92 protein-coding genes (2 of these 92 cut by a window edge) are annotated in these 115343 nt (G+C 56.3%); 30 read left to right on the top strand and 62 right to left on the bottom strand.

Annotated features, from left to right (window positions below; genetic code table 11):
• On the bottom strand, positions 1–1057 hold the start of the coding sequence (locus CFI10_RS06875; protein ID WP_277987755.1) for a response regulator. 1988 nt of this gene lie to the left of the window's left edge; the window shows 1057 of its 3045 coding nt (coding positions 1–1057); it begins with the start codon at positions 1055–1057; the stop codon falls past the left edge of the window.
• 171 nt (positions 1058–1228) lie between these two features.
• Here CFI10_RS06875 and CFI10_RS06870 point away from each other — a divergent pair, with 171 nt between their 5' ends.
• Positions 1229–2533 carry an IS1380 family transposase gene (locus tag CFI10_RS06870; protein WP_206834329.1) on the top strand — a complete coding sequence of 435 codons (1305 nt, stop codon included), beginning with the start codon at positions 1229–1231 and terminating at the stop codon, positions 2531–2533.
• Positions 2534–2884: 351 nt separating this feature from the next.
• Here CFI10_RS06870 and CFI10_RS06865 read toward each other — a convergent pair whose 3' ends face one another.
• The 5 genes from CFI10_RS06865 to CFI10_RS06845 all read right to left on the bottom strand — a co-directional run bounded on the left by CFI10_RS06865 (position 2885) and on the right by CFI10_RS06845 (position 18296).
• The gene (locus CFI10_RS06865; RefSeq protein ID WP_206840824.1) at positions 2885–6478 is read right to left on the bottom strand and encodes a response regulator; all 3594 of its coding nucleotides are present in this window, start codon (positions 6476–6478) and stop codon (positions 2885–2887) included.
• 35 nt (positions 6479–6513) lie between these two features.
• The gene (locus tag CFI10_RS06860) at positions 6514–10347 is read right to left on the bottom strand and encodes a PAS domain-containing protein (protein ID WP_206840822.1); all 3834 of its coding nucleotides are present in this window, start codon (positions 10345–10347) and stop codon (positions 6514–6516) included.
• 75 nt (positions 10348–10422) lie between these two features.
• Positions 10423–13302, bottom strand: coding sequence for a bifunctional diguanylate cyclase/phosphodiesterase (locus CFI10_RS06855; RefSeq protein WP_206840820.1), 2880 nt, complete (start codon positions 13300–13302; stop codon positions 10423–10425).
• A 100-nt stretch (positions 13303–13402) separates the two neighbouring features.
• Positions 13403–17512: an EAL domain-containing protein gene (locus CFI10_RS06850; protein ID WP_206840818.1), complete on the bottom strand. Its 4110-nt coding sequence runs from the start codon at positions 17510–17512 to the stop codon at positions 13403–13405.
• Between the two features lie 85 nt (positions 17513–17597).
• The gene (locus CFI10_RS06845; protein WP_206840816.1) at positions 17598–18296 is read right to left on the bottom strand and encodes an SDR family oxidoreductase; all 699 of its coding nucleotides are present in this window, start codon (positions 18294–18296) and stop codon (positions 17598–17600) included.
• Positions 18297–18373: 77 nt separating this feature from the next.
• On the opposite strand from CFI10_RS06845, the gene CFI10_RS06840 reads away from it, so the two are divergent.
• A complete protein-coding gene (locus CFI10_RS06840) occupies positions 18374–19507 on the top strand; it encodes a tRNA-queuosine alpha-mannosyltransferase domain-containing protein (protein WP_242530143.1) in 1134 nt (377 codons plus the stop codon).
• Here the strand turns inward: CFI10_RS06840 and CFI10_RS06835 are convergent.
• A complete protein-coding gene (locus CFI10_RS06835) occupies positions 19502–20341 on the bottom strand; it encodes a sterol desaturase family protein (RefSeq protein WP_206840814.1) in 840 nt (279 codons plus the stop codon). The genes CFI10_RS06840 and CFI10_RS06835 overlap by 6 nt on opposite strands.
• Positions 20342–20394: 53 nt before the next feature.
• On the opposite strand from CFI10_RS06835, the gene radD reads away from it, so the two are divergent.
• Positions 20395–22185 (top strand): DNA repair helicase RadD, encoded by a 1791-nt coding sequence (gene radD, locus CFI10_RS06830; RefSeq protein ID WP_206842003.1) that lies wholly within the window; start codon positions 20395–20397, stop codon positions 22183–22185.
• Positions 22186–22195: 10 nt separating this feature from the next.
• On the opposite strand, the gene CFI10_RS06825 is transcribed toward radD, so the two are convergent.
• On the bottom strand, positions 22196–23410 hold the full coding sequence (locus tag CFI10_RS06825; RefSeq protein ID WP_206840812.1) for an NnrS family protein: 1215 nt from the start codon (positions 23408–23410) through the stop codon (positions 22196–22198).
• Between the two features lie 197 nt (positions 23411–23607).
• Between CFI10_RS06825 and CFI10_RS06820 the strand changes: the two genes are divergently transcribed.
• Positions 23608–26253 (top strand): EAL domain-containing protein, encoded by a 2646-nt coding sequence (locus tag CFI10_RS06820; protein ID WP_206840810.1) that lies wholly within the window; start codon positions 23608–23610, stop codon positions 26251–26253.
• On the opposite strand, the gene dauA is transcribed toward CFI10_RS06820, so the two are convergent.
• On the bottom strand, positions 26174–27928 hold the full coding sequence (gene dauA, locus CFI10_RS06815; protein WP_206840807.1) for a C4-dicarboxylic acid transporter DauA: 1755 nt from the start codon (positions 27926–27928) through the stop codon (positions 26174–26176). The two genes, CFI10_RS06820 and dauA, sit on opposite strands and share 80 nt — an antisense overlap.
• Positions 27929–28048: 120 nt before the next feature.
• Between dauA and CFI10_RS06810 the strand changes: the two genes are divergently transcribed.
• The 8 genes from CFI10_RS06810 to CFI10_RS06775 all read left to right on the top strand — a co-directional run bounded on the left by CFI10_RS06810 (position 28049) and on the right by CFI10_RS06775 (position 35458).
• Positions 28049–28237 carry a CopG family transcriptional regulator gene (locus CFI10_RS06810; protein WP_206840805.1) on the top strand — a complete coding sequence of 63 codons (189 nt, stop codon included), beginning with the start codon at positions 28049–28051 and terminating at the stop codon, positions 28235–28237.
• Positions 28238–28327: 90 nt separating this feature from the next.
• Complete coding sequence (locus CFI10_RS06805) at positions 28328–28537, top strand: DUF2788 domain-containing protein (RefSeq protein WP_206840802.1); 210 nt, start codon at positions 28328–28330, stop codon at positions 28535–28537.
• Positions 28538–28623: 86 nt separating this feature from the next.
• Positions 28624–29196, top strand: a complete 573-nt coding sequence (locus CFI10_RS06800; protein WP_206840800.1) for a LemA family protein — start codon at positions 28624–28626, stop codon at positions 29194–29196.
• Positions 29197–29199: 3 nt separating this feature from the next.
• Complete coding sequence (locus tag CFI10_RS06795; RefSeq protein ID WP_206840798.1) at positions 29200–30132, top strand: GIDE domain-containing protein; 933 nt, start codon at positions 29200–29202, stop codon at positions 30130–30132.
• Between the two features lie 69 nt (positions 30133–30201).
• Positions 30202–30603, top strand: a complete 402-nt coding sequence (locus CFI10_RS06790) for a hypothetical protein (protein ID WP_206840796.1) — start codon at positions 30202–30204, stop codon at positions 30601–30603.
• 35 nt (positions 30604–30638) lie between these two features.
• Positions 30639–31487 (top strand): 3-deoxy-8-phosphooctulonate synthase, encoded by an 849-nt coding sequence (gene kdsA / locus CFI10_RS06785; RefSeq protein ID WP_206840795.1) that lies wholly within the window; start codon positions 30639–30641, stop codon positions 31485–31487.
• Between the two features lie 84 nt (positions 31488–31571).
• The gene (locus CFI10_RS06780; RefSeq protein ID WP_206840793.1) at positions 31572–34031 is read left to right on the top strand and encodes an SUMF1/EgtB/PvdO family nonheme iron enzyme; all 2460 of its coding nucleotides are present in this window, start codon (positions 31572–31574) and stop codon (positions 34029–34031) included.
• A gap of 11 nt (positions 34032–34042) precedes the next feature.
• Positions 34043–35458, top strand: a complete 1416-nt coding sequence (locus tag CFI10_RS06775; protein ID WP_206840791.1) for a DUF4139 domain-containing protein — start codon at positions 34043–34045, stop codon at positions 35456–35458.
• On the opposite strand, the gene CFI10_RS06770 is transcribed toward CFI10_RS06775, so the two are convergent.
• Entirely contained in the window at positions 35433–35942 is a 510-nt protein-coding gene (locus tag CFI10_RS06770; RefSeq protein ID WP_206840789.1) for a tetratricopeptide repeat protein, read from the bottom strand. The two genes, CFI10_RS06775 and CFI10_RS06770, sit on opposite strands and share 26 nt — an antisense overlap.
• Positions 35943–36101: 159 nt before the next feature.
• On the opposite strand from CFI10_RS06770, the gene cysK reads away from it, so the two are divergent.
• Entirely contained in the window at positions 36102–37070 is a 969-nt protein-coding gene (gene cysK, locus CFI10_RS06765; RefSeq protein ID WP_206840787.1) for a cysteine synthase A, read from the top strand.
• Positions 37071–37142: 72 nt separating this feature from the next.
• On the opposite strand, the gene CFI10_RS06760 is transcribed toward cysK, so the two are convergent.
• Together CFI10_RS06760 and CFI10_RS06755 are read right to left on the bottom strand one after the other, a co-directional pair.
• Positions 37143–37346, bottom strand: a complete 204-nt coding sequence (locus tag CFI10_RS06760; RefSeq protein ID WP_242530142.1) for a hypothetical protein — start codon at positions 37344–37346, stop codon at positions 37143–37145.
• Between the two features lie 186 nt (positions 37347–37532).
• Positions 37533–38810: a tryptophan--tRNA ligase gene (locus CFI10_RS06755; RefSeq protein WP_206840785.1), complete on the bottom strand. Its 1278-nt coding sequence runs from the start codon at positions 38808–38810 to the stop codon at positions 37533–37535.
• Positions 38811–39042: 232 nt separating this feature from the next.
• On the opposite strand from CFI10_RS06755, the gene CFI10_RS06750 reads away from it, so the two are divergent.
• Both CFI10_RS06750 and yaaA read left to right on the top strand, forming a co-directional pair.
• Positions 39043–39273 carry a DUF2789 domain-containing protein gene (locus CFI10_RS06750; protein WP_091827066.1) on the top strand — a complete coding sequence of 77 codons (231 nt, stop codon included), beginning with the start codon at positions 39043–39045 and terminating at the stop codon, positions 39271–39273.
• A 72-nt stretch (positions 39274–39345) separates the two neighbouring features.
• Positions 39346–40125, top strand: coding sequence for a peroxide stress protein YaaA (gene yaaA / locus CFI10_RS06745; RefSeq protein WP_206840783.1), 780 nt, complete (start codon positions 39346–39348; stop codon positions 40123–40125).
• A 39-nt stretch (positions 40126–40164) separates the two neighbouring features.
• On the opposite strand, the gene CFI10_RS06740 is transcribed toward yaaA, so the two are convergent.
• The 5 genes from CFI10_RS06740 to CFI10_RS06720 form a co-directional block, all read right to left on the bottom strand.
• Positions 40165–42315: a methyl-accepting chemotaxis protein gene (locus CFI10_RS06740; RefSeq protein WP_206840781.1), complete on the bottom strand. Its 2151-nt coding sequence runs from the start codon at positions 42313–42315 to the stop codon at positions 40165–40167.
• A gap of 187 nt (positions 42316–42502) precedes the next feature.
• Entirely contained in the window at positions 42503–43372 is an 870-nt protein-coding gene (locus tag CFI10_RS06735; protein ID WP_206840779.1) for a Tim44 domain-containing protein, read from the bottom strand.
• Positions 43373–43381: 9 nt separating this feature from the next.
• Positions 43382–44278 carry a DMT family transporter gene (locus tag CFI10_RS06730; RefSeq protein ID WP_091827062.1) on the bottom strand — a complete coding sequence of 299 codons (897 nt, stop codon included), beginning with the start codon at positions 44276–44278 and terminating at the stop codon, positions 43382–43384.
• The gene (locus tag CFI10_RS06725) at positions 44278–45981 is read right to left on the bottom strand and encodes a potassium channel family protein (RefSeq protein WP_206840776.1); all 1704 of its coding nucleotides are present in this window, start codon (positions 45979–45981) and stop codon (positions 44278–44280) included. Before CFI10_RS06725 ends, CFI10_RS06730 begins: the two co-directional genes overlap by 1 nt.
• A 4-nt stretch (positions 45982–45985) precedes the next feature.
• Positions 45986–46369: a DUF6394 family protein gene (locus tag CFI10_RS06720; RefSeq protein WP_091827060.1), complete on the bottom strand. Its 384-nt coding sequence runs from the start codon at positions 46367–46369 to the stop codon at positions 45986–45988.
• A gap of 151 nt (positions 46370–46520) precedes the next feature.
• On the opposite strand from CFI10_RS06720, the gene CFI10_RS06715 reads away from it, so the two are divergent.
• Positions 46521–49385 carry an insulinase family protein gene (locus CFI10_RS06715; protein ID WP_206840774.1) on the top strand — a complete coding sequence of 955 codons (2865 nt, stop codon included), beginning with the start codon at positions 46521–46523 and terminating at the stop codon, positions 49383–49385.
• On the opposite strand, the gene CFI10_RS06710 is transcribed toward CFI10_RS06715, so the two are convergent.
• The gene (locus CFI10_RS06710) at positions 49364–49990 is read right to left on the bottom strand and encodes a hypothetical protein (RefSeq protein ID WP_206840772.1); all 627 of its coding nucleotides are present in this window, start codon (positions 49988–49990) and stop codon (positions 49364–49366) included. The genes CFI10_RS06715 and CFI10_RS06710 overlap by 22 nt on opposite strands.
• A complete protein-coding gene (gene sbcB, locus CFI10_RS06705; protein ID WP_206840770.1) occupies positions 49956–51410 on the bottom strand; it encodes an exodeoxyribonuclease I in 1455 nt (484 codons plus the stop codon). The genes CFI10_RS06710 and sbcB overlap by 35 nt, the downstream gene beginning before the upstream one ends.
• Positions 51411–51497: 87 nt before the next feature.
• Here sbcB and CFI10_RS06700 point away from each other — a divergent pair, with 87 nt between their 5' ends.
• From CFI10_RS06700 to CFI10_RS06690, 3 genes are all read left to right on the top strand, one after another.
• On the top strand, positions 51498–51926 hold the full coding sequence (locus CFI10_RS06700) for a YchJ family protein (RefSeq protein ID WP_206840768.1): 429 nt from the start codon (positions 51498–51500) through the stop codon (positions 51924–51926).
• Between the two features lie 65 nt (positions 51927–51991).
• The gene (locus tag CFI10_RS06695) at positions 51992–53152 is read left to right on the top strand and encodes an EF-hand domain-containing protein (protein ID WP_206840766.1); all 1161 of its coding nucleotides are present in this window, start codon (positions 51992–51994) and stop codon (positions 53150–53152) included.
• 140 nt (positions 53153–53292) lie between these two features.
• Positions 53293–55893, top strand: coding sequence for a DUF349 domain-containing protein (locus tag CFI10_RS06690; RefSeq protein WP_206840764.1), 2601 nt, complete (start codon positions 53293–53295; stop codon positions 55891–55893).
• 60 nt (positions 55894–55953) lie between these two features.
• Here CFI10_RS06690 and CFI10_RS06685 read toward each other — a convergent pair whose 3' ends face one another.
• The 13 genes from CFI10_RS06685 to urtA all read right to left on the bottom strand — a co-directional run bounded on the left by CFI10_RS06685 (position 55954) and on the right by urtA (position 67267).
• Positions 55954–56520: a HupE/UreJ family protein gene (locus CFI10_RS06685; RefSeq protein WP_206840762.1), complete on the bottom strand. Its 567-nt coding sequence runs from the start codon at positions 56518–56520 to the stop codon at positions 55954–55956.
• A 27-nt stretch (positions 56521–56547) separates the two neighbouring features.
• A complete protein-coding gene (ureG, locus tag CFI10_RS06680) occupies positions 56548–57195 on the bottom strand; it encodes an urease accessory protein UreG (RefSeq protein ID WP_206840760.1) in 648 nt (215 codons plus the stop codon).
• 29 nt (positions 57196–57224) lie between these two features.
• Positions 57225–57896, bottom strand: coding sequence for an urease accessory protein UreF (locus tag CFI10_RS06675; protein ID WP_425270445.1), 672 nt, complete (start codon positions 57894–57896; stop codon positions 57225–57227).
• Positions 57874–58326 carry an urease accessory protein UreE gene (gene ureE, locus CFI10_RS06670; protein ID WP_091827051.1) on the bottom strand — a complete coding sequence of 151 codons (453 nt, stop codon included), beginning with the start codon at positions 58324–58326 and terminating at the stop codon, positions 57874–57876. Before ureE ends, CFI10_RS06675 begins: the two co-directional genes overlap by 23 nt.
• Positions 58327–58336: 10 nt before the next feature.
• Entirely contained in the window at positions 58337–60043 is a 1707-nt protein-coding gene (ureC, locus tag CFI10_RS06665) for an urease subunit alpha (protein WP_206840756.1), read from the bottom strand.
• Complete coding sequence (locus CFI10_RS06660; protein ID WP_206840754.1) at positions 60043–60387, bottom strand: urease subunit beta; 345 nt, start codon at positions 60385–60387, stop codon at positions 60043–60045. Before CFI10_RS06660 ends, ureC begins: the two co-directional genes overlap by 1 nt.
• Before the next feature lie 13 nt (positions 60388–60400).
• On the bottom strand, positions 60401–60703 hold the full coding sequence (ureA, locus tag CFI10_RS06655) for an urease subunit gamma (RefSeq protein ID WP_206840752.1): 303 nt from the start codon (positions 60701–60703) through the stop codon (positions 60401–60403).
• A 40-nt stretch (positions 60704–60743) separates the two neighbouring features.
• Positions 60744–61631 (bottom strand): urease accessory protein UreD, encoded by an 888-nt coding sequence (locus CFI10_RS06650; RefSeq protein WP_242530141.1) that lies wholly within the window; start codon positions 61629–61631, stop codon positions 60744–60746.
• 10 nt (positions 61632–61641) lie between these two features.
• Complete coding sequence (urtE, locus tag CFI10_RS06645) at positions 61642–62337, bottom strand: urea ABC transporter ATP-binding subunit UrtE (RefSeq protein WP_206840750.1); 696 nt, start codon at positions 62335–62337, stop codon at positions 61642–61644.
• Positions 62334–63167 carry an urea ABC transporter ATP-binding protein UrtD gene (gene urtD / locus CFI10_RS06640; protein ID WP_206840748.1) on the bottom strand — a complete coding sequence of 278 codons (834 nt, stop codon included), beginning with the start codon at positions 63165–63167 and terminating at the stop codon, positions 62334–62336. The genes urtE and urtD overlap by 4 nt, the downstream gene beginning before the upstream one ends.
• Positions 63164–64309 carry an urea ABC transporter permease subunit UrtC gene (gene urtC, locus CFI10_RS06635; RefSeq protein WP_206840746.1) on the bottom strand — a complete coding sequence of 382 codons (1146 nt, stop codon included), beginning with the start codon at positions 64307–64309 and terminating at the stop codon, positions 63164–63166. The genes urtD and urtC overlap by 4 nt, the downstream gene beginning before the upstream one ends.
• Entirely contained in the window at positions 64306–65919 is a 1614-nt protein-coding gene (gene urtB / locus CFI10_RS06630) for an urea ABC transporter permease subunit UrtB (protein ID WP_206840744.1), read from the bottom strand. Before urtB ends, urtC begins: the two co-directional genes overlap by 4 nt.
• 61 nt (positions 65920–65980) lie before the next feature.
• Positions 65981–67267 carry an urea ABC transporter substrate-binding protein gene (gene urtA, locus CFI10_RS06625; protein ID WP_206840742.1) on the bottom strand — a complete coding sequence of 429 codons (1287 nt, stop codon included), beginning with the start codon at positions 67265–67267 and terminating at the stop codon, positions 65981–65983.
• A 307-nt stretch (positions 67268–67574) separates the two neighbouring features.
• Here urtA and rlmF point away from each other — a divergent pair, with 307 nt between their 5' ends.
• Positions 67575–68528: a 23S rRNA (adenine(1618)-N(6))-methyltransferase RlmF gene (gene rlmF, locus CFI10_RS06620; protein WP_206840739.1), complete on the top strand. Its 954-nt coding sequence runs from the start codon at positions 67575–67577 to the stop codon at positions 68526–68528.
• A 33-nt stretch (positions 68529–68561) separates the two neighbouring features.
• Here the strand turns inward: rlmF and CFI10_RS06615 are convergent, their stop codons facing one another.
• Both CFI10_RS06615 and CFI10_RS06610 read right to left on the bottom strand, forming a co-directional pair.
• Complete coding sequence (locus CFI10_RS06615) at positions 68562–69074, bottom strand: M48 metallopeptidase family protein (protein ID WP_206840738.1); 513 nt, start codon at positions 69072–69074, stop codon at positions 68562–68564.
• A gap of 11 nt (positions 69075–69085) precedes the next feature.
• Entirely contained in the window at positions 69086–69403 is a 318-nt protein-coding gene (locus CFI10_RS06610; RefSeq protein WP_206840735.1) for an MTH1187 family thiamine-binding protein, read from the bottom strand.
• 505 nt (positions 69404–69908) lie between these two features.
• Between CFI10_RS06610 and CFI10_RS06605 the strand changes: the two genes are divergently transcribed.
• Positions 69909–70478 (top strand): hypothetical protein, encoded by a 570-nt coding sequence (locus tag CFI10_RS06605; RefSeq protein WP_206840734.1) that lies wholly within the window; start codon positions 69909–69911, stop codon positions 70476–70478.
• Between the two features lie 265 nt (positions 70479–70743).
• Here CFI10_RS06605 and CFI10_RS06600 read toward each other — a convergent pair whose 3' ends face one another.
• Positions 70744–72048, bottom strand: a complete 1305-nt coding sequence (locus CFI10_RS06600) for an IS1380 family transposase (protein ID WP_206834329.1) — start codon at positions 72046–72048, stop codon at positions 70744–70746.
• 240 nt (positions 72049–72288) lie between these two features.
• On the opposite strand from CFI10_RS06600, the gene CFI10_RS06595 reads away from it, so the two are divergent.
• From CFI10_RS06595 to CFI10_RS06585, 3 genes are all read left to right on the top strand, one after another.
• Positions 72289–72645, top strand: a complete 357-nt coding sequence (locus CFI10_RS06595; RefSeq protein WP_206840731.1) for a hypothetical protein — start codon at positions 72289–72291, stop codon at positions 72643–72645.
• The gene (locus CFI10_RS06590) at positions 72646–73437 is read left to right on the top strand and encodes a DUF5677 domain-containing protein (protein ID WP_206840727.1); all 792 of its coding nucleotides are present in this window, start codon (positions 72646–72648) and stop codon (positions 73435–73437) included.
• Between the two features lie 71 nt (positions 73438–73508).
• Positions 73509–73946: a hypothetical protein gene (locus CFI10_RS06585; RefSeq protein WP_206840724.1), complete on the top strand. Its 438-nt coding sequence runs from the start codon at positions 73509–73511 to the stop codon at positions 73944–73946.
• A gap of 119 nt (positions 73947–74065) precedes the next feature.
• Here CFI10_RS06585 and creC read toward each other — a convergent pair whose 3' ends face one another.
• Both creC and creB read right to left on the bottom strand, forming a co-directional pair.
• Positions 74066–75532 carry a two-component system sensor histidine kinase CreC gene (gene creC / locus CFI10_RS06580; RefSeq protein WP_206840722.1) on the bottom strand — a complete coding sequence of 489 codons (1467 nt, stop codon included), beginning with the start codon at positions 75530–75532 and terminating at the stop codon, positions 74066–74068.
• Entirely contained in the window at positions 75529–76197 is a 669-nt protein-coding gene (creB, locus tag CFI10_RS06575) for a two-component system response regulator CreB (protein ID WP_206840720.1), read from the bottom strand. Before creB ends, creC begins: the two co-directional genes overlap by 4 nt.
• A 228-nt stretch (positions 76198–76425) precedes the next feature.
• Here creB and CFI10_RS06570 point away from each other — a divergent pair, with 228 nt between their 5' ends.
• The 3 genes from CFI10_RS06570 to ppiC all read left to right on the top strand — a co-directional run bounded on the left by CFI10_RS06570 (position 76426) and on the right by ppiC (position 79667).
• On the top strand, positions 76426–78480 hold the full coding sequence (locus CFI10_RS06570) for a marine proteobacterial sortase target protein (RefSeq protein WP_206840718.1): 2055 nt from the start codon (positions 76426–76428) through the stop codon (positions 78478–78480).
• Entirely contained in the window at positions 78477–79064 is a 588-nt protein-coding gene (locus CFI10_RS06565; RefSeq protein ID WP_206840716.1) for a class GN sortase, read from the top strand. The genes CFI10_RS06570 and CFI10_RS06565 overlap by 4 nt, the downstream gene beginning before the upstream one ends.
• A 324-nt stretch (positions 79065–79388) precedes the next feature.
• Positions 79389–79667: a peptidylprolyl isomerase PpiC gene (ppiC, locus tag CFI10_RS06560; RefSeq protein ID WP_091827380.1), complete on the top strand. Its 279-nt coding sequence runs from the start codon at positions 79389–79391 to the stop codon at positions 79665–79667.
• Here the strand turns inward: ppiC and CFI10_RS06555 are convergent, their stop codons facing one another.
• The 4 genes from CFI10_RS06555 to ampD all read right to left on the bottom strand — a co-directional run bounded on the left by CFI10_RS06555 (position 79668) and on the right by ampD (position 85802).
• Positions 79668–80579, bottom strand: a complete 912-nt coding sequence (locus CFI10_RS06555; protein ID WP_206840714.1) for a response regulator — start codon at positions 80577–80579, stop codon at positions 79668–79670.
• A complete protein-coding gene (locus CFI10_RS06550) occupies positions 80576–83974 on the bottom strand; it encodes an ATP-binding protein (RefSeq protein WP_206840712.1) in 3399 nt (1132 codons plus the stop codon). Before CFI10_RS06550 ends, CFI10_RS06555 begins: the two co-directional genes overlap by 4 nt.
• Positions 83975–84130: 156 nt before the next feature.
• A complete protein-coding gene (locus CFI10_RS06545) occupies positions 84131–85195 on the bottom strand; it encodes an ABC transporter ATP-binding protein (RefSeq protein WP_206840710.1) in 1065 nt (354 codons plus the stop codon).
• Positions 85196–85256: 61 nt separating this feature from the next.
• Positions 85257–85802, bottom strand: a complete 546-nt coding sequence (ampD, locus tag CFI10_RS06540) for a 1,6-anhydro-N-acetylmuramyl-L-alanine amidase AmpD (protein WP_206840708.1) — start codon at positions 85800–85802, stop codon at positions 85257–85259.
• 94 nt (positions 85803–85896) lie between these two features.
• Here ampD and nadC point away from each other — a divergent pair, with 94 nt between their 5' ends.
• Positions 85897–86748: a carboxylating nicotinate-nucleotide diphosphorylase gene (nadC, locus tag CFI10_RS06535; protein WP_425270433.1), complete on the top strand. Its 852-nt coding sequence runs from the start codon at positions 85897–85899 to the stop codon at positions 86746–86748.
• 7 nt (positions 86749–86755) lie between these two features.
• On the opposite strand, the gene CFI10_RS06530 is transcribed toward nadC, so the two are convergent.
• From CFI10_RS06530 to CFI10_RS06430, 21 genes are all read right to left on the bottom strand, one after another.
• Positions 86756–87691: a Nudix family hydrolase gene (locus tag CFI10_RS06530; protein WP_206840706.1), complete on the bottom strand. Its 936-nt coding sequence runs from the start codon at positions 87689–87691 to the stop codon at positions 86756–86758.
• A 12-nt stretch (positions 87692–87703) separates the two neighbouring features.
• Positions 87704–88921 carry a bifunctional glutamate N-acetyltransferase/amino-acid acetyltransferase ArgJ gene (gene argJ, locus CFI10_RS06525; RefSeq protein ID WP_206840704.1) on the bottom strand — a complete coding sequence of 406 codons (1218 nt, stop codon included), beginning with the start codon at positions 88919–88921 and terminating at the stop codon, positions 87704–87706.
• 20 nt (positions 88922–88941) lie between these two features.
• The gene (gene secA, locus CFI10_RS06520) at positions 88942–91692 is read right to left on the bottom strand and encodes a preprotein translocase subunit SecA (protein ID WP_206840702.1); all 2751 of its coding nucleotides are present in this window, start codon (positions 91690–91692) and stop codon (positions 88942–88944) included.
• 214 nt (positions 91693–91906) lie between these two features.
• Positions 91907–92821, bottom strand: coding sequence for a UDP-3-O-acyl-N-acetylglucosamine deacetylase (gene lpxC / locus CFI10_RS06515; RefSeq protein WP_091827404.1), 915 nt, complete (start codon positions 92819–92821; stop codon positions 91907–91909).
• 95 nt (positions 92822–92916) lie between these two features.
• Positions 92917–94098: a cell division protein FtsZ gene (gene ftsZ, locus CFI10_RS06510; protein WP_206840700.1), complete on the bottom strand. Its 1182-nt coding sequence runs from the start codon at positions 94096–94098 to the stop codon at positions 92917–92919.
• 71 nt (positions 94099–94169) lie between these two features.
• Positions 94170–95462: a cell division protein FtsA gene (gene ftsA, locus CFI10_RS06505; protein WP_242530140.1), complete on the bottom strand. Its 1293-nt coding sequence runs from the start codon at positions 95460–95462 to the stop codon at positions 94170–94172.
• Positions 95452–96210: a cell division protein FtsQ/DivIB gene (locus CFI10_RS06500; protein ID WP_206840697.1), complete on the bottom strand. Its 759-nt coding sequence runs from the start codon at positions 96208–96210 to the stop codon at positions 95452–95454. Before CFI10_RS06500 ends, ftsA begins: the two co-directional genes overlap by 11 nt.
• A 4-nt stretch (positions 96211–96214) precedes the next feature.
• Entirely contained in the window at positions 96215–97168 is a 954-nt protein-coding gene (locus CFI10_RS06495; RefSeq protein WP_206840695.1) for a D-alanine--D-alanine ligase, read from the bottom strand.
• Positions 97165–98574: a UDP-N-acetylmuramate--L-alanine ligase gene (gene murC / locus CFI10_RS06490; protein WP_242530186.1), complete on the bottom strand. Its 1410-nt coding sequence runs from the start codon at positions 98572–98574 to the stop codon at positions 97165–97167. The genes CFI10_RS06495 and murC overlap by 4 nt, the downstream gene beginning before the upstream one ends.
• Positions 98575–98615: 41 nt before the next feature.
• Positions 98616–99698, bottom strand: coding sequence for an undecaprenyldiphospho-muramoylpentapeptide beta-N-acetylglucosaminyltransferase (gene murG, locus CFI10_RS06485; RefSeq protein ID WP_206840691.1), 1083 nt, complete (start codon positions 99696–99698; stop codon positions 98616–98618).
• The gene (ftsW, locus tag CFI10_RS06480) at positions 99695–100921 is read right to left on the bottom strand and encodes a putative lipid II flippase FtsW (RefSeq protein ID WP_091827410.1); all 1227 of its coding nucleotides are present in this window, start codon (positions 100919–100921) and stop codon (positions 99695–99697) included. The genes murG and ftsW overlap by 4 nt, the downstream gene beginning before the upstream one ends.
• Positions 100918–102267 (bottom strand): UDP-N-acetylmuramoyl-L-alanine--D-glutamate ligase, encoded by a 1350-nt coding sequence (gene murD, locus CFI10_RS06475; RefSeq protein ID WP_091827411.1) that lies wholly within the window; start codon positions 102265–102267, stop codon positions 100918–100920. Before murD ends, ftsW begins: the two co-directional genes overlap by 4 nt.
• A 25-nt stretch (positions 102268–102292) precedes the next feature.
• A complete protein-coding gene (gene mraY / locus CFI10_RS06470) occupies positions 102293–103375 on the bottom strand; it encodes a phospho-N-acetylmuramoyl-pentapeptide-transferase (RefSeq protein ID WP_091827412.1) in 1083 nt (360 codons plus the stop codon).
• 4 nt (positions 103376–103379) lie between these two features.
• Complete coding sequence (locus CFI10_RS06465) at positions 103380–104753, bottom strand: UDP-N-acetylmuramoyl-tripeptide--D-alanyl-D-alanine ligase (RefSeq protein ID WP_091827413.1); 1374 nt, start codon at positions 104751–104753, stop codon at positions 103380–103382.
• The gene (locus CFI10_RS06460) at positions 104750–106264 is read right to left on the bottom strand and encodes a UDP-N-acetylmuramoyl-L-alanyl-D-glutamate--2,6-diaminopimelate ligase (RefSeq protein WP_206840689.1); all 1515 of its coding nucleotides are present in this window, start codon (positions 106262–106264) and stop codon (positions 104750–104752) included. Before CFI10_RS06460 ends, CFI10_RS06465 begins: the two co-directional genes overlap by 4 nt.
• Positions 106261–107979 (bottom strand): peptidoglycan D,D-transpeptidase FtsI family protein, encoded by a 1719-nt coding sequence (locus CFI10_RS06455; RefSeq protein ID WP_206840687.1) that lies wholly within the window; start codon positions 107977–107979, stop codon positions 106261–106263. Before CFI10_RS06455 ends, CFI10_RS06460 begins: the two co-directional genes overlap by 4 nt.
• The gene (gene ftsL, locus CFI10_RS06450) at positions 107966–108379 is read right to left on the bottom strand and encodes a cell division protein FtsL (RefSeq protein ID WP_206840685.1); all 414 of its coding nucleotides are present in this window, start codon (positions 108377–108379) and stop codon (positions 107966–107968) included. The genes CFI10_RS06455 and ftsL overlap by 14 nt, the downstream gene beginning before the upstream one ends.
• Positions 108376–109314 (bottom strand): 16S rRNA (cytosine(1402)-N(4))-methyltransferase RsmH, encoded by a 939-nt coding sequence (gene rsmH / locus CFI10_RS06445; RefSeq protein WP_206840682.1) that lies wholly within the window; start codon positions 109312–109314, stop codon positions 108376–108378. Before rsmH ends, ftsL begins: the two co-directional genes overlap by 4 nt.
• 24 nt (positions 109315–109338) lie before the next feature.
• Positions 109339–109791, bottom strand: a complete 453-nt coding sequence (mraZ, locus tag CFI10_RS06440; protein WP_206841994.1) for a division/cell wall cluster transcriptional repressor MraZ — start codon at positions 109789–109791, stop codon at positions 109339–109341.
• A 308-nt stretch (positions 109792–110099) separates the two neighbouring features.
• Positions 110100–111632, bottom strand: coding sequence for a GGDEF domain-containing protein (locus CFI10_RS06435; RefSeq protein WP_206840680.1), 1533 nt, complete (start codon positions 111630–111632; stop codon positions 110100–110102).
• A 39-nt stretch (positions 111633–111671) separates the two neighbouring features.
• A complete protein-coding gene (locus CFI10_RS06430) occupies positions 111672–112355 on the bottom strand; it encodes a type 1 glutamine amidotransferase domain-containing protein (protein WP_206840678.1) in 684 nt (227 codons plus the stop codon).
• Between the two features lie 250 nt (positions 112356–112605).
• On the opposite strand from CFI10_RS06430, the gene CFI10_RS06425 reads away from it, so the two are divergent.
• A complete protein-coding gene (locus CFI10_RS06425; RefSeq protein WP_206840676.1) occupies positions 112606–113217 on the top strand; it encodes a biliverdin-producing heme oxygenase in 612 nt (203 codons plus the stop codon).
• A protein-coding gene (locus CFI10_RS06420) for an EAL domain-containing protein (protein ID WP_206840674.1) crosses the window boundary here: on the top strand, positions 113201–115343 show its 5' portion. Its footprint extends 1814 nt past the window's final position; the window shows 2143 of its 3957 coding nt (coding positions 1–2143); it begins with the start codon at positions 113201–113203; its stop codon lies off the right edge, out of view. Before CFI10_RS06425 ends, CFI10_RS06420 begins: the two co-directional genes overlap by 17 nt.

Raw genomic sequence — 115343 nt, 5'->3', positions numbered from 1 at the left:
CCAGCAATAGCTCGCCTGACTGGTAAATCTCTCGTGCACGATGATGTGACCGCTCTGGCAAAGACTCGGCTATCTGTAGCTCGCTGAGCCCGATAATGGCATTAAGCGGAGTCCGGATCTCGTGACTCATATTGGCAAGAAATTCTGACTTCACCCGGCTGGCGTTTTCTGCCTCTTCCTTGGCACTGATCAATAACCTTTCAGCCTGCTGGCGCTCATTGAAATGATCGGTTAAATCGATGGCTGCTGTAGCGAGATAAGCCGGCTGCCCCTGGTCATTCGGCATCACAATACCGCTCATCAGCATCGGGAACTCATAACCGTTACGATTGTAATGCCACACTTCAGTCGGTGGAAAATAGTCTTGTTGCTTCAGTTGGGATAAAAGCGTTTCTACTGCCGGCATCTGCTCAGAGCAATGAAAAACAGACAGATGCTTTCCCTTCAGCTCCTGCACCGTATAGCCATGAATATTGGCAAAGAAAGGATTGCAATAGAGTACATGACCCCGCAAGTCCGTAATCAAATTACCGTACATCGCGCTTTCAGCAATGGATCTGAAACGCCGGGTTTCCGCTTCTGCCTTTTGTCGCTGTCGCATCAGATAGGTTAAAACCACAATCGTAAACACCGACAACGCAAGCCCAGCCAGCAACAACAGGATAATGACACGATTGCGCTGGTTAACGTCGGCCGTCTGTTCTTCTACCAATTCTTCAAGGCGTTGCTTGTAATGCCAAAGTCCGTGATCAAGGTTCCGGCCAGGTGTAATATCATGTACGACTGAAAGCAATAAAAGCTTTCCATGTCGTTTAAATGGATGCGAATGTATTTCGACCGTGCGTATATCTCCGTCTGCCAAACGGTGCCTGAAAATAAAATAGTTACGACCCTCCTGCTTTGCCAAGGCCATCTCTTCAGCCACTTGTTTGGGGCTAAGTGTATTGATTTCATCTATCTTCATACCCTCAAAAAGGGCAGCTTCATAGCCGTAAAATGATACAGCAGCCGGGTTTGCTTCTATAATTTCGCCACTGCTCGGATCCAGCCAGTACATGGGGACACTGTGTTTCATAAACACGGCATCCAAATCCACTTCATCCGCATAACTTATGTCCTGATTCCGTGACTTACAACCCCACTCACACCTCTACAACACTGTAACCACGCGGCCTGCGGCGGTAATATGGACGCCATTCTCGATTCACCCAGGCAGTGATATCTGACTATGCGTACCTTCAAGCTTGAACAGTCAAAAACCGAGATTATCACACCCCACGGTGGTCTGGCGCTGGTTGGGCACAGCGTGAACAGGATGACCTCTCTGGCTAAGACCTCGCGCTCCATCGTCAAGCGCCATGGCATCGCCAACATCGACCTCATCCGTACCTACCTGGGGTTGATTTGCCTTGGCAAGAGCGACTTCGAAGCGGTCGAGCACGCACGCCATGATCCCTTCTTCAAAGCGGCCATGGGCATCAAGCAATCACCTTCATCGGCCCGGCTGCGTCAGCGCTTTGATGAAGATGCCCGCGCACTGATCCCGTTATTGGATGAGGCCAGCGTCGAGTTTCTGTGTAACGCTTCGGTGCCTATCGGCACACTCACCACCGGGCACGTGCCACTGGATATGGACGTGTTTCCCATGGACAACAGCAACAGTAAAAAAGAGGGCGTGGCCTATACCTACAAGGGGCATGACGGTTATGCCCCCATCGCGGCCTACCTGGGCACGGAGGGCTGGTGTCTGGGCTGTGAGCTGCGACCGGGTAACCAACATGCCAATAAAGAGTTTATTCACACCCTCGACCGGGTGCTGCCTCGAGTCCGAGAGCTGACCGATGCACCGCTACTGGTACGTCTTGACAGCGCCCATGATGCCGCCGAGAACCGGGGGTACTTCCGTGCGCACGGGGCAGACTACCTGATTAAGTGGAACCCCCGCTCACAAGATGGACTGGCCTGGGTCGACAAGGCTCATGCGGCCGGCGCACTTTGGTGCCATACCCGACCGGGCAAAATGGAAACGCTGGTAAGCGAACCGCTGGATGGCACGGACGACCGCCTGATCGTCAAGGTGACGGTGCGCCAGAGTGACAGTTCAGGACAGCTGTTTTTGGAGCCGGAGGTCAGCCTGGAGGGCTGGACGACTTCACTCACATCGGACGCAGCAGATAACGCCAAGGTCATTGCGCTCTACCAGGATCACGCCACCAGCGAACAGTTCCACAGTGAGTTCAAGACTGATCTGGATCTCGAACGTTTGCCGTCAGGGAAGTTCGATACCAACGACCTGGTCATAGCCTTTGCCGTACTGGGCTACAACATACTGCGTTGGATGGGACAGAACGCGCTATTGGGGCCGGATGCACCGGTGCGTCATCCGGCCAAGCGTCGGCGGCTGAAAACCGTGATTCAGGAACTGATGTATATGGCCTGTCGCTTAGTCAGCAGCGGTCGTCGTCTCCACCTGCGCTTCGGACGACATTGTCCCGGTTTCGGGGCATTCAGTCGCGTCTACGGGCTGGCCTGATCCGGACTGTCGGATTTACAGCCATTCAAAATAGCCACACGCCCGAGCGCCATGCATGGCAGGGTATGCCTTGGCCTGCAGACAGAATCGAGACGAAATACTGCGGTGAGAAGCATGATCGATGCTGCAGTGGCGTAGATTAACCCGGTACACGTTAGATAAGATCGAGCTGTGTTAAAGAGCGAGGTCGTCTTCAGTGCTGGGTGCTGCAACAGCGGGTGAAGTCACTGATTCAGGTTATGTTTGAAATCGGGTATAAAAGCAATCCCAGTATCAGCGCAGTTATATACAGCTGCACGCTATTACACATCAGTTCCACTTTTACCGTCATAATAGCTTCAGCCTCATGGCTTAAATCACAACCCGATTGCGCCCCTGCCGTTTGGCAGCATAAAGTGCGGTATCCGCCCTGTTCAGCAGCTGCTCTGCCGTTGTTTCAGCTGTAACGATTTGAGCACAGCAGCCCACACTGATCGTCACATGATCAGCAACCTGTGAATAGCCATGCTCGACATCGATTGCCTCTACAGCAGCGCGCATTGCTTCAGCCACCCGTGCCACGCCCTCTGCATCTGTTTCAGGCAAAATGGCTGCAAACTCTTCACCACCGTAACGTGCCAACAGATCACCGGGGCGCTTAATCACCTGCTGCAGTGCCGCGGCCACCTTAATCAAGCACTCATCCCCTTTGCCATGACCATAGTGGTCATTGAACGGCTTGAAATAGTCGATATCCAGCATAACAAGGCCCAGCGGCTTGCCACTGCGCTCAAGACGTTTCAGCTCCCGTTGCAGTGATCGATCAAAGTTGCGCCGGTTAGCCACCTGTGTCAGACCGTCCACATGCGACATATCTTCCAGCATGTCCGTTTTGACCTTCAGGTTCATGTGATTGCGTACTCTCACCTTCACGATATCAGCATCGAAAGGCTTGGTGATGTAATCAACTGCCCCCAAACTCAGGCCTTTTTTCTGATCCTCAACTGCATCCATTGCCGTCACGAAAATGATCGGAATGTGATTGGTGATCGCATTGTTTTTAAGCTCACGGCACACCTGGTAACCGTCCATCTCCGGCATCATGATATCCAGCAGTATCAGATCCGGAGGATGACTTCCACGGGCAATATCCAGAGCCTTTTGTCCTCGGTTGGCTACTTGAATTGTGTAGTCATCTTTCAACAGGTTAGCCAAAATCCGAATATTGGCCGCCATGTCATCCACAATCAGCAGTGACCGTTTTTGTGCAACCGTCAACTGTGCAGTGCTTGGTTTTTCTGCTGCTTCAGCAGCCGCAGCTGAAGGTTCTACAGACACCTGGCGGGTTTGCAGCCATGGGCGCAGATGGTCAAACAGCTGTTGTGCTGAGAACGGTTTGCCCAAGTGATCATTCATGCCAGCCTGAAGAGCCTTTTCACGGTCTTCAACCAGTGCTGCCGCGGTCAGGGCAATGATCGGAACCTCTGTATTGAAGGTTCTAATCGTACGAGCTGCCTCATAGCCATCCATAACCGGCATCTGGATATCCATCAATACCAGGTCATATTGTTCACGGCGAGCCTGCTCCACACCTTCGGCACCGTTTCCAGCCAGGCTGACCGTCAGCCCCATCTGCTCCAGCTGTGACTGAACAACCTGCTGATTGATCGGGTGATCCTCTACAACCAGCACCTTTTGACTACAGAAGCGCTCGGCAAGCGACGGCAGTTGTACCTGGTTCTGTTGATACAGGTGCGAAAGGGCATCGTAGAGTGAAGAGCGATGCACCGGCTTGGGCAGATACTCAATATCATCTTCACCATAGAGCTGGATGTCTGATTGGTCATGCGCCGATACCATCAGCATTGCCGGCAGCTGACGCAACATACCGGCTTCCTGCATCACCGTGCGGATCGTGCGCAGCGCATTAAGGCCGTTCATTCTCGGCATTTCCCAGTCCATCAGTACAACATCGTAGCTCTGCTGATGTTTGAGTCGCTGTTGCACCCTTTCTACCGCCTGAATGCCGTCTTCAGCTTCGTCGACCACAAACTGCCAGGACTCAAGGATTTCGCGTAGAATTTGGCGTGCTATGGGCTGATCATCCACCACGAGCGCATGACATGCACCGTTTTTACAGCGAAGTGGCTGTTGTAAGGATTGCTCACTGGTTACAGCCAAAGGCAAACACAGCCCAAAGCTGAAGCAACTGCCCACACCGGCTTCACTGTGAAGGTGAATTCCAGAACTGCCCATCAGCCTTACCAGCCGCTGACTAATGGTCAATCCCAAACCCGTGCCACCATGACGCCGCGTGATTGAGGTATCCGCCTGGCTGAAAGCCTTAAACAACCGCTCCTGCTGCTCGGGTGTCATACCGATCCCGGTATCACTGATGCTGAAAACAAGCTCAGCCTGCTTATCCTGTATCGCTTTCGCTTCTATCAGCAGTTCCACCGTGCCCTGCTCAGTGAACTTAACGGCATTAGCCATCAGATTGGTCAAAACTTGGGTCAGGCGCAAATAATCCCCTTCGTACGCCTCAGGCAAGTCCGGCTGCAGGTGCAACACCAGTTCAAGACCCTTTTGGCTAGTGGGAAGCGCAAACAGCGACGCAAGCTGCTGCAACACGTCACTCAGCCTGAACGGGTGCGATTCAAACTCCATTTTACCGGCTTCAATTTTGGAGAAATCCAGCAGGTCATTCACGATTCCAAGCAACAGCTTGCCCGAGTGATGAATCTGAAGAGTACGCTGCTGCATGTGCAGAGGCTGTTCCTCCCCCAGCTGCAACTCACTCAGTCCGATAATGGCGTTCAGGGGGGTGCGAATTTCATGACTCATGTTAGCCAGGAACTCGGACTTGGCCTGGTTGGCCTGATCAGCTTTAGTTTTCGCAGCCAACAACTGCTGGGCTTGTACTTCCTGTTTTTCCAGCAGCTGATTGAAAGCACTTACCAGCAGCCCAACTTCATCATTTCGTACAACCGTTAACGGTTTAACCTCGGAAACGTTTTCCAGCATGCTGGCTATTTGGGTCGCTGAGTTTTTCAGGTCGCGCAGCTGCCGCTTGATCAGCCAATACGCCAGTAATGCCACCACGACCAGCATCGCTGTGACAGCCATCACAACTTGCAACAGCAATGCTTTGACCGGTTCCAATACCATGGCCGCAGGAAAGGTATGTACCACAACCCAGCCCGTTTGCTGTAACGGAGTCGCTGTATACAACAGTGATTTCCCGCCGCCATTGGTCACCTGACCCTGCCACTCTTTTTGCTTCAGGCGATTGGGCAACGTATTAAAACCCAACTGCGAGATATGTCCCATGACGTATTCTCGCTTTGAGCTGGTGACTACAAGATCGCTTTCAAGATCCAACACCCACAGCTCACCTTCATCACCGATGGTTTGCAGTGAAATATCGGTCAGCAGGTTATCTTCAGCCAAGCGAGTTGAGCCAAGCGTCATGCCAAGCAACTGGTTGCGCCGGTTCAATATGGGTACGCTGATCAGAAAAACCGGCGAGTTGACACCTCTACCAATGAGTGGCTTGGAAATATACGGCTGTTGCGTCCGCAATACGTGTCGGTAATGTTCACGGTCTCTCAGATCAATGCCAACACGCCCTTTTAGTACCGGGGAGTCAACCGAGAGCACACCCTCTTTACTGAGCACCAAAAGGCCATTATTAAAATGTTCATGAAGCTGTAGGCGTGAGTCCAGAACAGCCTGCATGGCATCAAGCGGCAGTAATTGCTCACCATCATTGAGCAACCCGGCCAAGCCTTTCAGCGTACGCGTGCGCACTTCCAGCCCGTGATCAATACGGCGTGCCACAAGGTTCGTGTAGCTTTTTTGATGCTCTAGCAGGAGGCTACGGTTATGCTGTAACACCAGCCACTCGACCATTGCCGTAAGCAATAGTGTCGTCACAAGAACAGACGCCAGCGTAGTCAGCAGCAATCGTTTGCTTAATGAGTTGGATACTAGCCTTGGCACTATTGGCTACTCTGTGTTAGCTGAAGTATCAGCCGAGACAGGATCTCTGCAGCCTGCTCAAACTCGAAATCATCCAGTGCCTGACACAAAGTACGCCAGTGCTCATGGGCCTCTTCCGGCAATTGTTCAGCCAGTGCCTGCAGCTCAGACTCATCAATAAATTGACTGTTTTGTATTGCCGCCAGCAAGGCCTGCAAATCGGATTGGACAGATTTGTTCTGCGTATTGCTCCGCCCTGGCTGAGCTTGCTCGGCAGACTCTTCTTTTTCAAGCCATCGTTCTATCTCCGCTGTCGTCTGCTGCAGGCACTGTTCCAACGCACTGGCCTCAGTTTCGGTTGGAACCTCAGACTGTTTCAAGGTTCGATCAAGTGAGGTTGCCAAAGCCGCCAGTGCCTGCAAAGCCAGGTTACCGGCAACGCCTTTAAGGCTGTGCGCCAACTTTTGCAGCGAGGCGATTGCCTCCGGAGAGGGTTCGGTTTGCAAATGGCGAAGCTTGCCGGGCAATTGTTGGTAATCCGAGTCAAACTGCTGCAGGAACTCCATCAAAACCTTCCTGTACAGCTGCCGGTTGCCACTAAGCATGGTCAGACCGGCACCTGCATCAAAACAACTGCAAGGGGTAGCATCCCTCACTGACTCAAAAGACGTTAGGGCCGGGTCAGGTCGTGTATCGGCGGCAACACTTTGGACTGCCTTGGACTCTGTCGCTTCCGCTTTCAGCCACTGGGCCAACACCTGCTGCAGCGCCTGAGGATCAATGGGTTTGGAGAGATGACTGTTCATACCTGCAGCCAATGCTCTTGCCTGGTCTTCCGCCATTGCTGCAGCCGTCAAGGCGATGATTGGCAGCTCACAGCCACGCACACGCAACTGTCGGGTGGCCTCGTAGCCATCCATGACCGGCATTTGAATATCCATCAGGATCAGGCTGAAGTCAGACTGCTCAACCAGATCCAACGCCTCATCCCCCTGTTGCGCCACCGTTACCTCAAGCCCCAGCTTTTCAAGCAAAGATCTGGCGACCTCTTGGTTGATCTGGTTATCTTCAACCAACAGAACCCTGCCTTGCAGGGTATGAATCTTGTCCAGCGTTGCAGATTTCTTGTGCAACAGCATTTCCTGCTCGGAAGCTTCACAAGCACGCAAAGGAAGAATAAAACTGAAAACAGACCCCTGCTCCGGCTGACTTTCAAGCTCAATACCGCTGCCGCCCATCACTTCAACCAGACGCTGGCTGATCACAAGTCCCAACCCGGAACCACCGTGTTTGCGGGTTACCGAGTTATCAGCTTGACTAAATGCATTGAACAGTTTTTGCTGCTGCTCTTGCGTAATACCGATGCCCGTGTCCAACACACTGAACTTCAGCGATTGTCGGTCCACTGACGACTGGTGCGTAGAAACGACAAGTTGGATGCTTCCATGCTCGGTAAACTTGATGGCGTTGCCGATCAGATTGGTCAGCACCTGTCGCAGGCGCAGCTCGTCACCGACAAAGGCGTCACCCACCCCTTCATCAATACGCATTGATAACTGCAAGTTTTTGCGGCTCGCCATATCGGCAAACAGACTGTTTAGGTTATCCACCAAACCCGTTAAGAAAAATGGCTGGGGATCGATCGAAAGCTTACCCGCCTCAATTTTTGAAAAGTCGAGAATGTCATTAATAATTCCAAGCAGCAAACGCCCGGAGTGATGTATTTTTCGCAGCCTGTCATGCAGAGTGGTCAAATCCTGTTCATCCACACTGATTTGGCTGAGGCCGATTATACTACTCATGGGCGTACGAATTTCATGGCTCATATTGGCCAGAAAGTCCGACTTGGCACGACTCGCTGTATCTGCAGCTGCACGAGCTTCAGCAAGAGCCTGTTCAACCTGCTTGATCTCGGAGATATCGGCGTGTGTCCCCATCATGAAAACGGGTTTCCCCGTACCATCACTGCCCGTGACCTTTCCTCGCCCCTGAATCCAGACCCAGCGCCCTTCGGCATGACGCAGCCGAAACTGAACATTGAAGCCATCACCCTGCTCGATACTGCTCATCACATCAGACATCATGCCCTGCACATCATCAGGGTGCATGAGAGACTGGAATTTTTCGAGGGTTACCGGGAAAGCATCAGGCTCATATCCCAGCATTGAATAGGCTTCCGGGGACCAGTTAACTTCATTTGTGACCAGATCCCAGCTCCACAGACCTGTATTCGTTGCCTCCATGGTAAGTTGAAACTGTGCCGTGGTTTCTGCCAGCTTCAGCTCCTGCCGCTTTCGCTCGGAAATGTCGTATATGTAGCCGTTCCAGATGACTGAGCCATCAACCATCTTTTCCGGCGTGGCACGCCCTTCGAGCCAGCGCTCACCTTTTTCAGGATGGTTGTAGCGGTACTGTACTTCCCAAACCGTCAACCGGTCTGCAGACTCTGATATGGTAGTGGCAACCAGCTCAGCATCGTCCGGATGCAAACGCTCCAGCACAATTTGAGCATCTTCTTTCACCTGCGCGGGGGATACCCCGTAAACATCACTGATGTTGGCCGTTGCAAAGGGGAAGCTGCTAGTGCCATCCGGAAACAGCCGATATTGATACAGCGCACCCGGTACATTTCCCGCAAGACGATTCAACTGTTGTTTTTGTTCATACTCATCCGTTACATCGGTATGTGTACCAATCACGCGCAACGGTCTGCCATCAGCATCAGTGCTGAAAACTTTGCCTTTATCCAGAATCCATTTGTAGCTGCCATCCTTGCAGCGCACTCTGTGCGTGTTTTCGTAAACGGATGTTTCCCCTGAGAAATGTCGCTCAAGGTCCGCATAGGTTGCCGCTTTGTCGTCCGGATGAATACGCGAGTCCCACTCATCGAGCGAGTCGCTTATTTCATCTTCGGCGTAACCCAGCATCGATTTCCAGGTCGGCGAAAAAAACACTTTGTTTGTCTGGGCGTTCCAGTCCCATACACCCTGCTGCGTGCCTTCAAGCACAGCTCGCCAGCGCTGTTCATTTTCTGTGGTATCCAGTGCAGCTTTGAGGCTTTCTTCCTGCCGTCGCAACATCTCGCGCCAGCTTTCATACACCAGGGCTACCAGCTCTTTCTGGTGCAAAAGCCCCACGACCTGCCCTGCAGCATTACAGACCACCAGACGCTTGAGTTTTTCCTTACGGCTGATGGACAGCGCTTCCTGCAGCGTCAACTCTTCCTGCACGGTCAAAGCGGGGCTGGTCATGAAACGTGTGACAGGTTGCATCCAGTCGGCATTATTCTGCAGGGCACTGGTAATATCGCTCTGGGTGATAATACCTACGCCTTGTTCCGCAGGCATTATCAAGGCTGCAGAATGCCCCGCTGAATGCATTGTGAGCATGGCGGTTTTCAGGTTGTCGTCGGGGCGTAAAGAAGAATAAGACGACAAATTCAGCAAATCTTTAATACGTCGTGTTTCTGCCAGACTTCCCGGATCAAGATGTGTAATAAGGTCTGAATAGCTGACAATTCCGACCAGTTCCTGCTGCTCGTTGACCAGGCACAGATGCTCTGTGGGTGAGTCACGCAGCACCGTGATGCCTTCACTGACACGCTCATTGTACTGCATACAGGGTACCTGAGGCAGATGTGCCTCAGACAACGGCCTGCTGAAATCAAAATCAGCCAAACGCAGCGTCATTACAATCTTCGCTGTTATGATATGCAGGTCCTTTTCAGGACTGATAACGATCACGTCATGAATGGAGTGCTCAGCCATAAGGCTGACAGCGGCATTGATGGTGGCAGACTCAGCCAAAGTGACAACGTCACGGCTGGCAATGCTCGAAAGGGGGGCAAACAGCATCACAACTCCAGAGCTGGTACGTCAATAAACACCAGACTTGACTGCCTTGTGTCAGGTCTGTGGACCACTATTGAATCACTTTCCCCTGTCTCTGTCAGTAAATCCAGACTGTTGCAAGCTGACCAACTCTGCCGGAACAGGCTTGCCCATCAAAAACCCTTGCATGCTGTTGCACTGGTGAATCTTGAGGAAGTCGCGCTGTTTTTCAGTTTCGACCCCTTCGGCCAGCACCTCTACACCCAGACTTCGGCCCAATGCGATTACCGTCAGGATAACCGCTTCATCCTTGGGATTACGGCCGATGTCGCGGGTGAAGCTCTTGTCGATCTTGAGTCGATTCAGCGGCAGGTACTTGAGACGGTCCAGTGAGGAGAAACCGGTACCGAAGTCATCCAACGCCAAGTGATACCCCGATAGACGCAGGCGCTGCAGCTGTTGAATCACAAAATCAGGGTCCTGTTGAATCATCGACTCGGTGATTTCCAGTTCAATGCGCTTGCGTTCAAGACCAAACCCGTCTGCCAGTGCATTCAGGCGCGGGATAAAGTCGGCCTGTAACAGCTGATGCGGTGAAATATTGATCGCAACCAGCGGAACATCCAGCCCCTGCTCCAGCCATCGAGACATCTGCTGACAGGCCTGTTCGATCACCTGCCACCCCAACGGCACAATCAGTTGGGTTTCTTCCGCCAGTGGGATGAACTGGTCTGGCCCCAAAAGTCCACGTTCCGGGTGTTGCCAGCGCACCAATGCTTCCAGACCACAGAGGCGATCATCATCCAGGCGGTACTGTGGTTGATAGTGCAGCACCAACTGATGTTCCTGCAGTGCCTGGCGCAGATCCTGTTCGACTGAAAAGCTTTGCACCGCATCCGAGGTTAACTGCTCGGAGTACAACTCATAACGATCCTTGCCCCGCGACTTGGCGCGGTACATGGCCGTATCAGCATGCTTGATCAGGCTGTCGGCATCACGCCCATGTGACGGGCACAGGCTGATACCAATACTCGCGGTCAGCTGCAGGCTATGCTCGGCAACCGTATAGGGACGGTCCACAATCAGCAGGATCCGCTGAGCCTCGGCAATGGCACGCTGCGCGGCACCGGGTACCAACAGAATGAACTCATCCCCTCCCATACGGCACAACTTACAGTCTTCTGGTGTTTCCACACGCATCTGATACGCCAGCGCCTGCAGCAGACGGTCCCCTACCTGGTGCCCCAGGCTATCGTTGATCAGCTTGAATCGGTCCAGGTCTATGAACAGCAGCGCAAAGGGACTGTCAGGTGTTTTCAGCCACTCTGTCAGCTGCTCCTGCATACGGGTGCGATTGGGCAGCTCGGTCAGGTCATCGTGTCGGGCCTGCCAGGCAAGATCCAGCGTTTGTTGCTGCACCCGCGCGACCAGCAGGCGTTCACGATTGTACATCGACAGGATCAGCAAAGAGGCCAGAGCGCCAAGGCCGACCAGCAAAACCTGCAGATAGAGTGCCTGACTGATCGGGTGAGCGGCCAGATAGTCAGGCCCGGCCACTGCCTCCACCTGCCACTCCTGCTGCGTCAGCAGCACCGGAAACCCCTGACTCAGGCGCACCCCCTGGGAGCCGGCCTTGACTGTGTCGTAGAATGAACCACCAAATCGCTCGGAGACTCTCAAGCCCACATGTTCGATGCCTGACTCCTGCAACGCGGCATCAAAAAACTGTGCCACCGTGAAGACGCCCACAATGAAGCCAAGCAGTTCACGCCGACTCTGCAGCAACTCTGCCCCCGTCTGGCGGTAAACCGGTTGCAAAATCAGCAAGCCCGGCTCATCCGGTGCCTGGGTCAGATTCAGGATACCAGTTGCCACCGCCTGACCGCGTGATTCAGCCTGCAGTACCCAGCGACGGCGATCTTCCAGCGAGTAGAGGTTGAACCCCAGTGCGGCCCGGTTCTGCTCCAGCGGCTCGACATATTGCACCGGAATCAAGACCTCTTCAGACGGCGGGGACTCACCATAAATGGCATACTCAGGGTTACCCAACAGCTCACGTGTGCGCTGCTCGAATTCGGTCCGTTGCGAACGCGGCACCAGCGGGTCCCAGGAATAGGCGCGCAGCGCAGGGTTGTCCTGCATATGAGCAAATACCAGCTCTCGAAACTCCTCTGGCTTCAGATCGGGTCGGCTCGCAATTTGCTGCTCCAGACGGGTCAGATCACGCAGATTCTGCTGGATGGTTGCCTGTATGCGTGCATCGATGAGTTGAACGTCCTGACGAAAACTGCGCTCCAGCAGGCTGGACAGGTGAGACAGGTAGTACTGATTGATCACGACCAACGCCAATAAGGTTCCCAACAGTCGTACCGACAATACCCAACGGCGAGAGGCAGCGTCAGACTGGGGTGCCGGCAGCAGCGAGAGAAACAGAGGGGTACCGAAAACCGCACCAAAGCTGTCGCCCAGCCACCAGCTGACCCAATCCAGCAGCAGCCCCAGGCTACCACCGGACTGGTTGATATACGTGACCGCTAGTGTTCCCAGTGTAGCGTTCAGGGTACAGGTCAGCACCCCGGCAAAGAGCAGAAAGCGCAGCATCCAGCGCTCATTGACAGGCAGCAGTGGATCAACACCGAAACGGCGGATCAGGTATGCCGCCAGCCCGGTTTGCAAGGCTGCTCCGCTGGCAATCACCAATGCGGTCAGCAGGTGTCCCGTCTCTGGCAGGTTCCAGCCGTTGGGCAAAATCAAATTGACCAGCAAACTGCCGAGCCACACCCCCGGCAACATTTTCGTACCAAAACGCAGTACAACCGCAAGTGCGAGGCCTGCCGGCAACCATAAGGGTACGATCTGGTCATGCAGCCCTGTGCTGGACAAGCTGAGTCCAAGCATCGCATAAGCGACGGCCAGTAACAGATTGGTAGCAATTCTGTTGGAGCTGTGACACACGGCTGATGAATTCACAGTATCCACTGCACTCCCTGCAGGTCAGAAGGTTGAGACCTGGGTATTAAACATTTGCTTGATCATACATCAAAAGCCACAACTGGGTATCTTCTCCCGTTGTTGCAGATCAACCTTGCGGTGCTGCCAGCAACACCTCCAGCTCTGCCACGGGCAGAGGCTTGCTGGCCAAGTAGCCCTGATACTGGTGACAGCCAAGCGTGTTGAGCAGGCTGCGCTGGGCCTCGGTTTCAACCCCTTCGGCCAGCACTCTCAGGCCAAGCTTGTGCCCCAGCACAATGATGGTTTCAACGATGGCACGTGCCTCATCGCTTTCAAGCAGATCATCGGTAAAGGATTTGTCGATCTTGAGCAGATCGAGCGGGAAACGTTTCAGGTAAGCCAGGGAAGAGTAGCCGGTACCGAAATCGTCGATTGCCAGCCGCACACCCAGTCCCCGCAACTGCTTCAACATGGCCACCGGTTCAAGGTTGGGCGCCATCAGGGCGCTCTCGGTCAACTCAAGCTCAAGCAGCTCCGGTGCAATACCGGTCCGCTCCAGCGCCTTGGCCACTTCATCCGGCAGGCTGTGATAGCGCAGCTGTTGCGGTGACACATTCACAGCCACACGCGGGATATGCAGGCCAGCCGCCTGCCAGCGGGCAATTTGATCACAGGCTTCGTTCAGCACCCAACGGCCAATATGGTCAATCAAAACAGTTTGCTCGGCGATGGGGATAAACTCCACTGGCGAGATCAGACCCCGCTCAGGGTCCTGCCAGCGGACCAGCGCTTCCACCCCGGTCATTTCACCCGTTTCCAGAGACCACTGCGGCTGATAGTAAAGTCGAAGTTCATTGGCTTCGATGGCCCGGCCCAGACGCTGTTCCAGCTCCAGCCGCTGGCGAGCAGCCTGAGTGAGATCATCACTATAGAAGCTCAGGCTGCCACGCCGCTCCTTGGCTCGAAACAGAGCCGCATCCGCCTGCTGCAAGAGGTCTTCCGGTTTCTGTTTGAGATTGGTGATCAGACTGATGCCGATGCTGGCACCGACACGAACCTCCACACCACCGCTTAGCGTAAAGCTGCCGTCAAACTGTCGAATCAAGCTTAACGCCACATTGGCTGCATCGCTGCCTGAAGTTACATCCTCAAGCAATACCGCAAATTCATCCCCTCCCAGACGGAACAGCATGTCTTCGTCCCGCAGGCGCAATTTCAGTCGCTGCGCGGCCTGCTCAAGCAACTGATCACCCACCAGATGACCAAAGCTGTCATTCACATCCTTGAAGTTGTCCAGGTCGATCATCAGCAGTGCCGATGTACGCTTGTGGCGGCAGTTGTAATGAATACAGTGGTCCAGCTGGCTGAAGAGCATCTGTCGGTTGGGCAGGCCGGTCAACAGGTCGTGCAGTGCCTGGTATTCCAGCCTGGATTCGCTCTCTTTCAAGCGGCTAAGGTCTGTATAAACCCCGACATAATGGTTGATCCTGCCATGCGGCCCGCGTACCACGCTGATACTGAGCAACGCCGGGAACACCTCGCCATCGCGGCGCCGGCTCATGATTTCACCCTGCCAGTGGCCGGACTGATCCAGCTCGTACCACATATGCTCATAAAAGGTACTGTCATGACGGCCGGAGGCAAACTGGTGCGGCGTGTTGCCGACCAACTCCTCCTCCGTCCAGCCAAACATCTCGTTGAACGCAGGGTTAATCTGAATAATATGTTGTCGGGCGTCCGTGATCACCACGGCCTCGCGGGTACTGTCCAGTACGGCCGAGGCACGTTCCAGCCGTGCCTCCTGCTGCTGGCGCTCGGTTACATCGGTCAATACACCTTCTATATGTAGAATGTTGTTCTGACGATCCCGCTGCACATGGGTATGGTCCTCTACCCAGATCACCTCACCCGATGCCAGCTGCAAACGGTACAACTGATGATATTCGTTTTCGTTGCGTTCAAGATGCCCTTTCACTTCCGCGGCAATGATCTCACGATCATCCGGGTGTATCAGTTGTTCGTAGTTAAGCTCGCCACTTCGCAGCTCCGCAGGTTCGATTCCCCAGCGGCGCACATTGTCTGACACATAGCTCACTGGCCAGCCTGCACTGTTTTCCCAGCGCATCAAGACTACAGGACTGGCATTGATCACCTGGTTCGCCTTTTCCAGCGCCTGGTCTCGTGAGTAGTTGGCCAGTGCAAAACTGATGTCATGGCTGAGTTCATCCAGCGTATTCACAACCTCATCGGTGAAAAAGTCAGGCTCGCCGGCATACAGTGTCATCACCACAAGCCGGCCATCGGCATCACTCAAGGGCAGTACGATGGCAGCATGGATATCATGGCGTCGCGCCAGCTGATACCAGGGCTGAAAGCCGGGGTCGGTAAAAATGTTGTTTGCCAGCATGCGTTCGCCCTGCCTGATGGCTGCCATGGTCAACCCCTGCTCGGGATAATTGCGGCACAACTGCACCAGCATCGGCAGGCTTTCGCCACCAAACCCGGCGCTGGCCAGGGGCTTGAGTTGACCTTTTTGATCAAGCTGAGCCATCCAGGCAAATCTCAGTTTGCCGAAACGGACGGCAATATCACAGGCGCTCTGGAAGATCCGATCCGGCGTATGGCGGCGCACAATCATCTGGTTGGTTTGCGACAGCATGTTGTACAGGTTGGCCTGACGCTGGATCAGCATTTCATGGCGCTTGCGCTCAGAGATATCCTGCGCAATTGCCAGCATCCAGCCGCCGTTTTCCCGTTCAATCTGTACATTAAGCCGAATATCCACCAGATGCCCATCCGCATGACGCAGCTGTTTTTCCATCTGGTAGCCATCGGTGACACCATCCATTACTGCCTGAAATTGATATTCTTCCTCTTCAAGCAGGTGGCTTGGGGTCAGTTCCCGCCAGTCCATTGCCATGAACTGCTCACGCTCATAGCCCAGCATCCACAGTAGTTCGTCATTGACGCGCACCCAGCGCCGGGCAACGGGGTCATAGATGCCCATTCCGATCAGTGGCATGTCATAAAAGCGCTGCAGGATTCGGTCACGCGCATCCAGATCCGCCTTGACCTGCAAACTTAACCGCAGGCGCTGCTGACGCCAAAGCAGCAGCAGGATGAGCCCCACCGCCAGCATGAATATCATGCCTAAAAGCAGCATCCACTGTAGCAGGGTATCAAGCGGCTCAAACACCTCATCATGGTCACGTTTGATCACCAACGCCCAAGGGGTATCAGGTACGGTTCTGTAAGCCGCCAGCACCGGGACACCTCGGTAGTCCTCGCCAGCAACCTCACCCGCGCCACCTGAAACCAGTGCAATAGCCCCAGGAATTGTTTGCCCGATCAGAGCAATAGTTTGCGTCATGGGCCGAGCGTCACTGTGCTTCAGCGGTGAAATATAGACTCCTCGGCCCCCTTTTGCCTGCAGCAACAGAAGCTCCGCACTGTTTCCACTTAACAGCCACTCAGACAGTATCGGCTGCAGCGAGGTTTCAAGCGGTCGATAAAGCTCAAGGGCAATGCGATCCTCATGACTTGGGCGAGACAGTCGAACCCAGGCAGTCGCGTTTTCATCCTGTAGCAGCTGCAACCAGTCTCTCTGACTGATTCTGAAGGGCTTGAGCGCATTACCATTGGTCGCTATACGGGGGACCGTTCCCAGTTGAAGCGGCTCCCGCCCCGGAAAGTGGATTTCTGCCCCGGAATAACCCAACCCCTGCAACAGACTGGAAACGGCCTGCTGCATGCGTGCAAAACCCTCTGACTCGGGAGCAACTGTACTGCCACCTGTTACCAGCAGCTGCTCAATGGCTCCCAGCTCCCGACTGCTCTGTTTAAGCCATTGACTGATTTGCGAGCTTTTCAGCTCGGCAACCTGGTCCAGCCGGTCCAGCTCACGCTGCTGCAGCTCAGGACCATACAGGCGGGTTACAGATACCCCCAGCAGCGGCACCACCAGCAACAGAGCGATAAAGGCAAGCACAAGGAAGCGTTGGCGCCCAGGGACACGGCTGGACGACTCCTCAAGCCGGAAACGGGTCAGAGCCAGGTAAATAAGCGCCGCACTGATGAGCACGAAGGCCACACCCTTGTAACGGCTGACCTCGGCAAAACGGTGAAGATCACCGGCCAGGTAAACGACAAGCTGGTCACTGAACACAATCCACGCCACACCCAGAACGGCATACAGCAGTGTCAGTGTCAGCGGTGATCGCATCTGTGAAAGCAGCATCCTGTCACCTTCCCTGCCCAAAAGCATTGAGAATCAAATCTACCTGTCAGGCCCTTCCATAGCAATCAGACCACCGCAATAAAGCTCACCAGGGCAGAGTACTACCATCATAATTGATGAAGTCGCCGCTTTGATCCTGAGTTAGACCTGTCAGAAGCGTGCGCAGGGCGCTGACGCTCTCTTCTGGCGTAATCAGTGCATTACTGCCCCCCATATCGGTTTGGGCCCAGCCCGGATGCAATGCAACCACTTTTACCCCGGCCCCCGCCAAGTCGATGGACAGGCTGCGCACTATCTGGTTCAGTGCGGTTTTGGAGCTGCGGTAGTAGTAACCGCCACCTGAAGTGTTGTCGGCAATACTGCCAACCTTACTGCTGAGAAATGCCACTGTTTTCAGCTCACTGGCCGCAATGCGCGGATACAGCGCCTGCGTCAGCATCAATGGGCTAAGCGTATTGGTTTCAAGTACCTGTCGCCAAAGCTCACGCTCCAGGGTGCCAAACGCCACACCCTTGGGACCGTAATAACCTGCATTATTGATCAGCAGGTCGATGGTGGTGTTCTCCAGCACGCGGTCCAGCGCCTTGATCTGCCCGTCCTTGTTTACATCCAGCGTATGCAGGCTGATTTGCTCGGGAAAGCGCGCCTCCAGCGCCTGCAGTGCCTCGGCATGCACCAGATCCCGCGCACAGGCATGTACCTGCCAGCCATCCCGTGCATATTGATAGGCGAACTCAAGCCCCAGACCACGATTGCAACCGGTAATCAAAACTGTTCTGGCCATCTGTGCTCTCCTTGAAACATCTACCCTCAGTCAAGCAGGCCGATCACGGTCTGACAAGTTCGGACCCCTCTGGCACAATGCGTTTCTTTTTCTGCCTGGATACCGATATGCGGATTCTTCTGCTGTCAGCCTACGATGCGGTCAGTCATCAGTACTGGCGCAAGGGGCTGGTGAATGCTCTGCCCGAACATGACTGGACGGTACTGAGCCTGCCCGCGCGTTATTTCAGCTGGCGCATTCGCGGCAACAGCCTGAGCTGGGCCTTCGGCGAAAGGGATCGCCTGCAGCAACCCTATGACCTGATCATTGCCACCTCGATGGTGGACCTGACCAGCCTGCGCGGCTTTGTTCCTTCACTGGCCCAGACGCCCTGCGTGGTCTATTTCCACGAAAATCAGTTTGCCTACCCCGCGTCCGGGCATGAGCATCAAAGTGTCGAGCCCCTGATACTGAATCTCTATAACGCGCTCTGTGCCGATCGCGTGCTGTTCAATTCCGGCTACAACCGAGACACCTTGCTGGAGGGTGCTGACCGACTGCTGCGCAAGCTGCCCGACCAGGTTCCTCCCGGCCTGGTGGAGCAAATACGAGCTCGCTCGGAGGTGTTGCCCGTTCCTCTGCCCGAGCAGGTATTCCTGCCTGCCGCACCAGTTGAAGGCCCGCTGGAGATCGTCTGGAATCACCGTTGGGAGTTCGACAAGGGCCCCGAATTGTTGCTGGCCGCAGTGGAGCGCCTGCAGACCGATCACGTCGATTTTTGCCTGCATGTGGTCGGGCAGCAGTTTCGGCGGTTGCCTCCGGTGTTCGATCAACTGAAACGGCGACTTGAATCCGGCGGGCAGCTGGGGTGCTGGGGGCACATCGAGAGTACCGAGACCTATCGTCGGTTGCTGCAACGCTCTGACGTGGTGCTGTCGACCGCATTGCACGACTTTCAGGGCATTGCCGTTTTGGAAGCGGTCGCGGCAGGCTGTCGCCCGGTGGTGCCGGATCGACTGGCCTACCGTGAACTGTTTGCAGCTGAATATCGCTATGCCGAGCAGGAGGAAACCACGGCACTGGCCCGAATGCTGGCCGAGCTTTCGGCCTCCAAACACCGCGGCGAGCCGATCAAGACACCTGATGTAGAACATCTTGGCTGGCCTGCCCTGAAGGCGAGCTGGGGTCGGGTCATTGAAACCCTGACCCAAGGCGGCGCACCGTTTCTATGACACGGGCCGATTCGGCTTTTCAAACGGCCCGTTATCGTTGATCCGTTTGATGTTTTTCAAAGGCTGCAGCAACAAATGCCCCAGCGTCAGCTCACGCGGTTCGGTAAATTCCAGCAGCCCCAGCCGCATCTGTTCGACCCCATCGGCGGGCTTGTGGCGATAGGAGCCAAAGGCGCGATCCCAGATCGACAGAAAAAAGCCGTAGTTGCTGTCGGTTTCCGGCTGATACACCGAGTGATGGATGCGGTGCATGTCTGGGGTGCAGATCAGCCAGCGCAGGCGCCGATCCAGCCCTGCAGGCAGGCGCAGGTTGGCGTGGGTAAAAATGGCTGAAATGCTCAGCAACAACTCAAAAAGAATCACTGCGGCCGGTGTCAGCCCCAGCAGAATCACCACCAACGCCTTCCACAGCAATGACAAACCGATCTCCACCGGATGAAAACGCAGCGCCGTGGTCACATCCAGCTCCGGGTCGGTATGGTGCACTCGGTGCAGCCGCCACAGCAACGGCACCCGATGGGTGACCCGATGCTGCAGCCAGACCGCCGCATCCAGCACCACAACCCCGGTCAGCAGAATCAGCCACTGGGGGGCGGCAATGTGATTGAACAGCCCGATGCCCTGATCACTGGCCCAGATAGCGGCAGTGATGGCAAAAGCACCCAGCGTCAGTCGGGCCAGTACGGTATTCAGCAGGGTGAGAGTCAGGTTGGTCAGCCAGCGTGAGCCTTTGGGAAAACGCCAGCTGCGCCTTGGCATGCGCCACTCGAACAGGGCACACAACAGCAGCACCAACAGAAAAGCCGACAGCCGTAACCAGACTTCAAAGGTCATTCATTTCCCCCTACCGATGGAGTTTGCTCAGGCCGCGCATTACCATGGCCGCCATGACAGCCAAACGCCCCACAAACACCGCGTTCACCCTGCGTGACTACCAGCAGGAAGCGGTCGACGCCACCCTGAAACACTTTCGCGCCGGCGATGACCCGGCGGTGATTGTACTGCCAACCGGCGCCGGTAAAAGCCTGGTCATCGCCGAGCTTGCGCGACTGGCCCGCAAGCGCATTCTGGTGATCACCCATGTACGCGAGCTGGTCGAGCAAAACCACGCCAAATATGCCGCCCTGGGGCTGGAAGCGGGCATTTTCTCCGCCGGTCTTGGCCGACGCGAATTCAATCACCAGGTTACCTTTGCCAGTGTACAGTCGATCGCGCGCAATCTGGAGGACTTTACGGATCAGTTCTCGCTCCTGATCATCGACGAATGCCACCGCGTCAGTGAAGACGATACCTCCCAGTATCAGCAGGTGATCAGCCACCTGCGGCAACAGAACCCGGGGCTGAAACTGCTCGGCCTGACCGCCACACCCTACCGACTGGGTTATGGCTGGATCTACCGCACTCACTATCGTGGTTTTGTGCGCAGCGAAGAGCCGCGTGTGTTTGAACGTTGCATCTATGAACTGCCGCTGAGCTGGATGATCCGCAAAGGCTATCTGACACCTCCCGAACTGGTGGACGCCGCCATCGCCCACTACGACTTTTCCGCCCTGACACCCTCTTCAAGCGGTCATTATCCAGAGCGAGAACTGAACAGTCTGCTGCTGAAACACCCGCGTGTTACCCGTGCCATCTGCGAGCAGATCACCGAACTGGCGGCGCAGCGTGAAGGGGTGATGGTGTTTGCCGCCACAGTCGAGCATGCCCGCGAAATTCAGGGTTATCTGCCTGCCGAGCAGACCGCCATCGTCACCGGAACCACACCGAGTGAGGAGCGCAAACGGCTGATTCGGGCGTTCAAGGTGCGCCAGTTGAAATATCTGGTCAATGTTGCCGTTCTCACCACCGGCTTTGACGCGCCCCATGTGGATTTTATCGCCATCCTGCGCCCCACCGCTTCGGTCAGCCTGTATCAGCAAATTGTGGGCCGTGGCCTGCGCCTGAGCGAGGGCAAGCGGGACTGTCTGGTGGTCGATTACGCAGGGAATGGCTTCAACCTGCACCACCCGGAGGTAGGCACACCGCGCCCCTCAACCGACAGTGAGCCGGTACAGGTGTTCTGCCCCAGCTGCGGTTTTGCCAACATTTTCTGGGGCAAGACAGACGACAGCGGTCAGGTGATCGAACACCATGGCCGCCGCTGTCAGGGCCTGCTGGAGCTGGAAGGGGAAAAACCGCAACAGTGTGATTACCGCTTCAAGTTCAAGGAATGTCCCCACTGTGGGGCTGAAAACGACATCGCCGCCCGTCGCTGCCACAGCTGCAATGAAGCGATCATCGACCCGGATGACCTGCTCAAGCGTGCGCTGCAGCTGAAGGACGCCAAAGTGATTCGCTGCGCCGGTATCAGTGTCAGTGCCAGCGGCGAGTGTGTGACGCTGATCTACCACGAGGAACAGGGAGAGGAACTGCAGGAGCGTTTCCACATGGATCGTCCCGCACAAAAGGCCCTGTTCAATAACCTGTTCGGTCGCCGCTGTGGTCAGGGCAGACAGCCCCGCCGCTTCACCTCCGCAGCCGAGGTCGTTGCCAGTGAAGCATTACTGCCAGCACCCGATTTCGTAATCGCCCGCATGAGCGGCAAGAAAGGCCGCTCCGCAAAAGGGGGTGGCTTTTGGCAGGTCCGTGAGCGCCTGTTTGATTATCAGGGCAGCTACCGCAAGGCCAACTGCCTGTAAGCCGGTAGGATCAGCCCTGTCCCGCCTTGAGGCGGTCACTGAAGCTGACAGATGGCCCCAGCAGAATCGGCAGATAACGCCAGCTGAACAGTGCAAAGGCCAGTAACCACAGCAACGCTGACAACGTAATCAACGGCGGCATCACAGCTGGCCAGAGCGCGGCAACAATCCGCGTGAGCGCCGCCAGGTGCAGGCTGACAAACGCCAGGGTCAGTATCGGCGTTGACTCCAGCGCGCGGCCGGTATGCCCCAGTGCAGCACGCGACGCAACCGCCATGATCATGCCGCCCATGGCACCGATGGTCAGCGCATGCAAACCGGCGCTGGAGAGCCAGAAACCGACACTGCCACCGGCCAGCAGCAACTGGCCGATACCGATCCAGCCATAGCCCAGGTGCAGCACCCACAGCAGCGGTTCCGAGCGCGTCTGCCAGCCACACCAGCGCAGTACCCGTACCAGCTGCAACCCACCCGCCAGTGCCAGCAGCACTGCGGCAGCCATCGACTGGGGCCAGAATACCCAGACCAGACCGGAAATCGCCGTCATCACAGCCGCAGCTGTATCCAGCGGACCAAATGCTGCCGGTAACCGTTCGGGCGTCGGCGACTGACGATTCAGCCAGTTACGGGTAAAGGCTGGCGTGATGCGCCCACCAATCAATGTAAGCAGCATCAGTACCAGCACCAGAGTCAGGTGCAGGATATCAAGAGGCGCCAGCCACTGCAGATGAAACGCCAGACTGAACAGGGTAAACAGACCGATCAAAACCAGCACCTTCAAGTTGCGACGGTTGCCTGACGCTATCAGTTCACGTCCGAACAAAATTGCCAGCACCACCCAGTACAGTGAGGCTGCCAACGCATTGAACAGCGCTGGCCAGTCCGCACCCAGCCACGCAACGGCGCGAGCCAGCAGCCAGCACAGCACCAGCAGCACCAGCGCACCGCCATGAACCGGTCGCCGCCCGGTCCAATTGGCCACTGCAGCCAGCAAAAAACCGCCTATCGCGGCGCCGACAAAACCGAACAGCATCTCATGTCCGTGCCAGAGCAATGGCGTACCCAGTGTTTCCGGAGCGGCCAGCCAGCCATTCCAGAACGCGAGCCAGCCACCGAGTGCCAGCAACGCCTGCAAAGCAACCAGCGTAAACATGGGGCGAAAGCCGTTGCTGAATATCACTTCATAATGGTTGCGCGGTGTATGTTCGAGATTAACAACTGCCATGACTGGACCTCTGGTGCGTCATCCGACTATTTAGATGTATTTATTGTACACTATTAAGGTCGATTCAGGCTGGAAAAAATCTGACAAGCACCCAAAACTGACGGACAATTAGGTAAATAGGCAGAATTAGCTATGGCAAAGAGTCTGCCAGGCGCTACACTTTGCCCCCTTTAACCCTTCATTCACTACAGGATTAAATGAGAATAGTTTCTTCCCGCGCACTTAAGCTGATGCTGGTTCTGACCGGAATGAACCTGCTGTTGCTGTTCTATATCCTATGGAGCGGGGATCGCAATCACTTCAGTGGCTCAGATGCCAACATGGATGCCCGTGCCCTCGGCGTTGCTCTGTTTGGAGTGTTCCTGCTGGTCTTCCTGCTGATGGGTGACCTGCTGCGTCGCTTCATGTTGCTGCGCCGCCAGTCCGAAACTTCCCGCGACCGGATGCACGATGCGGTTGAGAGCCTGTCGGAAGCCTTTGCCCTGTTCAGCCCAGCGGGCCGCCTGATGGTGTGCAACCGACGCTGGCGTCAGGTCTACCCCTGGATGGATGAGCTGCAACTAGAGCAATGGGACGACTTTCAACACCAGCTGCAGCCCCATGTGCTTCGACGCGAACAGATCGGCAGCGAGCAGCCCGGCGCCGAGAGCTACATTGAACATCTGGACAGCGGTCACTCCATCATGGCCAGTGATTGTCGCACCCGTGAAGGCGGCCTTGCCTGCGTGCGTACGGATATTACTCATACTCAGAAAATTGAGCAGAAGCTGCGCAACCTGGGCCGCGCCATGGAACAGAGTCCTGCATCCGTCATGATTACCGACACCCAGGGCCGCATAGAGTATGTAAACCCGAAATTCTGTCAGATATCCGGTTACAACCGCGAGGAGGCACTGGGGCAGAGTGCCGGCATGCTCAGCTCGGGCGAGATGTCGCCCGAGGTTTACAGTGACCTGTGGGCCACCGTGGAGCAGGGTGAAGAATGGCATGGCCAGCTGCTGAACCGACGCAAGGATGGCAGCCTTTTCTGGGAATCAGCCTCCATCTCCGCTGTAAGGGACGAAGCAGGCAAAGTCCTCAGTTACATTGCAGTGAAAGAAGACATCACTCAGCAGAAAGAGGTCGAAGAACAGCTGCAAATGATCGAAACGGTGTTCCGCACCAGTAACGAAGCGATCATGATTGCCGACCAGAATGGTCTGATCAAGACCATCAACCCCGCCTTCAGCCGCATCACCGGCTATGCCCTTGAAGAGGTTCAGGGCAAGAACCCGAGCATGCTCAGCTCCGGCCGCCACGACGAACATTTTTACCAAGACATGTGGCAGGAAATTCTCAAACACGGCTCCTGGAGTGGCGAAATCTGGAACCGGCGCAAGAACGGCACCATTTATCCAGAATGGTTGTCGGTTTCGGTGGTTCACGACAGCGAAGGCAAGGTCAGTGAGTATGTTGCCGTGTTCTCGGACATTACCAAACGCAAGAATGACGAAGCTCAGATTGTGCGTCAGGCCTACTATGACGAGCTGACGGAACTCCCCAACCGAACCCTGCTGTCGGATCGACTTAATTTGGCCATCATCACCGCCGACCGTGACGAACAGATGATCGCCCTGCTGTTCATCGACCTGGATCGGTTCAAATTCGTCAATGACTCCATGGGCCATGAATACGGAGACGATCTGCTCAAACAGGTGGCAAAACGCCTGAACAACTGTGTGCGCGAAACCGACACAGTTGCCCGTTTCGGCGGAGATGAATTCGTGATCCTGTTACACAACGTCAAGTCGGATGCCGACGCGGCCCATGTTGCAGCCAAGCTGATAGATCAGTTAAGTGAACCCTTCCTGCTGGCTGAGCGGGAAGTGATCATCGGTGCCAGCATTGGTATCGCCATGCACCCAGGCGACGCCAATACCGCCGAGACCCTGATTCGCAACGCCGACCTGGCGATGTACAAGGCCAAGCAGTCCGGGCGCAATCAAACTCACTTCTTCACTGCTGCCATGCAGGAACATGCCAATCAGCGGATGACACTGGAGCAGGACCTGCGCCACGCACTGGACCGAGAACAGCTGGAAGTGTTCTATCAGCCCGTGGTCCATGGCCGCAGCGGGCGCATCACCGGGGTAGAGGCCCTGTTGCGTTGGCATCACCCTGAACGAGGAATGATACCACCGGACGCCTTCATTCCGCTGGCGGAAGAAACCGGTCTGATCGGCGCCATCGGCGAATGGGTACTGGAAACGGCCTGTGCCCAGCTGCGACACTGGTCAGACAATGGCATGAACCTGTATCTGTCGGTGAACATTTCCGAGCGCCAGCGCGAGCTTGGACTGGAAGCCGAAGTGGTGCGCGACATTCTGGAACGCAACCGGATCAACCCGTCCCAGCTGGTACTAGAGATCACTGAAGGGTTGTTGCTGCAAGACTCGGAAGAAACCATCGGTTGGCTCAACGGTTTCAAGCAGGTGGGTGTCAATCTGGCCATTGACGACTTCGGTACCGGTTACTCATCTCTGAGCTACCTGAGGCGTTTCCCGGTCGATACACTGAAGATTGACCGAGAGTTTGTGCGTGACCTCAACACCGACCGCTACGGTGACTCACTGGTAAGCGCCATCATATCCATGGCAGCCAGCCTTGAGTTGCGCCTGATCGCGGAGGGGGTGGAAACCGAAGCCCAGCGCTCCACCCTGGCTCAGCAGGGCTGTCAATTCATGCAGGGTTACCTGTTCAGCCGTCCACTGCCGGCTGAAGAGCTTAGTGCGTGGCTGGAGAGCTATCAGCCGCAGCGTGTTCAACTATCAAGGGTTGCAACGCCTCCACCAGAGTCGAAGTGAAGCTCAGCTGCCCGGGCACCGGCACCATGCCGGCCCTAGCCAGCGCGCGCAACGGCTGAAATTGCAGGTCAGCCACTACCAGCTCAATCCCCTCTCGATCACAGGCACGAATGAAGTGCTCCAGTGCATTCAGACCACCGGCGTCCAGCAACGGTACAGCATCCATGTACAGCACCACGCCTTTTGCTTCCTGGCACTGCTCGTGCAGTTCATCAAACACCCGCTCGGCAGCCGCAAAGAAAAGCGGCCCGCTCAACTTGTAGACCTGCCAGCCTGACCTCAGCTGTCCCGGCACGTGTTTCTGCTGCTGACTGATATTGGTGAAGCGCGTCATGCCTGCCAGATCCCGCATGAACAACAGCGAAGCCAGCATGATGCCGGTAAAAATGGCGATCACCATATCGAACAGAACCGTCAGCGACAGACAGGTCAGCAATACCAGCACATCACCTCGCGGCGCACGCTTGAGAAGCTGAACCACCTTGGGTGCCTCACTCATGTTCCAGGCCACGATCAGCAGCAGAGCGGCCATGCTCGCCATGGGCAGATATGCCAGCAAGGGTGCCAATACCAGCAGACCTGCCAGCACCACCAAAGCATGCACCATGCCGGCAATGGGTGACCGTGCACCGGCCCGGTAATTCGCCGCAGAGCGCGCAATGGCCGCCGTGGCGGTAAAACCACCAAAGAAGGGTGCCACCAGATTGCCCACCCCCTGCCCCAGCAGCTCACCGTTGGCATGGTGGCGCTTGCCGGTCATGCCATCCAGCACCACTGCACACAGCAGCGACTCAATGGCACCCAGCATGGCGATGGAAAACGCGGCCGGCAGCAATTCACGCACCAGCGCCCATGACCAGTCCAGCGGCTCACCGGAGGGACCCGGCTGCTGCCAGGGCCAGACAAACTCTGGAAAGAAGGGAGGGATGCCCTGTCCGGTTGAACCATCCGGCAATAGGTAGCTGAAGCGACTGCCAATGGTCTCAACGCTCCAGCCAAGGCTTGATGCAATCCACGCCACGCCTACCCCGATCAGCAAGGCAGGCAGGTGACCCGGAATCGGCAAACGCAAACGGGGCCAAAGAATCAATGTGGCAAGAGTCAGGGCCGCCACCAGTAGCGTTGTGCCATCGAATGCAGGCAGGGCCTGCCCCAGCGCCGCCAGCTTGAGCAACCAGGCTTCAGGCATTTCGGCCAGCTGCAGGCCAAAAAAGTCAGGGATTTGCAGGGTCGCAATCACAATGGCAATACCTGAGGTAAACCCCAATGTCACCGGTTCGGGAATATATTCGATCAACCGGCCAAGCCGCGCAAATGCCAGCAGCAGCAAAATAACGGCCGACATCAGCGTTGCTACCAGCAACCCTGCCAGCCCAAACTGTTGCGCTACCGGGTAAAGGATCACCACAAAAGCCGCCGTTGGCCCGGATACACTGAAACGCGACCCACCACTTAGCGCAATCAGAAAGCCCGCAATAATCGCCGTATACAGGCCGTACTCAGGCCGTACGCCACTTGCAATCGCCAGCGCCATCGACAAAGGGATCGCGATCACCCCAACGGTCAATCCCGCCAGCAGATCCTGCCCAAGCGCTCGGCGATCATAACCTTCACGAAACACTTCACGCAGTGCGCTGGCGAAGGAAAGCGAGTGCAACCGGGCATGTCTGGACATGTGGCGTTCCCTTTAGAAAGTAAAGCGATGAGTACAATTCAACTACATTAACGGTTGCTCAAATATGATTCAATGTTAACATGATTAACATATACTCGACTTTAAGGTAATGACTGCTTCATGGAAAACCGTACTGCCCGCCTCACCCTGTTGATCGATCCCAAGAAAAAAGCCACCTTTGAACGCCTGTGCAATGAGCAGGACGTTACCCCCTCCCAGATGGTGCGCAAGTTTATCCGCGACTTTATCGAGCAGGAGCTGGGCCCTGAATGGCAGGAACAGGTCTACGGCAAGGACGATCTGCTCTAAAAGCACCGTTTTCCCCTACATAGTTTCGGTGTTTATCCAATTCATAATCATGCATAATTTATACAACTTAAAAATTCTGGAGATACGTCCATGCGTCTGGCAGAAATCGAAGCCATCATGCTCAACGTTGGCCTGGTACTGTTCGCAGCAGCGATTTTCTACATCATTTACGACCTGGCTAAAAAATCCAATGCCGGCAAGTTCGGCACCTTCATTCTGTTTTTTGCACTGGGCCTTGGGCTGGTCGCCTTCCTGATCAAAACGGTGGTCGTGGAAATAATCGGCGGCGGCAGTATCTGAACCAGGCCCGGTTTCAACTCGAACTGGATTGCGTTTCCGAATTGCGTTTATAGTGTGAGCCAAAGGAACATGTCCGAGGCTCACACATGGATATATCGCTGATTGTCATACTGGTCGTTCTGGCCGTCGCCGTTTTTTACTTCATTTCGATCTACAACCATCTGGTTCAGCTCAAGCATGGCGTCTCGCGCGCCTGGGCCAACATCGATGTGCTGCTGAAGCAGCGACATGACGAACTGCCCAAGCTGGTGGAAACCTGCAAACAGCATATGGGTTATGAGCAGCAGACCCTGGAAGCGGTCATGCGGGCACGCTCGGCGGTGGCCAGCGCCCGCGAAGAGGGCAACGTCGGTGCACTGGGCAAGGCTGAAACCCAGCTGCGGTTGGGCCTCGGCAACCTGTTTGCGGTTGCCGAGGATTATCCCGAGCTGACAGCCAGCGAAAGCTTTCACCATCTGCACAGCCGCATCAGCGGACTCGAATCCGGCATCGCCGACCGCCGTGAGTATTACAACGACTCGGTTAACCGGCTGAATGTTCGTATCGAACAATTCCCCGATGTCATCATTGCGCGCCGTTTCGGTTTCAAGGCGGCCGAGCTGCTTGAGTTTGACGAGGCAGAGCTTGCTGATGTCGACATGAAGCAGCTGTTCAACTAAGCCATGCTTCTGGATATCGGACCCCTGGGCTCCACGGAACGACTGATCGCCCTGCTTGCACTGGCACTGGCAGCTCTGGTGGCCCTCTGGTTCGTGTTTCGCAAACTCGGCCACTACCGCCTGATTGCAGACACCCCTACCGCACGTATCCGGTCAGCGCCGCAAGGGTATGTGGAGCTGATCGGTCATGTGATCGCCGGTGAAAACGGCATGTTGAGCGCTCCACTGTCGGGCCGCCCCTGTGTCTGGTATGCCTACAAGGTAGAGAAGCAAAGCGGGGGCGAACGCAAGCAGTGGAAGACCGTCCGCAGTGGCCGCTCCGACAGCTGGTTTCAGATCAACGATGGGACCGACACCTGCCTGGTCGATCCAGCAGGCGCCGAAGTGACAACGCTGCACAAACAAAGCTGGCGCGGCAACACTGAACTTCCTTCCATTAATGCCAGTGGTCTTTCCGCTAAAGGGATTGCCGCGATTCTGACCAGCAACAGTGTCAGTGGTCACTACCGTTATACCGAAAGTCTGATTTTCGAACATGAACAACTTTACGCATTGGGGCGTTTCCACACAGTGGGCGGTGGTCGCGATCAACTGGATATGAAAGCCACCGCCCGTGATCTTTTGCGCGACTGGAAGCAGAACCCGGATCAGCTGCGCGAGCGCTTTGACCAGAATGGCGATGGCCAGATTGATCTTCAGGAGTGGCAGCAGGCTCAGAAAGAAGCCCTTCAAGAAGCCAAGGCGCAGCAGCGCGAGTTGCACCAACTACCCAGCATGAATGTACTGACAGACTCACAAAGCCGGCGTCAGCCGTACCTCTTATCGACCTACGATGAAGAGCGTTTGATGCGGCGCTACCGCTGGATATCTGTCTGGTGCCTGTCACTGACCGGTGTCGCCTTCTGGCTTTTTCTTGAGGTTTTGCTGGCAGGATGAAGCAATAGCACTCAAGATACAGGTATCGAGGCCGACAGACCCGTTGTACCCGTTCAAAAGGCTGGGATCATGCATAATCCACAACGCTACCTGCAACATCCGGATCAGATAGAGCTGAGGTTGCTGCCGCTGGATAAAGCCCCCTCCGACTGCACCTCTCTCCTGCCACTGGGCCTGAGCCTGAAGGCGCCAGGCCCCCACCCCAGTGGTGAATGGCTGCGCATCAGCGCCCCGGCGCTTTCATCTGATTTTTGCATCAATGCTCTCGTCACTGAATGTACCCATGAGGGCGATCACTACACACTGAAACTCGCTTTTCTGACCCAGGATCAGCTTTTCAGAGCTCGCATGCTTGAGCAGATGTGCCAGATTGCGCTTTACCAGCGCAAGGCACCTGCTGAAAAGTCCGAAAAGCGTGCCCTGGAGTGGATTGCGCATCAAGCGGCACATTTTCCCTCGAATGGCTTATAATCCTCGTTTTGATTCGCCAGTAACGAGAGGGTGTTATGCAGCAGAAGGTTGTGCGTGCCGGTTCCATCGAGATCAGCAATGACAAGCCGATGGTTCTGTTTGGAGGCATGAATGTACTGGAGTCGCGTGATCTTGCTCTGAGCATCGCCGAACACTACGTTGAAGTCACCCAAAAGCTGGGCATTCCATATGTATTCAAGGCATCTTTCGACAAGGCGAACCGCTCCTCTCTGCACTCTTTTCGTGGCCCGGGTCTTGATGAAGGCTTGAGAATTCTCGAAGAGGTAAAAAACACCTTCAACGTGCCGCTTATCACCGATGTGCACGAACCGCATCAGGCCGCCCCTGCCGCCGAGGTATGCGATATCATCCAGCTGCCGGCCTTTCTGTCGCGCCAAACCGACCTGGTCAGTGCAATGGCCGCAACGGGAGCTGTGATCAATATCAAGAAAGCCCAGTTTCTTGCGCCGCAGGAGATGAAACATATCCTGCACAAGTGTGAAGAAGCCGGTAATGATCGATTGATTCTGTGCGAGCGCGGCAGCAGCTTCGGCTACAACAACCTGGTCGTGGATATGCTTGGCTTCAGCGTGATGAAGGAGTTCGGCTATCCGGTCATGTTTGATGCCACCCACGCGCTGCAGATGCCGGGTGGACGCTCGGACTCTGCCGACGGCCGTCGTGCCCTGGTGGCGCAACTGTCACGGGCCGGCCTTTCTCAGGGCATCGCTGGTCTGTTCCTCGAAGCACACCCCAACCCCAACGAAGCCAAATGCGATGGCCCCTGCGCCCTGCCGCTGGATAAGCTGGAGCCCTACCTGGCCCAAATGAAAGCGGTAGACGAGCTGGTCAAGTCATTTGACCCACTCGATACCAGCGCTTGATTCAGGCAGTGTGTAGCTCACAGCTGTAAGCCACACACATGTCGGCTATGATAAGGATGTTTGCAGCAAGGACCCGGTATCAAGATGGCTAACCCGATCGAAACCGCCTACGCAGGCCTCAAGGAAGAGCTGGTCATTGGGCCCAGCCATCATCGTTTTCAGCTGATCAGCAAGCAGCGCGAACATTTTATGGGCAGTCTCTGGCTGGCCGAAGATATATCCACGGCTGCTCGCACTGAAGTCAGCCTGCTTATATTGCGCCCTGAGCTGGTTCGCCACGACGGAGTTGCCGACCAGATGCGCAAGCTGGTTACGAAGCTGCGCTCGGCACTGCGCCACCCTCATATCGCCACCTGCTACGGTTATTTCAGTTGGCGCGGGCTGGAGTTCATGTCACTGGAACACCTTGACGGGCAAACTCTCTCTGATCTTTTTCAACGCAATCAGGCACGCAAGCTCAATGATCGCCAGAAACAGGGGCTGCTGATTCAGCTGGCTAAAGCCGTGGACAGTGGCCAGCTCAAACAGGGAAAGCCTCACTCACTATTGGCACCAGACCTGATCTTTTTGAATGCAGGCGGCGGCGTCAAATTGACTGGCTTTGGCTGGCGCAGCATTCTCGATCCGTTGCTTACCCTGCTGCCGAAGCAGCCGGACTACCCCAGCTATCAGGCCCCCGAAGCCTTTCACCCACAGAACCAGACCGCCCGATCAGACGTGTACGCGCTGGCCCTGATCGCCTGGGAATTGTACAGCGGCAAGCGTGCCTTTCAGCCTGCCGATGGTGAAGCGGCTCGCTATCGCAAGGAGTTCAAGGCCCCAGGTGGGCTGAATAAAGCACAATGGACCTGCCTTGCTCATGCCCTGAGCCCTGAAATAGAACCCCGTCCAGCCAGTTGCATGGCACTGGTGCGGGAGCTGTTTGCCACCGAGAGCAGCCCGGATCAGAGTACGATTCCGGACATGCGCAGTGAGAGCCTTGGTGAACCACAGCAAGAGACACTCGCTCCTGAGCAGGAGCAAATCACAGTACCCGGTGCCGCGCCTGTAGCCGACCAAGCGACAGCTGAAACTCAAACGGCTCCGGCTCAAGCCGAACCCGCGGCTGAACGTCCCGCTCCGCTGGAAACGGAAGCCAGCAAGAATGCGGCTGCTGACGACGCGCCAGCCCCTGACAGCAGCAGTGAAAACGGTGAGCCTCCGCCAGCAGCGCCATCCCAGGCAGTAGCCACTCAGCCGGAGCAGACGCAGGCAGAGCCTGTCGCGGCGACAGCGGAACCAGGGTCTGCAGCTGAAACGCAACCCGAACCGCCCCCCGCAATCGCGCCGGATACTGAAGCAACACAGAAGCCCCCAGCCCCGCAGACCCGAGTGAAAGCAGAAGCAGAGCCACACCCGGACGAAGCTACTGGTAATGCAGAAGAAAAGCCGGAAACCGGTATGGCATCGCTGATCGATCGGCTGCGTTCATTCAAAAAGTTGCCCGAGCCGGTACGACGCTGGTCCAGGCGCGGCCTGATCTTTGCGCTCGGCCTCGTAGCCGGCTTCTGGCTGGCACTGCTGTTTTATCAGGGGCAGCTCGATGCGATCAGCTCACAGGCCCTGACACAGATGAAAAACAACCGTGAACTACGAGCCGCGTTTGAATCGCTGGAACTGGCTCACGCGCGCCAACAACAGGAACTGCAGGAACTGGAGCAGCTGCGCACGGCCTCAGAGCAACCCGTCAGAGAGCAACCATCTCCCGGCATAGAGTCGGCCAGTGCCCTGCGAGAGGCCAATCGCCCCGTCGACAACCTGACCCTGTTTCAGGATGAGCTTCAGGAAGGCGGTCGCGGTCCGCAAATGGCCGTCATTCCTGCCGGACGCTTCCGCATGGGCGATCTGCATGGTAACGGAGATGACAACGAGCGCCCGGTCCATGAAGTTCTCATCAGCAGCAGTTTTGCCCTGGCCCGTCATGAGGTCACCTTCGAGGAATATGACCGCTTTGCCAACGCAACCGGCCGTCCCCTGCCGGATGATGAAGGCTGGGGACGGGGCACCCGGCCGGTCATCAATGTCAGCTGGAATGATGCCAATGCCTACACCCGCTGGCTGGCCGAACAGACAGGACAACCCTATCGACTGCCGACAGAAGCCGAGTGGGAGTACAGCGCACGCGCAGGGACCGAATCGATTTACTGGTGGGGCAACCAGCCGGGCCAGGGATATGCCGTCTGTGATGGCTGTGACACCCAATGGGGTGGTCAGCAGACAGCCCCGGTCGGCTCGATGAAGCCCAACCCCTGGGGGCTGCATGACATGAGTGGTAATGTGGATGAATGGGTGCTGGATTGCTACCAGCCCGACTACAGCAACGCGCCGAATGATGGCAGCGCCACGCGCACCAGCGACTGCACACACAGAGTCATGCGCGGTGGCTCATGGTTTGACATTCCTCGGGTCGCTCGCCCGGCAAGCCGCTACCGTCACCCCGCCACCAGTTCCCGCAACAGCTGGGGATTCAGGGTTGCCCTGGATCTGCCGGCCAGCATGCAATAACAGGAGCCCCCATGATCATTCGACAACTCTCTCTGTCCACCGCTCTGGTCGGTGGCTTGCTTGTGAGCCCACTGGTACAGGCTGCCGACGAGATCAGTATTGCGGACGACAGCCGTACCCGTCTTGATCTCACGTTGTACCAGCAGAACCTCGCACTGGTTCAGGAACAGCGCAAGGTTCCGGCACTTCCGGCTGATACCCCGATTCTGCTGCAAGCCGTGAGCCCACAGATGCAGGCTCAAACGCTTAAACTGCGCGGTATGGGCCAGATTCTGGAGCAAAACCTGGAACAGGACCTGCTCAGTCTTGGCAGCCTGCTGCAGACGCAAATGGGCAAAACAATTACCCTCGCCCGCTTCAACCCCGTCACAGGGTCCGAAACACGCACCGAAGTGCGTCTGCTGCGTGTTGAAGGCAACACGGCACTGATAGCAAACGAAGCAGGAGAGATCGAAACCCTGCCTCTGCACCAGGGCCAGTGGCGACTGATTGTAAAACCGGACAGTCCCAACTATCAGTTACAGCCACGCCTTTCATTTCGCACCAAGGGCACCCGCAATGCGGCCGAAGCCGAAATCAGCTATCTGACACAAGGCCTCAGCTGGCAGATGGACTACCTGCTGACCCTCGACAGTGCTGGTGAACAGCTGGACCTGGAAGGCCTCGCCACTCTGAACAACCACAGCGGCCTGGCCTGGCCCCAGGCAAACATCAAGCTGCTGGCGGGACAGGTCAACCAGCCTCAACAGACTCGACCTGAAGTCATGCTGATGCGCTCGGCCGTAGCCGACATGAAAGGCAGCGGAGTTGAAACTGGATCGGTACAGGACTATCACCTCTACACCCTGCCCGGGCTACACAACCTGCAAGATCAGCAGCAGAAACAGGTACCCTTGATTCCAAACACCCAGCTGCCCGCAAGCATTCAATACACCTACGCACTTCAGGTGAACGCCCATCAACAGATGCCGCCACAGCTGGATCAGGCTCTGACTGAGCTGCATTTCACCGCACCGGCCACATCCGGATCACGCTTGCCCTTGCCCAGCGGACAGGCGCGAGTGTTCCGGCCTGATGCCGACGGCCAACTGCAGTTTGTGGGGGGCACTCAGGTACCTGCAACCGCCGCAGGCGAAAAGGTCAGAGTGATTATGGGTGAAGCCTTTGACTTGGGGATCGAGCAGGTCCAAACAGGCTTCAGAAAGGTATTTGAAGGCTATGAGGTGGAGTACCGGATCAGTGTGCGTAACCGCTCGGAACAGAGCAAACCTCTGGACCTGACTGCTCACTTTCCACTGCCGTTCAAGTTGACACTCACCAGCAAACCAACTACACAGGTCAGCGGTGCATCTGCCAGCTGGCAGATGGAAATCCCTGCCGAAAGTGAAGAGGAGCTGAGCTTCAGCGCGACTCTGACGACACGCTGAGCGCCTCGACCGAGGGCACCTGGTGCTGGCGCTGACGCCAGCAGTTGGCCCGCGCCGGGTCGATGGCAACACCCAGGGCGCCCTCTTCGTAAACCTCAATCATGCGTCGAATAGCCAGAGGATGAAGCTGTTCCGCCGCCTGGCGGTAGTAATGTAACGCCTTGCCGAGATCAGACGTGAAGTAATGCTCGAATCCATTCTCGAAGATTCTGCCCATTTGATACTGTGCCTTGGGATCACCGGCATCAGCCGCACGTTGCAGATAGATCCCACCCTGAATGCGGCTGGCCACATCTTCGCCGCGAAAGTGCAGCAGATGACCGTATACCGAAAGTGCCCGCTGGCTGCCATTGTCCGCAGCAAACCGGAACAGCCGCATGACCAGCCGGTGACGCTGACGGGACCGCTTGAACAGGGACAAATGAAACAGGCGATCTGCCAGCCAGGCGATCAAAGGTGCCAGTTGCCGCATCAGCCAATGCATATATACCCCCAAGGCATTAGAAATCGTATCTTTATACAGATATGAAAAAATCGTCTCACATTTTACCGCAGTCAGCGGTACACTGAACTATACCTGTTGTCAGCAAGCTTGGAGTAGCCTGCTGACCCTGATTCAAGCCGTCATGGAGTTGAAAAGCTGATGAATATTTATGAAGACAACGCGCTGACGATCGGCAACACACCGCTGGTACGACTCAAAAATCTCTGGCCAGCCGGCAATCTCTACGCCAAGATCGAATCGCGCAACCCGGCCGGATCGATCAAATGCCGCATCGGCGCCAGCATGATCTGGGCAGCAGAACAGGACGGCCGTCTGCAGCCCGGCATGACTCTGATTGAGCCGACCAGTGGCAATACCGGTATTGCGCTCGCATTTGTCGCAGCCGCGAAGGGCTACCGCTTGATGCTGACCATGCCATCCTCCATGTCGCTGGAGCGACGCAAACTGATGAAGACCCTTGGAGCCGAAATCGTGCTGACCGAACCGGCCAAGGGGATGAAAGGCGCAATCGAAAAAGCCCAACAACTGGTGGACGAAAACCCGGACAGCTTCCTGATGCTGCAGCAGTTCGAGAACCCGGCCAACCCGGACATCCATGAGAAAACCACCGGCCCGGAAATCTGGCGCGATACCGACGGCAAGATTGATATGCTGGTTGCCGGTGTCGGCACGGGTGGCACCTTGACTGGCATCTCACGCTATATCAAGCGCACTCAGGGCAAACAGATCATCAGCGTCGCAGTTGAACCTGTCGACTCCCCCGTGATTACGCAAACCCTGGCTGGTGATGAGGTCAAACCTGCTCCGCATAAAATTCAGGGTATTGGTGCCGGCTTTGTACCCAAGAACCTGGACCTTTCACTGGTCGACAAGGTTGAGCAGGTCAGCAATGAAGATGCGATCACAACCGCACGTGAGTTGATGCAGAAAGAAGGTATTCTGTGCGGTATTTCCTGTGGCGCCGCCCTGGCGGCAGCATTGCGTCAGGCAGAACTGGAAACCAATACAGGCAAACAGATTGTAGTCATTCTGCCTGATTCGGGTGAACGCTACCTGTCTTCAATTCTGTTTGAAGGCATGTTCAGCGATAACGAAACGGTGCAATAGCTCTCCTGACCACACCCAAACGAAAACTGCCGCACAAGGCGGCAGTTTCTCTTGCTGAATCGGGTGTCGATATCAGCTCATTAATTCGCGTACCTGCTGATGGCTCGGGAAAGTGCTAAGGTCGCGTACAGTGACACTGCGGTCACTGCTGCGGGTTACGATATAAGAGCTTGGCTTGCGTGCGGTGCCCTTGTACACGCCGCTGACAACGAAATTTTCGCCATCCACACCCAGAATGGCGATAGTCCGCTCTTCTGCCTTTACCTGAATATCCATGCTCTTCCTCCTGTTGGTTTTATTTTGTAGTTTTATTACAATAAGCATAGCCTAATGGCGGAATATAACAAGTGCGTGAGGCTTTCTTTGTCATTTGATGACAAAGAGAGGACAGCGGAAATGAAACAGCCTTTCCGGTCGGGAAAGGCTGTTTCAGGTCACGCAGGAAGAGATATGGGAAGGGGGCTAGAGATAGGCCGCCAGCTCCTCCTTGAGTAGATCCAGCTCATTCTGAGCCTTCTGACGTGCTTTTTTCTTCAACGCTTCAACTTCAGCCGACTTTTCAGCGACCAATGCTACCGCTGCAGCGGTCTTGTCTTCAGCCTGTTCCACTTGCTCCAGCAGGGGACGAATCTGCATCAGGATGGCACGACGGCGCCCTTCCTCGACACGGGCAATCTCTTCTTCACTCTTTTCCTTTTCTTTCGCCACTTTCTGCTGCTGTGTAGTGCTGGTATCGGTCAGTGAACGGATACCGACGGCATGGCGCACCTTGTCGAGAAACGGAGTTGCATATTCCCGCGCACGCTCAGCGCCTTTGAGCAGTACCGCTTCCACTTCACCCAGGTCATTCATCAGTTCGTTGTAACGGGCACGCGGCGAAGACAGCTGGGCGTCCAGGTACTCGAAGAGTTCAGTTTTGGCAGCCCCCCAGCCGATCCCGTCGATAAACCGCTGACGCATGGCGGCACTTTCCGCTTCGGTCGCAAAACAGCGATAGAGGTGCATCAGGGTATTGTCCGGATCTTTGGGTTCACCCGGCTCACGGGTATCGGTCACGATCTGATTGATCAGCCTGCGCAGCTCATCTGACGAACAGAACAATGGAATGGTGTTGTTATAGCTCTTGGACATCTTGCGGCCGTCCAGCCCCGGAATCAGCTGAGTTTCTTCATCCACCTGCGCCTGCGGCAGGGTGAACAGGGGCTCAAACTGATGGTTGAATCGACCGGCGATATCACGCGCCATCTCGATATGCTGCACCTGATCCTTGCCCACCGGGATAGTGTCGGCATTGAACATGAGGATGTCGGCGGCCATCAATATCGGATAGCTGAACAGACCCATGGTGACACCGTCATCCAGGTCTTCCTTACCGGCCTCACGGTTGGCATCCACCGAGGCCTTGTAAGCATGGGCACGGTTCATCAGCCCTTTGGAGGTCTGGCAGGTCAGAATCCAGGTCAGCTCTGTGATTTCAGGAATGTCGGTCTGACGGTAGAAAGTCGCCTTATTGGTGTCCAGCCCCAATGCCAGCCAAGTTGCCGCAATTTCACGGGTGGAACGCGCGACCCGGTCAGGCTCCTGGCACTTGATCAGCGCATGGAAATCAGCCAGAAAGAAGTAGCTGTTGAAAGCGGGGTTTTCGCTCGCTTCAATGGCGGGCTTGATGGCGCCCAGATAGTTACCAATATGCGGGGTACCGGTGGTGGTAATACCGGTCAGAACGGTCTGTTTGCTCATTGCGTACTCGTCAGTCGGTCTGTCCTAAAACGCTATGATACACAACTTGTTAAGTCGCTGCCGCTCAGAATGCGTTGAGAAGCTTGCAAGCCTATGTTATCGCTGTCATTGCCAGAACAACGATTCGACTCGACACAAAACCAACCAAAATAGTCAGGTTTTGACAATCCTGCAGGCTTGACCATAATGGAGACAGATACGGCTACGTCTGATATTGCCACAGGAGGTTTACATGGATACATCCGCTCACACCTTCAGCGCCCTGTTCGAACAGCTCGGCCTGCCGGCAGACAATGACTCAATTGAGCAGTTTATTCGCACCCACCGGCTGTTCAGCAGCGAGATTCAGCTGCATGAGGCGTCATTCTGGAACGAAACCCAGGCCGAGTTTCTGCGCGAAGCGATCAGCAGTGATTCCGATTGGGCTGAAATAGTTGACGAACTGAACAACAGCCTGCATTAATTCCCTTTTAGATCCGCCGGGGCCGGTCAGGTGCGGCCCCTTCTCTTTTATTGTGCAAGGTAGACCCAACTCATGCTGACACTGGTTTCACCAGCCAAAACGCTTGATTATGAATCCCCTCTCGCTACCGATACCTACACCCAGCCACGCTTTACCGAGCAGTCACAACAGCTGATCGAGACACTGCGTCAGCTTTCGGTTCAGGATGTTGCCGAGCTGATGAAACTCAGTGACAAGCTGGCCAGTCTTAATGTGGCACGCTACCAGAGCTGGGAGCCCAAACATACGCCGGACAATGCCCGCCCCGCCGTATTGGCTTTCAAGGGAGATGTGTACACCGGTCTGGATGCCGAGAGCTTCAGCGAGGCTGACTTCAGCTTCGCACAGCAGCATCTGCGCATTCTGTCAGGCCTGTATGGCGTGTTGCGTCCGCTGGATCTGCTGGAGCCCTACCGCCTGGAGATGGGAACTCGACTGAAAACCGCTTCTGGCGACAACCTTTACCAGTTCTGGGGCGAACGCATTACCGCCGCACTGAACGAGGAATTGAAAACATCCGATGACGTAGTGGTCAACCTGGCGTCAAATGAATACTTCAAGTCGGTACAGCCCAAGGCGCTCAACGCCCGACTGATCACCCCGGTATTCAAGGATTTCAAGAACGGTCAATACAAGATCATCAGTTTCTATGCCAAAAAGGCACGCGGCCTGATGAGCCGTTACATCATCCAGAATCGCATCGATGCGCCTGAAGCGATCAAGGCGTTTGATCTGGAGGGGTATTATTTCAGCCAGGAACAAAGCAAGGGCGATACCTGGGTATTCCTGCGAGATGAAGTGCCCGCCAGCTGAGCCGCTGCCCGCCCGCCACGGTGGCGAGCGGGCTGAGCGCTATTTGGCCGAGCTGACTTCAAACGCGCCCACCAGCTGTTGCAGCTTGGCTGCCGTTCCCTTGACCTGATCTGAGCTTAACTGCAACTCTCCCACCGCCTGATGCATGCGTGTGGTGATCTCAGCGACAGATCGAGCATGGCCACCGTGCTCTTGGCTGTGACGGTCGATGTGCTTGATGATATCAAACATCTGCGCCACGCTGTCATGCAGCTCCGTGTTATCCGAAGTGGACTGCTCCGCCAGCTGCAGACTGCGATCCACGTCTTCCACACCGGCCTCCATGAAACGTACTGCGTCGACACTCTCTTTCTGAATCCGCTCGATACGGGCACTGATCTCATGCGCGGCGGTTTCAGTTCGCGCTGCGAGCGCCCTGACTTCATCGGCTACCACCGAGAATCCACGCCCATGTTCGCCTGCACGTGCCGCTTCAATGGCCGCATTGAGTGCCAGCAGATTGGTCTGGGCCGTGATATCCGTGATCAGTGCTACCATTTCGTCGATCTCAACCGTGCGCTGGTTCAGCGCCTGTACTCGCCTCGCGGAGGTCTGGACGATATCGCGAATCGCCTGCGTACCCGAGCGTACCGACTCGAACTGTTCTCGCGCCTTGGCGACAACCTCCTCCATGGCAGACTTCATGACCTCAGCCGTACCGGAGGCCTGACTGATCGCCACCAGTTGTGACTCCACCAGGCTCAACATGGTCTCGGCGGCTTCATCAACCGAGGTTGCGGAATCCAGTGCAATGCGGTTGCGCGCCTGCATGGTCTGGCTGTTTTCACCCACATCATCGGCAGCCCTAATCACCTGCGCCACAATGCCATCCAGATTATCCACGAAGCTGTTGATCCAACGGGCCATATCACCGGTTTCATCCGCCACGATGTGGTCACTGCTCAGTCGCTGACTCAGGTTGCCCTGCCCTTCCGCCAGATTTCGGATCACTTCGGTCATCGCCCCCAATCGGTGCGACAGGGGACGTATGCCCACTTGCCAGAACAGCATTACCGACAGCATCACAAACACAAAGTTGAGCAACATGCCCGGCAGTGCCGGCAGATTCAGCCAATACTGCAGACCGTAACTGGCGCCAAGCCCCACTGCCAGCGACCCCGACAAGCTGGTCATCATGCGCACACTGAGCGAACGACGGCGATAGACCTCTTCCAGATCGGATTCACACATCATGCCCCACCGATCCTGCGAGCCCGGCATGCTGAAGGTCACTCCCTTACCGATCACGGGGATGTGGCGATAATCGGAATAGCCCGGGTAGGCCACAAACAGATTTCCACCCTTGCGGATCGTCTCCCGAACACCGGGGTGCAACTGACCAGTGGCGGGATCAGTGAAACGGATTTCGAATTCAGTATGACGGTTAACCTTTACGGTTCCCCAGGCGGTATGAATTCCGCTTTTGAGATTTTCACCGTGACTAAAGGTGCCATCTTCAAAGCGAGAACGCGACAGCGCCGTTCCCGCTTCGATAGTGGGATCAAACCGCGACTCCACCATGAACAGGTAGTTATCGCCGGACTCCGGAAAGATGTGGCCCGCCTCTCGCTGTATCAGGTCACCCAGCACATCGTTGGGCACACGGGCACACAGTGCGCCCACGACAACGCCATCCTGTTTAACCGGCTGATAGAACATCAATGTCACTTCGTCATGGAAGCGAGAAGAGCTGGCACCCAACTCAAGCGTCACCGGGTCGATATAGGGGCCGTGCAGAAAAGGAGCCTGCAGGCCAGCGTTGACCGCTTTTGAGTTCAGGTCCTGACAGCCTGTACGAGCCGCTGCTGTCGAACAAGTTACTCGGCCTTCCAGATCGATCAATGCCAGCTCTGAAAGATCCTGGGCCTGGCGTCGTTTGTGCTCCAGTAGCGCCCTGTCACAGTCCGGAAAAGACTCACCCACTTGCTGCGCCAGATCGGCCAGCATATCCCACTTGGCCTGGGCCCAGCCGGTGAGCAGTCTGACGCGTATTTCCGCGATGCTTTCAAAGGTTTGCTCCACCACCGGCAAAGTCCGACGGTTGAGCCAGCAGGCACGGCGCATGGCCAACTTTCCGGTCGGCCCGAACCAGGGCAGCCAGTGACGTTCAGCAGCTGACAACTGCATTGCGGTGCTTTTCAGAACGGCCATTTACAACTCTCCAGACAAAACAACAGAATGACCGGAGCAAAAAACGCGCCAAAAAAACAGTGCAGAATGGGATCAAAGAATCACTCATGTGATCCATAAAAGTGCAGAGAGTGCCTAAAGAGGTGCAGATGCACCTTGAAGGTGCATCTGACAAACCGGTGGCACAGGGGCCATCGGCAGAAGGGCGTTACGCGTTCGGCTGCTCGATACCGACAATCTTCCAGTCACTGCCGTCAGTTGTCATATCGCGATTGAGATGCCAGATTTCGCTGAACTCACTGGTCGGCTGGCCCGACTCGGCAATCCAGCCATAGAAGTGAATACTGGCAACCACATGGTCACCGTTGTCGATGAAGTTCACCAACTCGGCCATCACCGAATCAACTTCGGTATGCTGCTGCTCAGGCAGTTTGGCACGTTCCTGCTGCAGCGCCGCGAACATCTCGTCAGACATGTAGTCGCGAATCTCATCCCAGTTCTGGCTGTCCCAGGCGGTCTGTAGATTCATGAAGTGGCTGCGGGCACCCTCGACAAAGGCTCGCTCGTTGAACCACTGCGGCAGATTCAGTTCGGCCGGGGCAAAGTCGGAACCGGTACTGGCCCCTGCAGAGGCCAGCATAACCGGAGCAGCCGGCTCAGGCTGCGGTGCCTGGCGTGCCATGGCACCATCGGGCATGGCATAGGCGGGCTGCTGCCGTTGCGCCTGCGCACGCTTGCTGCTGAACAGCTTGAACAGTATGAACCCGACCCCGGCCAGCAACAGAATATCCATCAGCTGAATGCCTTCAAACGCACCGCCCATGAACAGCGCTGCCAGCAGACCACCCGCCAGCAGACCACCCATCATGCCACCCAGACCGCTGCGTGCTCCGGCGGTTTTGGTGGGCGACGTGGGAGCAGCGGCCTGCTCTTTCGCGGGGGCAGGTGCGACCCGCTTGGGTGTCGTGTAGCTTTTGCCAAAGCTTGAACCGCCGCCAAGGCGTTTGGCCTCCGCTTCCTGCGGCATCAGCATAAAGCCAAGCAGCAACGCAAAGCAGGTGGTCATCAATGTTTTCATCGAGTCTCCTCAAACAGATTTTCGTAACCGACGCAGGGATTGCGCCAGTATCGCTATATACAAGCCGGAAAAGATCAGTAGTACACCGGTAAGGTGGTACCAGCCCAGTCTTTCACCGAGAAAAACAGTTGCCAGCAGCAGGCCGAACATCGGCATCAGGTGAATGAACAACCCCGCCGTGGCCGCGCCAAGCCGTTCAACTCCGTAATTCCAGAACAGGAACGACAGGATCGACGGAAAGATCGCCATATAGATCACGGTCCAGACAAAGGGTTCCGTTAATTTGAAGGCTGTACTGCCCCCCTGTTCCCAAAGCATGAACGGAAACAATACGACGACCCCCACCAGCACGGAAAAACCAAAGAACGTAAAACCATCCAGCGCAGCCGGCTTCCAGCGCAGGCTGAGGGTATAAAGCGACCAGCTGAGCATGGCCAGGAAGATCCACAGATCACCTCGATTGAAATCGAACGCAGCCATCACTTCCAGGCTGCCGCGACTGACCAGCACCAATACCCCGCCGAGTGACAGCGCCACGCCCAGCCATTGTCTGGGGCTGGCCGGCTCACGCAGAAACAGCGCCCCCAGTAACAGGATAACTACCGGCACTGCGGACTGCATCAACATGGCATTGGATGCCTGGGTATGCTGCACGCCGAAATATACCAGTGTATTGAAGCAGCCCACACCCAGAATGCCCTGCACCGTGAGCAACGGCAGATTGTCCCGCAGCACCTGACGCAACCGCCAGGCTCGCCCAAGCCACCAGGGGGCGATGATCAGCAGTGCCAGAGTCCAGCGCAGAAACGCCAGCGTAAACGGCTGCAGATCGAGGTGAATGGCACGGGCCAGCACGAAGTTGCCTGCCCAAAACAGGGTGGTCAGTACAAGCAGTAGATAAGGCATCAGAGGGCTTCCCGCTCCTGTCGCCGCAGTAATCGAGCCAGCAGACTGTGGGGCGGATCCTCGCCCGTGATCACGTAATACAGCACGTTGTAGTTGTTCACCGTCCACTCCATCTGGCGCAATACATTACCAAGCCCACAGCAGAGAATTTCGTCTCCCTCCTTCAGCTCGGTCAGCTCACCCGGGAGTATACGGACTCCATCAGCGTTACGCAGCAGCAGCGCAAAACAGGGCAGCAGCTTGTCCCGTTGCCGTGGGTTGCGGTACAACACCCGCAGCGGAACACTGTGTCCCTGCTGCAGCATATTGACGACAGCCGGCGACTCCTCAGAATCAATCCGGACTGACCAGCTGTCGAGCTCATCATCTCCCACTGTGTTGCTCATGCGATTGAGCAGCTCATGTGACCAAACATTGCTTTCCTGCTGCAGATGCTGCAAAAACTCCGACAACAGCGGGGTTTTCAGCTGCGCCAGTATCCGATTGGCAATGATTCGCCCCGGCTCCATGACATAGTCACAGCGGGAGTGACGAAACACCAGCGCATTCTGATGCAGATTCTGTCGCACGACTGTGGTCAGTTTCGGATTGAGTTCACGCGCTGTCATGATAATGGAGAGGTTATCGGTATCACTGTCAGTACCGGCAATGATGCCTACGGCGCTTTCCACACCGGCTTCAATCAGAGTATGTGCCTCGGTCCCCACCCCGACCACAGCTCCCTCAAGCGGGGTAACGCTGTCATGGTCTGGGTCGATGATGGTCATATCCATTCCCTCTGCCGCAAACGCGGCTGCCAGCGCCCGGCCAAAGCGACCATAACCACAGATAATCCAGCGTCCTTCCGCATGCTTGTACGCACTGGAGAGTTTGCGGTGACGAGGATTCATCAGCCAGTCATACACCAGGTGCTTGTGCGGAGATCGTGCCGCCAATGCCAGATAGTCCGCATAGGCACGGAAAGGATCAACAATCATGTCGGTGCCGAACGAGGCCATGTTGGCGGTGGTCAGATCCGAGTTGGTACGGGTAATGACCTGGCGCTTGGGGACCAGCAGCTTACTGGCGATGGCAACGGCCAGATTCACCCTGTCGTGGTTGGTAAGCGCCAGGACCCCGACACATCTGGGGTGCTGCAGACCTGCGTGATCCAGCACATCCGGCAAGGACGCATCAGCGCAGAGTGCTGGCACCGGGGTTACAAGATTATCCAGCTCAAGAGCGTCAATTCGATCCTGATCAACATCGATAACGACTACACGTATACCTCTTTTTACCAGCCGCCTCACCAACAACCGCCCGGTCACACCATAGCCACACACCAGATAAAACGGCTCCTGCAGATCGCGCACCTGACTTCTGAAGCCGCGCAGCCGCATCAGGCGGCCGAACATGGGCTCCTGCAGTACGGCCAACATGGTACCGATGCCATACAGCCAGGTGATGACCGTTGCATAGATGGTAAAGGTGACCCACATCCGTTGTGCATCGGTGAATTCGTATGGAATCTCGCCAAAACCGATGGTCGTGCCCATATAGGACACGAAATAGAAGGCATGGAAGAAATCCATGTACCAGACATTGCCATCGGCATCCTGGCCGGGAATCAAGGTCATGCCGAAAATCGACACCGCATACACGCTGATCAGCGTGATCAACGGCGCCCGCAGTCGGCGCAGGAACAGAAACAGCAGGTTGTTCATGCGCTCAGCGCCGTACCAACGCGGTTTCAACCACCAGCAGCACCGCCGAGATCACGTTGGCCACCAGCGCCCCCGCCGCAAACGAGACCACACTGGCCATCAGTTTGGGTGTCATGCCACTGGCGGCCATCTGTTCTCCATACCCCCAGATGCCGGCGGCGATGATCAACTGCAGATCAGCAACCAGACTGGTTGCCAGCATCAAAGCACCCAGATGGGTACGATCACCGAACTTGAGGACGGTACAGATCAGACTTACTACCAAGGCAGCAAACAGCTCAAACACATCATGGTGTTTTATGTTGTCGATCTCACCCAACACAAAACCGAAGTTCAGTGTCAGCGCCAGTACAATAAAAAACGCGAAGATTACCTTTTCCCGGTTCATGGGTATTCCTTGAAAGTCAGTGTTCCAGTCGGATTGCACTTGGCACCCGTATAAACGCATCATAGCGAATGCTGCACGGGAATCGAACCAATTTACCCCTGCGCAGTCGTAGATGGCAGACATTCACCCGATCAGTTTCCAACGAGGTCACATGCAGTCACTTTTCCGTTTCCAATTCAGCAAGGCCTTGATGCTGCTGGCCATGCTGCTGTTGAGCCTGACGGTACAGGCTGAAATCATTCAGAGCACGCTCGACACTCGATCATACCGACAGTTTGAACTCGACAATGGCCTGAACGTGATTCTGGTGTCCGACCCTGATGCCGATAAGGCAGCCGTATCGATGAATGTCGGAGTGGGCTCAAATGCCAACCCATCCGACCGACCAGGGCTGGCGCATTTCCTTGAACACATGCTGTTCCTGGGTACCGAAAAGTATCCTGAAGCAGGCAGCTACCAGTCCTTCATCAGCTCCCATGGCGGCAGTCACAACGCCTTTACCGCCTACGAAAACACCAACTACTTCTTCAGCGTGGAGGCTTCGGCCCTGCCTGGTGCACTGGACCGCTTTGCCCAGTTTTTCATAGCGCCGCTGTTCAGCCCTGAATACGTGGACCGGGAACGGCATGCCGTTGAGTCTGAGTTTCAGGCCAAGCGCCGTGACGACAGCCGACGCAGTTTCGAAGCCAGCAAGCAGGTATTGAACCCGGAGCATCACTACAGCCGTTTTGCCGTCGGCAATCTGAAAACCCTGTCCAACACCAGCGACAGTGAAATCCGTGATGCACTGATCCGCTTCTATGAGCGCTATTACTCCGCCAATCTGATGACGCTTGCCGTCCTCGGCACCGAGTCACTGGATACACTGGAACAACAGGTCAGGAAAGATTTCGCGGCCGTACCCAACCGCAATGCCAAACCTTTTGTTGACACGGCACCACTGTTCGAAGCCGATCGTTTGCCGGCGCAGCTCAATATCGAAACATTGCGCGATACGCGCCAGCTTAGCCTGAGCTTCCCCATGCCGTCCTACCGTGAGTATTGGCAGCAGAAGCCTCTTTACTACCTGAGTAGCCTGATTGGATACGAAGGCAAGGGCAGCCTGCTGAGTTATCTGAAGCAGGCCGGCCTTGCCCGTGGCCTGTCGGCCTATCCCGCACTTGATCTGCCCGACAGTGCCATGCTGCGCATTCAGGTCGACCTGACCGAGCAGGGCCGGGAGCAGATCGACCATGTCACCGCGTCGATATTCAGCTTTATCGAGCTGCTGCGCCGAGACGGCATCGACCCTGATCTGTACCGTGAAGAGCAGCAACTGGCCGAGGTGCAGTTCCGTTTCAGAGACAAGCTGGACCCAACTCACCTGGTGATGCAGCTGTCGCAGGCCGCCGACCGCTACCCCACCGAATACCTGCTCAAGGGCGACTATCATCTTGGCGAGTTCGATGCTGAACTGATCAGCCGCTATCTTGATCGCATGATACCCAACAACCTGCTTCTCACACTGGAAGGAAAAGGTCTGAAGACCGAGCAGATCGAGCCGCTTTACAACACCGCCTACGGTATTGATACGATCGCACCCGAACGCCTCCAGCGCTGGCGTGAGCCAGCTGTACTGGATCAACTGCAGGTGCGTGGTCGTAATCCGTTTATCGCCTCCGACTTCAGCCTGATTGACAGCGCGAATCAGACAACTCCTCAGGAAGCATGGTCTGAGCCCGGCGCTCGCCTATGGCATTTGCCCGACAGTGATTTTGAGCGTCCAAGGGCAGACTTCTACTTCACTCTGCTCTCACCTGTTGCCAACCAGGGGCCTGAGCAGGCACTGCTGGCCAGCCTTTATACCCGCATGGTGGAAGATCAGCTCAACGAAACGCTGTACGACGCATCCCTTGCAGGCCTGTCCGCGAGCATCTATCCGCACCAGCGTGGCATCAGCCTGCGCCTGTCCGGTTTCAATGACAAACAGGCGCTGTTGCTCGAAAAAATTCTGCGGGCGTTGCGCCAGCCATCCCTCGAACAGGCTCGCTTTGACCGCATCAAGCGCCAGCTGCATGAACAACTCAATAACAGCCTGAAAGACAAGCCTTATAATCTGGCTTTCGATCAGCTCTATACACGATTGATGCGAAGCTGGTCCACCGAGCAGAAGTTGGCCAAACTGGAATCCCTCTCGCTGAGCGACCTGGAAAAATTCTACCCACTCCTGTTGCAGCCGGCAGAACTGAGTCTGCTTGCGCATGGCAACCTGAGCCGTGACCAGGCGATCGAAATGGCCCGCAGTGTCCGCAAACAGCTTCAGTCCAACAATTCCCCCTGGCAAGCAGTGCCTGTCGAGGTTGTACAGCTGCCTAAAAACGAGTTTCTGATCGGCAACCTTGAAACCGAACATCATGACTCCACCGCCCTGCTCTATCTTCAGGGACCCGATGAAAGTCTGAAAACACGGGCCGCGACTGCGCTGATCAACGAGATCATCAGTACACCGTTCTACACCAGTCTGCGGACAGAGAAGCAGTTCGGTTACATCGTTTCCAGCCAGTTCATGCCTCTGCGCGAGCGGGCCGGGGTAGCGCTAGTCGTTCAGTCACCCAACACGGACCCTATCCAGTTGCACGGTGAATACAAGTTATTCCTGCAACAGATGCTGGAGCAGTTGATCACCATGCCACAGGAGGAGTTGGATCGTTATCGCCAGAGCCTGCTAAGCCGGATCAACCAGCAGGACAATGACCTTCGCACACGCAGCGACCGACTCTGGCGTGAGATTGACCGGGGCAATCATGATTTTGATACCCGCGAGCAATTGAGCGAGATTACCCGCGAGCTGAGCCGGGCAGACCTGTTGCAGACTATGGAGCAGCTGCTGCAGCGACAACTGCTGATACGCAGCTTCGGCAGCTCGGTTGAGCATGAAATCAGTTCGGAAGCGATGCAGGATAGTGCCGAACGGCTGGATACACTCAAGCAGGAGCAGCTGGGTGCAACGTTGCCCTACCCCGGGTCAGGCAGCTGAATCAGCTCCACATCGGGCTCGGGCTGCGGCTCGGGCTCCGATTGTGCCGGCACCTCAATGAAGGTTCGACCCGGCCCGAGAACCTCAAGCCCGGGCTCCTCAGTGCCTGACTCCGCTTCGGTAATAACCTCCAGCTCATCATCACGCCCGCTCCACTCCGAGTCACCGCTATGGTCATCGCCCAGATAGACCCCGGGGATCGCCTTGACCTCATCGGTGCAGACCCGCTCAAACACACAGCGCTGAATCGCGGCATCCAGCCGGATCTGGTCAAATACCAGGTCTTCGCCCCGCAGTACTACCTCAACCTGAGGCGCTACCACAACCTCCTGCACCGGCGGCGGATCGGAAGGGTAAACAAGCTGTACCGGCGGCAGCGACGTTTCCCGGTTGGAGAAAGCCACCTCACGCATGCTTTCCCGGTCATAGTCTCCCCTGGCCATCCCTTCGTAGGCATCACGCCCATGAACCTGGCCGCCACTGTAGCGGTCTACCCGGGTCACATCGTAGGGAAGTGGCTGCCTTTCAGCTGCTGCCGGCTGCAGGCAACCGAGTACCAGCAGCAGGCCACTAGAAATACTCGCCCGGGTAGATCGATTCGGCATAGAGTGCCAACTCCTCCAGAATGTGACGGTCCCGCTCCGACAGAGTGCCGGACTGGGCTATTTCATTCATCTCATTGAACAGCTGAGGCAGACTGTAACAGCCGGCGTCGCCCTGCAGCAGTTTACGGCTGCGATATTCTTCCCAGCGCACCGCTTCTTCTTCGGTCAGCGTGTACTCAAAGTTACGTGCCTTGTAACGCAGCAGCATCTCTTCCAGCCGCGGGTCCTGAAACGGCAATTGCAGCCCGGCCAGCGCGTCCGGTTCGGACTCACGTACCTGTTCCATCAACGCCCGGTCGTGGTCCGAGAAAAAGCCGCCACTGTACAGCATGTGGTCAGGATCACCATCGGCTTCAGGCATTGATGAGTTAAATATATCGGCCACCTTGGCGGCCACTCCAGTTTCATTTCGCAGCATCTGCAGGTGACGACGGCAGATGTCCCCGTCTATCTTCAGCCGTTCGGCCTCCACGGCCGTGAGCATCCCTGCCGGAGCAATAATCGGACACTTGTTGGCCAGCACCTGTTTGAGTGCCAGTTGAGGGGCATCTGCCGGCAGTTCGTCACGCCGGGTGTACATCAGCGTCTGCAGTGAGGCCACGTCAAGATCAAACAAAGGCGTTGGATCGACGCGCAGGTCCCACACCAACGTGCTGTTGCGATTGCTCGGATGCGAAGCCAGCGGTGCAACGATGGCGGCATTGCCCCACTCTGCCGGATATTTGGAGGAGATGTGCAACACCGGTTTCATCCTGGCCACATCCAGTTGAGCCTGAATCGCACGCTTGCCACGGTTTTGCAGTACATAATTGAACAGCTTGGGCTGCCGCTCCTTGACCAGTTTGGCAACCGCAATGGTGGCATACACGTCCGACAGTGCATCGTGTGCACTGCCATGGTCGATGCCATTGGCACGGGTCAAATCTTCCAGCCGCATGCTCGGGCGACCATCCTCGTACAGAGGCCACTCAATTCCTTCCGGCCGCAGCGCGCGTGTCAGCCGTAACATGTCGATGATATCCCAGCGTGAGCAACCGTTTTGCCATTCACGAGCATAGGGGTCATAAAAATTGCGATACAGTGTGAAGCGCGTGATCTCATCATCGAAGCGAATACTGTTGTACCCCACCCCGCAGGTACCAGGGCGGGCCAACTCGGCATGAATGCGTGCGATGAACTCGGCTTCGGTCACCCCCTCTTTCAATGCGGTTTGGGGCGTCAGGCCGGTGACCAGACAGGCTCTGGGATGTGGTAGCACATCCTCGGAGGGGCGACAGTAGAGCATTACCGGCTCATCGATAATGTTGAAGTCCGCATCGGTTCGGACACCGGCAAACTGCAGCGGGCGATCCCGCGCCGGATCAATACCGGTGGTTTCGTAGTCGTGCCAGAAGAAGGTTTCGGGGGTCTGCGCCGCCATTGGAGGTATATCTCGACTTTTTGTAGGGGTAATGGTTAGATCAGCCTATCGATCAGATTAACATTTCAACACTCAGGGATCATCTGCATGCTGACCGACACTCAGGATATGGACACTCAATGCCCCTGTGGCTCCGGCAAACCTTTTGCTTTCTGTTGCGAGCCTGCCATCAGTGGCCGCAAGCCCGCCGCAACCGCCGAAGCCCTGATGCGCTCACGCTATACCGCTTTTGCCATTGGTGCAGTGGACTATCTGGTGCAAACGACGGCCGCAGCCAAGCGCTCGCCACAGGATGCCGAGTTGTTGGCCGAACAGACCCAGATCACCACCTGGACCGGCCTAGAGATTGTCACCACGGAAGCGGGACAAACAAATGACGAAACAGGTCTGGTCGAGTTCAAGGCTGCGTTTGAGAGCCCAGAAGGCGGTGCCATCCTGCATGAACGCTCCCGTTTCGAGCGTGAGTCCGGGCTTTGGGTCTATCTGGATGGTGAAGTTGAACTGATCCCCAGCTGAGAACATCTGTCTAAACTTCCACCAGCTTTGGCCGATATGATTCCTGTCACCAGAGGAGTCCGGTCATGCAGATCCAAAGTCACAACCTGCAACTTGCCAGCGAGCGCAACTACAACCGCAGCGAAGAACAGCATGAGCAGCTGCGTATCGGTCGAGTCAGCCAGGACCCCGTAACCGGTGCACGCCAGGTCGACACTCTGTTCGAGGCCAGTCACATCGAGCGCCGTGAGTTGCTGACCTATTCGGCAGGCTTGGCCATGAATGCCAAAAACAGCAATAACGAGCCGGCATCACCCGTAGCAGCACTGACTCGTGGCACTCCGCTTGAATCAACGACCGAAACCGCTCCCCCAGAGGCGCCCTTCGAATTACGCCTTGAGGCCTCAGACCAGTTGAAGCTTGAGCTGATCACCCGACTGCACAAGGCGATCACCGGCAAGGACATTCGCCTGCAATTGATCGATCCTGCGTCTCTTCAGCACGCAAGCGGCCCTGAAATCAGTGCCCCCAACCAGGCAAAACCGGCAGCAGATACACCTGAAACACCTGCAGAACCACAAGTCGGCCTTGAATACCAACGCCACAGCCGCATCCATGAGCAGGAGTCCACCCGTTTCGAGGCCAATGGACAGGTCATCACCCGCGATGGCCGTCGTATCGATATCAACCTGTCTCTGCAGATGGCGCGCTCGATTACGCAGGAAGAGCACGAAATTCTGCGCATCGGCGCTCGTCTGTCAGACCCACTGGTGATCAACTTTGACGGTGATGCGGCCCAGCTGAGCCAAACCCGGTTTGAATTTGACCTGGATCTGGACGGGCAAGCTGATCAGGTACCGACTCTGGCGGGAAACCGTGCATTTCTTGCACTCGATCAAAACTCCGACGGCGTAATAAATGATGGATCGGAGCTTTTTGGCGCTCGATCCGGCAACGGCTTTGCGGAATTGGCCCAATTTGACGAAGATGGCAACGGTTTTATTGATGCTGGTGACAGTGTCTTTTCCCGCCTTCGGCTCTGGTCACCGGGTGCAGAAGGACAGGGCTCACTGATGACACTGGCCAGCCAGAACATCGGCGCAATCTGGCTCAACGCCGCTGATACCGAGTTTTCTCTGACGTCGGGCATGACAGAAAGCCGACTTGGAGTGATCCGTTCAAGCAGCATTTTCCTATCAGAAGATGGCCGGGTTGGCACTGTTCAACACGTTGATCTGAGTATCTGAAAAAATTTGTCCTCAGATATTGTCCGTATTCAGCATCTGTCAAGGCTTTTCCTTGCACTACCCTGACCGGTAGAATAGGCGCCCGCCCGCTCATCTGCATGAAAATGGATGCCGGGACTCTTCTCCGGTAGTGGTGACTGATGTTTGCAAACCTGTTCAAGCCAAGATGGCGTCATTCAGATCCTGAAGTGCGCTTAAGTGCCGTCAGCAAACTATGTCCGGACCAGCCTGACCAAGCCAGAATCCTGTGTCAGCTGGCACTGCATGACGACAACCGCCAGGTCCGTATAGTAGCGGTTGGACGTCTGAGTGACACGGACTCCCTGCTAGACGTGCTATCGCACTCCTCCGACCCTGAAGTCCGTGAACAGGCAGGGCTGCGCGTCAGCGAATGCCTGAACGGTGAAGGCTCCGACAGCCTGAGCGAACTGCTCAGGCGACTTGACGATGCCGATACCCGTACCCAAATTATCATCAATGTCAGCAGCGAACAGTTGCAGCAAAGCGCCCTCAACTGCATAGATGACGAAGCCGTGCTGATGCAGGTGGCTCTGCATGCCCGCCTGGCTACCATGCGCCGTGAAGCGGCCGAGCGCGTAGAGCGAGCCGACCTGCTGGAAAACCTGCAGCGTCAGAGTCGTGGCCGTGACAAAACCGTACACCGCATCAGCCGCGACAAGCTGAACCGCTTGCGCGAACAGGCCCGACTTGAAACCGAACATGCCAAACGGCGCACCCAACTGCTGCAACAACTTGAACAGCTTGCCGTGGGAGCCGACCTGCAGTTCTTGCATGCCCGCTCTCAAGCGTTGTCGCAGGAGTGGCAGCAACTGCCGGCTGCCGATAATGACAGCAACCGCCTCTTTACACAGTGGATCGAGCAGATACAGGCCCGACTTGAGGCCGCAGCAGAAGCGGAGCGACAGGAGCAGGAACAACTCAAACAGCAGGAGCTGGACCGGCACGCGTCACATGAGCTACTGGCAGAACTGGAAGCATTGGTTGCCGGCGATATAATTGAGGCAGAGGCCCTGCAGGGCCTGCAGCATCAATGGGATGAATTGAACAGCCGTTACGAACCCGCCAGCGAACAGCGTCAACAGTGGCAAAGCCTCAGCCAAAACGCCGAACACTGCATGGCGGCAAGTGAACGGCTGCAACAACAAAGTCCACATATTGAATCGCTGCTGCAACAACAGGATAGCAGCCCGGAACAAAAACTGCGCCGGGCTCAGCGCCTGCTGCGCTCAGTCGAGTGGCCCGACTCACGCCCGCTGCCAACGCTGCTTCAGTCGCTGAAGGAGCTGATCACACAGCTGCAGCAGACAGTTAAACAGATAAATGCGCAATCCAGCCGGCAGGAAGATGAACTGCTCCAGCAGTTGCGCTTGCTGGAGCAGCAACTTGATCAGGGCGAAATCAGTACCGCCGAATCCACCCACAAAAGTCTTGCGCGGCATGTTGAACAGCATTCCGGTTTGCATGAAAGCTTGGATTCACGCTACCGCCAACTCACTGCAAGGCTCGCAGAACTTAAGGATTGGCAAGGTTTCGCAGCCAACGGCAAGAAGGAAAAACTGTGCCAGCAGATGGAATCGCTGGTCGGAGCAGAACAGCCCCCACAGACATTGGCCGATCAGATACGTGCATTGCAACAGGAGTGGAAGGAGATTGACCACACTGATCCTGTGCATTCACAAAAGCTGTGGAAACGCTTTCACGATGCTGGCGAGAAAGCCTATGCACCCTGCCAGGCGTGGTTCAGCGCTCAGCGGCAGAAGCGTGAGCACAACCTGAAGCAGCGACGCGAAATCTGTAACCAGCTTGACAGCTTCATCCACGGTATGGACTGGAGTCAGGCCGACTGGCATGCCGTCGAAGCGATCGGCCGTACCGCACGCGAGGAGTGGCGAACGTTCTCGCCGGTTGACCGGGCACCCGGCAAACCGGTACAGCAGCAGTTCAATAGCCTGCTGCGTGATCTCGATGGCCGTATTCGGGCCCACCGTCAAGCGTGTGCCGAACTGAAAGAAAGCATTATTGCTCGCGCCGCCGAACTGGCAAGCGCAGAGGATATCGAGGCCGCCGCCAGCGAGGCCAAGCAGCTGCAACAGCAGTGGAAAGCAGCCGGCGCAACCTTCCGTAGCCGCGAACGCGGGTTGTGGCAGGCATTTCGTGAACAGTGCGACCTGATTTTCAGCCGACTCAAACAGGCCCGCAAGGCGCAGACTGCCAAGAAACCATCCCCTGCGCGTGAAACACTGCTGTCCGGGACACCTCTGCAAGCCTTGCAAAGGCTGGCTCAACTGGCCGAGCAGGCAGAAGAGGAACTGGCTGAAACCGCACGCTCGGAAACGCTTTCTACCTTGTTGACGGAAGCGGTTACCGGCCCTTCTCCCGGTCAGTTGTGGCGCGAGCGCATCGGCCAGCGACTGGAAGCGATCCGCCTGATCAGTGCGGGCAACCGCTCCATCGATCAGCAGTTGGCCCTGTCTGAAGCTCAGGCGCGTGAGTTGTGTATCCGACTTGAGATCATGCTCGGACAACCCACACCTGAAGAAGATGAAGTGCTGCGCATGGAATACCAGATGGAGCGGCTCGGCCAGGCACTGGCCGAGCAGGATGACGAGCCATCTGAAGCGGCCCTGCAATCCCTTGAGCTGGAATGGCTGACACTGCCGTTTGCATGGCAGTTTGTTGACCTGCGCAAACGTTTTTCGGACATACTGACGCACGCATGATGATGCAGATGGGTGGCCTGTGGCCACCCATCAACAGAAACACCCGTCCTGCATATCTCTTCAGGCGACGACCATCGCCATACCGGTCAAAGCGATTGCCCCACCGGCTACACGGCTGAAGAGCGCTGCACGCGCTTCAACTCCGATCTTGCCCACCAGCATACCAGCCAGATGCAACGCCAGTGTGGCCAGCGTGAAGCCGGCGGCATAGCTGAAACCACTGGTATTAAGCGGCATTTCAGCGCCATGAGCCAAGCCATGGAACAGCGCAAAGCTGCCGGCAATTGCCATGCAGACAGGTGTTACAAAGCGTGCAGCAAAAGCCAGCAACAGCCCCAGAACCACTACGGACAGGCCAATTCCCTGTTCGGTGAACACCAAAGAAACACCAGAAAGCGCCAGCAGATTGCCCAACAGCATGGTGGCCACAAAGGCCAATGGCACCAGCCAGAGTGCACGGCCACCCAAACGGGCAGCCCAAAGCCCCACAGCCAGCATCGCCAGCAAGTGATCAGCACCACCTACCGGGTGCGCCAGGCCACTGATAAAACCCGATACTTCATGTCCCGTGTGCGCAAGCGCCACGCCCGGCAACAGTGCGACAGTCGCAATCAGTGCTTTTTTCATCGTTATCCCCTTCATAATTGAATTCAATCACACCACCGCACGGGCCGGTGGCAGAGTTTTAGCTTCCAGCATGCCTTCGCTGATGATGAAACCGATAATGTCGTCCAGCCCTTCAGCCTTTTTCAGGTTTGCGAAGATGAAGGGGCGATCACCGCGCATCTTGCGCGCATCCCGATCCATCACCTCCAGCGAGGCTCCCACCAGCGGTGCCAGGTCGGTTTTGTTGATAATCAACAGATCGGACTTGGTGATCCCTGGGCCGCCCTTGCGCGGAATCTTGTCACCGGCCGAGACATCAATCACATAGATGGTCAGATCAGACAGCTCGGGGCTGAACGTGGCGCTAAGGTTGTCACCACCGCTTTCGACAAATACCACATCCAGTGCTCCGTGGCGCGCCACCAGCTGGTCTATCGCCGCCAGATTCATCGAGGCGTCCTCACGGATGGCCGTATGCGGACAGCCGCCGGTTTCGACCCCTATAATGCGGTCGGCACTCAATGCCTCATGCTCGGTGAGGAATTTGGCATCCTCCTGAGTGTAGATATCGTTGGTCACCACGGCGATATCGTAATACTCGCGCATGGCGGCACAGAGCGAACGCAGCAACGCCGTCTTGCCGGAGCCCACCGGCCCCCCTACTCCCACTCGCAATGTCTGTTTCGGTTTGCTCATGTTGGTTTCCTCTTCTCAACGGCGGCTCTTCAAGAGCGAAACAGCCGTGAATACTGTGTTTCGTGACGGCTGCTGGCGATTGCCAATGCGGGCAGGCCAGCACCGATATAGTCTTCTTCAACGCTTTTTGCGATCTCGATCGCCTGCGGCAGTAACGGTTGCAGGTCATTCAGCAGCTGCTGTGCCTGCGTCTGTCCCAGTGGCACCAGCTTGGTGGCGGCGGCCACCTGATTTTCCAGCCAGGACCAGCCCAGTCCCAATGCGGCGGCATCAAACTCGAGCCCCCAGTGCTTCGCGGCAAAGGCGAACAGCACGATGAAACTGACCTCCTGCTGCAGCACCTGTGGCACGTCAATGCCCAGGTTCTTCAGCACCCGTCGCAAGGCTTCGCCCATGGCGCTGTCGGTCAGGCGCAGCTCGCGGGTCTCGCGACAGGCCAGCGACAGGTCGTTCAACGCTTGCCAACGCCCATCGCTATCAGCCTGCATAGCCAGCCTCAACAATGGCAGATCGGTCTTCGCCTGAGCATGCAGCAATTGCAGCTCCAGCCAATCCGCCACCTGATCTGCCTTGTGTATCCAGCCACTGTCGATGGCGTACTCAAGCCCCTGCGAGAAGGCGTAGCCGCCCACTGGCAGGCTGACACTGCTCAGCTGCAACAGACGCAGCAGGGCATGGTCAGTGGTCGTGATGGTGTGCATGGCCATGGGCATAGGCTCCGGATTCCGGCATGAATACCGCTTCGGCCTGCCGGGTTTCCAGCCCCAGCAGCTGCAGCATCTCCTCCAGTACATGATCCGGCTTGATCCTCAGCCAGCGATCACCCACTTCAATGCGCACATGGCGGTTGCCGAGGTGGTAACAGGCCCGTGCAAAAGTGTTCCAGTCATCACAGCGTGCCTCCAGCACCGACTCTTTGGCCCCTTCGACCAAAATGTGACGCCCACAGGATGATTTCAGGTATTCACCAACTCGCAGCGGCTTGCCCCGTTCCAGGAAGACACGCACCTCTTCACCGGTATCACTGACCAGCTTCAATCGGCCACGATCACGCTGGTCATGGGTCAGGCTTACTTTCGCCGCGATGGGGGCATGGCAATGGGTGCCCAGCCGTTCATGGATTTCAAACATGCGTCTCTCCTTAAAAGAGGCTGTATCGCTGCGCCAAGGGCAGCACATCAGCAGGCTCACAGGTCAGCAGCTCGCCGTCAGCCCGCACCTCATAGGTTTGCGGATCCACCTGAATGTCCGGCTGCCAGTCATTCAAAATCATGTCGGCTTTGCTGATGTTGCGGGTATTGCCACAGGCAACCAGACGTCGACTCAGCCCCAGCTGTTCACGCAAACCGGACTCCAGGGCTGCCTTGCTGACAAAGGTGACGGAGGTTTGTGCCGCCGCCTTGCCCTCAGCACCGAACATGGGTCGGTAGTGCACCGGTTGCGGCGTCGGGATGGAGGCATTGGGATCGCCCATGGGCGCCGCCGCAATCATGCCCCCCTTGATAATCATCGCCGGCTTGATGCCGAAAAATGCCGGCTTCCACAGCACCAGATCCGCCAGCTTGCCGGGCTCGATGGACCCCACTTCATGGGCCACACCATGGGTGATCGCCGGATTGATGGTGTACTTGGCGACATAGCGGCGCGCGCGAAAATTATCGGCTCCCAGTGCCCTGTCTTCCGGCAACAGCCCGAACTGGCATTTCATCTTATGCGCCGTCTGCCAGGTTCGCGTCACGACTTCGCCCACACGTCCCATCGCCTGAGAGTCGGACGAAATCATGCTGAAGGCGCCGCGATCATGAAAAATGTCCTCTGCCGCGATGGTCTCCTTACGGATGCGGGAGTCGGCAAAGGCCACATCCTCGGGAATGTTGCTGTCCAGATGGTGGCAAACCATCAGCATGTCGAGATGCTCGTCCACGGTGTTGACCGTGTACGGGCGCGTGGGGTTGGTCGAAGACGGTAGTACATTGGGATAGCCTGCTGCACGGATGATATCCGGCGCATGGCCGCCACCGGCCCCTTCGGTGTGATAGGTGTGGATGACGCGGTTCTTGAACGCCCCCAGGGTGTCATCGACAAAGCCGGACTCGTTCAGGGTATCGGTATGGATCGCCACCTGTACATCGTACTCTTCGGCCACACTCAGGCAGCAGTCGATGCTGGCCGGTGTGGTACCCCAGTCCTCATGCAGCTTGAGACCACAGGCACCGGCGTCCAGCTGTTCACGCAGCGCTTCGGGGCAACTGGCGTTGCCCTTGCCGAGAAAGCCCAGATTCATCGGCATCTGGTCGGTGGCCTGCAGCATTTTGCCCAGATACCAAGGCCCCGGTGTACAGGTGGTTGCCTTGGTACCGGTAGCCGGGCCAGTTCCACCGCCGATCATGGTGGTCACGCCGGACATCAGCGCCTCTTCCACCTGTTGCGGGCAGATGAAGTGGATATGGGCATCAATCCCACCGGCCGTCAGGATGCAGCCTTCGCCCGCGATCACTTCAGTGCCGGGGCCTATGACGATGTCGACACCATCCTGAATATCGGGGTTACCCGCCTTGCCGAGGGTATGAATCCGTCCCTCCTTCACGCCCACGTCGGCCTTGACGATACCCCAGTGGTCCAGAATCAGGGCATTGGTAATCACCAGGTCCATGGCCGTGTCATTGGTTACCTGACTCTGTCCCATACCGTCACGGATCACCTTGCCACCGCCGAACTTCACTTCGTCACCGTAGGTGGTGTAGTCCTTTTCGACCTCAATCCAGAGTTCGGTGTCGCCCAGTCGTACCCTGTCCCCAACCGTGGGGCCGAACATCTGGGCATAGCTGTGTCGGTCCATTTTGGCCATCAGTTGTGCCCTCCTGCTGAGCTTTCGCCTGCTGCAGTGTCCAGTGGTCCCATCACCTCGCCACGGAAACCGTAGATGGTACGGCTGCCGGCATACTCGACCAGTTCCACCTCTCGTCCCTGTCCGGGCTCGAAGCGCACGGCAGTACCGGAGGCGATATTGAGGCGATAGCCAAGGGCAGCGTCACGCTCAAACACCAGCGCCGGGTTCACTTCATAAAAATGGTAATGGGAGCCGACCTGTACCGGTCGATCTCCGTGATTTTCCACCCGCACGCGGATGGTCTTGCGGCCAACGTTCAGCTCAATCTCGCCGGCGGCTGTCTGAATTTCTCCGGGAATCATGGGATTCTCCTGTTCACACAATCGGTTGATGCACGGTGACCAGCTTGGTGCCGTCGGGAAAGGTCGCTTCCACCTGTACCTCGTCAATCATCTCCGGCACGCCCTCCATCACCTGATCGGCGCTGAGCAGCGTCTTGCCGTAGCCCATCAGCTCCGCCACGGTACGGCCATCACGGGCCCCTTCCATGATTTCCATGGAGATGTAGGCCACCGCTTCCGGGTAGTTCAGCTTCAGGCCACGGTTCAGGCGACGCTCCGCCAGTAACGCTGCCGTAAATATCAGCAGCTTGTCTTTCTCTCTTGGCAGCAGTTCCATCGATTTCTCCTCCAGCCCACCTGCTGTGGGTCTGTTCAATTCAGGTCGCCCAGATGCGTGGGACGCAGGTCTCGCGGCCGATCAGTTCAGGCCGAATCAGGCCCCAGCACTGCTCCAGACACAGCCGGGTGCGCTCCGAGCAGCCCCCCAATGTTCGGATCAGCAGAAACTCGCCACTGAGGCTCACGCCCGCCAGCAGCTCGTCTCGTTCGCAACACGCTCGCAGCGGCTCCAGCAGTGGCTCAGCCTGTTCCGGCGTAAACGGCCCCGCTACCAGCAGCCCGTTCACCGGCTGTCCCTGCAAGCCCGCCTTTCCCATCAGCAACGCCGGGCTCTGCCCATCAATCATCAGCTGTTCGCGCAGCAGAATGCGGCCTTCCCGGCGAATCTGCAGCCGTTGCTGCAGTTCACCGCGGCCAAAGCCCTCGCCCTGTGCCGGCAGCCCCAGACTGGTCACCTCCCAGCCGATAAAGCGGGCATTTGTGGCCAGTTCCACATCCACTTCCAGCCGCGTGCGAGCATCCGGGTAGAGAATGGTCTCCAGCGGCAGCCACTCAAGGCTGCAGCCCTCGCCCACCTCCAGTCGCACGCGCTGGTGTTGCAGGGTACGGTCGGGACGGGCGCGGTAGACACGCCCGGCTCCGGGCGTGGTGATCAGCGCCGCCGTGCTCGGCTCCAGACGTGTTTCAATCTCAAGCAGGTCGCCAGAGACCATCCCGCCCGGAGGATGCAGCAGGTACAGATGTGCAAGATCAGGACCTTCCGGGTAGAAGGGCTTCTGCAGATGCAACGGGCCGAGGTGCTCGGCACTGGCGACACGGCTGCCACGGGGCGTACGCTTGATGCCCAGCGACAGACGGGCATGCCAGCGCGAGGGCACTGTGGTGCCGTTATCCGAGCCTGGTCGTGGCATCAGCGGCATGTTCATCCTGTGCTCCTCAGACCGCCAGATACTGACGAATCAGCTCATCATTGAGGTTATCCATGCGATCCGCCGCGACAATCCGCCCCTTTTCCATCAGGCGGAACTCCTTGCCGACACGTCGCGCAAAGCCGAGCTTCTGCTCCACCAGGATCACGGTCAGCCCCTCCTCCTCGTTGAGCTTGAGGATGACGTCGCCAATCTGTTTGACGATGTTGGGCTGGATGCCCTCGTTGGGCTCATCCAGAATCAGCACCTTGGGATCGAGCACCAGCGCACGGCCGATGGCCAGCTGCTGTTGCTGACCGCCGGACAGATCTCCGCCACGACGGTGCATCATTTCGCCCAGTACCGGGAACAGCTCAAATATCTTGTCGGGAATATCCCTTGCCTTGTCCTTGCGGATCGGCAAACCGATACGCAGGTTTTCCTCAACCGTCAGCAGCGGAAAGATGTCACGCCCCTGAGGCACGTAGCCAATACCGGCACGGGCACGATATTCGGCTGGACGCGTGTGCAGCGCCTGCCCTTCCATCAGGATCTCGCCGCTCTGAATCGGCAGCAGCCCCATCAGGCACTTGAGCAGGGTGGTCTTGCCGACCCCATTGCGGCCCATGATGCAGGTACAGGACCCCTGCTCTATTTCCAGATCCAGATCCCATAGGATCTGGGTACCGCCATAGAGCTGGTTTACATTGCGGATGGAGATCATGCGTCCTCTCCCAAATACACTTCGATGACGTCACGGTTGTTCTGCACCTGCTCCATGGTGCCCTCGGCCAATACCGTGCCTTGATGGAGTACGGTGACGGTACGGGCGATACTGCGCACGAATTCCATGTCGTGCTCCACCACCACAACGGTGTGCTCGCCTGCCAGCGAGGTCAGAAGCTCAGCGGTTTTTTCGGTTTCTTCAGCCGTCATGCCGGCCACTGGCTCGTCAATCAGCAGCAGGCGCGGCTCGGCCACCAGCAGCATGCCGATCTCCAGCCACTGCTTCTGACCGTGCGACAGTGCACCGGCTCGCATGAAACGCTGGTCCTTGAGGCCAATGGTCTCCAGCACCCTGTCGATCAGATCCAGCTCGCGTGGGGCCAGGCGCGCCATCAGCGTTTGCCAGATCCCCTTGGCTGTCTTCAGCGACATCTCCAGGTTGTCGAACACCGTGTGCGCCTCGAATACCGTCGGCTTCTGGAACTTGCGACCGATGCCCAGCTGGGCAATCTCCGACTCGGATTTTTCCAGCAGGTTGATGGTCTGGCCAAAGTAGACACTGCCCTGGTCGCAGCGCGTTTTGCCGGTGATGACGTCCATCAGGGTGGTCTTGCCGGCCCCGTTGGCACCGATCAGGCAACGCAGCTCGCCATCATTGATATACAGATTCAGATCATTCAAAGCCTTGAAGCCATCAAAGCTGACACTTAACCCTTCCACGTACAGCAGCACCTGATGCGATACATCGACCGGGGCTGCCGGCGGGATCAGGAAGGGCCAGACGCGGTCGGGGCGCATCAGTTCGCGCGCGTTGTCCAGTGCGGTCATGAGTGCACCTCCTGTTTCACTGCCTTGCCGGCCTTGTTGTTACTACGCGCTGCCAGCTGACCTCGCAGCCCGACCAGCCCCTTGGGCAGATAGAGCGTTACCAGAACGAAGAGCGCCCCCAGTGCAAACAGCCAGCCTTCCGGCATAATGGCGGTAAAGCGGGTCTTGGCGTAGTTGACCAGCAGTGCACCGATAACCGCGCCATACAGCGTGCCGCGCCCACCCACCGCGACCCAGACCACCACTTCGATGGAGTTGAGCGGCGAGAACTCGCCCGGGTTGATGATGCCGACCTGAGGTACGTAGAGCGCACCCGCCATGGCCGCGATCAGGGCGGAAAAGACGAACAGCCATACCTTGTAGCGGTCGGTGCGGTAGCCCAGGAAACGGGCCCGGGCCTCGCCGTCACGGATCGCCACGATCACCTTGCCCATGCGGGACTTGAGAATCAGATGACTGATGACATACACCGCACAGAGCACCAGCGCCGTGGTGACAAACAGGGCCACGCGGGTGGTATCGGACTGCAGATCGAACCCCAGAATCTCCTTGAAGTCGGTCAGGCCGTTGTTGCCGCCAAATCCCATCTCATTGCGGAAGAAAGCGAGCATCAGCGCATAGGTCAACGCCTGAGTCATGATCGACAGGTAGACACCGGTCACACGTGAGCGGAATGCCAGCCAGCCGAACACGAACGCCAGCAGCCCGGGCACGGCCAGCACCATCAGCATGGCAAACCAGAACTGGTCCATGCCCATCCAGTACCAGGGCAGGCTATCCCAGTTGAGGAACACCATGAAGTCCGGCAGATCCGGGTTGCCATACACGCCGCGATCACCGATCTGGCGCATCAGGTACATGCCCATGGCATAGCCGCCAAGCGCGAAGAACGCCCCGTGGCCCAGACTGAGGATGCCGCAGTACCCCCAGATCACATCCACCGCCAGCGCCAGCATCGCATAGGAGAGATACTTGCCCAGCAGGGTAATGGTGTAGGTGCTGACGTGCAGCGGCGAGCTTTCCGGCAGCATCAGGTTGGCCATGGAGGCCAGTGTGGTGACGCCAAGCAACACGATCACGAATGGCAGTACCCGGTTACCGGGGGTACGACCGGCGGCAAATAGCTGAGTCAGCCAGTTCATTCAGCCGCCCTCCCTTTCTGCGGGAAGAGTCCCTTGGGACGCTTCTGGATAAACAGGATGATGAAGACCAGCACCAGAATGCTCGCGAGGACGGCACCGGTGACCGGCTCCAGGAACTTGTTGGCGATACCGAGCGAGAACGCCGCAACGAGCGTGCCCCACAGGTTGCCCACGCCACCAAACACCACCACCATGAAGGAATCGATGATGTAGGACTGGCCCAGATTCGGCCCCACGTTGGTCAGCTGGCTCAGCGCCACCCCGGCGATGCCGGCGATACCGGAGCCCAGGCCGAAGGTCAGCGCATCAACGCGACCGGTGGGAATGCCCATGGATTTGGCCATGCTGCGATTCTGGGAAACAGCCCGTACATTGAGACCCAGCGAGCTTTTCTTCAGCAGCAACATCAGCGCAAAGAACACCAGCAGCGCGAAGGCGAGGATATAAAGACGGTTCAGCGTCAGCGACAGGACCGGGTTGATCTCCCAGGAGCCGCTCATCCATTCGGGTGATGCCACCTGACGGTTCAGTGGCGAAAACACCGTCCGGACCAGCTGCTGCAGGATCAGACTGACCCCGAAGGTTGCCAGCAGGGTTTCCAGCGGGCGACCGTGCAGATGACGGATTACCAGACGTTCCAGCAGTACACCGGTCATGCCTGACACAACGAAAGCGGCCGGAATGGCGACCCAGAGCGAATATTCGATATGGTTCGGCATCAACAGCTGTACCACGTAAGTGGTGTAGGCCCCCAGCATGATCATCTCGCCGTGAGCCATGTTGATCACGCCCATCACGCCAAAGGTAATCGCCAGACCAATCGCCGCCAGCAACAGCACCGAGCCGAGGCTCAGGCCGAAAAACAGCTGGTCGATGAAAGCGTAGAACTCGACCTTCTGCTCGATGCCGACCAATGCCTTTTGCGCGGCCTGCTGTACCTGAGGTGAAGGGTCGTTGTCGGCAATGCGGTTCAGCGCATTGCGCACATCACCTTCAAGGCTGCCTTCCAGCTGGCCGATCGCTTCGATGCGGTCCGACGCTTCTGCAGCGGTATTGAGGCGGTTCAGGGCCAGCGCCATGTCCATCACCTCACGGACGTTCGCGGCGTTTTCATTCAGGCGCGCCTCACGAATGACACTGAGGGTATTCGCATCCAGGTCAGACAACAGCGCACGCACTGCGCTTTCACGCACCGATGCACTGGCGGAGCCCAACTGAAGGCGTGCGATGGCATCACGCAGATGGCCGCGCAGACGGTTGTTGACGCGAATTTTCTTGATATCACGACTGGACAGCGGTTCGATTTCCACACCGCTGAGCATGTCGATGAAGGTGTCCTTGCCGGCCGATTCGGTGACCGCAATCACCTGGCGGCTGGACTTGATGAAATACAGATCCCCCTCCAGCAGATGGAGAAACAGCGGTTGCACCGCCTCCCCCCCTTCGGCTTCCAGGGTTTCGAGCACCGGTATCGTCTGGCTCAAGGACGCCTCGGTCAGCGCCTCCAGATGCGGAGCCAGCGCGGGTGGCAAAGGTTTTTCGGCGGCCGTTGCCGACAACGACAGCAGCAGGCCGAAGCAGTAACAGCAGATCGCCAGTAATCGTTTCACGGGGTCACTCCAGAAGTTATGCAGGCGGCCCCGTCAGACGGGGCCGCTGAGAGTCGATGGATCAGTTGGCCTGACCACCACAGGACTGGGTTTCCACGTTGTAGTTGCCGCATGTGATCGGCGCGGTCCAATCAGCAATCAGATTTTTGGAGCCCGGCAGGAAGTCGGACCAGGCATCACCCGCCACGACACCTTCGGTCTCCCAGACCACCTCGAACTGACCGTCGTCCTGAATTTCACCGATCAGCACCGGCTTGCTCAGATGGTGATTCTTGTTCATCACGGCAACGCCGCCAGTCAGGTTGGGTACTTCCTGGCCGATCATCGCCTGCTCGACCGCGTCGACATCGGTGGTCCCTGCAGCCGTTACTGCCTGCGCCCACATGTTGAAGCCGATATAGGTGGCCTCCATCGGGTCGTTGGTCACACGCGAGTCATCACCGGTAAAAGCGTGCCATTTCTGGATAAATTCGCTGTTGAGGTCAGTATCCACGCTCTGGAAGTAGTTCCAGGCGGCCATATGGCCGACCAGCGGGCCGGTGTCGATACCGGACAGCTCTTCTTCACCCACGGAGAAGGCCACCACCGGGATATCCTCTGAAGAGACGCCCTGGTTGCCCAGCTCCTTGTAGAACGGCACGTTGGCATCGCCGTTGATGGTGGAGACCACCGCGGTCTTCTTGCCGGCACCGCCAAACTTCTTGATATCGGAGACAATCGACTGCCAGTCGGAGTGACCGAAGGGGGTGTAGTTGATCATGATGTCCTCTTCCGCCACACCCTTGGACTTGAGGTAGGCTTCGAGGATCTTGTTGGTGGTGCGCGGATACACGTAGTCGGTACCGGCCAGCACCCAGCGCTCAGCACCCAGCTCGTTCATCAGGTAATCCACCGCCGGAATCGCCTGCTGGTTGGGTGCGGCACCCGTGTAAAAGACGTTTTTGGAGGACTCTTCGCCCTCATACTGCACCGGATAGAACATCAGGCCGTTCAATTCTTCCAGTACCGGCAGGACCGACTTGCGGGATACCGAGGTCCAGCAGCCGAAGATGACATCGACCTCTTCCTGGGTCAGCAGCTCACGCGTTTTTTCGGCGAACAGCGGCCAGTTCGAGGCCGGGTCTACCACAACCGGCTCAAGCTGTTTGCCCAGCAGTCCGCCCTTCTTGTTCTGTTCCTCGATCATCATCAATACGGTGTCTTTCAGCGTGGTTTCGCTGATCGCCATGGTGCCGGACAGTGAGTGCAGCACACCCACCTTGATGGTATCCGCCGCCAGAACATTGAAGGACAGAGAAGAAACGCCAATCGTCAGAGCAACGCCGGCAGCCAGTGATTTGATCTTCATTGCAGTACCCCCTTTGGTTCCGCATCCGTGCAGTGCGGGCGAAACCTTCGTTATCGGTCAGACCTCGACGAGGCCGGGAAAACAACTCAGTGCCTGACCGATTATTCCCAAGGGGGGCAAGAGGGGGTATGCGCGCAATGACGCAGAGGGGTACGTCAAATGACGTAGTAGACGGGTGACAGGACTTGCAGAGGGTCGCAACAGCGCAGGCAGGGGCCCTGTATACCCGGCTTATGGACCAGCGCTATAATCACGACCTCGCTCGATATCACCCACCGGTTGAAGCCTGAACTTCGGATATACTGCTGTGCGCCCACGCCGTCATACAGAAAAAAGCCCTGCCCAACCTGATCGCAAAGGCCTGCACCCACGAAATCTGCACAGGTATGGCTATGATTTTCCAGCGTTGCTCAACAGCTACCCTCCGCTGGCCCAATATGTCAGCAAGAATGCGTACGGCAACATGTCTATCGACTTCGCCGACCCGCTGGCGGTAAAAGCCCTGAATGCTGCGCTGTTAAAGCTGCATTACACCATTGTTGACTGGGATATTCCTGAAGGCGCGCTGTGCCCGCCTATTCCCGGACGAGCCGACTACATCCATTACATTGCAGACCTGCTTGAGCTTGACGCGCCTGCTACCAATGGAACTGATCCCGCGCCCGGCATCACCCTGCTGGACATCGGCACAGGAGCCAATGGCATCTACCCGCTACTCGCCTGCCAGCTTTATGGCTGGCAATGCGTAGGCTCTGATATCAATCCACAATCACTGGATAACGTCGCCGCGATTATCGCCAAGAATCCCGGTCTGCAAGAGCGCTTCACCCTGCGTACGCAACACGACAAGCATCACATCTTTGAGGGGATTATTCAGGCCGGCGAGTTTTTTGATGTGAGCGTGTGCAACCCGCCCTTCCATGCTTCCCAGGAAGAAGCACTCAAAGGCAGCCGGCGTAAACTCAACAACCTGGCACGTAACCGCGGTGATAAAACGGCCACGTCGGCCAGGCTGAACTTCGGCGGCCAGGCAGCGGAACTCTGGTGCAAGGGCGGCGAACAGGCTTTCCTTAAAAAGATGATTAAAGAAAGCCAAGCCTTTTCAACACAGTGCCGCTGGTTCACCAGCCTGGTATCGAAAGCCGAAAACCTGAAGCCTGCCACCAACCTGATCCGTAAACTTGGCGCCGTTGACGTGCGGGAAATCGAGATGAAACAGGGTAATAAAATCACCCGCATACTGGCGTGGACGTTTATATAACTAATCCTGTACGTGCCGCCATCCAGTTAAATTTCACCACAGATCGCCAAAGCGATCGCGATGACACAGGTACAGGCGCAGCTCGAATTCCAGCTGGTGGTAATCCGGCTCCATGTGACAACAGAGCTTGTAGAACGCCTTGTCGTGATTTTTCTCGCGCAGGTGTGCCAGCTCGTGCACCAGAATCATGCGCAGGAACGGCTCCGGCACCTTGCGAAACAACGAAGAGATCCGAATCTCGTTTTTCGACTTCAGCTTCTTGCCCTGCACCCGCGATGCATAGGTATGCAGACCCAAGGCATTGTTAATGATGTGTATCTTGTCGTCATAGATCACCTTGCTGATCGGCGACGAGCTGCGCATATACTGGTTTTTGATCCCCTGCGCATAGTCATACAGAGCCCTTTCGGACGCCAGTTCATGCGACTGAGGGTACTTCTTCAACAGCCAGGCGCCTGACTTTTCGTTATCCAACAACGCCTGTGCCTGCTGCTGAACCTGCGGACTGTAGCCACTGAGGTAATTGAACGCTTTGGGCTTGCTCATGGGCCTGTCACTCACCCCAGTGCTGAATCATTTGCCAGCCTGTCGGCCACGCTCTGAATTTTATCCTGAATGCTTTGTTCCCGGTCGATTCGGGTACCCAGACGCATGGAAGAGCTGATACGCGGCGCCCCCATCTCATGGACAACTTCGTGACAGCGCTTCACCGCTGCCATGACGTCATCCCAGTCCCCTTCTATGTTGGTACCGTAGGCATGCAACTGGTGTTCAAGACCGGCATCTTCCAGCACTCGCTGGCAGGCCGTAACATACTCGGATACCGAAACACCGACGCCGATCGGAATAACACAGAGATCAATCATGACTTTCATAGGCACTCCTGCTTGGCCGTGTTGGCAAGATTACAGGCTGCCTATGTTACCTCCGTGTCGGGCAAAAGGTGAAAGGCAGCGGCCGGGATATGCTGGTTTGCGCAATTTGCAGGCATTCGCAGGAATCAGCCGATCGATCCGTGCACCACATGGCCTGTGGACAAGCTGATCTGAGTTTCTGTGATTTTATACAGTGTATTGAAGGCCACGTGCCGGTGTTGCCTGCTTTGTCACTTAGCGGTGCTTATTTGTAACTGGTAACGGGCGGGAAAATCGTTCAGTATCAGGTAACTATGGCCTGGCCGTTGCAGGATCACACGCACGGCAAAGCTGCAAAACGCGCATGCTCGTTTTCACCGGAAGAGAATGACTGTGGTATCTGGGTTTATCATTTCTCTTCAAGTACTTAGATCATCTCTCCCGGTCTTCGGCTGGGAGCAAAAACACGCATGCGCAGTATTATAATGTTCAGTATCAGCTAGATTTTCACCTTAAGGAGTAGAGTGTGTCGTTGTTAGAGTCATATCGTCGGAATGTGACGAGAAAACGAGAAGAAATCGCCAAGTTGCAGCAGGGAAAAGCAAAAGAACAAACTAAAATTGCCAACCTTTCTGGAAAAATAAATTCTGCTTCACAAGCGTTATCTCGCACGAGTAGCACAAGTACTGCAAAAACAAAGTTACGTGAGATCGAGAAACACCAAAAGGATCAGGCTGCAGCGGAAAAGAAAGTAGCTGATTTTGACAACAAGATATCACGAAAGCAGAAAGAACTTTCTGATGAGCAAAAGAAAGTGTCAAGAGAAGAGGAAAAAGAGAGCAAACAAAGACAAAGGGAGTCAGAACGGCAAGCTAGAGCACACCAATCCCGAATGAATCAAATAGATAGCACTCTTGATAAGCATGAGGACTTGCACCGGAGCACTATTGCTACCCTGAAGACACTTCAAGACCTTCCAGAGAAAATTGTAGTTCTATTTCTCGCTTCGAATCCTGCTGATGCCCAACAGTTGAGGCTGGATGAGGAGGCACGTTCCATTGGCGAGATGATTAGAAAGGCTAAGCACAGAGGATGATAAATGTCCTTCTCTAGCCTTTCTAAATCCTGAATCAGTGACTTCACCCGCTGTTGCAGCACCCAGCACTGAAGACGACCTCGCTCTTTAACACAGCTCGATCTTATCTAACGTGTACCGGGTTAATCTACGCCACTGCAGCATCGATCATGCTTCTCACCGCAGTATTTCGTCTCGATTCTGTCTGCAGGCCAAGGCATACCCTGCCATGCATGGCGCTCGGGCGTGTGGCTATTTTGAATGGCTGTAAATCCGACAGTCCGGATCAGGCCAGCCCGTAGACGCGACTGAATGCCCCGAAACCGGGACAATGTCGTCCGAAGCGCAGGTGGAGACGACGACCGCTGCTGACTAAGCGACAGGCCATATACATCAGTTCCTGAATCACGGTTTTCAGCCGCCGACGCTTGGCCGGATGACGCACCGGTGCATCCGGCCCCAATAGCGCGTTCTGTCCCATCCAACGCAGTATGTTGTAGCCCAGTACGGCAAAGGCTATGACCAGGTCGTTGGTATCGAACTTCCCTGACGGCAAACGTTCGAGATCCAGATCAGTCTTGAACTCACTGTGGAACTGTTCGCTGGTGGCGTGATCCTGGTAGAGCGCAATGACCTTGGCGTTATCTGCTGCGTCCGATGTGAGTGAAGTCGTCCAGCCCTCCAGGCTGACCTCCGGCTCCAAAAACAGCTGTCCTGAACTGTCACTCTGGCGCACCGTCACCTTGACGATCAGGCGGTCGTCCGTGCCATCCAGCGGTTCGCTTACCAGCGTTTCCATTTTGCCCGGTCGGGTATGGCACCAAAGTGCGCCGGCCGCATGAGCCTTGTCGACCCAGGCCAGTCCATCTTGTGAGCGGGGGTTCCACTTAATCAGGTAGTCTGCCCCGTGCGCACGGAAGTACCCCCGGTTCTCGGCGGCATCATGGGCGCTGTCAAGACGTACCAGTAGCGGTGCATCGGTCAGCTCTCGGACTCGAGGCAGCACCCGGTCGAGGGTGTGAATAAACTCTTTATTGGCATGTTGGTTACCCGGTCGCAGCTCACAGCCCAGACACCAGCCCTCCGTGCCCAGGTAGGCCGCGATGGGGGCATAACCGTCATGCCCCTTGTAGGTATAGGCCACGCCCTCTTTTTTACTGTTGCTGTTGTCCATGGGAAACACGTCCATATCCAGTGGCACGTGCCCGGTGGTGAGTGTGCCGATAGGCACCGAAGCGTTACACAGAAACTCGACGCTGGCCTCATCCAATAACGGGATCAGTGCGCGGGCATCTTCATCAAAGCGCTGACGCAGCCGGGCCGATGAAGGTGATTGCTTGATGCCCATGGCCGCTTTGAAGAAGGGATCATGGCGTGCGTGCTCGACCGCTTCGAAGTCGCTCTTGCCAAGGCAAATCAACCCCAGGTAGGTACGGATGAGGTCGATGTTGGCGATGCCATGGCGCTTGACGATGGAGCGCGAGGTCTTAGCCAGAGAGGTCATCCTGTTCACGCTGTGCCCAACCAGCGCCAGACCACCGTGGGGTGTGATAATCTCGGTTTTTGACTGTTCAAGCTTGAAGGTACGCATAGTCAGATATCACTGCCTGGGTGAATCGAGAATGGCGTCCATATTACCGCCGCAGGCCGCGTGGTTACAGTGTTGTAGAGGTGTGAGTGGGGTTGTAAGTCACGGAATCAGGTAAATAGCTTCAACAAACTTTCAAGTGAACAAAAGCTCAACATACTAAATAATTTCAAGAACAAAGAAAATCTAAATTTCATCAGAGAAAATACAGCGCATATCTACCACCTTTTTCCTGAATTTCCTTTGAATTTTATCTTTGAAGACTATCTATATGGTGTAGATAAACTAGAAGCAATCGAAGATCTAAAAGAAGATGTTTTCTGCCTTTTGGATAGGTACTGTCATCATGCTACTAAGGTTCAGACCACTGCCTTTGTATCTATGGCCGCAACAGGAAAAATGATGATTAGCTCTGAAATCGATATGCCGGACTTTAACGCTATTTTTACAGATCCTGAATCAGATGAATGTAAAAAAGTCGCATCTTTTGTAAGGGCAAGCCTCAATACAGGACTTGGATTTTCAAGTGAAGAAGGCGTGACAAACGAGTGGGCAAAAAGTTTTTGGAAACAATCTTTTGAGCTAGAGAAGTGCGAATAAATGGACGAAAAAAAACCTGTAGAAGATTTTATAAATGAATATGAGAGTTTCTTAAAGGAGTCATTTGAAGAGCTATGGAGTAAAGTAGGCATTGAATATGACAAGCTTGAAGCTTACTCCGTGATTGGTGGCCTACTCTCACGCCAAGTAACCTTATCAATTCAAATGGCTAGATCTCCAAATATATTAAATGGGCACTCAGCACCTCTTTTCTTACGTGCAATGACTGATCTACATATTGCACTTTCTTGGATTATGCTCGACTTGGTAGAACGCTCTAAAAAGTACATATTGCATGGTTTAGGAGAAGAAAAACTTCTCATGGAACATTATAAGAATGAGCTTGAGAATGAAGAAGATGAACAAATACGTCAAATCTTAGACTTAAAATCTGAGTGGATTAATTCACAGAAACGAGAATTTTTCGTCGAGGTGAATCTAGGCAACTGGGCTCAACTTGATTACAGAAGAATGTCTCAAGAATCAGGCTGCGAAAGTCTGTATAAGTTTGCGTATAAGCCTTTCAGTCACGCAGCACATAATATGTGGCCGCATGTATCAATTTATAACTGCAAAACATGCGAAAACCCTCTTCATAGATATCATTTGATTCCTGAACTAAGAGAAGCTCCAATTGACTTAGATTTTCTATATAGGTCTTGCAAGTACGTTCATAGAGCTTTTGAACTGTTTATTAATAAGTTCAATATCAATCTTAAATCCAAGTTACCATTAGAATGGTGGGACGACTACTTCACGGAAAAAACCGAGGAAAATGAACATAACAAGTAAATCCAGGTGACGCCTACGGCACACCTGATTTAGGCGTTATGCATCTTTAAGTTAAGGGAGTAACTAATCGAATGAACGTGATTATCGTTGCCGCGTCTGGCGCAGTTTTGGTGGGCTTGTATAAAGCAGTGATGAAGCCCAATCCGCCCCAAAGTCCCGCTGCTTGCGGAGCTGGCTTTTTCGTTTCAACGGCGGGGGTTGCCTCCGTGCTTTATTTGCTGTCCCTCATTCCATCATCCTTGGTTTATCAATTCGCAAGTGTATTCGCGTTGCCCCTTCTGGCGCTTATTGCTGGATACACTGCGGCGAAAACTACAGAAGATACTTCGTCAATGAACGCTAAAATCGTCGCAGGTGTCGGATTCATTCCCTACGTCATCATTTGCATGCTTTTCTTGTCGGGTCTTCCGGGCTGGGTCCTCATCTTTGCAGTACTATCCTTTGTGCCCAGTGTGTTAATCGGACTGAAAGTATATCAAAAACGGAGTCCCAAGTTTGAGAGTACATAACAATGGTTCAGGTGACGCCTAGCTAGACGTGAAGGCTGAAAGTTGTCTGATATGCGATGGTGACTCTGAATGAGAGAAAATGCCATGGAAGGAATATCATTATAACCCAGTCTATAAAATCAAACTCCGTTCGGCAGGCTACACTCAGCTGGCAGTGTCAGTGAGAACACAGTGGCTGGTGGTTCGGTTTCGCGGTGGTAATTCAGCTTTCCGTTATGCAGTTGCATGATTTCATGAACAAAACTCAGCCCCAGCCCACTGCCTTTGCTGCCATCTGTCCGGGGCAGACAGAAAAAGCGCTGGGTCAGTTTTTCTTCGGCAAAAGGCGGCACCCCGGGCCCGGAATCTTTTACGCTGATGTAAACAGAAGCATCGTTTTGTATGGCACCGATCACTACAGCTGACTCCGGCGGTGAGAACTCTATGGCGTTCCGGATCAGATTGCTCAGTGCATCCTGCAACAGGGTACTGTCGCCGGTGATGGACAGCGAAGGGTCACAGCTGTATTCAAGGCTCACTCTGTGCTGGCTGGCATAGTCTTCAAGGCTCCGGCAGACTGCTGTGATCAGCTCTTTCAGTACGACTTTGTCGTGTCGTTCCAGGCTGCTCTGATATTCAATGGCGGCCAGTTTCAGCAAGCGCTCGATCAGCTCCTGCATCCTTGAACCCTGCTCAATAATATTATTGAGAAACTGATTGCGCCGTGCATCAGACATCGGTTCCTGTAACAGCTCTGCGGCACCACGGATACCGGCGATCGGGGCTTTCAGTTCGTGCGTCAGGCTCTGCACATAATCTGCCACATAGGATTTGCCATCCAGTGCGGCTTTCATGCTTTCAAGCGCTTTACCCACACGCCCAACTTCATTATGACCAAGCACAGGCAGCACGGGGCGTTCGCCTCTGGAAACCCCTCTGGCATACTGTTCAAGGCGGTGCAAAGGCCGTGTAATCCAGAGGGTGATCACAAGACCGGTCAACAGCGTTGCCAGTGCAGCGACCAGTGAAATCCAAAGCAGGTTGGTGCTCAGGTGGCTGATAAAGCGGTTAATGTTGCGGGTGGGTTTTCCGGTGGACACCACACCGATAATATCACCGCGATACAGCACCGGGCTTGCGGCATAGAGCCGTTCGGTATCACTACGGCCGGTTACATCGTCGCTGCTGCGGGCACCATAATGACCGCGCAGAGTCAGATAGACATCGCGCCACTGGGAATAATCGCGGCCGGTATCGGTGTAATGGGAATCAAAAATCACGGTGCCTTTGGCATCAGTGATATACATTCTCAGATCAACTTCGGTTTTAAGCAGGTCATAAATCTGTGCGTTTAGCGGCCTGCCGGCCAGCCCGGCAAAGAGCCGTTCAGCCAGATGTGTGTCGATCACGGTGCCACCGCTTTCGCTGAAGCTGACGCCTTCATTCGCGATCAAAGTAGCCATCATTTCTGATATATCAACCAGAATCTCTTCCTGAGCTTCTTTATAACGGGGCTCCAGCTCATCGAGTACCCAGTAAACCACACTGCCAAGACCTGTCAGCACTGAAAACAGAAACACCAGAATCAGGCGTGATCTCAGGCTCATGCATCCTCCTCAAAGCTGTAGCCAAGGCCACGGCGGGTTTTGAGCGGGTCGCAGTTTGCGCTGATGTCGCGGATTTTGCGCCTGAGGGTTTTGATGTGTGTATCGACAGTGCGGTCGAAGCTGCGTTCAGGCTCTTCCCACTCCTGTTGCATCAACTGTTCACGGGAATAGATTCTTCCGGGATTGCTCATCAGTAACAGTAGCAGGCGGTATTCATAGCGGCTCAGATCCAGCAAGATACCATTCAGCGTGATTCTGGCGCCATCTGCATCGTGACTGAAGCCGGCAGAGCTGATATTCGCAGCTTCCTGAGGCTGACGCAGGCGAGCACGGATACGGGCCGTGAGTACCCGGGGGCTGAAGGGTTTGGTGATGTAATCATCAGCGCCCAGCTCAAGGCCCAACACCTGGTCGATCTCTTCATGGCGGGAGGTCAGAAACACCACCGGCACAGAGGATGCCTGCCTGATGACCCGGCAGACATCAAATCCGCTCATATCGGGAAGACCAATATCCAGCAGAACCAGCTCTATATTACCCTCGCTGAGTGCATCCAGAGCCTGCTGCCCGGTGGTGACCCAGATATTAACCATCCGTTCGGTTTCCAGAGCATAGCGTATGGTGTCAGCAATAGAGGGTTCATCCTCAACAATCAGTACCGCCATGGTGTTCCCTCTGTTAAAACGCCGGTCCATAAGTAGTGCAGAGGCTCACATTATCTTTGGCAGATCAGCTAGTGTAAAGCCGCTTACATTACCACTAGGGTGTGTGCCACCTGTGCCTGAATGTAACCTGGCGTTCTTATTTCACAGAAAAACAGGACTCCACACTCACTTCACATTTTCCTCAAACAGAAAGCAGATACTCGCCTCATATTAATGAGGAGAAGAGCAATGCATACATTTTCAAACAAGGGCATTCGCCCACTGATTCTGGCCTGTCTGATGATGGGGTGTGCACAGAATGCGGTAGCTGATGCGGTTACCCACGGTACCTTGGTATCCCGTGATGAGCAGGGGCAAAAACAGGATATGCCGCTGGTCAGCACCCGTGTGGCCATGGAGATTACAGGTTCTGTGCTGCGCGCTCAGGTGACCCAGGTATTCCATAACCCCACAGACAACTGGGCAGAGGCACTGTATCTGTTCCCCCTGCCCGGTGAGGCAGCCGTTGATCACCTGAAAATGCAGATAGGAGACCGCATTATCGAGGGTGATATTCAGGAAAAAGAGCAGGCCCGGGCAACCTACGAGCAGGCAAAATCTCAGGGACAGAACGCCGCGCTCACCGAGCAGGACCGCCCTAACCTGTTTCACACATCCGTCGCCAATATTCCGCCGGGTGGCGAGGTTACCATCAGTATTGAGTACCAGCAGACACTGGTCTGGAAAGATGGCCGGTTCAGGGCCAGTTTCCCGCTGGCAATCACCCCACGTTATAACCCGGTACAGCCCGCAGAAGTGCGCCGCGTGGTTGAGGGACAGGCAACCCTGAGCAGCGGCTGGCAGATACTGCCGGGTGAACGTAAAACCGTGATGGCCACAAGCGGCGATGACGACAACGCCGTCAGCCCTACTCCGGGACCGGTTGAGATCAGCCTTAATCTGCAACCTGGATTCAGACTCAGCTCTCTGGACAGCCCTTCACATCAGATCAGTCAGCAACAGACAGAAGATGGCCGCTACATCATCAGCCTGCTGGCGGACGAGCCGGATGACTACCGTGATTTTGTTTTGAACTGGACACCGGTGGAAAGCGCCGAACCTTCGGCGGCGTTTTTCTCAGAGCAGCATGGGGATGAACACTATGGTCTGCTGATGCTTATGCCGCCTCAGGATCTGCACACAGCACGCTACAGCCGGGAAGTGGTCTTTGTGATTGATACGTCAGGCTCCATGGCCGGTACCTCAATTGAAGCCGCGCGCAGAGCGCTGCAGGCCGGTATAGACGGGCTGGCATCTGATGACACGTTTAACGTGATTCAGTTTAACTCTTCAACCGATACGCTCTTTAACCAGCCGGTTATAGCCGATATCCGGCGCCGTCAGCAGGCCGCCAGCTATATCAACTCACTACAGGCAGGCGGTGGTACCGAAATGGCACCTGCACTGACTGCTGCACTGACAGGCGTACGCAGCAACGATGACACCCCCAGATTGCGCCAGATCGTGTTTATCACCGATGGCAGTGTGTCCAACGAACAGCATCTGTTTGATCTGATCCGCAGCCGTCTCGATAACACCCGCCTGTTCACCGTGGGTATCGGCAGCGCACCCAACAGTTACTTTATGGAAGAGGCTGCAGTAGCCGGGCGAGGTACCTTTACGTATATTGCGTCTTCGTCTGAATCTGAAAGCAGCATGCAAACGCTCTTCAGCAAGCTGGAAAAACCGGCCATGACCGATATCAGGATCGAAGGCGATGGGATTAAAGACCTGATGCCATCGGTAATTCCTGACCTTTACTCCGGTGAGCCGCTGGCTGTGTCGATGAAACTGGCAAACGGCACAGGCGAAGTCCGTATCAGTGGCCGTACCGGTGATGCCGCCTGGCAGGAAACACTGACACTGGCACCGGCAGATAATACCCGGGGTATCATGACAGACTGGGCTCAGCGTGCGGTGCAGGACTGGCGCCGTGGCTATCTCAGAGGTGTCAGCGAAGAACAGATCCGTTCTGAAATCATTGCGCTGGGTCTTGAATATCACCTGGTTACGCCATACACCAGCCTGGTTGCCGTTGATAAAACACCTGTCCGTCCTGAACAGGAAGAGAGCGAAACTCTGGTGGTGCCTGCAGCCAAACCCCACGGCCTTGATTTGGGTATGGCCCAGGGCGCTACCGGGTATCAGCTGCCCCTCGTCGGAGGTCTTGCCGCCCTGCTGGCAGCACTTTCCGTCATGATTGTGGAGCGGCGCAGAAAGTCCGGTTCAAGGTGGTGTGTATGATCTTCAGCATCCGTAACCTCATACTGGCAGCCCTTGTGGCTGCTGGTCTGATCCTCACCTCAACAGCCCTGTGGATTCCTGTAAAAGCCCGGCTGGCGCAATGGCTGCTGGCCGATGCCTGGGCCGAAAGTCTGGACAGCGGTACAGCAGTAAAACCCTGGCCCTGGGCCGACCACTGGCCGGTTGCGCGTCTGAGCGTGCCTGATATGGACATTGATCAGATTGTACTGGCCGGAGACAGTGGCAGCTCGCTGGCTTTTGGCCCCGGTGAAAATATGCAGGCACATGCGATGACCCATGCTGCACGGATTATCAGCGGACACAGAGATACTCACTTCAGCTTCTTGAGGAATATACAACCAGGCCAGACGCTGATGCTCAGTGACCATAACGGAAATGTGACATACCAGGTTGATCAGATTCAGGTGGTGGATTCGGCCGTTACCCGGCTGACGCCCACTGCCTTTCCAGATGGACTGATACTGGTGACCTGTTATCCTTTTGATGCGCTCACCGCAGGGGGAACTCAGCGGCTGGTTGTGATGGCCTCTGCTGTTGAGCCTGAGAAGCCCCCTGCATACTGAGTAAAAGCATAATCAGGCGCTCAAAATCGTTCGCCTCGTTCACGGGGAAGGAGCCCATGAATCAGAATCTTGCAGATGAACTGATCACTATGATGACGGAAGACCAGCGATTCCGGATGAAAGCTCTACAGCTAGTCGTCTCTTTTGTTTTACCGTTGGTATTTCAGTTTGAATAATATGCCTGACAAATACATCATAAATCGCCGGCAGACTCCATCGGAGTAAAGGCTGGGTGACCGCTTTAGGTCGTCTGCTGCACTGAGCGAAAGCCTGCCTTTATTGGTACAATAGCGCCGATTTTTGACCTGATCAGCGAGACACGATATGGCGACCGCAGCCGCACTGCACATACTGGTAAAGACCGAGAAAGAGGCGCTGGATATTCTTGACCAGTTGAAACGGGGCAAGAAGTTCGATGCGCTGGCCAAGCGCTATTCCATCTGCCCATCCGGCAAGCGTGGCGGGGATCTGGGCGAGTTTCATCGCGGTGACATGGTCAAGGCGTTTGACGATGTAGTATTCAAGCGCCCCTTGCTCAAGGTACATGGCCCGATCAAGACCCGCTTTGGCTACCACTTGATCAAGACGCTGTACCGCAACTGATCACTCTCTGACCATGATCCGCAGCGCCACGCCTGCCGCTGCGGTTCGGTTCTCCACGCCCAATGACGGGTAGATCTGTTCCAGGTGCTTGTTGACCGTACGTGGACTCATGCCGAGGATTTCACCGATCTCCTTGTTGGTTTTGCCGTTGGCGATCCAGTACAGCACCTCCGCTTCACGTGTCGTCAATCCCAGCTGATGCTGCAACAGGGCGGGGCCCGTCCCCCGCTGCTCATCGACCAGCTTGAACAGGTAGTCACCGTTGCTCTGATGGCTGAGCAGGCGCACGGACAGGGCATAGTCTAGCCCACGCAGGGCCAGCTGGTCATTGACGGCCGGGCTGCGTCGCAGCCAGTCCGCCAGCTGGGGGCGCAACGACATTTCAAGCCAGAGTTCACTGGCGTTGGCCCGTGACAACAAGGCGTGTGTCTGCGGCGTCGCCCACTGCACATGCCCCTCAGGCGCGACAGTCAGCAAATGCTGGCCCGTGGTATCAAGGGCAGACTGGGCGGACTGGGTCAGCCGTGCATTGCCCAGATGGACGCGCATGCGGGCCAGCAACTCATCTGGATTGATCGGCTTGGTGAGGTAGTCCACCCCGCCAACATCCAGTCCTCGCACCACATGTTCGGTTTCAGTCAGCCCTGTCATGAAAATGACCGGGATCGCACACAGGGCGGGGTCCTGCTTCAGCGCCTGACAGGTCTCGAAGCCATCCATGTGCGGCATGATCGCATCCAACAGGATGATGTCGGGACGAATGCGACGTGCGATGGTCATCGCCTGACGCCCCTCCAACGCTACCAGTACGTCCATGCCGGCCTCTTCCAGCGCATCGTTGATCAGACTGAGCGCATCCGGCGAGTCATCTACCACCAGCACGACATCACGTTGAGTCGTTTGAGTTGTCATGAGGTCTGCTCCAAATACTCGGCCAGTTGTGCGAATTGCATCGAGTCTGCCAGTGTCTGCAGTTCAGTCAGAACCGTACGACTGACCAACTGTTCCCGTTCAATCTGCTCCAGTGCTTCACGTACCCCTCGGCGAAAGCCGATCTCGGCGCTGCCTCTGAGCTCCCGAATAAGAGGATGATCAGGCAGTGACGAGGCCGTCAGGTCATTGGGCGGCACCGGGGTAACGGGCACGCTGACAGGCGACGCCACAGTGGCGGCTGTGCGAATCCACTCCAGCTGCAGGTAGTGCCCTACTCTTTCCAGCAGCAGCTGGTTGCTGATCGGTTTGACCAGATAATCATCATATACCGCCTCGCCCGCAGGCTGACGGCGCTGTTCCTGCACGTCGGCCGACAGCATGAGGATCGGTACCTTGTGACCGGTTTTCCGCAACCGGCCGGCCAGGGTCAGGCCATCCATGCCCGGCATGGAGATGTCCAGCAGAAACAGGTCAGGCGCTGTACGCTGCACCAGCTCCAGACAGTGGTGTGCATCACGGGCTTCCAGCACCTTGAACCCAAGCGGCATCAACAGGTCGGCCAGAAGCCCCCGCAGCACCGGATCATCATCGACCACACAGATCTGCCTGCGCGCACCCACATAGCCGCTGATCGGCTGCTGTACTTCCGGACGGGTTTCGGCGGCCTCGGCCCAGGGCAACATCAGTGACACCCGAAAGCAACTGCCCTTGCCGGGGCGACTCTCGACCTGCAGGTCGCCTCCCATGATTTCGGTCAGCAGCTTGACGATGGTCAGCCCCAGCCCGGTGCCGGGCAGGTTAGGCGTATCCGCATCCCGCACCCGTTCGAAGGGGTCAAAAATGCGTTCCAGATGGGCTGCATCAATACCGATACCGGTGTCTTCAATGGAAAATTCCGCAACCTGATTACGATAGCGAATGCGAAAGTGAACCTCACCTTCCAGGGTATATTTCACGGCATTGGACAGCAGATTGATCAAGATCTGACGCAGCCGCTTTTCATCCGTCATCACCACATGCGGTAACGGATTCAATATCTCGCAGCTGAACCCTACCCGCTTCTGTGCTGCCTGAAAACTGAACATCTGCTCCAGCTGGGCCACCAGCTCCGGCAAGGCCACCGCGCTGCGGTTCAGCTCCAGTCGCCCTGCCTCAATACGGGAGATGTCCAACAGTCCCTCGATCAGGTCGGCCAGATACTGGCCACTGCGGTGTATGATGCGCAGCCCTTCCCGATCCTGTTTCTGCACGGTACTGCGCCCCTGCAGCAGCTGGGCATAGCCGATGATCGACTGCAGGGGCGTGCGCAGTTCATGACTGATGCCGGTCATATACCGGCTTTTGGCATCACTGGCTCGCTCTGCCAGTTCCTTTGCGGCCTGCAGCTCACGGTCGGTCTGTTCGTGGGCCTCGATCTCCTGCAGCAGCTTGTGGGTCTGGCGGTTGGACTCCTGCTGCGCCACTACCCGGCTCTCCTGCGCCAGCAGGAACAGCCAAGCAACGACGCCGGATACGATCAGCAGCACAAAAAACAGCGCCCAGAGCGTTTGCCCCACCAGCGCACTACCGGCCGGGTCACCGGGGTCCATCTGTCGATGAATGACCGCCAGCAAGGCGGCATTGAGCAGATTGATGGTCAGCAACAGGCCGATGAAACGCCCAAGGCGGGAGTTGATTCGGTTGACCACGGCCTGCGGAAAAAACAGTCGAAAGAAGTCGACCATCTGTTGTCCGAAGCGGGCATGTGGCTTGCAGCTGTCAAGACAGCGGGCATCCAGCGAGCAGCACAGTGAACAGATCGGAAGGTCATAGGCCGGGCAGAAACTCAGGTCTTCCGTTTCGAAATGGTTTTCACACACGCCGCAACGGTGCTGCTCGGCCGGACTGGCAACCTGCAGCATCTTCAGCTCATTCGACTCACGTGCCAGATAGAATCGGCCACCGGTGATCCATGCCAGCAACGGTGCCATCAGGAAGCAGCAGCCCAGACTGATGAAATGGCTCAAAGTCGATGCTGTCTCACCGAACACACCCAGATAGGCCAGCATGCCCACCAGCACTGCCGTGCCCATCGAGCCAACGCCCACCGGGTTAATGTCATAGAGGTGAGCGCGCTTGAACTCGACCCGTGCCGGACTAAGTCCCAGCGGCTTGTTGATCATCAAATCGGCTGACAGCGAACCCAGCCAGCTCACCGCCACGATGGCAAACACGCCCAGTATCGCTTCCAGCGCTTCATAGATTCCAAGTTCCATCAGGATCAGGGCGATGGTGACGTTGAATACCAGCCACACCACCCTGCCTGGATGGCTGTGTGTCAAACGCGAGAAGAAGTTGGACCAAGCGATGGAGCCGGCATAGGCGTTGGTCACATTGATCTTCATCTGCGAGATGATCACCATCAGCCCGGCCATCAGTAACGCCAGCCCTTCCGAGTGGGTCAGGTAGCTGAAAACACGCTGATACATCAGGGTTGGGTCGCTGGCCTGCACAAAGCTGCTGCCCTCGGTGATCGCAATATAGGCCAGGAATGAACCCAGCAGCATTTTGATCATGCCGATAAACACCCAGCCCGGCCCCGCCAGAATCAGCCAGAACCACCAGCGACGGCGGTTCTCGGTTGTTTTCTCGGGCATGAAGCGCAGATAATCCACTTGCTCGCCAATCTGCGCCACCATGGCGAAGAACACCGATGCCGCCGCACCGAACAGCAACAGGTTGAATGAATTGTCGGCCTGGATGCCTGCGGGCATAAATTCGGTCCAGCCCTGATACTGTTCGGCCTCATGCACAATCACTACTGCCAGCGCGCTGACCTGCAGCAACAGCCACAGTGGCTGGGTACCCAGCTGAAAGCGACTGATGGCGGTAATGCCATGGGTCACGATCGGTATAACCGCCACCGCACTGAGCAGATAGCCCAGCGCCAGCGGCAGGCCGAACAGTGCCCGCAGTGCGGCGGCGAGAATCGCGGCCTCAATGGCAAAGAAAATGAAAGTGAAGGTGGCGTAGATCAGCGAGGTGATCGTTGATCCAAGGTAGCCGAAGCCGGCACCACGCGTGAGCAGATCAATATCCAGACCGTTGCGCGCCGCATGATAGACGATCGGCAATCCGGTGATGAAAAACAGAGCACACACCACCAGCATGGCAACCAGTGTGTTGGTAAAACCGTAAGTTAGCGTAACAGCTGCAGCGATACCCTCAAGAGCCAGAAAGGCGGTTGCGCCCAGTGCCGTCATGGCCACACGCTCGATGCTCATGCGACGCCCCTGACGGGCTGTAAATCGCAGCGCAAAGTCTTCCAGCGTCTGGTCCGCTACCCACTTGTTGTAACGGCGCCGGACCTTATAGATACGTTGTGAAGCACTCATGTTGCGGTATCCCGTTCTGCCCCGTTATCGAGCACCACAAAAGTGCAGACGAGCAAAAAAAGGGCTTATTCAGCACCATACAGGTGCAAGCCCATGTCAATCTGCCCGTTATGGGGTCATGTATTACGGATACAGCAGGCTTCGTGCCAGATCAGGTCAATAAGGGTTACGAACCGGGCAGGAGGAAAACAGGATCGGACGGTGAGCGGTTACATGCACACCAACCTTTTCACGCTCGCCATAGCGATGCAGCCCCTGTTCCAGCACTTCGATCTCGCGCCCCGTATGCAGACGAATGCAGTAAAGCGTCAGGCTGCCCTGGAATTCAGCCGAGCACACCTCACCGGGCACACCTCCGTCATGGCTCAGGTAAAGATCACCCGGGCGCAGAAACAGTTGCACATCACAGCCCGCATCAACCCCCAACGGCTCGGCAAACTCCAGCAGCCCCAGGTCAGTTTCAACGGCACTGGAGTCTGTCACCTTGCCCTGAAACAACTCCCCCTTGCCAACAAAAGCAGCCACTTCAGGGCTGACAGGCTGATAATACAGGGATTCGGGAGTGCCCCACTGCTGTACGCGGCCGGCTGACAGAATGCCGATCTTGTCACTGATGGTGAAGGCTTCCTGTTGATCATGCGTCACCATGATTGCAGCAATGCCACGACGCTTGAGGATTTGACGCACCTCTTGCGACAACTGACGACGCAGGTCCGTGTCCAGATTCGAGAATGGCTCGTCCATCAACAGCAGACGAGGATCGGGGGCAAGGGCGCGGGCCAGCGCCACACGCTGCTGCTGCCCACCGGAGAGTTCATGCGGGTAACGTTTGCTCAGGTCGGGCAGCTCGACCAGCTCAAGAACCTCTTTTACCCGACGCTGCTTTTCGGCGGCGGGCATGCGGCGCAAACCAAAGGCGATGTTGTCGGCAATATTCAGGTGCGGGAACAAGGCGTAATCCTGAAACACCATTCCCATTCCGCGCTGCTCCGGCGGTACCACATGGGCGGCACTGCTGATCAGCTGTTCACCGAGTCGAATCTCACCCGCCTGAGGGGCAATAAAGCCGGCAATGGCACGCAGCACGGTGGTCTTGCCGCAGCCACTGGGGCCCAGCAGACAGGCGATCTCGCCAGGCTCGATATCGAAGCTGACACTGGCCAGCACCGTCTGCGACTGGTACGCGCACTTTAGACCTTCAATACGGAGCAGAGCTGACATCCAATCCTCGCAGCAGGCAGAGTTTCAGGGGCGTATATGATAGATGAAAACCATTCTCAGATCATCCGAGGGCAGCAAGAAAACGCGCCCAGTCAAATGCAGGGCCAGGATCAGTCTTGCGACCGGGTGCAATATCACTGTGACCGGTAATGGTTTCAGGACCAAGCTGCGGATAGGTTGTCATAAGCGTCTGAGTCACCGCGATCAGACATTCATACTGGGCATCGGTATAGGGGCAATCATCGGTCCCTTCCAGCTCGATGCCGATGGAAAAATCATTGCAGGCCTCACGCCCCTGAAAGCAGGATCTGCCCGCATGCCAGGCGCGGCGATCGAAGGGTACGAACTGGGTCATGCAGCCATCCCGCTCGATCAGCAGATGGGCGGAAACCTCCAGCTCCTCGATTTCGGCAAAGAAGGGGTGTCCATTCGGGTCCAGTCGATTGGTAAACAGCTCGGTAATATGACCACCACCAAACTGCCCGGGCGGCAGGCTGATATTGTGAATCACCAACAGCGAGATTTCGTCTTCGGGCCGGGCGTTGCAGTTGGGTGAAGGCAGAAAACGGGCACCCTTGATGCGGTGCTGTTCAATTTTGACTTTCATCTGACTGAATACCACTCCCGTTTGGCGTACTATCACCGTGCGATTTCCGCTAAAATGCGCGCTCCATAGTACATCATACGACAGGCCCGCCACCATGCTGCTGACGCTGACAGAGCTCAAGCCCACCATCGAAGAAAACGTCCGTACAGCCCTGAATGAGGATGTCGGCAACGGTGATATCACCGCCGAGCTGATTCCAGCCAGTGACCGGGCACAGGCACGGGTGATTTCACGTCAGGAAGCGGTCGTTTGTGGCCGTGCCTGGGTCGATGAGGTGTTTCGTCAGGTTGACCCTGAGGTACAGGTTGAGTGGCTGGTTGAGGATGGAGACAAGGTCGAACGTGATCAGGTGCTGTTCCGGCTTCAGGGCTCTGCCCGTTCACTGTTGACCGGTGAACGCGCCGCTCTGAACTTCCTGCAGACCCTGTCCGGCACGGCCACCATCAGCCATGAGTATGCCCAGCGGGTTGCCGGCACCCCGGTGCGCCTGCTGGATACCCGCAAGACCATCCCGGGCCTGAGGCTGGCACAGAAATACGCCGTCAGCTGCGGCGGCTGTTTCAACCACCGCATTGGCCTGTACGATGCCTTCCTGATCAAGGAAAACCACATCATGGCCTGTGGCGGCATTGAGAAAGCGATCGAAACCGCCCGCCACAACCACCCGGGCAAGCCGGTGGAAATCGAGGTCGAGACAGAAGAGCAGCTGGAACGGGCGCTGGTCGCCGGCGCCGATATTGTCATGCTGGACAACTTCAGCCCCGAGCGGATGATTGCAGCGGTCAAGCAGACCAACGGGCGTGCCAAGCTGGAAGCGTCGGGCAATATTACGGATGAAACCCTGCTCGACTACGCCAACACCGGAGTCGATTACATCTCGATTGGTGCCCTGACGAAGCACTGCCAGGCGGTGGATCTGTCAATGCGAATTGTGGAAGGTCTTTAAGCCCGAGCTACCACCAGGCCGAGATTGCCGCGATGCCCTGAGCGCCCTGCTCTCGGGCCTGAATCAGATCATCTTCACTGAGCCCGCCCAGCGCATATACCGGCAACCGGCACTCGGCCACCAGCTCGGCAAACCTCTCCCAGCCCAACACAGGCGAGCCCGGATGTGAACGGGTGGGTTTGACCGGTGACAGGGTGATGAAGTCGATACCCTTCTCCTGCGCCATGCGGATCTGCTCCGCGTTGTGACAGGAGGCACTGAGCCAGCGCCCCTTGAACTGAGCCCGATTGCCCAGCGCCTGCAAACGCGCCGACGTTAGATGCAGGTGCTCAGCACACAATGCATTGGCCTGTTCAACGGAGGTATTCACCCCCATCAGAGCATTGAATTCGTCACACAACGGTTGCAGCTGTTGATACCGGTCCGCAAAAGCGGTCTCGCTGAGCGACTTGGCACGCAGCATGACCTGAGTAAGACCCTGCTCCAGCGCGTGTTGAAGTTTCCCTGTACAGGCATCGATGTCGTCAACGTCACCGGTGATCAGCAGCCGTGGCGACAGGCGTGCGGCTGTAATGATGGGCGTGTTGGCCGCGGGAAAGGCATAGTCATCCAGTGCTTCGGGCGCAACCCAACAAACCGGCTGACCTTCGGCCCCATGCGCTTCACCCTCAAACACAGTCACCTCCCATACATCCAGCAGCACCGACTTGTCAGGATAATGATGCGGAATACGAATCAGAGGGTGTGCCCGTGAAACCTGAATCCCCAGCTCTTCAAGCAGCTCACGGGAGAGCGCCTGAGCAACGGGTTCGCCAGGTTCTACCTTGCCACCGGGAAACTCCCACAGACCACCCTGATGCTTGTCATCGGGTCGACGGGCGATGAGGATATGACCGCGGCGGTCACGAATGACCGCCGCAGCAACGTGGATCAGTTTAGGCATATCGGATACAGATCAGCTGCGGTAATCCGCGTTGATGCTGACGTAGTCATGGGACAGGTCTGTGGTCCAGACCCGTTCGGTGACCTGGCCCCGGTTAAGCACCACATGGATCAAAATTTCTTCTCCGTTCATGACCGCCTGACCGGCTTCTTCGGTGTAGCTGGCCGCACGGCCTCCCTTCTCAACAATGCAGACATCGTTGAGGTAGATCTGCAAAGCGTCCAGATCCAGATTGTCGATCCCGGCACGGCCCACACAGGCCAAAATACGGCCCCAGTTCGGGTCGCTGGCAAAGAGTGCCGTCTTGACCAAAGGTGAGTGAGCAATGGTATAGGCAACATCCAGCGCTTCCTTGCTGGTACCCGCTGACTCAACACGCACCTCAACAAACTTGGTCGCGCCCTCACCATCTCGCACAATGGCGTGTGACAGTGACAACATGACGCGCTCCAGTGCTTCGGTAAACAGGCTGGCCAGCTCGTAGTCCGAGCCGTCAATCAGCACGCCGCTGGCACCTGTAGCCGCCAGCATGCAAGAGTCATTGGTGGAAGTGTCACCATCAATAGTGATGCGGTTGAAAGAGCGGTCCGCCACACTGCTCAACCACTGCTGCAGCAGCAGCTGCGGGATCTCGGCATCGGTAGCGACATAGCCCAGCATGGTGGCCATATTGGGCATGATCATGCCGGCGCCTTTGGAGATGCCGGTCAGGGTTACCGTCTTGCCCTTGTATTCAAACTGTTCGCTGGCTGCCTTGGGGCGGGTATCGGTGGTCATGATGCCCGAAGCGGCCTGCTCCCAGTTGTTTTCCGACAGGTCGGCTTTGGCCGCGTCCAGCGCCGACAGAATCTTCGCTACCGGCAGCGGTTCACCAATCACACCGGTGGAAAACGGCAGAACTGCTTCTACCGGCACATCACACAAGTCTGCAACGGCTTTACAACAGCTCATCGCATCACGCATGCCCTGCTCCCCAGTGCCCGCGTTAGCGTTACCGGTATTAATCAGCATATAGCGTGAACCTGCCTGGCCCAGGTGCTGCTTGCAGATGCGCACCGGCGCAGCGCAAAAAGCATTCAGTGTAAACACGCCCGCCAGCGAGCTGCCTTCGGCCAGCTCCATCAGCACAATATCGCGTCGGCCCGGTTTCTTGATCCCTGCGGATGCGATACCCAGACGAAATCCCTTAACCGGATGTAACTGTGGCAAAGTAGCCGGACCAACTGCCATGATGCTGTTTTCCTTAGTAATTAACTGATTTTACCGTGACACTGTTTGTATTTTTTGCCTGATCCGCACGGGCAGGGATCGTTACGACCTACCTTGGGTGCCTGACGCACATAGGGCTCGGCGTTATCGGACGGATCAGCCTCAGGTTGCTCTTGGGTCTCTTCTTCCGCCATGGCACTGCCCTGAGCGTGTTCAAAGTTCATCTGCTGACGTTCGGCCTGGGCGCGGCGCTCGGCTTCCATACGTTCCACTTCTTCCTGCTCACGCACCTTCACATGACTCAGAATGCGGATCACATCGCGTTTGATGTTATCAAGCAGGTCCTGGAACAGAGCAAAGGCTTCGCGCTTGTATTCCTGCTTGGGGTTTTTCTGCGCATAACCACGCAGATGGATACCCTGACGCAACAGGTCCATAGTCTGCAAATGCTCTTTCCAAAGCGTGTCGAGGACCTGCAGCATCACCTGTTTCTCGAACATGCGCAGTGTTGGGGCGCCAACAACCTCTTCCTTCGCCTTATAGGCCGATACGATTTCGTGATTGATTTTCTCGCGCAGGGTTTCCTCATGCAGCGAATCATCTTCATCCAGCCACTGCTGTATCGGCATCTGAAGAGCAAATTCAGTTTCCAGCGCTTTTTCCAGCGCCGGTACATCCCACATCTCTTCAAGACTCTGCGGCGGGACATGTTCGCTGATGGTGTTTTCAATCACTTCATCACGCACTGAGGCGATGGTTTCGGAAATATCATCCGATGCCATCACTTCGTTACGCTGGTCATAAATCACGCTGCGCTGATCGTTGGCGACATCGTCATATTCAAGCAGCGACTTGCGGATATCAAAGTTGCGACCTTCTACCTTGCGCTGTGCCTTTTCGATGGCGTTGGTCACCATCTTGTGCTCAATCGCTTCTCCCTTTTCCATGCCCAGTGCCTGCATGAACTGGCGCACACGCTCGGAGGCGAAGATACGCATCAGGTCATCTTCCATCGACAGGAAGAAGCGGGATGACCCAGGGTCGCCCTGACGGCCGGCACGACCGCGCAGCTGGTTGTCGATACGACGGGATTCATGGCGCTCGGTACCGATAATGTGCAAACCACCCGCTTCGATCACAATATCGTGGCGTTCACGCCATTCGCGCATGGCTTCATCAACTTCAGCCTGACTGCTGTCGGCCGACATTGCATCCAACTCAGCTTCCAGCTTGCCGCCAAGCTTGATGTCCGTACCACGACCCGCCATGTTGGTAGCGATGGTGATTGCGCCAGGACGGCCTGCTTCAGCAATGATTTCAGCCTCACGCCCATGATTCTTGGCATTGAGAACGTTGTGCGGAATGTCTTCTTTCTTCAGCAGTGCCGACAGCAGTTCCGATGACTCAACCGAAGCCGTGCCCACCAATACAGGCCGGTTATGTTCGCGGCAATGGCGGATTTCCTTGACGATCGCCTGATATTTTTCCTCGATGGTGAGGAACACGATGTCATTATAGTCCTTGCGCTGCACCGGACGGTTGGTGGGAATAACCACCACATCAAGGCCGTAGATCTGACGCAGTTCGAACGCTTCAGTATCGGCCGTACCGGTCATGCCAGACAGTTTTTCATACAGACGGAAGTAGTTCTGGAAGGTGGTTGAAGCCAGTGTCTGGCTTTCCATCTGGATCTGAACGCCCTCTTTCGCCTCAACGGCCTGATGCAACCCTTCAGACCAGCGACGCCCGGGCATGATACGGCCGGTATGTTCGTCAACGATGACGATCTGGCCGTTCTGAATAATGTAGTCCTTGTCACGCTGAAACAGATAGTGGGCTCGCAGTGCGGCCAGCACATGGTGCAACAGGTTCAGGTTTTGCGGCGCATACAGGCTTTCACCTTCGTTAAGCATGCCGTGTTCGATCAGAAGATCTTCCACCAGCTGATGGCCGGCTTCGGTCAGCTCGACCGTGCGGTTTTTCTCATCAACCGCAAAATGCTCATCAACAACCTGTTCAGTATCTTTCGGATCCAGCTCACCATGGAACTGCTGCAGACTGGGGATCAGTTGATTGATCTTCTGATAGGTAGCTGAGCTGTCTTCCGCCGGCCCTGAAATGATCAGAGGGGTACGCGCCTCATCGATCAGGATGGAGTCAACCTCATCGACAACCGCGAAGCAGAAGTCACGCTGCACCTTGTCAGCAAGACTGAACGCCATATTGTCGCGCAGGTAGTCAAAGCCGAATTCGTTGTTGGTACCGTAAGTGATGTCACAGGCATAGGCTGCACGCTTGGATTCCGGGTCCTGCCCGGAGCGAACGACACCAACGCTCAGACCAAGGGATTCGTACAGCGGGCGCATCCAGTCGGCATCACGCTGGGCCAGGTAGTCGTTCACGGTGACAACATGCACGCCACGCTGAGGCAAGGCGTTAAGGTAAACGGCCAGGGTGGCGACCAGCGTCTTGCCCTCACCGGTCTTCATCTCGGCCACCTTGCCTTCATGCAGAGCCAGACCACCGATCAGCTGGACATCAAAGTGCCGCATGCCCATCACACGCTTGGAGGCTTCCCGCACAGCGGCAAAGGCTTCTGGCAGGACCTTGTCCAGCGGCTCCGCCTGTTCCAGACGCTTCCTGAACTCAACTGTCTTGCCTTTCAACTCGTCATCGGAGAGCGCTTCAAAGGCCTCCTCCAGCGCGTTGATCTGCTTGACAATCTTGCCAAGGCGCTTCAGTTCGCGCTCGTTTTTACTTCCCAGAATCTTCTTGAACAGTGAGGTCAGCATAATTCGACTTTTAACCGGTTGAATGCAAAGAGGCGGGAGTAAGCCCGGAGATCCTTTGCCTGAAAAAATGGATACGACATTGTACCTGTATTGGGGCAGATAGTTGAATGTCAATGCGATACAAATTTGACTTGGTGCCGGAACAGCAAAAACCGGCCCTGAAAACGACAAAACCGGCACGGGGCCGGCTTTGCTGGTCAGCGGTAGCGAGCGATCAACCCGCTGCAACCGGACGATGATAGGAAATAGGAGCAGCCTGTTCCTGGCCTTCAAAAGTAACCAGCTCCCAAGCATCTTCGGTTGCCAGCAGTTCACGCAGCAACATGTTGTTCAGGTAATGACCGGACTTGTACCCGTAGAACTCGCCAATCAGGCTTTTGCCCAAAAGGTATAGATCACCGATTGCATCCAGCACCTTGTGTTTGACGAACTCGTCTTCGTAGCGCAGACCGTCTTCATTCAGGATCTTGAAGTCATCAACCACGATGGCGTTCTCAAAGCTGCCACCGAGTACCAGGTTCTGCGAGCGCAGATATTCGATATCGCGCATAAAACCAAAGGTGCGCGCCCGGCTGACTTCCTTCACGAAGGAGGTGCTGGAGAAGTCCAGTACTGCTTCCATGTTCCGGTTGGCAAAAGCCGGGTGATCAAACTCAATGCAGAAACCCACCTTGAAGCCATCAAAAGGACGGAAGGTTGCGGTTTTGCCTTCGTTGCTGACGGTTACTTCCTTCTTGATGCGAATGAACTGCTTCGGGGCATTTTGCTCTTCGATGCCGGCAGACTGAACCAGGAACACGAAGGGAGCAGCACTGCCATCCATGATGGGAACTTCTTCAGCACTCAGTTCCACCAGCGCGTTGTCTATACCCAGCCCTGCCAATGCCGACAACAGATGCTCGACCGTCGCAACACGGATGCCATCGCGCGCCAGGTTGGTCGACAGCGTCGTATCGGCTACGTTATCAGCACGAGCCTCGATCTCGAAAACAGGATCCAGGTCAACTCGTCGAAACACGATGCCAGTATTGACCGGCGCCGGCTTCAGCGTCAGGTACACCTTCTGGCCGGTATGCAGACCGATGCCGGTGGCCTTGATGCTGTTCTTGAGAGTGCGCTGTTTGATCATCCGCTTCGCCAACCTAAAATGTTACAAAAATATCAGGAAATTCTAACAAACAAGTGACACCTTCATCAATCTAAAGGTTCTCATCTGCCTGTTTTCTAGTCAGCCTGACGCCGCAGAAATGTCGGGATATCCAGACTTCCGTAGTCATCCCGACGCCCGTTCTGGTCAACGCCTGAATCCTGCTGAGGCTTGTCCAGCAGCGCTTCCTCACGCTGACGACGCAGAATGGTCGGCAACTCGATTTCATCCAGGTTGAGCGATCCATCCTGTTTGCGACTGGTCGGCGCATTACCCTGAACCACTTTCATCGACTGATTGCGCGCACGATCAAGTCCTGTGGCAACGACAGTTACCTTGATTTCATCACCCAGAGACGGATCAATAACGGTACCGACCACAATGGTGGCATCTTCATCGGCGTACTGCTCGACGATGTTACCCACCTCGGTAAATTCACCCAGACTCAGATCTTCACCTGCCGCGATGTTGACCAGAATACCACTGGCACCACGCAGGTCGATATCTTCCAGCAGCGGGCTGCGAATGGCGGCTTCGGCGGCCTCTTCGGCACGATTGTCACCACGCGCAACCGCACTGCCCATCATCGCCATGCCCATTTCAGACATAACGGTTCGCACGTCGGCAAAGTCGACGTTAATCATGCCCGGACGGGTAATCAGGTCGGCAATCCCCTGTACGGCGCCCTTAAGCACATCGTTGGCTGCACTGAACGCATTGACCAGACTGCAGTTTTTACCCAGCACCTGCATCAGTTTCTCATTCGGAATAATAATCAGGGAGTCGACCGCATCACGCAGCTCACTGATGCCCTCTTCCGCAATTTTCATCCGCTTGCGGCCCTCGAACGGGAACGGACGGGTGACCACTGCCACGGTCAGAATACCCAGTTCGCGGGCGACCTCGGCCACAATGGGTGCGGCACCGGTTCCGGTCCCACCGCCCATGCCGGCAGTAATGAATACCATATCAGCCCCGGCCAGTGTTTCAGCGATCCTCTCGCGATCCTCGATCGCCGCCTGGCGACCAATATCCGGGTTGGCACCTGCACCCAGCCCTTTGGTCAGCTCACCGCCGATATGCAGCGCCGTACGGGCAGCATTACGGCTCAGTGCCTGAGCATCGGTATTGGCACAGATGAATTCGACACCTTCAACCTCTTTGTTGACCATATACTGTACGGCGTTGCCACCACCGCCACCGACACCGATAACCTTAATCAGCGCACTCTGCGTAACACTTTCAACCAGTTCAAACATGTTTTCCTCCTTACCGGGCGCCTGCCACTACCTTCCGGCACTACCGGCAACTGCATTAATGAATTTCGCTCTTAGAAGTTGCCCTGCAACCATTCCTTGAACCGTTTCAGATACACACCCGGATTAGGTCTGGGCATGCGCGGACGTTCCTGCGGTACCGCAACCAGCTCAGTGCCAGTCTCTGCGGCGATGGGTGCCATCGGCACCTCATGATCCTGTTTGGCGTAGTGCAGCAAGCCAATACTGGTGGCATAGATCGGGTTGCTAAGCTGAGCCTCCAGCCCCCGAATGCCCTGCGGTCTGGCTAACCGTACCGGCATGTGGAAAATTTCTTCCGCCAGCTCCACGGCACCTTCCATCTTGGCGGTGCCACCGGTCAGCACGATGCCGGCGGCCACCAGATCCTCAAAGCCACTGCGACGCAGTTCGGCCTGAATCAATGTGAACAACTCTTCGTAGCGAGGCTCAACCACTTCAGCCAGCGCCTGGCGGGACAGATCCCGTGCGGGGCGGTCACCCACACTGGGCACCTTGATCATTTCGTCCGCATGGGCGAGCTGAGCCAGTGCACAGGCGTATTTGATCTTGATCTGTTCCGCATGCTGCGTCGGCGTGCGCAGCGCCATGGCGATATCGTTGGTTACCTGATCACCGGCAATCGGAATAACCGCCGTATGGCGAATCGAGCCGCCAGTAAAGACAGCAATGTCGGTAGTGCCACCACCGATATCGACGATACAAACGCCCAGGTCCTTCTCGTCATCGGTCAAGACCGCATAGCTGGACGCCAGCTGCTCCAGCACGACGGCATCCACCTCAAGGCCGCAACGGCGGATGCATTTTTCAATATTCTGAATCGCGTTGATCGCGCCAGTGACCAAATGCACTTTGGCTTCAAGGCGCACGCCCGACATTCCCAGTGGCTCTTTGATCCCTTCCTGATTGTCGATCAGATACTCCTGCGGCAGGATATGGATGATTTTCTGATCCGCAGGAATGGCCACGGCACGCGCTGCATCAATCACGCGTTCAAGATCATAGTCGGACACTTCGCGATCGCGCACGGCCACGATGCCATGGGAATTCAGGCTGCTGATGTGACTGCCGGCGATCCCCACCGTGACCCCGTGGACCTTACAGCCAGCCATCAGTTCAGCCTCTTCCACGGCACGCTGGATCGAGCTGACAGTTGATTCAATATTGACCACTACACCACGCTTCAACCCGCGTGAAGGCTGGGAACCGACGCCAACGATCTCGATTGTGCCCTGTGGGGTCATTTCGCCCACCAGACACACCACCTTCGAGGTGCCGATATCGAGTGCGACGATCATGTTACCCGCCATATCGCCCTTAACCTGCATTATCCTGTCCTGCTCCTGCGCGCCAGCTAACGGCCACGCCATTGGTATATCGAATATCGATCTGCTCTATCTGCCCCGCCTTTTCGGCCAGATTCTGGCGATAGATGCTCAAGAAACGCTTCAGTCGCGGTACCAGCTGCTCACGACCGGCAACAACGCGAATACCGTTATCCAGCTCCAGTGTCCAGGCACCACGTGTTTCCAGCGTCAGGCCCGTAAGCCGCAGTCCTTCACTGGAGAACATCCGGTTCAGGTCATGAAACTGTTGCATGATCCTGACCGTTTCATGAGCCGGCCCACTCAGTCGAGGCAACGCCCGGTATTCTGGCTTCAGCTCGGGCCAGAAAATATCGCCCTGGTGGTTCAGAAGCCCCTTGTCACCCCAGCGGGCAACCGGCACCTCCTCTTCAAGCTGTACCTCCAGCGAAGGCGGCCACTGCCGTCTGACGCTGGCGCTGTGCACCCAGGGATCACCGATCAACTGCTCCTGAATCTGCTTCAAATCCAGCTGCAGCAGCGGACTGGTGAGGCCTCCGGCCAGTGTCTGTGCAAGCGCGGTTTTGTCCAGATGGCGTGTCGCCCCCGCCATACGGATCTCAGCTACCGGCTGATTCAGCCAGCCCCAGAGCTCACGCAGCGCCGAGCTGCCAATGCCGACAAACACCACCAGCAGCGTCAGCAACACAACACTGCGCCAGTAGCGATCCAGCCCCTGTTGTGTGTGTTGTTCGACACTGCTCCTGCTCATGAGCTTACTCCCGCTCCCCTGCCGTACGCAGGATTTCAACCACCAGCTGACTGAAGCTGATACCCGCCTCACGGGCGGCCATGGGCACCAGGCTGTGGTCTGTCATGCCAGGCGCTGTATTCACCTCCAGCAACTGGAACTGCCCATTGGCATCCATCATCACATCCACACGGCCCCAACCATGGCAACCGGCAATCCTGAATGCCTGCTGCACCAACTGCTGCAAAGACTCGGTCTGCTCCGGCGAAAGTGCGGTTCTGAAATGGTAAGCGGTATCTGCCGCTTCATACTTGGCCGTGAAGTCATAGAAATCATGCGGTGTTTCCAGCCGAATCACCGGCAAGGTTTCATGCCCCAGCACCGCCACTGTAAATTCCGGCCCATCCACCCACTGCTCGGCAATCACACTGCTGTCATAGGCGGTTGCCTGAGCAAAGGCGGCCTCCAGTTCGGCACGGGTGCGTACCTTGCTCATGCCGATGCTGGAGCCTTCATGTGCAGGCTTGACCATGATCGGATACCCCAGACGGGCTTCAACAGCACCAAGGTCGGCACCTTCGTCCAGCACGGCAAATGCCGGTGTCGGCAACCCTGCGCCCTGCCACAGCAGCTTGCAGCGCAATTTGTCCATACCCAACGCCGATGCGCAGACACCGCTGCCGGTGTAGGGCTTGTGCATCATTTCCAGCAGTCCCTGAATGGTGCCGTCCTCGCCACCACGGCCATGCAGAATCAGGAAGGCACGGTCAAAATCGGCCTGCAGCAGCTGTGCAACGGGGTCACGCCCATCTGCCGCAAGGTCGACAGCAAAGGCATCCACACCTGCAGCCTGCAACCCGCGCAGTACTTCGGCACCGCTGCGCAGCGAGATTTCACGCTCAGCGGAGCGCCCTCCCATGATGACGGCCACACGGCCAAAGGCAGCCGCTTCCGATGCATCCAGTCGCCACTCATTCATGCTTTATTCTCCGCATCGACCGCTGTAAGACTTTCCTGTTTCAACTGATGCGCCAGACTGGTGATGTTACCGGCCCCCTGCGTCAACACCAGATCACCGGGCTGCAGCACATTGCGCAACACTTCTGCCACATCATCGGGCCCCTCAACAAACACCGGTTCAACACCCCGCTGGCGAATACTGCGGCACAGACTGCGCGAGTCTGCACCGGGTATCGGTTCTTCACCGGCCGGGTAGACCTCCATCAGCAACAGCAGGTCCACTTCCGACAGCACCTGTACAAAGTCTTCGTACAGATCTCGTGTACGGGTAAAGCGGTGTGGCTGATAGATCATTACCAGACGCCGATCGGGCCAGCCTTCGCGTACCGCACGAATAACCGCCTGCACTTCACGCGGGTGGTGCCCATAGTCGTCCACCAGCGTGGCACTGCCGTTAGCCAGTGGCAGCTCGCCCAATACCTGAAAGCGGCGCCCAACACCTTCGAATTTTTCCAGTGCCCGCACGATGGCGGCATCATCGATCTGCTCGTCAGAAGCAACTGCAATGCACGCCAGCGCATTCAGTACGTTGTGCCGCCCAGGCATGTTCAGGCACACCTCAAGGGGCTTCTGTCCCGCCGGACGCTCAACCCTGAAACGGGTTTGCATGCCGTTCTGTCGCAGATTCAGCGCACGGTAGTCAGCGCCTTCATGGAAGCCATAGGTCAGGGTTGGTCGGCTGACCTCGGGCAGAATCTCACGCACCACTGGATCGTCGGTACAGAGTACGGCCAGACCGTAGAACGGCAGGTTGTGCAAAAAGCTGACAAAGGTCTGCTTCAGCTTGCCGAAGTCGCCGCCATAGGTGTCCATATGGTCAGCATCAATGTTGGTTACGATGGCGACCATTGGCTGCAGGTGAAGAAAGGAAGCATCACTTTCATCCGCTTCAGCGACCAGATATCGGCTGCCGCCAAGCTGCGCATTGGTACCGGCACTGGTGAGTCGACCACCAATCACAAAAGTGGGATCGAGCCCACCTTCCGCCATGATGGATGCCATCAGGCTGGTGGTGGTGGTTTTGCCGTGAGTGCCTGCCACCGCAATGCCGTGGCGGTAGCGCATCAGCTCGGCCAGCATTTCGGCTCGACGCACCACCGGAATGCGCAGCTCGCGCGCAGCGGCCACTTCCGGGTTGGTTTCGTTCACCGCAGTTGAGGTCACGATGACATGAGATCCCACTACATTACCTTCGGCGTGACCGATAAAGACCTGAGCACCGAGCGATTTCAGCCGATCCGTGGTGGCGGACGGGCGGATATCAGAGCCGGATATCTCGTAACCCTGGTTCAGCAGGACTTCGGCGATGCCACACATGCCAACGCCACCGATACCGACAAAATGGATGCGGCGAATACGGCGCATCTCGGGCACCTCGTAGACTTTTACGCTGCGGTTCACCGCTGTCACTTCATAACCTCCAGACAGATTTCTGCCACTGTCGTGCTTGCCTCGGGACGGGCCTGCTCACGCGCCCGCTCGGCCATCTGCAATAATTGTTCTCGACTGCCAAGTTCGCTCAGCAGAGCGGCCAACCGCTCCGGGTTCAACTCAGACTGCTGCACCACTCGCGCAGCACCGGTCTGTTCCAGATGCCGCGCATTAGCGGTCTGGTGGTCATCCACTGCATGGGGGAAAGGCACAAAAATGGCACCCAGACCAGCAATTTCAATTTCACTCACCGTGAGCGCTCCGGAGCGACACAGCACTAGATCTGCCCAACCGTAAGCCTTGTCCATCCGATCAATAAACGGCACGACACTGGCCGTGACGCCCGCTTCGGCATAAGCCGCCGTGGTTGAGTCCAGGTGACGCTTGCCGGTTTGATGCCAGACTTCCGGGCGCTGTTCCTGTGGCAGCAGCGCCAAAGCCTTGGGCAACATCTCATTGATCGCCAGCGCGCCCAGACTGCCTCCCACTACCAGCAGACGCAACGGACCTTCACGGCCGGCAAAGCGTTCGACCGGCGGCGCCAGCTCAAGAATTGGTCCGCGTACCGGATTGCCGGTCGTGATCGCATCCCCGCGCCCGGCAAAAGCCTGCGGAAAGGCCTGCAATACTTTGCTCGCCAAACGTGCCAGTGTGCGGTTGGTCATGCCCGGAATCGCATTCTGCTCATGCACCACAACCGGAACGCGTAACAGCCATGCCGCCAGACCACCCGGGCCTGAAGCAAAACCGCCCATACCCAGCACGACATCCGGCTTGGCGCGGTGTAACACGCCCAGCGCCTGCCCAAGCGCACGGGCAAGACGGAAGGGTGCCAGAAGCAGGCTTAACCGCCCCTTGCCACGCAGCCCCGTTACTGAAATTCTGTACAGCGGGATGCCGGATTTGGGCACAATTTCGTTCTCGATACCAACCTGACTGCCCAGCCATTCGACCACAACACCTCGCTGACGCAGAATATCGGCCGTTGCCAGCGCCGGAAATACGTGACCTCCGGTACCACCTGCCATGATCAATACCTTGCGTGAGGTGTCACTCATGCTGGTCGCTCCTCCAGTTTCAGTATTCGCCGTACCAGTGGCAATTCGCGTGGTACCTTCTTCAGCTGCTGACACTTGAGTTCGTAATCAACGCGCAGCACGATCGCGATCATCCCGGCACAAACCAGCAAACTGGACCCACCGTAACTGAGCAATGGAAGCGTCAGCCCCTTGGTGGGCAGGGCTCCCACGTTAACGCCGATATTGATCAGCGCCTGACCGGCAATGATGAAACCGAAGCCATACACCATATAAGCCCTGAAGAACTGCTGCATTTTTTCAGCACGACGACCAATGATAAAAATCCTGGCCACCAGCAACACATAAAGCGCCACTACAATCAGTGCCCCCAGCAACCCCAACTCTTCCGCCAGTACCGAGTAGACAAAGTCAGTATGCGCCTCGGGCAGGTAAAACAGCTTCTGCACACTGTTGCCCAACCCGGTACCAAACCAGTCGCCCCGTCCAAAGGCGATCTGCGCCTGCGACAGCTGATAGCCGCTGCCATAAGGGTCAGCCCAGGGGTCGGTAAAACTTTTCAGGCGCTCAAGCCGGTAGGGCTGAGCAAAGGCCAGCAATCCAACCAGCAGGCCGGCTGACACTACAACCACCAGCAGTTGCATGAACCGCATGCCGCCCAGAAACACCATGCCGGCTACGGTGCCGACGAGTACAACCAGTGCACCGTAGTCTGGCTCCATAAGCAGGGCCACACCGTAAAAACCCATCGGAATGGCCGGCTTGACCACGCCCCACCAGCCGCTGCGGACTTCCGCCAAACGCCTGACAAGGTAACCGCTGATGAAAATCACCATGCACGCCTTGGCGATTTCGGAGGCCTGAATATTGATAGGCCCCACGCCGATCCAGCGCCGCGAACCATTCACTTCACGACCAATACCGGGAATCAACACCAGTATTAGAAACGCGAGACCGATCAGCAGCAGCACACCACTGTATTTTTCCCAGGCTCTGACCGGCACCATCAGCGCCAGGGTGCCACTCACCAATGCAACCAGCAGAAACCCGCCATGGCGCAGGATGAAATGACCCGGTGAACCAAAATCGCGCGCCGCCACATCCATGGACGCGGACGTAATCATCACCAGCCCGGTCAGCATCAAGGCAAGTGTGCTTACCAACAGCAAGGGGTCCAACGGCGCCACTCCAGCTGGCACTTGCAGCCTGGCGGGGATCTGAATGGATGGCAGCGCCAGTCTCATGACAGCCCCTCCACCGCCTGAATGAACATCTGCCCACGCTCGCTGTAACCCGAAAACATGTCGAAGCTGGCACAGGCTGGCGACAGCAGTACCACATCACCCGGACGGGCAAGCTCCGCTGCACACTGCACCGCTTCCGCCATGCTGCCGGCAAAATGATGCCGAGGCCCTTCAACCTCTGCCGCGATCTGACTGGCATCTCGACCGATCAGTACCAGATCACGACTGTAGCGACGCAGCGGTGCGGCCAGTGACACAAAAGACTGGTCCTTGCCAACACCACCTGCAATCAGAATCAGACGAGCATCACCTTCCAGCGTAGCCCCCAACCCCTCCAGTGCCGCCAGCGTAGCACCGACATTGGTACCCTTGGAGTCGTTGTAATAGCTTACACCCGCAACGTCCGCGACCCACTGGCAACGATGAGCAAGGCCCGCAAACTCCTGCAGTGCCCTGAGCGACGCGTCACGTGGAATATTGACCGCATCCGCCAAGGCCAACGCCGCCAGACCATTGGCCAGATTGTGGCTGCCGCGAATTTTCAATGCCGAAGCTGGCAACAGTGGTTCAAGCCCACAGGCGAGCCAGGTTTCACCCTCATGATCCAGCAAGCCATAATCCTTGAGATCCGGTCGATTAAGACCAAAGCTGCGCAACTGCATCCCCTGGGCCAACAGGGGCTGAGTCAGCGGGTCCTCACGATTGGCAACCACGACAGCGGCGCCACGGTAGATTCGCTGCTTGGTCAGGGTATAGTCTTGCATGCCGTTGTAACGATCGAGATGATCAGGGCTGACATTCAGAACGGTCGCTGCGGCTGCGCGCAGTTCATGCGTGGTTTCCAGCTGAAAACTGGACAGCTCAAGCACATACAGCTCAGCGGGGTCCTGCAGCAAATCCAGTGCCGGAGTACCGATATTCCCCCCCACACCCACCTTGATACCGGCTGCTGCAGCCATCTCACCTACCAGTGTGGTCACGGTACTTTTGGCATTGGAGCCGGTAATGGCCACGATGGGAGCCTTGGCTTCACGGCAGAACAGGTCGATATCACCCAGCAGCGGCACACCAGCCGCCACGACAGAAGCGATAACCGGATGCCGTTTGTCCACGCCCGGGCTGATGATCAGCTCGCCAGCCCGACCAAGCCAGTCGGCATCAAGCTCACCAAGACGAAGCTCTACAGACGGAAACTCAGCACGAAAGGCATCAACCCCAGCCGGAGCCTCGCGGGTGTCGCAGACCGCAAAACGAAGCCCTCGCCGTTGCAGGTAGCGCGCACAGGACAGCCCGGTCTGGCCCAGACCGATGATGATGCGCTGCTTGTCAGTCGTAATCAGACTCACCCTGCTCTCCTGCTCGAAACTATCGTTAACGAATCTTCAATGTCGCCAGACCAATCAACACCAGCACCACAGTGATGATCCAGAAACGCACGATGACCCGCGGTTCCGGCCAGCCTTTTAATTCAAAATGGTGATGGATCGGCGCCATGCGAAAAATACGCCGCCCGGTCAGCTTGAATGAAGCTACCTGCAGAATCACGGAGATGGTTTCCATCACGAACACCCCGCCCATGATCACCAGTACCAGCTCCTGCCGCACGATGACGGCAATCACTCCCAGAGCCGCACCCAGTGACAGGGCACCTACGTCACCCATGAACACCTGAGCCGGGTAGGTGTTGAACCAAAGAAATCCCAGACCGGCCCCAACAATGGCACCACAAAAGATGATCAACTCACCGGAGCCAGCCACGTATGGAATGTGCAGATAGTTGGCAAACTGAACGTGACCACTCAGATAGGCAAATACGGCCAGCGCCGCCGCCACCATCACCGTCGGCATGATCGCCAGGCCATCAAGGCCATCGGTCAGGTTAACCGCATTGGAACTGCCCACAATGACGAAGTAGGTGAAGACAATGAAGAAAATCCCCATATCAATGGCGACATCCTTGAAAAACGGCAAAATCAGCTGGGTTTCCACCGGTGACTGCGCCGTCATGTACAGCACTACGGCGGCACCCAGCCCGCCAATCGACTGCCAAAAATACTTCCAGCGTGCAGGTAAACCGCGTGGGTTCTTCTCGATCACCTTGCGCCAGTCATCCACCCAGCCGACGGCACCGAAGATCAGCGTTACAATCAACGTCACCCAGACATAGCGGCTGGTCAGATCGCTCCACAGCAACGTACTGATGGCGATGGAGAGCAGAATCAGAGCCCCCCCCATGGTAGGCGTTCCCGCTTTGCTCAGATGTGATTGGGGGCCGTCAGAACGGATCGCCTGACCGATCTGTTTTTCCTTAAGGCGCGTAATCAACCAGGGACCCAGAAAGAGCGACAGGCCCAGAGCGGTCAGGATTCCCATGATGCCGCGCAGGGTGATGTAGCGGAACACCCCGAAGCCGGTATAAAACTGTGACAGGTATTCAGCGAGCAACAAAAGCATGGTTTCAGTTATCCCCTTTCAACAAGGCCGCAACTACCCTGTCCATTGCGGCACTGCGCGAGCCCTTGACCAGAAGGGTCAGCTGTTCCTGCGGCAGTGCCTGAATATGTGTTATCAGTTGTGTTTGTGTCGCAAAATGCTCGGCTCCCTGCCGGATCGCCGCATAGGCATTGGCCGCTGCACGCATGGCAGGGCCGGTTACCAGCAGCTGATCAATATCACGCTCGGCTGCATAGCGACCCACTTCGGCATGCAGCTGTTTCGATTGCTCGCCCAGCTCTGCCATGTCACCCAGTACCAGCACACGATGCCCTGGCAGCTGGGCCAGCAGATCGATGGCTGCCTTTACCGCATCGGCATTGGCGTTGTAGCTGTCATCAATCACCAACGCGCCGCTGTCAAGGCGATGTGGACTGAGACGCCCCGCCACCGACCGGCACTGATCCAGTACACCGGCAATTTTTGACAACGGTCGCCCTGCCGCCACCCATGCCGCCGCCGCCGCCGTTGCATTGGCCACGTTGTGGCGCCCAAGCAACTTCAACGATACCGGCAGCTGTTCTGTACCGTCATCCAGCACAAAACGCCAGCTGCCATCCGCATTCATCTCCAGCTTTGAGGCACTGACATCGGCAGCGCCATTTTCGACGCCAAAGCTGATCATGCGACGTTTTAGCCGCTGCAGGCGCTCAATCCAGGCCGAGGCATGGGGCGAGTCCAGATTGACAACCCCCACGCCACCTTCGGGCAGCCCTTCAAAAATTTCGCCCTTGGCACGCACCACACCCTCAAGGCCGCCAAAGCCTTCCAGATGGGCACCCATCGCATTATTGAGTATCGCCACATCAGGGCGGGTCATGGCTGTGGTGCGAGCAATTTCGCCCTGTGCACTGGCGCCCAGTTCGATCACGGCGGCCTCATGCTCGGGTGACAGCTCCAGCAGCGTCAGCGGGGCGCCGATTTCGTTATTCAGGTTACCCCGGGTTGCCAATACCTTGCCGCTGGTGGCCAATAGCCGTGCCAGCATCTCTTTCACCGTGGTTTTGCCGCCACTTCCTGTGACGGCAAACACGGGTGCACGGAACAGCGAGCGGTTGTATCCGCCCAGCTGCCCCAATGCCTTTAGGGTGTCGGTGACAACCAACTGAGGCAGGGTTGTGTTCATCAACTGACTCACAACCACGGCCTCAGCCCCCTTCAACTCGGCAGCACCGACAAAATCGTGACCATCAAAATTAGGGCCCTTCAATGCCACAAACAGATCACCCGACTGCAACTGCCGGCTATCCGTGACAACCCTTGCGACGGTCCTGTTCTCTCCTTGAAGATGCGCTCCGAGCACCTGCTTGAGCTCATCCAGTTCGAAGGCGCGCATCATACATCAGCTCCCTGTTTCAATACACGCAAGGCGTGTTCATGATCACTGAATGGGTGGCGTGTTCCATCTATTTCCTGATAGTTTTCATGCCCTTTTCCGGCAATCAGTACGAGATCGCCGGGACCGGCATGACTCACAGCCCAGCGAATGGCAGCTGCACGATCCTGCTCCACATGCAGGCGCGCAGTCGCAGGCACCCCTGCCATAACCTCACGAATGATCTGCTCGGGTGGTTCACTGCGTGGATTATCACTGGTCAGCACCAGCCGATCGGCAAGCTTTGCTGCAACAGCGCCCATTTCAGGCCGCTTGCCCCGGTCACGATCACCGCCACAGCCAAATACACACCAGAGATGCCCACTGCCAGGCTGGTGCAGGCGCAACGCCTGCAATGCCTGCGCGAGCGCATCCGGGGTATGGGCATAATCAACAACGACCAGCGGTTGCCCTTCGGCCTGAGGTAAACACTCCATACGTCCGGCCACCGGCCTGACTGCACCAAGGGCTGACGCGATCTGCTCAAGATTGAAACCCAGCAGCTGCAGAAGGGTTGCATTCAGCAGCAGATTACTGACGTTAAAGCTGCCCAGCAGGGCCGAATGCACTCGCTGATGACCCTGAGGGGTTGTAAGCTCAAACTGGCAGCCGCTGGCATCAAACTCCAGCTGACCTGCAGCCACATCGACACCGGGTTCGGCGCTGCCGAAACCGAGAACACAAGACGATTCGCTGGCCTGACGATCAAACAAGGTGCGACCAAACACATCATCCAGATTGATTGCCTGCAACGGCGGCGCATAGTCTGCAAACAGACGCGCTTTGGCATCGCCATAGCGCGCCATGTCACCATGATAATCAAGATGGTCCCGGGTTAGATTGGTAAACGCTGCCGCAGTAAAATGCACCCCGGACACACGTTTCTGGTCCAGTGCATGGCTGGACACCTCCATCACCACATACTCGGCACCCTGAAGCCGAAATTGGGCCAGCAATGCCTGCAGCGCGATGGGATCGGGCGTGGTATGGGTTGCCGGCTGCAAATCATCGACAAAACCGTTGCCAAGGGTGCCGATTACGGCACTGCGATGCCCCAACGACTCGAGTGCCTGTGCCAAATAGCTGCTGCAGGAAGTCTTGCCGTTGGTACCGGTTATGCCGATCACCTTCAGATGCTGGCTCGGTCGATCATGGAAACGACTGGCCACCTGACCCACCACCTGATCCAGGTCATCGACTTCCAGCAGCGGAACCGAAACCGCGGCGCGCTCGGCACTGTCCAGCACGCCACGCTGTACCATCACCGCAACGGCCCCCCGCTTGACCGCATCCGCGATAAAGTCGGCCCCACGATGACTGACACCCTCTCGAGCAAAAAACAGGTCGCCAGGCTGAACACGACGACTGTCCAGCGCCAGACCACTGACATTCACACTGCGCTCAGACGGCAAAGCCGCAAGCGTTACATACGCCTGCGGCAGTAATGTCAGCAATGATTGTGAATACTGATTCATTGCATCGCCACCTGAGTTGAAGGAGGTTCAGGCCACTTGTCTGGTGGCACGTTCAGAAGCCGCAGAGAGCCGGCTGCGATACGCGAGAATATTGGTGCCGCTACTAACCCGCCGTAATATTCCTGCCCTTTTGGGTTGTCGACCATCACTGCGATAACCAGACGCGGATTGGTCAGAGGTGCAACCCCTGCAAACACCGACACATACTTGTCTTCGGCATAACCGCCGCCGCTCGCCTTGTGAACCGTTCCGGTCTTGCCACCGACACGATAGCCTTCAACCGCTGCCCGTCGGCCCGTACCTTTTGCACTTATGACGGTTTCAAGCATATCCAGCACCTGAGGCCCCACACCCGGCGGCAAAACCCGGGTGCCAGCGGGTGTCTGAGTCTGTTTCAGCAGCGTTGCCGGTCGCATGATGCCGTCGGCCGCCAATGGAACATACGCCTGTGCCAGCTGCAAAAGCGTGGTGGAAAGACCATAGCCATAGGACATGGTTGCACGTTCAACACGCTGACGCTCCGCCAGGAACGGCAACACTCCGGTACGTTCACCGGGAAAGCCTGTGCCGGTATCTCGGCCAAGGCCCACATTGTGCAGCAGGTTGCGAACGGTATCATGCGGCATTTCGAGTGCGAGTCTGGTCACACCCACGTTGCTCGATTTGGTGATAATCCCGGTAAGATCCAGTTTGCCGTAGTTACGATGATCCTTGATGCTGGCGCCACCCACTCGAATGTAGCCGGGCGAAGTGTCGATCACTGACTCGCGCGTATACTGACCGCTCATCATGGCGGCTGCCACGGTTAGTGGCTTGATAGTGGAGCCAGGCTCAAACAGATCGGTCAGTGCGCGGTTGCGCAGCGCATCCGTGCTGAGTCCCGACCGATCGTTGGGGTTGTAGGATGGCTGATTCACCAACGCCAGCACTTCTCCGGTCTGGGCATCCAGCACCACGGCAGAACCGGAATCGGCACGATGCGACTCGACCGCTGCCTTGAGCTCACGGTAGGCCATGTACTGCAGGCGCAGATCGATGCTCAGCTGCAGGTCATTACCGGCATCAGCATCCTGCAGCGAGCGGATATGTTTGATGGTACGGCCTACGCGGTCCTTGAGCACCAGCTTGCGTCCGGGTTCGCCCCTCAGGCTGTGGTTATACGCCAGCTCAAGCCCTTCCTGCCCCTCACCATCCACATTGGTGAAGCCGACCAGATGGGTTGCCACCTCCCCTACCGGGTAGTAGCGCTTGTATTCACGATCCGCATGAACACCTGGGACACCCAACGCTTCAACCGCCTCAGCCAGCTCAGGCGTTACCTGTCGCTTCAGATAGAGGAAGCGGCGCTCGGGGTTTGCCGTCAGCACCGACTTGAGTTCGTGCGGCTTCATATCAAGCAACTGAGCCAGACGGGTCAGCCCACCGTGTTGCAGATCGGTTCGCAACGGGTCAGCCCAGATGGTTGCGACCGGCGCGCTCACCGCAAGCGGTTCGCCGTTGCGATCTGTAATCAGGCCGCGGTGTGCCGGGATCAGCATGGTTCGCAGCGTTCGGGCATCGCCCTGACTGCGCAGAAAGGCTTGATCATCACCGTAAAGTGACAACAGTTTTGAGGTGATGCCCGCCACGATCAGCGCCAGCAAAAACACAACCAGCCAGATCCGCCAGCTCCTGGCTGCATGGGTCTGTATGATCGGATCTTCACTTTTGCTCATGGCGTACGATCTCGATTGCTTCGGTTTCCGGCACGACCATATCCATCTCACTGGCTGCCAGCGATTCTATCCGGTGGTGTGAGGACCATACACTCTGTTCCAGCAGGTACTGACCCCATTCCACCTGTAATTCATCCCATTGGTGCACCAGAATCTGATGCTGGTTGAACAGACGGCGGTATTCATAGGCCGAAAAAATAACCGCCATCGCACTGATCATCACCGCCAGGGTCAGTCCCGTCACCAGCAACGCCGGTACCAGCAACTCACCACCGCTCACAATGCGCTGCTCAGACTCCCCTTTCGCCTGCCGCGGCATGAACCGGCGCTGGACAGACTCAAGCCGCCCGCGCCAGAACTCAGCCGTCAGCCAGGCAGGCGTGCCAAAACCGAACCTCATGCCAGCTTGATGGCGGCACGCATCACAGCACTGCGTGCCCTGGGGTTCTGGTTCAACTCATCCTTACCTGCCTTCACGGCCTTCCCTGCCGATTTCAGACGCCGTTTCATCATCGCATCCGTCACCGGCACCCCCGGTGGCAGGTGCTCATCCCCTTTAACGTGACGGCGAATGAAGCGCTTCACAATCCGGTCTTCCAGCGAATGAAAGCTGATCACCACAAGCTTGCCACCCGGCGCCAGCACCTCAAGCGCCTGATCCAGACACTGCTCCACATCTTCCAGCTCACGGTTGATATGGATGCGAATACCCTGAAAGGCACGCGTTGCGGGGTTTTTGCCTTTTTCCCAGCGCGGGTTGGCCTCTGCAATGATTTTTGACAGTCGTGCGGTTGTGGTAATGGGCGCCTGCTCTCGTTCAGCCACGATTGCACGGGCCATGCGTCTTGAAAAACGCTCCTCGCCGTAGCGATACATCACATCCGCGATTTCCTGCTCATCCGCACGATTGATCCAGTCAGCGGCACTCTCGCCCCGACTGGTATCCATGCGCATATCAAGCGGGCCATCATTCACGAAGCTGAACCCCCGCTCAGGATCATCCAGCTGTGGCGAGCTGACACCCAGATCCAGCAGCACACCGGTTACCTGCCCCACCAGGCCGCGCTGCTCGACGAAGGACTGTAGCTCTGCAAAAGAGCCATGTTCGATACTGAATCGGGGCTCGTCAGCAAAACGTTCAGCGGCGAAACTGATTGCCTCGGGATCCTTGTCGATGGCCATCAGGCGACCACTTTCAGAGAGTTCTGCAAGGATACGCGCGCTGTGACCGCCACGACCGAAGGTGCCGTCGATGTAGAAACCGCCCGGATCTGTTACCAGCTCCTTGACCGCCTCTTCCAGCAGAACTGTGGTATGGCTGAATGTCTGACTCATGCTGCCCCGTTACCTGGGAGTGCGTTAAAGTGACAGTGACTGCAGCTCTTGAGGTATTTCTTCATCCTCATCAGCCTGCAGATATTCGTCACGCGTACTGTTCCAGAGCTCTTCACTCCAGATTTCAAACTTGTTGCCCTGCCCCAGCAATACAATTTTCTTGTCCAACTGCGCATATTCACGCAGTGGTGCCGGCAGCAACATGCGCCCATTGGCATCCAGTTCAAGGTCTGTCGCATGACCTGTCAGCAGGCGCTGAATGCGGCGAACAGCCTTGTTAAAACTCGGCAGCGCATCAATGCGGGCCTGAATTTCGTCCCATTCGGGCTGAGGATAAAGCAGCAGACATTTGTCTTCGGTATCAATCGTCACCACCATACGGCCTTCGCAATGGGCGTGTACCGACTCGCGATAGCGTGCCGGAAGCGCCATTCGGCCCTTGGCATCGAGATTGATCGGATTGACTCCGCGGAACATGACGCCCACTGTCTTTCCCCAAATAGCCCACTTTTAACCACTTTTTCCCACTACGCGACACTATAGGTAGTAAGCACAGCAGATGCAAGGTGGAAAAGAGGTGAAAAAGGTGTGGTTTTCAGTTGGACTTGAGCTGCCCCCTGCCAGATTGGAAATGGCCACAACCCATGCAGCATGCGACCTGCACGGGAAGTTGATAGAAAACATGGAGTTGAAGGTTTGCAGGTGGAGTGGGCGTGAAAGCGCAAGTGGGAGGGCGGCAACAATTGATCACAAACTACAGGAGATATGCAGCCAGACAACCGGATTCAGTGCATCACAACCCTGTTTCTGCCATTGCTTTTGGCAGCGTACAGGTTGCTGTCTGCACGACCAAACAGGGACTCGCCTGAATCGTCAGACATGACCTCTGCCACACCAATTGAGACTGTGATGCGCACCGGGCGACTCTGGAAATTGAACGGGCTTTGCTCAACGGCCTTGCGCACTTTCTCAGCCGCCTGGTGGGCGGATTTCCCACCGGTTGACGGCATCAGGATGACAAACTCTTCGCCGCCAAAGCGAGCAACAAAATCGACTCCGCGCAGGCTGCTGCGCAACACTTTGGCCATCAGCCGCAGCACCTTGTCGCCCGCTAGATGACCATACTGATCGTTAATGCTCTTGAAAAAATCGATATCGGCAACACAAAGAGAGAAAGGCGAACCGTAGCGCTGATAGCGCGCCATTTCATTCGCAAGCTGCTGGTCATAGGCAAACCGATTCGCCAACCCCGTGAGAGGATCGGTACGCGACTTCATATGTGCCTCTTCAGCACTCCTGCGGAACCCGGCAGCCTTCAGCTCCATCTCATCAAGGCGACTCAGCAGATTCTGCCGTTCCTGCTGCAGCTCGGCAATATGCTGATTTTCCGCTTTTTTGTGAGTATCCACTGCTTTTATCAGACTTGCCAGCTGAGTACTGACGGCCATTTTCAACTCGTTAATATCACTGGTCTGCTTGACCGCCTGACTGATTTTATGGACATCGTAGCGTACTGTCTGATCCAGCAGGTTGTTGCGTTGAAGCTTGACCGCATCCGCCGTTTCCGCCTTGTCCAGAAAACTGCGCAGATAGGCCAACTGCTCACTCAGGCCCACAAGGTAGGCCTGAATATCCTCTCCTGCATTACCACCACAGGCCCGCGCCAACACTGATACTTTCTCAAGGCACTGTTCCAGCTCTTCCGGACCAGGCCCGGCCTCCAGGCAGCTGATCAGCTCATGCGTGCTCGCTAGGTACTGAGCGGGCACATTGAACAACTGAATCAGCTCCAGCAATCGCTGGGCCATACGTTTACTGATTACGTCATTTGGCTGTGCCAGATCGTCAGCGCTGACAACACCGGCATCAGAGCGACTGTTCTGCCTCTGAAAGGTCAGAAGCGTATCAATCAGCCCCGGTAACTGCTGCATGTTGTCGGCCGTACCGGCTAGCTTTTGTTTCACGTCAACCAGAGCCCCTGCCTGGTTTTCAGTCGTACCCTGCAACAACAGCACCCATTCATCGATGCGCTTTATCAGCTGCCGGGCCTTCTGTGCCCGAGCTTCATCTATGAGACGGACATGCTTTTCGGTTTTGCGCAGCAGCTCTGGCACTGTGTCCAACCTACCAGACTGCAACTCGGCCGCCAGCGACGCCAGCAACCGGTCCAGTTCAGCTGATTCGCCATGTACCGCAAGATCAAACTGAGAGGCCAGATTACGAAGGCACTCAACCGCCTGCGAACACTGCTGCTCGTGTTGCTCCACCTCAAGTGCCAACGCTCTGTACTTCCCGCGCCAGTCGACCTTGTCTGTCATCGTAAAATCTCCATATTCTCTGAGGCGGAACAGTTCAAATCAGGCGCTCGCAAGCAGTTTCAGAAGTGCCGCAGCCGATGCATCCGAAGACGCCGGGTTTTGCCCCGTCACCAACAGACCATCCACCACTACATGGCATTCCCAGTCGTTAGCGCGTTCATAGCGACCACCCTTGTCCTTGAGCATATCTTCAACCAGAAATGGCACAATATCCGTCAACTGCACCGCCGCTTCTTCGGAATTGCTGAAACCAGTCACCGTTTTGCCCTTTACCAAGGGCACACCATCAGCTCCGGTTACATGCCGTAAGACAGCCGGCGCATGACATACCGCACCAATCGGTTTCTTTTGCTCAGCGAACGCCCTGATCAGGTTGATGGAGTACGAGTCTTCGGCCAGATCCCACAATGGACCGTGACCACCCGGGTAAAAGATGGCGTCAAAGTCTCCGGCACTCACCCGTGACAGGGGGATGGTATTGGCCAGCGCCTGTTTCGCTTCACTGTCCTGATTAAAGCGCTCGGTTGCAGCCGTCTGCGCATCGGGCACAGTGCTGTTAGGGTCGACCGGGGGCTGACCGCCCTGGGGGGATGCCAGTGTGATATCTGCTCCGGCATCGCGAAACACGTAGTACGGCGCCGCGAACTCTTCCAGCCAGAAACCTGTCTTGTGCCCCGTGTCGCCCATCTTGTCGTGTGAAGTAAGCACCATCAGTATGTTCATTTCGACCTCCTGTTTTGGTATGTCGCACCCCATACGCTACAGACACTATGCTGGATCCAGCCCTGTGTGACAAACGCCTGTTTTGAAAAACGCGAACGCTACTCTGCACGGACGTTGATATCGGGTCTTGACTCACGTCACAACCGGCAACCGGAATACTCTATTTGACCGCACAACCTTCATGACATCAAATTGCGACGGCGGTATCCTTTACCAATATTCAAGAGAATGCAAAGGGCAGGGTTTCACAATGTCACAGACAACACAGCCCCCATCCCTTCACCAGCAGCTGCGGCAGGCAACACACGCGGCGCATGTGCGTCTGAACCACCACCCTCTTTTGAGTCGAATGACCCGGCCCACGCTCGATATTGAGACCTATACCCTTATTCTGCAGGCCTACTGGAGCTTCTATCAGACAGCGGAAGCCCATATCCGCAACTGCCTTGCCAGTGGCATGGCCGACTTCAACTATAGCGACCGCTACAAGACTGAATGGCTGAAACAGGATCTTGCTCACTTCGGACTCACACCCGGCGTGGATGGCTGCTGCCCTTTCACGGTTGAACTTGCCATACCAATGAACAGACCCGAGCTGGTGGGCATGATGTACCCCCTGGAGGGATCAACCCTGGGCGGCCGCGTTATCAGCCGGCATCTGATGCATAACCTGGGTATCAACGACGCCAATGGCGGGCGCTTTTTCAGCGGCTACGGTCACAATATCGAACAGCTGTGGACGCAGTTCATCCAATTCGCAGAGCGCTCGCCACAATCCAGACAGGAGCGTACACAGGCCTGCGATTACGCCATTTATCTTTTTGAAACACTTGAGGCATTTCTCGATGTCCATGTCTCCTGATTGCAGCAACACAGAGCAAGAAACCGTTTTACAGCAAGCTCTCCAGCACTGCGAACGCGAGCCTATCCATCAGGTTGGCTCTATTCAGCCCAACGGCGTTCTGCTGGCACTGGATGAAAACTTTATCATCCGCTATTGCAGTGAGAACGCTGATGCCATCTTTTCACGCCCCTGGCATGAACTGCTGGGAGAAACCTTTACAGCTTTTGTGAGCGAGTCTGATATTGAGCAGATTCAATCACTGAAAGGACTCGGAGACTGGCGCTCTTCCGCGGTGGTACAACTCACCATTAAAAGCTCCGACTGCCCGATTATACGTGATGCCGCCATTTCGTTTAACGCGCCCTATTGGCTGATTGAACTGGAAGCGACCGCACCGGACCAGAGCGAACTTTTCAGTCAAATGTTCGTACCCACCCGAGATCTCCTGTGGCAGCTGGATGCCGAGCAGAACCTGCAACACTACACCCACAAAGTCGCAGAACTGGTTCGCCTAGCCACCGGCTATGATCGCGTGATGATGTACCAATTCGACAGTAACTGGGATGGAGAGGTGATAGCGGAAAGCCGTTCAGAGCTTACCCGAAGCTACCTGGGCAACCGCTTCCCTGCCTCTGACATCCCCGCTCAGGCCAGGGCCCTGTATACCCGCAATCTGACTCGCGTTATTGCCGACGTGAATGCACCCTCATCTCAAGTCCAGGCTGAAAGCAAAAATGCTCCAAGTGCTCGGCTTGACCTGACCTACTCGGCCTACCGTTCACTTTCGCCCGTGCACCTTGAATACCTGCGCAACATGGGCGTAACCGCCACCTTGACCATTTCTTTGATTCAAAACGGAAAACTTTGGGGAATGCTGTCATGTCATCATAAAAGCCCCAAATGCGTAACGTTACGTGAGCGCGAACTTTACGAACTCATCGGCAAAACCATTTCGATCAAGCTATCGGACCTGCAGCGTAACGAAGAGAAAAAGCTCAAAGACAGAGTCAACCGGTTTCTGCGGGAGATACCGTCAAACAGCCTCGAAAAGTTGTCACCATCAGTCGCCAGTGAACTGATTTCTTTTGTAGATGCCACTGGTGTCGTATTGGTCAGCAACGGCCGCAGGTATACATATGGTCAAACTCCGTCCCTGGATGAGTTGGAAGCACTTGAGGATGAATTACGCCTGCGACAGCCCGAGCAGGTATTCCATACCGACGAGCTGGCAAGCCTTTACCCAGCGGCGGCCAACTTTGCTGATACCGCCTGCGGGATTCTGCTTGCCCCGCTGAATCACACACTGGACAACTACTTGATGTGGTGCCGAAGCAGCGTCACTTTTGTTCGCAACTGGGCCGGCATACCCCACAAGGAGTTGAGCCTGACCGAAGAAGGTTTCAGAATTTCACCTCGGCGGTCATTTGATAACTGGACCCAGACCTACAACAACAAATCAGCACCCTGGACCTCCCTGCACATTGAGCTGGCAGCCGATCTGGCCTTTGCCTTTATCAGGCAGATCAGCCAGCAATCGACCCTTGAACAGGAGCGGAATTTCCGTAACCTTGTCGAGCTTTCAGCCAATATGTTTGTTCGCCTGAATCAGAAAGGGGTCATCACGTATGCCTCTTCCGCCTGCGAGCAGATTATGGGACGTAGCCCTGCAAGTCTTGAGGGAGTGGTGTTCACTGAATTGCTGCACAGCGAAGATGCTGAAGCTTTCAGGCAGGCACTGAGCTCGATAGACAACACGCATAACCTGCAAAAGCTGGTTCTGAGCCTTACACATGCCGATGGACGGTACGTTTGGGCAGAAGTTGAACTCCGCCAGCCCAAGTGCAATGTGAGGGCGAACGGTGTAATTCTCACCGTATATGACATTACTCAGCGCCATAATTACCAGATGGCACTGGAGGATTTGCATCAACGCAATGCACTGCTGCTCAATGCCAAAGTGGACGGTATTCTCAGCATCAATGCTGCCGGTGCGATCAACTATATCAATGCAAGAGCTGTCCGGATCCTGGGATATCAGAGTGAAGACGAGCTGATCGGGAAAAACGCCCACAACCTGCTCCAGCCTTCAGACCAGAATGGTCATGCCTACACGGCAGAACAAAGCCCCTTGACCCGTGCACTGT

It is taken from the genome of Marinobacterium iners, assembly GCF_017310015.1.
Lineage (GTDB): Bacteria > Pseudomonadota > Gammaproteobacteria > Pseudomonadales > Balneatricaceae > Marinobacterium > Marinobacterium iners.
This window is presented reverse-complemented; position numbering and strand designations above follow the sequence as displayed.

Bases quoted from the DNA above. Each gene is read 5' to 3' on its own strand.
- CFI10_RS06870 (WP_206834329.1), top strand. From the start codon at position 1,229: ATGCGTACCTTCAAGCTTGAACAGTCAAAAACCGAGATTATCACACCC.
- CFI10_RS06860 (WP_206840822.1), bottom strand. From the start codon at position 10,347: ATGCTGTTTGCCCCCCTTTCGAGCATTGCCAGCCGTGACGTTGTCACT.
- CFI10_RS06850 (WP_206840818.1), bottom strand. From the start codon at position 17,512: ATGCTGCTTTCACAGATGCGATCACCGCTGACACTGACACTGCTGTAT.
- CFI10_RS06845 (WP_206840816.1), bottom strand. From the start codon at position 18,296: ATGGCCAGAACAGTTTTGATTACCGGTTGCAATCGTGGTCTGGGGCTT.
- CFI10_RS06840 (WP_242530143.1), top strand. From the start codon at position 18,374: ATGCGTTTCTTTTTCTGCCTGGATACCGATATGCGGATTCTTCTGCTG.
- CFI10_RS06835 (WP_206840814.1), bottom strand. From the start codon at position 20,341: ATGACCTTTGAAGTCTGGTTACGGCTGTCGGCTTTTCTGTTGGTGCTG.
- radD (WP_206842003.1), top strand. From the start codon at position 20,395: ATGACAGCCAAACGCCCCACAAACACCGCGTTCACCCTGCGTGACTAC.
- CFI10_RS06825 (WP_206840812.1), bottom strand. From the start codon at position 23,410: ATGGCAGTTGTTAATCTCGAACATACACCGCGCAACCATTATGAAGTG.
- CFI10_RS06820 (WP_206840810.1), top strand. From the start codon at position 23,608: ATGAGAATAGTTTCTTCCCGCGCACTTAAGCTGATGCTGGTTCTGACC.
- dauA (WP_206840807.1), bottom strand. From the start codon at position 27,928: ATGTCCAGACATGCCCGGTTGCACTCGCTTTCCTTCGCCAGCGCACTG.
- CFI10_RS06810 (WP_206840805.1), top strand. From the start codon at position 28,049: ATGGAAAACCGTACTGCCCGCCTCACCCTGTTGATCGATCCCAAGAAA.
- CFI10_RS06805 (WP_206840802.1), top strand. From the start codon at position 28,328: ATGCGTCTGGCAGAAATCGAAGCCATCATGCTCAACGTTGGCCTGGTA.
- CFI10_RS06800 (WP_206840800.1), top strand. From the start codon at position 28,624: ATGGATATATCGCTGATTGTCATACTGGTCGTTCTGGCCGTCGCCGTT.
- CFI10_RS06795 (WP_206840798.1), top strand. From the start codon at position 29,200: ATGCTTCTGGATATCGGACCCCTGGGCTCCACGGAACGACTGATCGCC.
- CFI10_RS06790 (WP_206840796.1), top strand. From the start codon at position 30,202: ATGCATAATCCACAACGCTACCTGCAACATCCGGATCAGATAGAGCTG.
- kdsA (WP_206840795.1), top strand. From the start codon at position 30,639: ATGCAGCAGAAGGTTGTGCGTGCCGGTTCCATCGAGATCAGCAATGAC.
- CFI10_RS06780 (WP_206840793.1), top strand. From the start codon at position 31,572: ATGGCTAACCCGATCGAAACCGCCTACGCAGGCCTCAAGGAAGAGCTG.
- CFI10_RS06775 (WP_206840791.1), top strand. From the start codon at position 34,043: ATGATCATTCGACAACTCTCTCTGTCCACCGCTCTGGTCGGTGGCTTG.
- CFI10_RS06770 (WP_206840789.1), bottom strand. From the start codon at position 35,942: ATGCATTGGCTGATGCGGCAACTGGCACCTTTGATCGCCTGGCTGGCA.
- cysK (WP_206840787.1), top strand. From the start codon at position 36,102: ATGAATATTTATGAAGACAACGCGCTGACGATCGGCAACACACCGCTG.
- CFI10_RS06760 (WP_242530142.1), bottom strand. From the start codon at position 37,346: ATGGATATTCAGGTAAAGGCAGAAGAGCGGACTATCGCCATTCTGGGT.
- CFI10_RS06755 (WP_206840785.1), bottom strand. From the start codon at position 38,810: ATGAGCAAACAGACCGTTCTGACCGGTATTACCACCACCGGTACCCCG.
- CFI10_RS06750 (WP_091827066.1), top strand. From the start codon at position 39,043: ATGGATACATCCGCTCACACCTTCAGCGCCCTGTTCGAACAGCTCGGC.
- yaaA (WP_206840783.1), top strand. From the start codon at position 39,346: ATGCTGACACTGGTTTCACCAGCCAAAACGCTTGATTATGAATCCCCT.
- CFI10_RS06740 (WP_206840781.1), bottom strand. From the start codon at position 42,315: ATGGCCGTTCTGAAAAGCACCGCAATGCAGTTGTCAGCTGCTGAACGT.
- CFI10_RS06735 (WP_206840779.1), bottom strand. From the start codon at position 43,372: ATGAAAACATTGATGACCACCTGCTTTGCGTTGCTGCTTGGCTTTATG.
- CFI10_RS06730 (WP_091827062.1), bottom strand. From the start codon at position 44,278: ATGCCTTATCTACTGCTTGTACTGACCACCCTGTTTTGGGCAGGCAAC.
- CFI10_RS06725 (WP_206840776.1), bottom strand. From the start codon at position 45,981: ATGAACAACCTGCTGTTTCTGTTCCTGCGCCGACTGCGGGCGCCGTTG.
- CFI10_RS06720 (WP_091827060.1), bottom strand. From the start codon at position 46,369: ATGAACCGGGAAAAGGTAATCTTCGCGTTTTTTATTGTACTGGCGCTG.
- CFI10_RS06715 (WP_206840774.1), top strand. From the start codon at position 46,521: ATGCAGTCACTTTTCCGTTTCCAATTCAGCAAGGCCTTGATGCTGCTG.
- CFI10_RS06710 (WP_206840772.1), bottom strand. From the start codon at position 49,990: ATGCCGAATCGATCTACCCGGGCGAGTATTTCTAGTGGCCTGCTGCTG.
- sbcB (WP_206840770.1), bottom strand. From the start codon at position 51,410: ATGGCGGCGCAGACCCCCGAAACCTTCTTCTGGCACGACTACGAAACC.
- CFI10_RS06700 (WP_206840768.1), top strand. From the start codon at position 51,498: ATGCTGACCGACACTCAGGATATGGACACTCAATGCCCCTGTGGCTCC.
- CFI10_RS06695 (WP_206840766.1), top strand. From the start codon at position 51,992: ATGCAGATCCAAAGTCACAACCTGCAACTTGCCAGCGAGCGCAACTAC.
- CFI10_RS06690 (WP_206840764.1), top strand. From the start codon at position 53,293: ATGTTTGCAAACCTGTTCAAGCCAAGATGGCGTCATTCAGATCCTGAA.
- CFI10_RS06685 (WP_206840762.1), bottom strand. From the start codon at position 56,520: ATGAAAAAAGCACTGATTGCGACTGTCGCACTGTTGCCGGGCGTGGCG.
- ureG (WP_206840760.1), bottom strand. From the start codon at position 57,195: ATGAGCAAACCGAAACAGACATTGCGAGTGGGAGTAGGGGGGCCGGTG.
- CFI10_RS06675 (WP_425270445.1), bottom strand. From the start codon at position 57,896: ATGCACACCATCACGACCACTGACCATGCCCTGCTGCGTCTGTTGCAG.
- ureE (WP_091827051.1), bottom strand. From the start codon at position 58,326: ATGTTTGAAATCCATGAACGGCTGGGCACCCATTGCCATGCCCCCATC.
- ureC (WP_206840756.1), bottom strand. From the start codon at position 60,043: ATGGCCAAAATGGACCGACACAGCTATGCCCAGATGTTCGGCCCCACG.
- CFI10_RS06660 (WP_206840754.1), bottom strand. From the start codon at position 60,387: ATGATTCCCGGAGAAATTCAGACAGCCGCCGGCGAGATTGAGCTGAAC.
- ureA (WP_206840752.1), bottom strand. From the start codon at position 60,703: ATGGAACTGCTGCCAAGAGAGAAAGACAAGCTGCTGATATTTACGGCA.
- CFI10_RS06650 (WP_242530141.1), bottom strand. From the start codon at position 61,631: ATGAACATGCCGCTGATGCCACGACCAGGCTCGGATAACGGCACCACA.
- urtE (WP_206840750.1), bottom strand. From the start codon at position 62,337: ATGATCTCCATCCGCAATGTAAACCAGCTCTATGGCGGTACCCAGATC.
- urtD (WP_206840748.1), bottom strand. From the start codon at position 63,167: ATGACCGCACTGGACAACGCGCGCGAACTGATGCGCCCCGACCGCGTC.
- urtC (WP_206840746.1), bottom strand. From the start codon at position 64,309: ATGAACTGGCTGACTCAGCTATTTGCCGCCGGTCGTACCCCCGGTAAC.
- urtA (WP_206840742.1), bottom strand. From the start codon at position 67,267: ATGAAGATCAAATCACTGGCTGCCGGCGTTGCTCTGACGATTGGCGTT.
- CFI10_RS06615 (WP_206840738.1), bottom strand. From the start codon at position 69,074: ATGAGCAAGCCCAAAGCGTTCAATTACCTCAGTGGCTACAGTCCGCAG.
- CFI10_RS06610 (WP_206840735.1), bottom strand. From the start codon at position 69,403: ATGAAAGTCATGATTGATCTCTGTGTTATTCCGATCGGCGTCGGTGTT.
- CFI10_RS06600 (WP_206834329.1), bottom strand. From the start codon at position 72,048: ATGCGTACCTTCAAGCTTGAACAGTCAAAAACCGAGATTATCACACCC.
- CFI10_RS06590 (WP_206840727.1), top strand. From the start codon at position 72,646: ATGGACGAAAAAAAACCTGTAGAAGATTTTATAAATGAATATGAGAGT.
- CFI10_RS06585 (WP_206840724.1), top strand. From the start codon at position 73,509: ATGAACGTGATTATCGTTGCCGCGTCTGGCGCAGTTTTGGTGGGCTTG.
- creC (WP_206840722.1), bottom strand. From the start codon at position 75,532: ATGAGCCTGAGATCACGCCTGATTCTGGTGTTTCTGTTTTCAGTGCTG.
- creB (WP_206840720.1), bottom strand. From the start codon at position 76,197: ATGGCGGTACTGATTGTTGAGGATGAACCCTCTATTGCTGACACCATA.
- CFI10_RS06570 (WP_206840718.1), top strand. From the start codon at position 76,426: ATGCATACATTTTCAAACAAGGGCATTCGCCCACTGATTCTGGCCTGT.
- CFI10_RS06565 (WP_206840716.1), top strand. From the start codon at position 78,477: ATGATCTTCAGCATCCGTAACCTCATACTGGCAGCCCTTGTGGCTGCT.
- ppiC (WP_091827380.1), top strand. From the start codon at position 79,389: ATGGCGACCGCAGCCGCACTGCACATACTGGTAAAGACCGAGAAAGAG.
- CFI10_RS06555 (WP_206840714.1), bottom strand. From the start codon at position 80,579: ATGACAACTCAAACGACTCAACGTGATGTCGTGCTGGTGGTAGATGAC.
- CFI10_RS06550 (WP_206840712.1), bottom strand. From the start codon at position 83,974: ATGAGTGCTTCACAACGTATCTATAAGGTCCGGCGCCGTTACAACAAG.
- CFI10_RS06545 (WP_206840710.1), bottom strand. From the start codon at position 85,195: ATGTCAGCTCTGCTCCGTATTGAAGGTCTAAAGTGCGCGTACCAGTCG.
- ampD (WP_206840708.1), bottom strand. From the start codon at position 85,802: ATGAAAGTCAAAATTGAACAGCACCGCATCAAGGGTGCCCGTTTTCTG.
- nadC (WP_425270433.1), top strand. From the start codon at position 85,897: ATGCTGCTGACGCTGACAGAGCTCAAGCCCACCATCGAAGAAAACGTC.
- CFI10_RS06530 (WP_206840706.1), bottom strand. From the start codon at position 87,691: ATGCCTAAACTGATCCACGTTGCTGCGGCGGTCATTCGTGACCGCCGC.
- argJ (WP_206840704.1), bottom strand. From the start codon at position 88,921: ATGGCAGTTGGTCCGGCTACTTTGCCACAGTTACATCCGGTTAAGGGA.
- secA (WP_206840702.1), bottom strand. From the start codon at position 91,692: ATGCTGACCTCACTGTTCAAGAAGATTCTGGGAAGTAAAAACGAGCGC.
- lpxC (WP_091827404.1), bottom strand. From the start codon at position 92,821: ATGATCAAACAGCGCACTCTCAAGAACAGCATCAAGGCCACCGGCATC.
- ftsZ (WP_206840700.1), bottom strand. From the start codon at position 94,098: ATGTTTGAACTGGTTGAAAGTGTTACGCAGAGTGCGCTGATTAAGGTT.
- ftsA (WP_242530140.1), bottom strand. From the start codon at position 95,462: ATGCAGGTTAAGGGCGATATGGCGGGTAACATGATCGTCGCACTCGAT.
- CFI10_RS06500 (WP_206840697.1), bottom strand. From the start codon at position 96,210: ATGAGCAGGAGCAGTGTCGAACAACACACACAACAGGGGCTGGATCGC.
- CFI10_RS06495 (WP_206840695.1), bottom strand. From the start codon at position 97,168: ATGAATGAGTGGCGACTGGATGCATCGGAAGCGGCTGCCTTTGGCCGT.
- murC (WP_242530186.1), bottom strand. From the start codon at position 98,574: ATGCGCCGTATTCGCCGCATCCATTTTGTCGGTATCGGTGGCGTTGGC.
- murG (WP_206840691.1), bottom strand. From the start codon at position 99,698: ATGAGTGACACCTCACGCAAGGTATTGATCATGGCAGGTGGTACCGGA.
- ftsW (WP_091827410.1), bottom strand. From the start codon at position 100,921: ATGAGACTGGCGCTGCCATCCATTCAGATCCCCGCCAGGCTGCAAGTG.
- mraY (WP_091827412.1), bottom strand. From the start codon at position 103,375: ATGCTTTTGTTGCTCGCTGAATACCTGTCACAGTTTTATACCGGCTTC.
- CFI10_RS06465 (WP_091827413.1), bottom strand. From the start codon at position 104,753: ATGATGCGCGCCTTCGAACTGGATGAGCTCAAGCAGGTGCTCGGAGCG.
- CFI10_RS06460 (WP_206840689.1), bottom strand. From the start codon at position 106,264: ATGAATCAGTATTCACAATCATTGCTGACATTACTGCCGCAGGCGTAT.
- CFI10_RS06455 (WP_206840687.1), bottom strand. From the start codon at position 107,979: ATGAGCAAAAGTGAAGATCCGATCATACAGACCCATGCAGCCAGGAGC.
- ftsL (WP_206840685.1), bottom strand. From the start codon at position 108,379: ATGAGGTTCGGTTTTGGCACGCCTGCCTGGCTGACGGCTGAGTTCTGG.
- rsmH (WP_206840682.1), bottom strand. From the start codon at position 109,314: ATGAGTCAGACATTCAGCCATACCACAGTTCTGCTGGAAGAGGCGGTC.
- mraZ (WP_206841994.1), bottom strand. From the start codon at position 109,791: ATGTTCCGCGGAGTCAATCCGATCAATCTCGATGCCAAGGGCCGAATG.
- CFI10_RS06435 (WP_206840680.1), bottom strand. From the start codon at position 111,632: ATGACAGACAAGGTCGACTGGCGCGGGAAGTACAGAGCGTTGGCACTT.
- CFI10_RS06430 (WP_206840678.1), bottom strand. From the start codon at position 112,355: ATGAACATACTGATGGTGCTTACTTCACACGACAAGATGGGCGACACG.
- CFI10_RS06425 (WP_206840676.1), top strand. From the start codon at position 112,606: ATGTCACAGACAACACAGCCCCCATCCCTTCACCAGCAGCTGCGGCAG.